Raw genomic sequence first — 98,243 nt, 5'->3', positions numbered from 1 at the left:
GGCGCCCCCCCCCGGCCTCCCGGCCGCCCCGCCGGGGCCTCGCGGCGGGCCTGTTCCGTGCCCGATCTCCCGCTGCGCGGCGGGGCGCCGGCGGGGGCCTCGCGGCGGATCGACTCCCGCAGGACCGTCACGTGGTCGGGTGGTCCCGCCGTGGCCAGCACCCGCCCGCCGCCGTCCACCGCGGCGACCGCGACGTCGAGCAGCCCGGCCACCCCTTCGGTCACCTCGTCCAGCCCGCCGCCCGCCAGCACCACCTGCACCAGCGCCCGGTGCGCCTCCTCGGCGCGGGCCAGCACGGCCGCCTGCCGGTTGAGGATGTCGGTGAGCACCTGGTTGAGGATGTCGTCGAAGCCGACGTCGTCGGGCAGCAGGATCAGCGGGAAGCCGAGCCGGTCGGCCTGCTCCACCATCTCGCCGGGCAGCTCGTCGACGTAGCGGCCGAGCTTGATGGCCAGCGCCGCGAGGCCCCGCTCGTCCAGGTCGGACACCAGGCGGCCGAGCGACTGCGGCGTGTTGCGCAGCGGGTAGCCGGTGGTGAGCAGCAGCTCGTGCGGCTTGACCCAGGCCAGGATGTCGGGCACCTCCATGACGTTGAGGCGCTGCACGATGCGGCCCAGCCCGCTCTCCCCCGCGATCAGCCGCGCCTGCGCGAGGGTGGACACGCCGAGCACCTCCCCCACGGACACGCCGTGGATGATCGTGCCCGTACTCGCCAGCCGGACGGGGGGTTCCATGGGGTCGATTCTGACCCCGGAGGCGGTCTGTCAGGAAGAGCCAACCTTCTCGCGCACTGTTGGCAAATTTCTCCGTACGGAGGGTTGAAGGGGCGTTCTACGGTCAGGTCCAGGCGCGACGAGGAGGCCCGGTGACCGTCGGTACCCATGCGCGGCGGCCGCGCACGCACGTGACCGGCGCCGCGAGCGCGGCCGTGCGGCCGGTGCTGGAGGCGCCGCGCCGGCCCGCGCGCGTGCTGGCGGCCTTCCCGGCCGGCGTGTACCTGCAGGTGCGGACGGACCTGGAGCCGTCGGTCATCGCCGTCATCACGGGCGAGGCGACGAGGCTGCCGAACTCGGTGCTGCTCGCCGGCGACCTGCCGCACGTCGCGGTCGGCGACGAGGCGGCGGTGGGCGACGGCGTGATCCTCCTGGGACGGCTGAGCCTGCACGCCCGCCGCTGGTGGGCCCCCGCCCCGCCGCTCGGCAGGGTCGATCCGGCCCGGCTGCGCGAGGCGGCGCCCCGGCTCGGCGCCGGCACGCCGGGGCTGGCCGGCGACGAGGCCGTGGAGCTCCTGGCGGCCGGCTGCGCGAGCGGCCATCTGCTGGGCGTGCTGACGGCCGCCGAACGGCTGATGGGCCTCGGCCCGGGGCTCACGCCGAGCGGCGACGACGTGCTGGCGGGGCTCCTGGTGACGCTGCGCGGGCTCGGCGCCGCGGCGGGCGCGGAGCGGGCGGTACGGCTGGCCGGATGGCTGGCGGCGACCGTGGCCTTCGACGCCCGCACCCGGACGACGCCCATCTCGGCGACGCTCCTGCACTGCGCGGCGCGCGGCGAGTCCTGCCCCGAGGTGGTCGAGGTGCTGCGCGGCCTGGCGGGGCTGCGGCCGCTGGAGCCGGCCGTGCACCGGTTGCGCCGGCTCGGCCACACCTCCGGCTCGGACCTGGCCCAGGGCATCGCCATCGGCGTGGCCGCGGTCCTGTCGCTGGGCGCCGCCGGATGAGCGCCGTGCCGCGAGGCGGAACCGCGCCGCCGGGCGAAGCCGCGCCGCCGGGCGAGCCCGTACGGGAGGGCGTTGCGATGACACCCACGGACATGGTCCTGGTGAGGCCGGGCGTCTACCACGACTCGGTGGCGCTCATGCGGGTGAGCCGGTCGATGCGGGAGCTGCCGGGCGTGGAGGTGGCCGTCGTCGCGATGGCGACGGAGCTCAACCTGGCGCTGGCCCGCGACCTGGGTTTCAGGCTGCCGGCGGCCGGCCCCGGCGACCTGCTGGTCGCCCTGCGCGGCGGCGACCTGGAGGGGGCCGCGGCGGAGCTGGACCGCCGCCTGGCGCTCCTGTCGGGCGCGCGCGGCCGGGAGGCGGGCGAGCAGTCGCCGCTCACCACCCGCTCGGCGGCCCGGCGCCCGGCGGACCTGGTGCTGGTGTCGGTGCCCGGCGAGCACGCCTTCGCCGAGGCGCTGGACGCGGTGCTGGCGGGTCTCGACGTGATGGTGTTCAGCGACGGGGTGCCCGTCGGCCAGGAGGTGCTGCTCAAGCGGCTGGCCGAGCAGCGCGGCGTGCTCGTCATGGGCCCCGACTGCGGCACCGCCGTGATCGCCGGAGTGGGGCTCGGCTTCGCCAACGTGCTGCGGCCCGGTCCCGTCGGCGTCGTCGCGGCGTCCGGCACCGGAGCCCAGCAGGTCACCTCGCTGCTCGACCTGGCCGGCATCGGGACCAGCCACGTCCTGGGCGTGGGCGGGCGCGACCTGTCGGCCGAGGTGGGCGGGCTGTCGACGCTGCGCGCCCTGCGCATGCTGGACGACGACCCGGCCACCGAACTGATCGTGCTCGTCTCCAAGCCGCCCGACCCGGCCGTGGCCGGCGCCGTGCGCGAGGTGGTGGCCGGCCTGAGCACACCGGTGGTGACGGCGTTCGCCGGGGAGCGCGACCTGACGGCGGCCGCGGAGGAGGCGCTGCGCGCGCTCGGCAGGCCGGTCCCCGCCTGGCCGTGCTGGCCGGCCCGGCCGGGACCGGAGCACCCGGACGGGCCGCAGGGGCGCCCGGTCGGCCCGCCGCGCGCCGGCCGGGAGGAGTCCCGGGGGCGTCGCGGCGGGAGGCTGCTCGGCGTCTACTCGGGCGGGACGCTGTGCGCGGAGGCCCGGCTGATCGTGGGACGGGGCGAGTTCACCGACTACGGGGACGACGCCTACACCCGTGGCCGCGCCCACCCGATGATCGACCCCACCCTGCGGCTGGAGGCGCTGTCCCGCGCCGAACCCGGCGACGTGGTGCTGCTCGACGTGGTCCTCGGTCACGGCGCCGACCCCGACCCGGCCGCCGCGCTCGCGCCCGCCCTCGCAGGCTGTCCCGCGACGGTCGTCGTCGCGCTGGTCGGCACCGAGGACGACCCGCAGGGGCTGCACCGGCAGGCGCAGGCCCTGGCACGGGCGGGGGCCGCCGTGTTCGCCTCCAACGCCCAGGCCGCCCGGTACGCGAAGGACCTGCCATGACGCTGCTCTCCGGCCCGCCCCGCGTGATCACGGCCGGCGCCGGCCTGCTGCGGGAGTCGCTGGCCGCCCAGGCCGTCGCGACGACTCCGGTGGACTGGCGGCCACCTCTGCCCGGCACCGGGCGGGCGCTGGCGCGGGTGCTGGCCGATCCGCGGCTGCCCGCCGCCAACGCGCGGGCCGTCGCCCGGCTGACCTCCGCCCGGCCTGTGCTGGCGGCCGTGCGGCGTGCGTCGGAGGTGCTGGACCTGGGCCGGATGACGTTCCTGCACGCCGGACCGCCCATCACGTGGGAGCGGGCGTCCGGGCCGTTGCGCGGCGCCCTGATCGGCGCGATGCTGCTGGAGGGGTACGCCCACGACGAGCGGGAGGCCGAGGATCGGCTGGCCGCCGGCGAGGTGCGGCTGGAGCCCTGCCACCACCGGGGGGCGGTCGGCCCGATGGCGGGCGTGATCGGCCCGTCGATGTGGATGTTCGAGGTGCGCGACGCCGAGCACGGCGGGGTGGCGTACTGCTCGCTCAACGAGGGCCTGGGCAAGGTGCTGCGCTACGGCGCGTACGGGCCCGAGGTGCTGGAGCGGCTGGCCTGGATGGACCGCGTCCTCGGCCCGGTGCTGTCGGCCGCGGTCGAGCTGGCCGGGCCTGTCGACCTGCGCGGCATGATCGCGCAGGCCCTGCAGATGGGCGACGAGCTGCACAACCGCAACCGCGCCGCCACCTCGTTGCTGCTGAGGGAGCTGGCCCCGGCCGTGGTGGACGCCTCGCCCCGCGACGCCGCCGAGGTGCTGAGGTTCGTCGGCGGCAACGACCACTTCTTCCTCAACGCGGGCATGGCCGCGTGCAAGGTGGCCACGGACGCGGCCCGCGGCGTCCCCGGCTCCTCGATGGTCGTCGCCATGGCGCGCAACGGCACGGACTTCGGGGTGCAGGTGTCGGGGCTGGGCGACCGGTGGTTCACCGGGCCGGCGGGGGTGCCGGACGGGCTCTACCTCGGCGCGTACGGGCCGGCGGACGCCAATCCGGACATCGGCGACTCGACGATCACCGAGACGTCGGGGCTGGGCGGGTTCGCGATGGCGGCGGCTCCGGCGATCGTGCGTTTCGTGGGCGGCGAGGTGGCGGACGCGGTGGCGGCGACGCGGGCCATGTACGAGATCACGCTGTCGGAACATCCGGCGTACCAGATCCCGGGGCTCGGATTCCGCGGCACACCGGTCGGGATCGACCTCACGCTGGTGGCCCGGACAGGCCTGCTGCCCGTGGTCAACACCGGTATCGCGGGGCGGGTGGCGGGCACCGGGCAGGTCGGCGCCGGCCTGGTGGAACCGCCGCTGGAAGCGTTTACAGCGGCATTGCTGGCGCTCGCAGAATCAGCGAATGATCCCCTTTATTAATGATATTTCCGCAGGTCAAGTCATCTGTCAGGAGTGGTCGGCTTCCGTACCCGAATAGCATGCCTATATCGTGTCGAACCTCTTAATCGGGAAGTATGGCGCGACGACGCATGTGACCGACGAGGCGGGAGATGGGGGCGGACATGGCAGCCGACCGCGTGCTCAGCGGGCCCGGCGCGGAGGGGAACGCACCGCAGAGCCCGGTGACCGGCACGGGCCGCCTGATCGGCCGGCGCTACCGGCTGATGTCGCCCGTCGGCCGGGGCGGCATGGGCATGGTGTGGCACGCCCACGACGTGCTGCTCGACCGGGCCGTCGCGGTCAAGGAGCTGATCCTGCCCTTCGGGCTCGACCACGCGGGCAAGCAGGTCGCCCACCGGCGCATGCTGCGCGAGGCCAGGTCGGCCGCGCGGCTGGCGCACCCCGGCATCGTCACCGTGCACGACGTGGTCGAGGAGGACGGCCGGCCGTGGATCGTCATGGAACTGGTCCGCGCCTGGTCCCTCGAACAGGCCGTACGGCAGAGCGGCCCGCTGCCCGTCCTGCAGGTCGCCGAGATCGGCATCCGGGTGCTGGACGCGCTCCGGCACGCGCACGCCGCCGGGATCCTGCACCGCGACGTCAAACCGGGCAACGTGCTGCTCACCTCCGACCGGGTGGTCCTGACCGACTTCGGCATCGCCGCCATCGAGGGCGACGTCACCATCACGCAGACCGGCCTGCTCATGGGGTCGCCCGCGTACGTGCCGCCGGAGCGGCTGTCCGGCCAGCCGATCACGCAGGCGGCCGACCTGTGGTCGTTCGGCGCGACGCTGTACGCGGCCGTGGAGGGGCGGCCGCCGTACGAGGGGCCCGACGCGATCGCGGTGCTCGGCGCGGTGCTGACGCAGGAGCCGGCGCGCCCGGGACGCGCGGGCGCGCTGCTGCCGGTCATCGAGGGACTGCTGCGCAAGAACCCGGCCGAACGGCTGACCGCCGAGCAGGTCGGCGACGCCCTCGAACGGGTGCTGCTCGCCCACGGCTCCGCGCGGCCGCGCACCCCCGACGCCCCGCCGCAGCCGGTGGCGCGGCAGGATCCGCCGCCGGCCGGGCTGCTGCCGCCGCTGGAGCCGCCGTCCGGGCCGATGCCGTCGCGGATCGTCGAGACGCCGTCCGGGCCGGTGCGGGTGCCGTACGACCCGCTGCAGGACCGGCCGGACGGGCACGAGGGACATCCGGGGCCCGCCGCCGGCCGTCCCGCGGACCGGCCGTCGGGGCAGCCGCCGGGGCGGTTCGACGCGTTCGCGAGCACGTCCGAGCCGCTGCGCCTGCCGGAGCCGCCCGGCGACCCGCTCCTCGGGCCGCGGGAGCCCGGCACCGGACCGCACCCCCTCCACGACCTGGGGCCCGACCGCACCACGGGCGCCTACCCCTCCCGCATCCCCGGCACCGGCGCGTACCCGTCACAGGACCTCCCCTCCGGCGCGTACCCGTCACAGGACGCCACGACCGGCGCGCATCCACTGCGGGACCTTCCCTCCGGCGCGTACCCGTCGCAGGACCCCACCCCGGCCGCGTACCCGTCACGGGACTTCCCCTCCGGCGCGTACCCGTCACAGGACGCCACGACCGGCGCGCATCCACTGCGGGACCTTCCCTCCGGCGCGTACCCGTCGCAGGACCCCACCCCGGCCGCGTACCCGTCACGGGACTTTCCGTCGGGCTCGCATGCGCCGCACGAGCAGCCCGGCGGGCTCGGGTCCGGCGGGCTCGGGTCCGGCGGGCTCGGGTCCGGCGGGCTCGGGTCCGGCGGGCTCGGGTCCGGTGGGGAGGCCGGTCCGCCGCCGCCGATCCTGCCGCTGACCACCGGAAGCCGCTCCGCGCTGTGGCCGCTGCCCTCCGAGGAGGACCTGCGCAACCACTCGCGCGACCTGTCCCGCGAGGCGTCCCGCGGCCGCCCGGCCGCCCTCCCTCCAGCCGGTGACCGTCCCGCCAAGGGCAGGCGCAGGCCCGGGGAGCGGGGCAACGGCTGGACACACGACGGCAGGCCCACCCCGCGCCTGATCCTGTCCGCCGTCGCGGCCGCGGGCGCCGTCGCCGCGGCCACGCTGCTGTTCACCGCCCTTGGCGGCGACCCCGCACCGCCCGCCGCCGCGCCCACCGCCGGCACCGCCACTCCGGCCCGTCCCCTGCAGGCGGCGGCCGTCCCGGACGGGTACGAGGAGCACGCCGCGGCGGGTTTCACCGCGGCGGTCCCCAAGGGCTGGAAGGCCGCGATCTCCGGGGACGAGGCCACGTTCAGCGGGCCGAAGGACTCGGGGGTGAACTTCCGGGTCCAGCAGGCCACGCCGCAGGCCGACGGCGGGCTGGCCGAGCTCACCCGGGCCGAGGCGGACGGCGGCGTCGAGAGCTACATCCAGGTGCGGCTGCAGGCCACGCAGTTCCGTACCTGGAAGGCGGCCGACTGGGAGTACACCTACACCCGGTCCAACGGCGTCCCGATGCACGCCCTGACCCGCTACGTCACCGTGGACGACGGCACCGCCTTCCAGATCACCTTCGACATGCCGGAGCTGGTCTGGGACGACCAGGCCGAGGCGCGCAAGGTCTTCCTCGACACCTTCCGCCAGACGACCTGACCGGGGCCGGAGCGCCCGTCCGCGACCGGTGGGGTACGGTCGGCCCATGAAGCTGGCCAGTATCCATCGCTATCCGGTCAAATCCACCAGCGGGCACACCGTCGGGCGGGCCGAGGTGGAGCCCTGGGGACTGGCCGGCGACCGGCGCTTCCTCGTCGTGGACGGGGACGGCGCCATGCTGACCGCGCGCAAGCTCCCCCGGCTGCTGGCCTGCGTCCCGGAGCTGGACGGCGACGCGCTCGTCCTCACCGGCCCGCACGCGCCGCCGCTGCGGGTGCTCCCCGCCGCCGCGCCCCGCACGACGGTGCGGGTGTGGCGGAACGACGTCGAGCTCACCGACTGCGGCGACGAGCCCGCCGCGTGGCTGTCGTCGCTGCTCGACCGGCCCGCCCGGCTCGTGTGGCTGGACGACCCCACCCGCCGGCCGGTCAACCCGGACTACGGGCGGGCCGACGACCGCGTCAGCCTCGCCGACGCCTATCCGCTGCTGCTGACCACGACCGCCTCGCTGAGCCGGCTCGACGACTGGATCGCCGAGACCGCCGCCGAGCGGGGGGAGGAGCCGCCCGCGCCGCTCGACATGCGCCGCTTCCGGCCGAGCGTGGTGGTGGACGGCGTGCGCACGCCGTTCGACGAGGATTCGTGGAAGCGGATCCGGATCGGCGAGGTGGACTTCCGGGTGGTCAAGGGCTGCGACCGGTGCGTCCTGCCGACGGTGGACCCCGTGACGCACGTGTCCGGCAAGGAGCCGACCCGGACCCTGGCCCGGCACCGCAGGTGGGACGGCAAGGTGTGGTTCGGCGTCAACCTCATCCCCGACGCGCGCGGCACGATCGCGCAGGGTGATCCGGTCACCGTCCTCTGACGTCGCCCGGCGGCGGGCGCATCGGGAAAGCCACTTGTCCCCTTTGGGAGGATCTCTCGGCCTATGGGAGACTTCACGGGTGACCAGCGCCCCCACCACACCCGCTGTTACCTCCCCCGATCGCATCCGCGTCGTCCAGCGCCGCACCCTGACCGTGCTGTCGGCCGCGCAGATCGTCGGCGGGGTCGGCGTCGCCGTGGGTCTGGCGCTCAGCTCGGTGGTGGTGGACGAGCTGTCGGGTTCGACGGTCATCAGCGGGTTCGCGGGCACGGCCACCGTGCTGGGCGCGGCCCTGCTGGCGCTTCCCACGGCCAAGGCGGCCGGGCGGGGCGGCCGGCGGATGGGCCTGGCCCTGGCCTACGCGGCGGCGCTGCTGGGCTGCGCGCTGTCCGTCGCCGCCATCACGATCCGCAACTGGCCGTTGCTGCTCGCCGGGCTGGTGCTGGTGGGCGGCGGCAGTGCCGGCAACCTGGCGGCGCGCTACTCGGCGACCGACCTGTCACCGCCGGGGCACGCCGGCCGGCACCTGTCGCTGGTGGTGTGGGCGGCCACCGTCGGCTCCGTCGCCGGGCCCAACCTGGCCAGGCCGGCCGACCAGCTGGGCATGGACGCGGGCCTGGTGGAGAAGGCGGGGCCGTTCGCGTTCGCCGCCCTGGCGTTCGCGCTCGCGCTGCTCGTCGTCATGGCCGGACTCCGCCCCGACCCGCTCAAGCTGGCGCGTGAGCGCGACGGCGCGCCGCCCGTGCCGGCGACCGGCGGGCGCAGGACACTGCGGCGGGCGTGGCGGACGCTGCGGGCGACCCCGATGGCCCGCAAGGCAATGATCATGATCGCGGTGAGCCACACGGCGATGGTGTCGGTCATGTCGATGACCCCGGTCAAACTCCACCACGACGGCTCCAACCTCGACGTCATCGGGCTGGTGATCAGCCTGCACATCGCCGGCATGTACGTCATGTCGCCGGTGGTGGGCTGGCTGGCCGACAAGGCGGGTACGGTGCCGGTGCTGATGGGCGGCATGGCGCTGCTGCTGGGCGCGGCGGCCCTGGCGGGCACGGCCGGTCACAGCGTCTGGCGGATCACCACGGCGCTCGTGCTGCTGGGACTCGGCTGGTCGTGCGGGCTGGTCGCGGGGTCGGCGCTGGTCAGCGAGTCGGTGCCGGTCGAGGGGCGGACGGCGGTGCAGGGGCTGTCGGACCTGCTCATGAACGTCTGCGGGGCCACCGGCACGGTGGCCGCCGGCGCCATCGTGGACCGCCTCTCGTACGGCACGCTCGGCCTGGTGGTCGGCGTGATGGTGGCGGCGGCCGGCCTCTGGCTCGCCGCCACGCACCGGCGCGCCACCTGACCACGGGCCCCGGCCCGGCCGGAGGACCCCGCGGAGCAGGCGCCGGCCGCCACGCGCGGCGGGGGCGGTCGCTCCGTCCCGGTCAGCCGTGGTCGTGCGAGGTGCCGGTGTGCGCGGGACGCCGCCCGGCCGGGGGAAGCGTCACCTGGACGCGGGCCCCCGCCCCCGCCGCCGGCGGAGTGGTGGCGAAGCTGATCCCGTTGGGCTCCTCGCCCACCTCGACGGTGGCGACGGCCCTGCCGGTGGGCAGGTCGAGGACGGAGACCGTGCCGTCGTAGACGTTCGTCACCCAGGCCCGGTCGCCCCTCGGGGCGACCACCAGGCCGTGCGGGCCGGAACCGGTGGCCATCCGGCCGGTCACCTTCATGGTCCGGGTGTCGATGACGGAGACCACGGCACCCGGCCGCCGCTCGGTGCCCTGATCGGCCGACAGCAGCGTCCGCCCGTCGGGCGTGAGGTACGCCTGCGCGGGCGCGGCCGACACAGCGGTCCTGCCGACGACCTCGGCCGTCCGCAGATCGACCTTCACCACACCGGCCGGCTCGGAGACGGTGGCGTAGGCGTGGCGTCCGTCCGGCGAGACCGCCACCTGCACCGGCGCTCCGCCCACCTTCACGCCCGCGGTCTTGACGTCGGTCCGGGTGTCGACGACGTCCACCGTCCCCGCCTTCGTGTTGGCCACCACCAGCGCGGTCCCGTCGGGAGTGGGCCGGGCGCCGTGCGGACCGCCGCCGACGCGGATGACCTTCGCCGACGTCAGGTCGGCCGTACGGTACGCCGACACGGTGCCGTCGCCGTAGTTGGTGACATACGCCTTGGCGCCGTCGGGCGTCACCACCACGTGGGCCGGTGCCGCGCCGGTCGGCCCGGACGCCTTGAGCCCGTGACCGGCCGCGTCGAGCTCGGCCACCGTGGCGGTGTCGCCGCTGACGGCGTACACGCGGTCGCCGGGGGCGACCTGGACGTTGTGCGGTTCGCTGATCCCGCTCACGGTGACGGCCACGGCGTTGGTGGCCGCGTCGATGGCCACCAGGGCGTCACCGCCTTCCACGGCCACCCACACCGTTCCCCGCGTGCCTGACGAGGACGCCGGCGGCGCAGCGGGGCGTCCGGCCTCCTCCGCCGGAGAGCACGCCACGAGCCCCGCCGTCATGACCGCCGCCGAGCAGACGCCGGTGATCGTCCTCCATGTCCGCCGACCCATGCGATCGTTCTCCTGTCCTCGATAGTAGAAGCCGCAGGCTTGCGCCCGTGCGACCTCCACACGCTGGCGATGGTGCAGACAGGGGCCATCCTCACAGCGTCTCCCACTGCCCTACGTGTGACTAAGGTCCTTAGTAGGCGGTCGAAGGTCACCGTCGGCCGGGGCGGCGCGTGCCTTCCCGACGAGGAGCCGGGCGCCCGTCACTTGGCGTCGGCGTAGCAGGAGACCGCGACGGCCTCCATCGGGAACCGGACCGGCGTCGCGCCGAACACCAGGCGGGTCGCCTCCTCGGCCGCCGCCGAGACCGCGTCGATCACCTCGCGCGCCAGGCCGAGCGGGCAGTGCACCATGACCTCGTCGTGCTGGAAGAACACCAGCCGGGCCGGCTCGGGCAGCAGCCCGCGCAGCACCGCCATCAGGGCGAGCGCCCATTCGGCGGCGGTCGCCTGCACGACGAAGTTGCGGGTGAAGCGGCCCCGGTCACGAGCCGCCCGGCCGCCCTCGGGCCCGGCGACGAGCTCCCGCCACCGCTCGGACGGGGGCGGGCTGGTGCGCCCCAGCCAGGAGCGGACCAGCCGGCCCTCCTCACCGGCCTTGGCGGCGTCCTCGACGAACCGGTAGGCGTGGGGGAAGCGCTGACGCATCATCGCCAGCAACTTGGGGGCGTCGCCGCTGGTGCCGCCGTACATGGCGGACAGCATCGCTATCTTGGCGTGGTCGCGATCACCGCCGAACGCCTGGGCGAGCGCGGAGTAGAGGTCGATCTCGCCAGCCGCCCTGGCCAGCCCCGCGTCGCCGGCCATCGCGGCGAGCACCCGCGGTTCGAGCTGGGCGGCGTCGGCGACGACGAGCGTCCAGCCCTCGTCGGCCACGACGACGCGCCGCATCACCTTGGGGATCTGCAGCGCCCCGCCGCCCGAGGTGGCCCAGCGGCCGGAGACCACGCCGCCCACCACGTATTCGGGCCGGAACCGGCCGCCGCGCACCCACTGGTCGGCCCAGGCCCAGCCGTGGAAGCTGTGCAGGCGGGCCAGCTCCTTGTAGGCCAGCAGCGGTTCGACGGCGGGGTGGTCGATCCGCTTGAGCTCCCAGGACCGGGTGCTCTTCAGCGCCACGCCCGCGCCCTTGAACGCCTTGACGAGCTGCTGGACCGAGTCGGGGTTGACCGGATGGCCGAAAGCGGCCGCCACCTCGTCGGCCAGCGCCTGCAGCCTGGCCGGGCGCATGCCGTGCACCGGGCGGGGCCCGAGCAGCTCGGTGAGCAGCGCGTCGTGCACGTCGCGCCGCCAGGGCATGCCGTCGTGGCCCATCTCGGCGGCGATCAGCGCGCCCGCCGACTCGGCGGCGACCAGCAGCCGGAACCGCCCCGGGTCGGGCAGCGCCTCGACGCGCCGGAGCTGGTCGGCCAGCACCTCCGCCACGGCGTCCGCGCCGAGCGGCTCGGGCGCGAACAGCGTGCCGGGCATGCTGGGCTGCTCGTCGGGCACCGGCCGGCCGTGCAGCCTGGCGTGGGCCGCCCTGGCCGAGCGGGGCTCGCCGTAGCGGCCCTCGCAGGCGAGCAGCAGCCCCTCGGTGAGCGTGAGATCGTGGCAGCGCGAGACGCGCACACCCGCGTCGAGCAGGGGCGGGTAGGCCTCGCGTGTGTCGGCCCACACCCACCGGGGGCGCCGCGCGGCCCCGGCGTCCGGACCGGCCTCCAGCTCGCGAACGGCCGCCGCCAGGTCGGCCGGCCGCCGGGCCGCGCCCTGCCCGGAGGCGATCGGGAGGACGGTCTCTCCCGCCAGCACCACGTACACGCCCCCAGCGTGCCAGGCGGCTACGACAGACCGATGACGACCTCGTCCTCGACCGGCGGTTCGAGCTCCTGCGCCAGGCAGCCGGTGGCCGCGTAGCAGCGGATGGTCAGCGTCTCCGGCGTGACGGACAGGCGCAGGAACTGCTTGAAGAACGGCGGGGTGTCCCAGTCGGACAGCTCGGACAGGTAGCGGTGGAACACCTTGTCGACCGGCAGCCGTAACGGCCACGGCCAGGCCCCGAGCAGCCGCGCCGCCCACCGTACGCGGCGGGTGATCCGGACCGGGCCCTCGACGGGACGCACGGGGGTGTTGCCGACGTGCTCGGCGGTGACGCAGGCGGCCTCGGCGGGGGTGAGGGAGAGCCACTTCATCCGCAGCCGCCGGGCGTAGAAGTGGCTGTAGAACGACAGCGAGTCCCCGCGCAGCGGGTAGCACCTGAAGTCGTCCTCCCGCACGCCGGCCACGTCCACCCGCCGGATGGTGTGGGTGGCGTGCATGAACGCCCCGCCGCCGCCGGAGACCACGTACTGGATCACCCGGTCGCCGACCCGCACGGGGTAGCGCTGGTAGTTGTGCACGTCGCCGCCGATGGCGGCCACGTAGCGGTGGGCGGGGTCGCGCACGATGTCGTCGATCGTGCCGCCGTCCTCCAGCGGCGACGGCTTGTAGGCGTTGGCGGTGTAGATGGGCTTGCCGGTGACGAGGATCTTCGGCCGCGGGTCGCGCGACACCTCGCGCAGCCACGCGGCCTGCCGCCGGTCGACGGCGTTGCGGATGCCGGTGTCGACGCCGACGACGAGCAGGCTGTCGCTCTCGATCGCCCAGTACGGTCCCGGCTGCGCGGCGGGCCCGGTGGCCTGCTGGGAGGGCCGTGCCCGGAGCTTGCGTGCCTCGGCCAGGCGGGCCTCGTCGACGGGCTCGGGCCGGCGCCACAGCAGACCGCGCAGCCGGCCGGTGTCGGGCTTGGGCCGGAGCGCGGGGGCGTCGCAGAAGACGCGCATGAAGCCGCCGAGCCCGTCGTACCAGTCGTGGTTCCCGGGGACGGCGTAGATGGGCGCCGGGTAGTCCTGGTACGGCCGGAAGAACTTGTCGCCGTACTCGTTGCCCGAGCCCGCCGGGTAGACCACGTCGCTGGCCACGATGGCGAAGGCCGTGCCCTCCCCCGCCCTGAGCATGCCGGGCACCACGGCGTACTGGGAGGCGTCGCCCTCGCCGGTGTCGCCCAGCAGCAGGAAGTCGAAGCTCGCCCCCAGGCCGGGCCGGATGCGCAGCCCGGGGTCGGCGCCGCGGGCCCGCTGCCCGGCGACCCACCGCTCGCGCACCTGTCCGGACGGGTCGCCCAGCAGCCCCGCGACGACCTCGTTGCGCGAGCGCCACAGCGTGGGCGCGCTGAGCCAGGTGAAGCCCCGCCGGTGGGGTCTGAGCCGCTCGAACGTGCCGATCTGCTGACAGCGCCACCCGGCGCCCTCCTCCGACACCCGGGAGGAGAGCTGCTTTCCACGTTCGGCCGCGACATCCACCATGTCCACATCTTTACGGTGATCTTCCCCTGGCGCATCCGAACGCTGAGTGCCGTGACGGACACAGAAGGTTCGCGATGGTGTAGCCTCACGGCCCAAGCAAGCGGTTGTCGGCCGCGAGGAGGGCTGCCATGGCCCGGAACGGTTCGGACGATGCGACCCGGCGAGACCTCCAGGAGGTGGACGCCATCGAGGGCCTGCTGGCGTACGCCCGGACCCGGTCACGCTGGAGCCGCACGGGCGTGCGGAGTGTGCGGGAGGCGATCCGGCGCAGCCGGGCGCTGGCGGGCGCCGACCCCGCCAGGCACGCGCCGCTGCTCGCCCGCTCGCTGCGGGCGGCGGCCTGGCTGATGCTCCGGCGGGGGCGGCCCGGCGAGGCGCTGGCCCCGGCGGAGGAGGCGGTCGCGATCACCCGCGGGGCGGGCGGGGCGCCGCTGGTGGTCTGCCTGGTCTGCCTGGCCGACGTCTACCGGGCGCTGCGCCGGTACGAGGAGGCCGAGGTGGCTCTGGAGGAGGCCGAGACGACGGCCCTCGCCGACCCGAACTGACCGAGCCGGGCCGCCCCCGAGCCCGACCCGACCCCGACCCGAGCCGACCAAGGCCGACAGGGGCCGACCGGGGCCGACCGGGGCCGACCGGAGCCGACCGGAGCCGACCGGAGCTGGCCCAGCCCGCGACCCGACTGAGCCGGGCCGAGGGGCTGGGCCGAGGGGCTGGGCCGAGGGGCTGGGCCGAGGGGAGGTCAGGGGATCAGGACGCCCGGGTTGAGCACGCCGGCCGGGTCCACCCGCTCCTTGACCGCCCGCAGGATCCCCACGCCCACCGGCCCGAGCTCGGCCGCGTACGCCTCCCGGTGGTCACGGCCCACGCCGTGGTGGTGCGACACGGTGCCGCCCGCCTCCACGACGGCCGCCGTGGCCGCCTCCTTGGCGTGGGCCCACTGCGCCACCGGGTCGCCGTGCTGCGCGGTCACCACGGTGAAGTACAGGCAGGCGCCGGTCTCGTACACGTGGGAGACGTGGCACATGACCAGCGGCGAGCCGAGCGACCCGTGCAGCGCCAGCCGCACGGCGTCGTACAGGCGCGGCAATCCCGACCAGAACCCGGCGGTCTCCAGCGTCTCCACCGTCGCCCCGGCGGCCAGCAGCGAGTCGCGCAGGTAGGGGGCCGAGAAGCGGCCGTGCTCCCAGGCCCGCCCCGGCTCCTCGCCGAGCGGCTCGCCGCCGAGCCGGGTGAGCACCCGGGCCGCCCCGGCCCGGGTGGCCGCCACGGACGCGCCCTCGTATCCGGCGATCACCAGGCACCCGCCGTCCGCGCCGCCGCCCCCGCCGATGGCGTCCGGCCGGGCCAGGCCGACCATGGTCTCGGTCTCGTCCGACAGGCGCAGCACGGTGGGCAGCGGCCCTTCCTGGGCCAGGGCGCGCAGCGCCGCGGTCCCCTCGCGGAAGGAGGCGAACCGCCAGCCCTCGTACGCCTTCTCGGCCGGCGCGCGACGCACCCGCAGCCGCAGCGAGGTGATGACCCCGAAGGCGCCCTCGGAGCCGAGGACGAGCTGGCGCAGGTCGGGGCCGGCCGCCGACTTGGGCGCCCGGCCCAGCTCCAGCGGGCCGGCGGGGGTGGCCACGGTCATACCGGCGACCATGTCGTCGAACCTGCCGTAACCGGCCGACGCCTGGCCGCTGGAGCGCGCCGCCGCGAAGCCGCCGAGGGTGGCGTACTCGTACGACTGGGGGAAGTGGCCGAGGGTCAGCCCGTGGGCGGCGAGCAGCCGCTCGGCCTCGGGCGCCCGCGCCCCCGGCTGGAACTCGGCGAGCATCGACTCGGCGTCCACCGACAGCAGCCGGTCCATCCGGCCGAGGTCGAGCGCCACCACCCCGGCGAAAGCGGCCCGCTCGGCCACCAGCCCGCCCACCACGGAGGTGCCGCCGCCGAAGGGCACCACCGCGATCCGTTCGCGGGAGCACAGCGCGAGCAGTTCGGCGACCTCCTCGTGCGAGCCGGGCAGCACGACGGCGTCCGGCGCGTCGAGGCCGTCGCCGGCGCGCATGAGCAGCAGGTCGGGGGTGGACTTGCCGCGGGTGTGCCGCACCCGCGCCTCGTGCGAGGTGCGCACGTGCGGGGCGCCGACGACGCCGCCGAGCGCCTCCAGCAGGTGGGCGGGCAGCGTGACCGGCGCCAGCCGGACCTCCTCCAGGGGGACCGGCGGCCGCTCGGGCGCGCGCACGCCCAGCAGGTCGCGCAGCAGCGCCCTGACCGGCTCGGGCAGCTCGCGGGCGCGGGCGGGGTCGCCCCAGCCCGACCACAGCATGGGTTCACGAGTCGTCACGCTCTACACTGTGACATATGACGTCGATTCGTCACAATGAGGGCGTCCTGGACGCGGCGCTGGAGTGCGTGCTGGCGTACGGGGTGCGCCGGACCACGCTCACCGACGTGGCGCGCCGTGCCGGGGTGTCGCGGATGACGCTCTACCGCCGCTGGCCCGACGTGCGCTCGCTGGTCGCCGACCTGATGACCCGCGAGTGGGTGCGCGCGGTCGAGGGCCTGGACCTGGCCGACCCGGTCGCGGCCGTGGTCGAGGGGGTACGGCGGCTGCGGGAGCACCCGCTCTGGCGGAAGATCGTCGAGGCGGATCCGGACCTGCTCCTGCCGTACCTGCTGCACCGCCGGGGCGCCACCCACGAGGCCGTCCTGACCGTGCTCGAACGCGCGGTCGGCGACCCCGCGCGGGCCAGGGCGGTGCTGCTGGTGGCGCAGGCGTTCCTGATGTCGGCCCCGACGCTGACCGGACCGACGCCCGGACCGACGCCCGGACCGACGCCAGGACCGACGCCCGAACCGACGACGGACGGAACGCCGACCGGACAGGTGACGCTCGACGATCTCGACGCCGAGCTGACGGCACTGCTGGAGGGATACCTTGGACAGCCCGATCGACCCCGCTAGCTCGCTCAACGCCGCGCGCCGGGCCCGCGAGCTGCGCCACGCCGCCGAGGAGCGCCTGGACGTGCTCGTGGTGGGCCTGGGCGTGACGGGCGCGGGCGCCGCGCTCGACGCCGCCTCCCGCGGGCTGAGCGTGGCCGCGATCGACGCGCACGACCTGGCGTTCGGCACGTCCAGGTGGAGCTCCAAGCTGGTGCACGGCGGCCTGCGCTACCTGGCCAGGGGGCAGGTCGGCGTCGCCCACGAGAGCGCGGTCGAGCGCGGCATCCTGCTGCGCCGCACCGCGCCGCACCTGGTGAAGGCGCACCCCTACCTGCTGCCGCTCACGCCGGGCGTCTCGCGCGCCCAGGAGGCGCTGGTGCTGGCCGGCTACCGCGTCGGCGACGGCCTGCGCGCCGCCGCCCGCACCCCGCGCCACCTGCTGCCAGGACCGTCCCGGCTCGACGCGGCGCGGGCGCGCCGCCTGGCGCCGTTCCTGGAGCCGGACGGGCTGCGGGGCGGCCTGCTGTCGTGGGACGGCCGGCTGGTGGACGACGCCCGCCTGGTCGTGGCCGTCGCCCGGACGGCCGCCGCGCACGGCGCGCGCGTCCTGACCCGCTGCCGCGCCCTGGAGCTGACCGGCCACGGCGCCCGGGTCCGCGACGAGCTGACCGGCGAGGAGTTCGAGATCCGCGCCAGGGCCGTGGTCAACGCGACCGGCGTGTGGGCGGGCGGCCTCGACCCCCGGGTGCGGCTGCGCCCGTCCCGCGGCACCCATCTGGTGCTCCGGCCGGGCACCGTGCCGGGGCTCGCCGCCGGGCTGCACCTGCCGGTCCCCGGCGAGCGCAACCGGTTCGCGCTCCTGCTGCCCCAGGCCGACGGCCGCGCGTACGTCGGGCTCACCGACGAACCCGTGGACGGCCCCGTCCCGGACGTCCCCGACGTGCCCGAGGAGGACGTCAGGGCGCTCCTGGACGTCCTCAACGCCGCGCTGGGAACTCCGGTGCGCCGTGAGGCGGTCGCGGGGGCCTACGCGGGCCTGAGGCCGCTGCTGGCCGCCTCCGGCCGCCCCAGGGGCACCGGGAGCACCGCCGGTGTCGCGAGCACGGGTGGTCGCACCTCCGACCTGTCCCGCCGGCACGCCGTCCTCTTCGGCGACGGGCTCGTCACGGTCGTCGGGGGGAAGCTGACCACCTACCGCCGGATGGCGCAGGACGCCGTGGACCGGGCGGTGGCGGAGGCGCGGCTCACGGCGGGCCCCTGCCGTACCGCCCGGATCCCCCTCGCCGGCGCGCCCGGCGCGGGGCGGGCGCGGCGGGCGGGGCGGCGCGCCGAGGGCGGCGACCTCCCGGCGCGCCTCGTCGAGCGTTACGGCAGCGAGGCGGCGGCCGTCCACGACCTCGTCCGGGCGCACCCGGAGGAGGTGGGACTCGGCATCACCAAGGGCGAGCTGCTCTGGTCCGTCCTGCACGAGGGCGCGCTCGACGAGAGCGACCTGCTCGACCGGCGCACGCGGATCGGCCTCGTCCCGGAGGACCGGGAGGCGGCGCTGCCCGCCGCCCGTGACACGCTGGGCTGAACCGCCACATCTCAATCCCCCGGACCGTTAGGTTAGTCTTACCTAATCTCGCGAAGGGGGAGCGTTGTCCAGGCGTTGCGGACATCCGGACGGATGCCACACCGGCACCGTGCCCACGCTGGCCAGTGCCACCGTGGGAGCCCGGTTGTGGCTGCTGGTGGAGTACCCGGGTCCCTGGCCGTCGCATCTGGAGAGTTTCGACCTCCCCGAGGACATCGCAGCGCTCGTCCGGCGGGCACTCGACCGGGGCGTCCGGCCCCAGCTGATCCGCCGCCCCGGACGACGGGTCCGCCCGCGGCAGCAGGGGATGCGGGTCCTCGTCGCCTACGGCGAGGGCCCCGAGCCGTGGCTGGCCTCGGGCTTCGTCGCAGGTCCGGACGATCTTGACCTGGACGCGCTGGTGGCGGGAGTGGTCCCGGAGTCCTGCATACTGGAGGACGAGCCGGTATTTCTGGTCTGCACGCACGCCAAGCGCAATGCGTGTTGTGCCCGCATTGGACTACCCCTCGCCCGGACCCTGGCGGAAAACCTGCCGGGGCGGGTATGGGAAACGTCACACGTTGGTGGCGATCGGTACGCCGCCAACCTCGTGTGCTTGCCACACGGAATTTTCTACGGCAGCATGTCTCAGGCTGCTGCGATCGCAGCGGCGAACGCGTACCGGTCGGGCGAGGTCATCCTCGACCGTTTCCGGGGGCGCGCAGGCATCCCTGAGCCATTGCAAGCCGTCGAGCACTTCGCCCGAGCCCATACGGGAGAGTGCTCCGTCGGCGCAGTGGCCGTGGAATCCTCCAGGTCGGACGGGGACGTCACCGAAGCCATCGTGCGCGTCGGCGACACCCGGCTGCAGGTTGTGGTTGAGCCATCGGCGTTCCGAGCGCCGTGTGGCACGGCTTGCGCCGAGACGATCACCACCTACCGGCTGGTTTCGCTGGACAGGCTCGCGCCTGTGCGGTACGCCACGCCGGCACTCACCTGACCAAGGGAACATCACGGCCCCACCTTGCGTTGGAACAGTGACGCCTAAAGCGTCCAATGCGGCTCAATTACCGAAATACCTCTCACGAAGGTGGTTTTCTCATGTCTCAGGTACGTCGGCAGCTCGCCCGCCCGCGCCCCAGCTGGGGTTGGCAGGATGATGCCGCGTGCCGGGGTGAGGACCTCGTGCTCTTCTTCGGCCCCGACGGGGAGCGGCAGCCCGAGCGTGACGTACGCGAGCGCAAGGCCAAGGCCATCTGCGCCCAGTGTCCCGTCCGCACCGAGTGCCTTGACTACGCGCTGTCCCGTCCGGAGAAGTACGGCACGTGGGGTGGCCTGAACGAGGACGAGCGCGCCTCCGAGCGTCGCCGTCGCATGCGCCGCGCGGCCAGCGCCGGCATCTCCGCCGCCTGACACCCGGCAGCACCGAGCGGCCGCGTGATCCCGCCGTTGTCCCGATGAACCGAGTCCTGGCCAGCCACGTCCAGTCCTCGGCGAACCCGGTCGGGACAACTGTCTGATCAGGCGGCGCTCGACCCCCGAGCACGCGAAGAGCCCGGCGTCACCCCCGACGCCGGGCTCTTGCCGTTCCCTCCCTTGTTCCGCCCCCTCGTCCGATCCCTCGGGTTTCAGACGATCAGGTCGTCGAACTCTCCGTCCTTCGCGCCCAGGACGAACGCGGTGATCTCGGCCCGGGTGTAGACGAGGGCCGGATCGTCCGGGAAGCGCGAGTTGCGCATCGCGATCTCTCCCGTGGGCAGGGCCGCCACCTCGACACAGTTGCCGTTGGGGTTGCTCCGCCTGCTCTTGCGCCAGACGACGGGGAGGCGGCCTGCGGGCGTTCCGTTGCGGAACTCATGCATGGAAGAAGCTCCTCGGCTTACAAATGCACGTGCATCCGTGCTTTGCGACGTGAGGATACGACGTATCAGAGCTGGCCATAGGCCACATGGTGAAAAACGCGAGTATGGGGTGAATCACAGTGTGCGGAGCAGCCGGTCCAGAAACCTCCTGGTGTCGGCCGGTGACTCCGCCTGGATGCTCAACCGGTCCATCACCTGCGTGTAGTGCTCCGACTCCGCCGGCTTGTCCAGGTAGAGGGCGCTGGTGAGCTGCTCCATGTAGACCACGTCGGGCAGCTCGCGCTCGGGGAAGCGCAGGAGGCTGAACGCCCCGCCCGCCGCCGCGTGCCCGCCCCGGTCGAACGGCATGAGCTGCACGGTGACGTTGCGCTGCGCCGTCATCTCCAGCAGATGCTCGATCTGCGCCCGCATCACCTCGGGCCCACCGGGACTGCGCCGCACGACGGCCTCGTCGATCACCGCCCACAGGGCGAGCGCGCTCTCGCCGGCCAGCCGCCGCTGGCGCGCGGTGCGCAGCGCCACCCGGCGGTCGATCTCCTCCTCCGGCGTCCTCTCGTGGGCGAGCCTGATCACCGCCCTGGCGTAGCCGGGCTCCTGGAGCAGGCCGGGCACGAACTGGTTCTCGTAGGTGCGGATGACCGAGGCCGCGCCCTCCAGGCCGATGTACACCTCGAACCAGCCGGGCAGCAGGTCACCGTACTTGTGCCACCAGCCGGGGGCGTTCGCCTGGCGGGCCAGCTCGATCAGCGGGGCCCGCTCGGCCTCGTCGACGACGCCGTAGAGGGTCAGCAGGTCGGCCACGTCGCGCTCCTTGAAGCTGACCTGACCGAGCTCCAGCCGGCTGATCTTGGCATGGGACGCGCGAATCGCGTACCCCGCGTCGTCGCGCGAGATACCCTTCTCCGTGCGGAGCCTGCGCAGCTGGGTGCCCAGCAGGATGCGCAGGACCGTGGGACTCCCCTGCGAATAGCCGAGGATGTTCCCCTCCGCACTCTGTGCGCTCACCACTGTCTCCCAGATCATCTGCACGTGCAGATGCGGTTTGCATCTGTAAACGACGAAAAGTCTTGCATTGGTAAGCGCATCCCGTAAAGATGTGTCTGGATCACCTAAGACCGCGCTTCGGGGGCCACCGCATGACGACTTTCGACGCCCGGCCGCAAGCCCCCTCCGGTGCCCGGCCGCCGGGATGGCTGTCCGCCATTCTGCTGGACGGGCGGCCCACCCCGTGCGACGCGGTGTTCCCGCTGGCCGAGTTAGGCCAGATGGAGCCCGCGTGCGTGGCGTCCGCCAGGCGTTTCGTCGACCGCACCCTGACCGGGTGGGGTGCCGACGGGGTGGCGTTCGAGGCGCAGCTCGTGGTCTCCGAGCTGGTCACCAACGCGATGCGGCACGGCGGCGGCGTGGTGCAGCTCCGCCTGCTGGGGCACGGTCCCGAGCTGGCCTGCGTGGTGACCGACCACAGCCAGGCGCCCCCGATGACGGCCTCCCCCGACATCTTCGCCGAGTTCGGCCGCGGTCTGCGGCTGGTCGAGGCGCTCTCCACGACCTGGGGCTGGATCATCGCGGGCACCCGCGACAAGCTCGTCTGGGCCGTGCTGGCGGCCTAGGCACAGACGCCGGCGTGCCGGGCCGCCACCGGCCGCGTCCGCCGCCCCGCCCGCTGGCACGGACTCCGGTCCGGCCCGCTCATCCCGGTGGGGCGCCCGCCTCGGCCAGCAGGCCCAGCACGTCGGCGTCGCTCAACTGCTCGAAGCGCTCGTACCACTGCCCCACCGCGCGGAAGTCGGCGGGCACCGCCAGCACCACCACCTCGTCGGCCTCCCGGCGCATCGCCTCGACGGTCTCCCGCGCGCCGACCGGCACGGCCAGTGTCAGGTGGCCCGGCCCGCGCGCCCGCACGGCCCGCAGCGCGGCCCGCGCCGTGCCGCCGGTGGCCAGACCGTCGTCCACCACGATCACCTCTCGCCCGGCCAGATCGGGCAGCGGCCGGCGACCCCGGTAGACCTCGACCCGGCGGGCCAGCTCCCGGCGTTCCGCCGCCACCACGTCCGCCACCGACTCGGGCGTCATGCCCAGCCGGTGCAGCAGGCGGAGGTCGAGCACCGGCTCGCCGCCCTCGGCTATCGCCCCGACGCCCAGCTCGGGTGACGGCGGATAACCGATCTTGCGGGTGACGAGCACGTCGAGGACGCCGCCCAGCCGCCGCGCGATCGGCAGCGCCACCGCCACCCCGCCGCGCGGCAGGGCCAGCACCACGGGGCCGCGGACGTGCGGCAGCCGCTCGGCGAGCAGGGCCCCGGCCTCGGCGCGGTCGGCGAACACGTCCATGCCCTGCTCCTACCCGCCATCCGCCGCTCCTCGCGAGGTGCGAACGGGACATCGCGGCCGTCCCCGGCAGAGTCCCGAAGACCACTCCGGGCCCTCCCACCCGGGTGAAAGACCCCGCTACGGGCCCTCCCCGTACCGGCGGGAAAGGCCCGCGGCAGGCACTCCCCCATGCCGGCGGGAAAGGCCCACGGCAGGCGCTCCCCCAAACCGGCGGGGAAAGGCCCGCTACGGGCCCTCCCCGTACCGGCGGGAAAGGCCCGCGGCAGGCGAGCCCCCCAGACCGGCGGGAGAGGGGCCCTCCGGAGGCCCCGGGCCGGGGGCGGGACGAGGTCGCCCGCCCGGGAAGGGCGCCGGGGCGGGCCTCAGGGGCGGCTGCGGCCGGAGCGGCGCATCTCCTTGTGGATGATCTTCCACTTGTTGCGCTGCTCGGCGCGCAGCCGCGCATCGGTGCGCCCGGCCATCCAGGCCGCCTCGCGCTGCAGCTTGCGCCAGCTCTCCAGGCGGCGCTCGGGCAGTTCGCCGTTGTCGAGCGCCTCCAGCACCGCGCAGCCGGGCTCGCTCTCGTGCCCGCAGTCGTGGAAGCGGCACTGCTCGGCCAGCGCCTCGATGTCGGAGAAGACCAGCTCGACGCCCTGGCTCATCTCGTACAGGCCCACCCGGCGGATGCCGGGCGTGTCGATGACCAGCCCGCCGCCCGGCAGCGGGATGAGCTCCCGGTGCACGGTGGTGTGGCGGCCCCGGCCGTCGCCGGCGCGCACCTGCTGGGTCTCCATGACCCGGCCTCCGGCCAGCGCGTTGACGAGGGTGGACTTGCCCGCACCGGACGTGCCGAGCACGACGGCGGTGCGGGAGCCGTCGAGGTAATTGCGAACCAGCTCGACGCCATCGCCCATGAGCGAGGAGACGGCGTGCACGTCGACGCCGGGCGCGGCGGCGCGCACGTCGTCGAGCAGGTCCTCCAGGCCGTCCTCGAAGAGGTCGGCCTTGGTGACGAGCACGACGGGCGTGCCGCCCGACTCCCACGCCAGCGCGACGAGCCGCTCGACGCGGCCGAGGTCGGCGAAGTCCGTGGCGTGCATGGACGGCTCGGCGACGAAGACGACGTCGACGTTGGCCGCGAGCACCTGGCCCTGGCCGTCGCCGGACAGGCCGCCGCGCGAGTCACGGCTGACGCCGCCCCGGACGAACGCGGTGGTGCGCGGCAGCACGGCGACGAGCTCGTAGCGGCCCTCGGGCAGTGTGGCGAGGGCGACCCAGTCGCCGACGCACGGCAGCGCCACCGGGTCGGCGGCGGCGGCCCGCCGGACGTGGGCGGCGTAGCGGGCTTGGTGGTGGCCGTCGACCGCGATCACCTCGGCGGAGCCGCGGTCGACGCGGGCGACACGCGCCGGGACGGTGCCGGGCGGCAGCTCGGCGGCGCGGGCGTCGGTCCAGCCGAGCAGGGAGAGATCGGAAGACGAAAGGTCGGAAGACAACGCGGTGATTCCTCTGGTCGAGAAGGAGGACCGGGTGGCTCAGGCAGGCACCCGGAGGTGGACGGACGGCATGCTGAAGCAGACCCGCATAGTCCCCACCCCCTCGCTTCTCGACGGACGCGCCCCTCGGCTCGTCGCGGTGACTCTACGCACTCTTGCCTCCTGGGCGCAATCCCGTTTTTCCGCCCGTCCGTTGAACCCCGCCCGAGGCCCCGGCCGTACCCCCTGCCGACGCACTCGAGAAAGGGGAATGATGCGCACCAGCACGTATCCCCCGCCCTCGCCTGAGGGGACCGCTCCGATGGGAAAGCCACGACTGAGCCATTGGATCAGGCGCGTACGACCCGACGACGACCTCGTCGTCTCGGCGCTCTACCGGGAGTACCACCGGCCGCTGCTGGCCTTCGTCGTCCGGCTGACCGGTGGCGACCGGCAGTGGGCGGAGGACGTCGTCCAGGAGACCATGATCCGCGCCTGGCGCAGCGCGGAACGGCTGGACCCCGCCTCGGTCTCCCTGATGCCCTGGCTCGCCACCGTCGCCAGACGTATCGTGATCGATGACCGGCGGCGCAGGGACGCCCGCCCCCGGGAGTCGAGTGACGGGCCGCTGGAGAGCGTGCCCATGCCCGACGAGGTGGACGAAATGCTGCACCAGGTGGTCGTGGCCGATGCGCTGAGGGCGTTGTCGCCGGCGCACCGCGAGATCCTCAACGAGACGATCCTGCGCGACCGGTCGGTCAACGACGCCGCGCGGGCGCTCGGGATCCCGGTGGGCACGGTCAAGTCGCGTGTCTACTACGCGGTGCGCGCGCTGCGCGTCGCGCTGGAGGAGAGAGGGGTGACGGCGTGACGTCGCGCGTGGAGCACACCGATGTGGGCGCCTACGCCCTCGGGCTCCTGGAGGAGGACGACAAGCGCGCCTTCGAGGCGCACCTGTACGAGTGCCCGCCGTGCCGGGCGGAGCTGCAGGACCTGGCCGGTGTGGCGGTGGCCCTCGACGGGCTCGGCCCGCTGACGGACGAGCCGCCGGTCCCTCGCGCCGGGGCGGGCCGGCGGGCCCGCCGCGCCGGGGCACGCGTCGAAGCGCGCGGGCAGCGGCTCGGGCCAGGGTTCGGCGAAGATCACGAGGAGGGGCCCGGGGAGCCGCGATGGGCGGCCGGCGGTGCGGCGCCCGGCGAGGCGGGGGTGGTCGACCTCATGCGGCGCCGGCGGGCGGCCGACCGGCGCACCCGCCGCGGCACGGTCGTGATCGGCCTGGCGGCCGCGGTGACGCTGGTCGCCGGCGGGCTGACGGTGGGCATGCAGGTGGGCGGCGGCATGTCGGCGACGCAGGTGGCCACCGGGCAGGACCCGCACATGGGGCCCGCCGAGCAGTTCTACGCCGACGGCGACCCGGTGGCCGGCGTCGGCGCCGGAGGGGTGAACGGGGGGCTGGTCGTGGAGTCCAAGGCGTGGGGCACCCACGCCGCGCTCAGGCTGGCCGGGGTGAAGGGGCCGCTGGAGTGCGAGCTCGTGTCGGTGTCGAAGTCGGGGGTGCGGCGGGTGATGACGGGGTGGTCGGTGCCGCCCGCCGGTTACGGGGTCCCGGGGCAGCCGCAGCCCCTCTACATGCACGGGGGCAGCGCGTCTCCGCTCGACGACATCGACCGGTTCGAGGTGGTGACGACGACGGGGCGGACGTTACTGACCGTGGAGGTCTAGCGCTCCGGCGACTGGACGCCCTCTCACCTCGGTGAGGGCGCCGCGCACGAAGACGCTGCCGTTCCGCCCCGACTATCCACCCGGGACGGCGCGACGCGGGCGAGGCAGCCGCGCGTCTCCCGCCGAGATCCACCCCCCACCCGCTCCCGGCCACCGGCCCACCCCGGGAGCGGCGACGCCCCGCCGCACATCTCGCAGCCTGTGCGGCGGGGCGTCCTGTTGCCCGGATGCCGGGTCGTCCGGGTGTCTAGGACAGGCCGGGCGCCGGGAACCGGGCGGTCAGCTCGCTGACCTCGCCGTGCACCCGGGCGATGACGTCCTCGGCGTCGCCCTTGGCCAGGGCGGTGACGACCTCGTCCATCCACGCGCCGATCTGCCGCATCTCGGGCTCGCGCATGCCGCGCGAGGTGACCGACGGCGTGCCGATGCGGATGCCGGACGGGTCGAACGGCTTGCGGGTGTCGAACGGCACCGCGTTGTAGTTGGTCTCCAGACCGGCCCGGTCGAGCGCCTGGGCGGCCGGCTTGCCGCCGATGCCCTTGGGCGTGAGGTCGACGAGGATCAGGTGGTTGTCGGTGCCGCCGGACACCAGGTCGAAGCCGCGGCTCGCCAGCTCCTCGGCCAGTGCCTTGGCGTTGGCGACCACCTGGTGCGCGTAGGCCTTGAAGTCGTCCGTCGAGGCCTCGTGCAGGGCAACGGCGATGGCGGCCGTGGTGTGGTTGTGCGGGCCGCCCTGCAGGCCGGGGAAGACGGCCTTGTTGAGCGCGGTGGCGTGCTCGTCGGTCATCGCCATGAGCATGGCGCCGCGCGGGCCGCGCAGCGTCTTGTGCGTGGTGGTGGAGATGACGTCGGCGTGGCCCACGGGCGACGGGTGAGCGCCGCCGGCGACCAGGCCCGCGATGTGCGCGATGTCGGCCGCGAGCACGGCGTCCACCTCGCGGGCGATCGAGGCGAAGCCCTCGAAGTCGATCGTGCGCGGGATCGCCGTCCCACCGCAGAAGATCACCTTGGGCCGGTGCTCCAGGGCCAGCTCACGCACCTCGTCGAGGTCGACGCGGCCGGTGTCCTTGCGGACGCCGTAGCGGACCGGGTTGAACCACTTGCCGGTGGCCGAGACCGACCAGCCGTGCGTGAGGTGGCCGCCGAACGGCAGGCCCATGCCCATCACGGTGTCGCCGGGCTGCAGGAACGCCAGGTAGATGGCGAGGTTGGCCGGGGAGCCGGAGTAGGGCTGGACGTTGGCGTGGTTGACGCCGAACAGCGCCTTGGCCCGCTCGATGGCGAGGGTCTCGATCTGGTCGATGACCTGCTGGCCCTCGTAGTAGCGCTTGCCCGCGTAGCCTTCGGAGTACTTGTTCGTCAGGACCGTGCCGGTGGCCTCCAGGACCGCCCTGGAGACGTAGTTCTCCGACGCGATCAGCTTGACGGTGTCGGCCTGACGGCGCTCCTCGGCGTGGATGAGCTCGGCGATCTGCGGGTCGACGCTTGCGAGAGAACTCATGACTCTCCTGTCATCATTGACATGGCGAAGACCCAGGCGCACGGCCTCCGCTCCTTTCGCTCCCTGGTGGTGGTCCACCTGATGCGCCAGTCGCGTCGCTTCAGACGATAGCGGAAGTGGTGGACCGGCTCAGGCGGGGAGCCGCCCGGCGCCCGGCCACAGCCGGTCCACCTCGGCGTTCAGGATCGCGCCGATCAGCACGGCGAGGGCCGTGATGTACAGCCACAGCAGCAGGGCGATCGGGGCGGCCAGCGAGCCGTACACCGACACGGGCGAGAACCACGCGGCGAGGACGGCGCGCAGCACGCCGGCGCAGGCGATCCACAGCATCAGCGCGAGGATCGCGCCGGGCAGCTCCCGGTACCACTTGGTGCGCACCGGCACGCTCACGTGGTAGAGCACCGTGAGGAACAGCACCGACCCGATGATCACGACCGGCCAGTAGAGCAGGTCGATCATGACTCCGTACTCGCCGGGCAGGGCGTCCTTGAGCAGGGTGGGCCCGATGACGAGGATCGGCATGACGATGATGCCGATGACGAGCCCCACCACGTACAGGCCGAAGGACATCAGCCGGGTGCGGACGATGCCGCGCTCCTCCCCCAGCCCGTAGGCGACGGAGATGAGGTCGACGTAGACGTAGAGGGCGCGCGAGCCCGACCAGAGCGACAGCAGGAAGCCCAGCGAGATGATCGACACCTTGCTGGCGTCGTCGCGCAGCACGTCGTTGATGAGCGGGTCGACCACGGTGGCGATCGTGTCCTGGGTGAACAGCACGCCGGCCTGGTCGATCACCCACCGGTGGACCTCCTCGACGCGGTCCCTGCCGAGCCAGGTGCCCAGCTTGGCCAGCACGCCGATGAGGCCCAGCACGAAGGGCGGCAGGGACAGCAGGGCGAAGAACGCCGCCTCGCCGGCCAGGCCCGTCACCCGGTAGGTGACGCCGGCGTTGGTGGCCGCGCGCAGGATCGCGAAGTGCTTGGTGTCGCACACCCAGTTGAGTCCGGCCCGCACGTTGGCGGCGAGCCGCCTCGTCGGCCGCGCGGGAGCGTCGGTGGACGTCATGGCACCCAGGTGTTCTCGCAGGAGCGTTCAGCACAGCTTACGTCCGTAGTTCGCTACCCGACCCCGTCTCCGCCATGCGGCGGCTTCCCCTCGGCCCGCCGGGCCGTGACAATCTCCTCAGCGAAGGGAGGCCCGGTGCGCAGACGTCTGCTCGTGATCGTGATCGGCCTGGTCGCCGGCCTGGTGGCGGCGCTCGGGCTGCCGCTGGCGGTGGCGGGGGCCGACCAGGCGTCGCAGGAGCTGTTCATCAGCCGGGCCGACGACACCGCCCGGTTCGCCGACGTGGCGGAGGCGGCGCTGTCCACCGGCCGGACCCGCCGGCTGACGGCCGACCTGCTGCGCTACGACGAGCTGTACGACACGCCGGTGATGGTGGTGAACTCCGACGGGCAGGTGGTCGCCTCGTCCCGCGAGGGGATGTCCCCCGAGCAGGAGGGGGTGCGCGTCCCCCTGCTGCGCGGGCTCGCCGGGCGGCCGCCGCAGCGGCCGCACGTGCTGTGGCCGTGGGACGAGCGGCCGTACGTGGTGGTCGAGCCGGTGGTGCGCGACGGGCGGGTGCTCGGCGCGGCCGTGACGATCACGCCGACGGACCGGGCGCGGGAGGAGGTCGCCGCGCGGCTGGCCGTCCTCGCCCTCGGCGGCCTGGTGGCGCTGCTCGTCGTGGCGCTGGCGGTGGCGGTGCCGGTGGTGCGGTGGGTGCTGCGCCCGGTGCACGAGCTCGACGAGGCGGCGCACGCCGTGGGGTCCGGCCGGCACGCCGCGCACGTGTCCGACCGGACCGGGCCGCCGGAGCTGCGGCGGCTGGCGGCGAGCTTCAACGCGATGGCCGACGGCGTCGCCGCCGCCGTGCTGAAGCAGCGGGCGTTCGTCGCCCAGGCCTCCCACCAGCTCCGCAACCCGCTGACGGCGCTGCGGCTGCGGGTGGAGAACGCCGAGTCCACCGTCCTCGACCCGCACGGTCGCGAGGAGCTGCGGCTCGCCCTGGAGGAGGCCGACCGGCTGGGCGAGAGCGTGGACGCGCTGCTGCAGCTCGCCCGCGCGGAGGCCGCGCACGAGCCGCCCGGCCCGATCGACGTGGCGGCCGCGGTGCGCAGGCGGGCGCTGGCGTGGCGGGCCGCCTACGACAGCTCGGCGACGCCGCTGACGGTGGACGTGCCGGAGGGGCTGACCGTCACCGGGGTGCCCGACCTGCTCGACCACGCCCTGGACGCCCTGCTCGACAACGCGCTGAAGTTCGGGCAGGGCCGCCCGGTGGAGGTGACGGCCAGCCGCCTCGGCGAGGAGGTGCGCGTCGTGGTCCGCGACGGGGGTCCGGGCCTGACCGGCGACGAGCTGGCCCGCGCGGGCGACAGGTTCTGGCGCAGCCCGCGCCACCAGAACGTGCCGGGCACGGGCCTCGGCCTGGCGATCACGCGGACCCTGGCCGAGCGCAGCGGCGGCTCCATGACGCTGTCGGCCGCCCGGCCGCACGGGCTGGAGGTGACCTTGACGCTGCCCGTCAGCGGTGCGCCGAGCGATACCAGCGCACCGCCCCCTCGTGCAGCTCCAGCGGGTACGTCATGATCGCCGAGCCGGGGTCGAGCCGGCGCGCCTCCGGGTGCGCCTCGGCGAGCCGGGGATGGCCCTCGAAGAGCAGCCGGGTCAGCCAGTAGGCCGTGGCGGGCGGCAGGTCGCGCCGGACGACGAGGTAGGTGGGCACGCTCACGGTCGTCACCGCGTTGGACAGCCCGTACACCGAGGCGGGCACGGTGGTCCTGGTGTAGAGGTCGCCGTACTCGCGCACGAGCGGCTCGATCGTGGAGCCGAGGTCGAGGAGCCGCATGTCCGTCCCGCGGCGCAGGTCGGTGATGGCGGCGCTCGGCAGCCCGCCGCTCCAGAAGAAGGCGTCGATCTGCCGGGCCGCGAGCGCCCGCGCCGAGGCGCCGACGTCGAGACGGCTGAGCTCCACGTCGTCGGCGAGTCCGGCGACCCGCAGGATGCGCTCCGCGGCGACGGCGGTGCCCGACCCCTCGCCGCCGACCGAGACCCGGCGGCCCTTGAGGTCCTTGACGGTCCGGACGGGCCCGTCGTCGCGGACGACGAGCTGGACGTAGTTGTCGTACAGCCGGGCCAGGGCGGCGAGGCGCCGCGGCGCGCCGAACGGCTCGCGCCCGGCGAGGGCGTCGGCCGCGATGTCGGCGAGGGTGAACCCGGTCTCCGCGCGACCCGCCATGACCAGCTCGATGTTGTCCACGCTGCCGCCGGAGGGGAGCACCCGCGCCGGTCCGGGGAACCGCTCGCCGAGCACGCCGGCGTAGGCCGAGCCGTACACCTCGTAGACGCCGCCCTCGGCGCCGGTGGCGATCCTGACGGTGCCCTCCGGGACGGCGGGCACGTCGGCGCCGCCGCACCCGGCCACCGCCAGCACGGCCGCCAGCACGGCCGGCAGGAGCCGCCGGGTCCACAGCCGGGTCCACAGCCGGGCGCGGCGCCGCGTCATGTCAGGCGCCCGGGGCCAGCCGGTAGCCGACGCCCCGGACGGTCTCGATCACGACGGGCTCGCCGAGCTTGGCACGCAGGGTCGCCATGTGCACGTCGAGGGTACGGCCCGCCCCCGGCCAGGCGGTGCCCCAGACCTCGATGAGCAGGCGCTCGCGCGGCACGACGACCCCGGGGTCGCGGGCCAGGCAGGCCAGCAGGTCGAACTCCTTGCGGGTCAGCACGACGCCCTCGCCCCTGCGGGTGACGGTGTGGGCGGCCAGGTCGACGCGCAGGTCGCCGACCTGCGCCGCGCGGGGCGGGCTCGGCCGGACCCGGCGCATCACGGCCTCCATGCGGGCCACCAGCTCGGCCGTCGAGAACGGCTTGACCAGGTAGTCGTCGGCCCCGGCGCGCAGGCCCGCGATCCGGTCGCGCTCCTCGCCGCGGGCGGTGACGGCGATGATGGCGACCTCGACGCCGTCGCGGCGCAGCCTCCTGCACAGGTCGACGCCGTCGCCGTCGGGCAGGTTGAGGTCGAGCAGGATCATGTCGACGCTGGGGGCGGCCAGCGCCTCGGCCGCGCCCGCGGCACGGTGCACCTCGAACCCGTGGCGGCACAGCGCCGCGGCCAGGGCGGCGGCCACCCGGGTGTCGTCTTCCACGACAAGCACACGCATTCGGTCACGTCCGGCTGCTGGGGTGTGTCTCATCGTGCCATGGACCGGCGCCGCCGTCCGCGGCGACGTCCGCGGTGCCGAGCGGGCCGGGGTCCGTCGCCGGGCCGGGTACGGGCTCGTCCGCCGCGCCCAGGAGGTCGGCGACCTGCAGGCCGAGCCGGCCCGCCTCGTAGGCGACGTCCCCGTAGTCGGTGTCGCCGCGGGTCAGGACGCCGAGCAGGACCCGGCCGGCCGCGAAGGTGAGCAGGGCTCCCTCGTCCATGTCCACGGCGGTCTGCCGGACCTGGCCCGTCGCCAGGGAACGGGCGGTGCCCGCGCTCAGCCCGGCGATGCCGGCCACGGCCGCGGCCAGGTGGACGGAGCGTTCGCGGGACAGCGCTCCGGAGGAGGCGAGGGCGACGCCGTCGGCGGAGACCGCGACGGCGTGGGCGACGCCGGGCACCTGGTTGGTGAACCGGGTCAGCAGCCAGCCGAGGCGGTCGGCCAGCATCCCGGTCTCGGGCTCGGCGGCGGTCCCGGCCGCCCGTGTGCCGGAAGGGCCGTGGGCCGCGACGGTCTCCCGGATGCCGGGCGCCCCGCCGCCGTCCCGGCCGCCCGCACCCACCGGCGCCGGGCCTGTCCCGGCGTGCCGTGGCGCGCTCGCGAGGAGCGGGGGCGGGATAAGGACGGTGGCGATGACGCCGCGGCCCCGGCTGGACAGGCGGACCGTGACCCCGTGCCGGTCGGCCAGCCGGGCGACCACGCGCAGCCCCATCGTGCCGCCCAGCCCGGCCACCGGGTCGTCCGGCCGGGCCAGGCGGGTGTTGGCCTGGTCGAGGGCCACGGGGTCCATGCCGGAGCCCTGGTCCTGGATGGTGACGGTGCAGCCGTCGCCCGAGATGTACGCGCGGACCACGACGGGGGTGTCGGGCGGCGAGTGGTGCGTGGCGTTCTCCAGCAGCTCGGCGATCAGGTGCACCAGGTCGCCGACGGCCTCGGCGGCGACCGGCGTCCCGGTCAGCGCGATGGGCTGGATCCGCCGGTACTCCTCGATCTCGGCCAGGGCGCCGCGGACGACGTCGTACAGCGGGACGGCGGTCCCGAACTGGCGGACCGGCTCGCCGCCCGCCAGCACGAGCAGGCTCTCGTCGTTGCGGCGCATGCGCGCCGCGAGGTGGTCGAGCTGGTAGAGCCAGCCGAGCGTGTCGGGGTCGGTCTCCCCCGCCTCCAGCCGGTCGATGAGGTCGAGCTGGCGGGCCACCAGCGTCTGGCCGCGCCGGGCCATCGCCTCGAAGACGGCGGCCGACTCGCGGCGCAGCAGGGTCTGCCCGGTGGCCAGGTCGAGGGCGCGGGCGTGCACGACGGACAGCGCGCTGCCCACGTCGCCGATCTCGTCGGGCCCGTGCTGCTCGCCGAGGGCGTGCCGGGCGAGCTGGTCGGTTCGGGCCGCGACGGGGTCGGGGGCGGCGCCGATGGCCTTGATGGCCTCCGGCAGGTGCACGTCGGCCAGGGCCAGCGCCGAGGCGCGCAGCCGCCGCAGCCGGCGGGCGAGGTCGGCGGCGACGAGGGCCGTCACGGCGAGGGTGCCGGCGAGTGCCCCCGCCGTCAGCCCGATGGTGGCCACCAGGCCGCGGCGGGCGTCGGCCAGCACCTCGGCGGCGGCGGTGTCGAGCCGTCCGGTCAGGTCCAGCTCCACGTCGTGCAGCCGCCTGATCGTGTGGGAGGCGGCGACGTACCAGGCGTCGGCGTCGGTGATCGGCGTCCGGCCGGTCGCGGGGTCCGGCCGGGCAGCGGCGGCCTGCGTGGCGCCCAGGGTGCGCTCCATCGCGGCGCGGGTGGCGCGGGTGGCCTCGACGTCGGGTCCGACGAGCCGGGAGGTGAGCCGGCCGCGCGCCCAGGGGTCGGCCGCGGCCTCGAAGGCCCGCAGGTGCGCCGCCTCGGTCGCTGCCAGCCGTACCAGCTCGCGGGCCTCGGCCGGCCGCAGCCGACGCCGGGTGAGCGCGCCGCGCAGCAGTTCGCGCTGCTCGGCGAGCGCGTGCTTGGCCCCGGCCAGCTCGGCGACGGCGTGGGCCTGGTTGGCCAGCCGCTGGTCGTCGATCTGGCGGGGCAGCGCGGTGGCGACGGTGAGCAGGGCGGTGACCGCGGCCCCGTAGCGGTCGGTCCCGTTCGCGTCGCCCTGGCCGGTCCCCTCCTGCGCCGCCTGCCGCGCCCGGGTGAGGGCCTGCTCGGCGGCGCGCAGCGCCGGCGTGAGCCCGGGCGCCGCCTCCTGGGCCGTGCCGCCGGTCGCGGAGAAGGCCCGCCGCGCGGCGTCCGTGCGCTGCCGGGCGGCCGTCACCAGCACCCGGCCGCTGGTCCCGCCCCGCGCCGCCAGCGCCTGCGACTCCGCCTGCTCCCGTTCGAGCTGGTGGACCAGGCCGGAGGTGGCGGTGGCGAGGGAGGCGAGGTCGCGGGTGCGCTGCCCGCCGTCGGCCACGCCCAGGACCGTGCCGGCCTGCGCCACGGCGAAGGCCAGCATGCCGAGGACGGGCAGCGCGACGAGGAGTCCGAGCCGCGCTCGGACCGTCCACCAGCTCCAGGGGCGAGGGGAGATCTGGACTTTGAGCGCCATGCTGACGTACCTCGGTTCGCGGAGTGCAGCGCCGCCCGCTCCGCGTCCCCGCGGACGAGCGGCCTGCGCGCACCCTAGTGGCCTGGGTCACATCGCGAACATGGGCGGCGGCCAGGATTTGATCTGCCCTTAACACAGCCGGCGTGTCTTCCCTAAGAGTTCATCAAATAGCGGGCCCCGGACCTTCAGGAGTGGGCCAGGTCACATCTACGTTTCAGGCGACCGGCGGCCGGTGTGCCGCTGACGCGAGGAGGTTAGAGGTGACATCCGCCGACCAGGGCACGGCACCGGCCCGCAGCACCGAGGAGCTCATCGCCGAGTACGACGCCGAGCGGCCCGCCCGGCGGCTGCCCGGGCGGCTGGCGATCGTCGTCGGGGCGATCGCGCTCGGCGTGTCCCTCTACGCGCTGTACGCGGTGTTCAACCCGATGCCGGTGCTGCCGTACCGGATGAGTTTCATGGCGGCGGTGCTGCCGCTGACGTTCCTGGCCTACCGGCCGGGCAGCCTGCCGTCGTGGCTGACCCGTGGGTTCGGCCGGCGGCCCGGCGGGCGGGGCGGCACGGCGGGCGAGCGGACCGGTGACGCCGTCGAGGCGAAGGCGGCCAGGCCGGACACGCCCGGCGTGGCCGACTGGATCCTGGCGGCGCTGTCCCTCGCCGTGTGCGCGTATCCGCTGTTCGGGTTCGACGACTTCATCCGGCGCACCTTCGAGCCCTCCACGATGGACCTGCTCATGGGGGCCGGCTGCCTGCTGCTGGTGCTGGAGGCCACGCGCCGCACCGTCGGGGCGGTGCTGCCGTGGATCTGCCTGGCGTTCCTGGCCTACGCCTACTACGGCGGCTACCTGCCGGTCGACTCCGTCCTCGGGCACCGCGGCTACGGCGTCGAGCGGATCGTCGTCCAGCTCTACATGGGCACCGAAGGCCTGTTCGGGGTGCCGCTGGACGTGGCGGCGACGTACATCGTGCTCTTCACGATCTACGGGGCGGTGCTGGAGTACTCGGGGGCGGGCGCGTTCTTCGTCAACATCTCGTTCGCGGCGTTCCGCCGCTCGGCCGCCGCGCCGGGCCGTACGGTGACGCTGGCGGGCTTCCTGCTCGGGACGGTGTCCGGGTCGGGCACGGCCACGGCGGTGTCGCTGGGCAGCGTCGCGTGGCCGATCCTGCGCCGGGCCGGTTACCCGCGCGAGCACGGCGGCGGCATCCTGGCCGCGGCCGGCATCGGCGCGATCCTGTCGCCGCCGACCCTGGGGGCGGCGGCGTTCATCATCGCCGAGTACCTCAAGACGTCCTACCTGACGGTGCTGCTGTACGCGACCGTGCCGACGATCCTGTACTACCTCGGGATCATCCTGGCGGTCGAGATCGACGCCCGCCGGTTCGGCACCCACGGCGTCCGGATGGAGACCGACTCGGTCTGGCGGCTGCTGGGCCGGTTCGGCTACCACTTCTCCTCGCTGGTCGCGATCGTGGTGCTGATGGCCTTCGGGGTGTCGCCGTTCCGCGCCGTCGTCTACGCGACCCTGCTGGCCTTCCTGCTGTCGTTCCTCGACCGCGAGCACCGGCTCACCCCGCGGCGGGCGGCGCAGGCGCTGTCGGCCGGGACGCTCGGCGTGCTGCCCGTGGCGGCCACGACGGCGGCCGCCGGGGTGATCGTGGCGATGGTGACGCTCACCGGGCTCGGCCTGAAGGCGTCGCGGATCATCGTGGACCTGGCCGGCGGCCAGCTCGCGCTGACGGCCCTGGTGGCGGCGCTCGCCGTGCTGCTGCTCGGCCTGGCGGTGCCGGTGACCGCGTCGTTCATCATCGCGGCCGTCATCATCGGCCCGGCCCTGCAGACGCTGGGGGTGCCGCCGGACGCCACGTACATGTTCATCTTCTACTACGCGGTCCTGTCGGAGGTGACGCCGCCGACCGCGCTCGCGGCGGTCGCCGCGGCGGCCATCACGGGCGGCAACGCCTTCCGGACCATGATGATGACCTGGAAGTACACCCTGCCGGCGTTCCTGGTGCCGTTCGCGTTCGTGCTGGCGCCGGCGGGGCGGGCGCTGCTGTTGCAGGCCCCGCTGCCGCAGGTGCTGCTGGCGCTGGCCGTCTCGGCGGTGGCCGTCGTCGCGCTGGCCGCCGCCACCGGCGGCTGGATGGTGCGCCGCGCCGGCTGGCCCGAGCGCGTCCTGGCCGCCGGCGCGGCCGTCGCCCTGCTCTTCCTCGAACCGGCGAGCGTCGTGGCCGGGCTGGCCCTGCTCGCCGTGGCGCTGCTCGTCCATCTGGCGCTGCGCCGCCCCGTTCCCGTACAAGGTACGCAGAAAGGAACCTGATGCGATCCGTCATCCGTCTCGGCGCCGCCGCGCTGGCCCTCGTGGCCGGCCTCACGGCGTGCGGCGGCGAGCGCCAGAGCACCTCGGGCGACGCCCTTCACAACAGCGGCCGCCTGTCCATCGCCACCGGCAACACCACCGGTGTCTACTACCAGCTCGGCGGCGGCTACGCCGACCTGCTGACCAAGAACCTGCCGGGCTACCAGGTGACGGCGGAGGCCACCGGCGCGTCGGTGGAGAACATCCAGCGGGTGGTGCGCGGCGACTCCGACATCGCCTTCACGCTGGCCGACGCCGCGAGCGACGCCGCGACCGGCAAGGGCGCCTTCACCAGCCCGCAGCCGATCAAGGCGCTGGCGAGGATCTACACGAACTACACCCATGTGATCGCCCGCGCCGACGCCGGCATCCGCACCGTCGCCGACATGAAGGGCAAGCGCGTCTCGACCGGCTCGCCGAACTCGGGCACCGAGAACATCGCGCTGCGCCTGCTCAAGGCCGCCGGGCTGAACCCCGACTCCGACATCAAGAAGCAGGCGCTGTCGCTGCCGGAGACGGTGCAGGGCGTCAAGGACGGCACGCTGGACGCGCTGTTCTGGTCGGGCGGCCTGCCGACGGGCGGCATCACCGACCTGACGACGAGCCTGAAGGACGACGTCGTGTTCGTGCCGATCGACGAGCTGCTGCCCAAGCTCAACGCCGAGTACGGGCCGGTCTACCAGGCCACGACGCTGAAGAAGGACGTGTACGCGACGGCGGCCGACGTGCCGACCATCGCCGTGCCCAACCTGCTCATCGTGTCGGAGAAGATGCCGGCCGACCTCGCCGGCAACCTCACCAAGATCCTCTTCGAGAAGAAGGCGGAGCTGGAGAAGGTCCACCCGGAGGCGAAGAACATCAGCCGCGACGAGGCGGCGAAGACCGACCCGGTGCCGCTGCACGACGGCGCCAAGAAGTACCTGCAGCCCTGACGCCGCTCCCCGGGCCCGGCGCGGAAGGCGCTCCGGGCCCGCTCAGGCGTCCTCGATGCGGGCGCCGAGCGGCAGCAGCGACACGGGCACCATCTTGAGGTTGGCGACGCCCAGCGGGATGCCGACGATCGAGACGAACAGCGGGATCGAGGTCACGACGTGCCCGATCGCCAGCCAGATCCCGGCGACGAGGCACCAGATGATGTTGCCGAACAGGGAGAACACGCCGGCGTCCGGGTCGCGGACGACGGTCCTGCCGAACGGCCACAGCGCGTACGCGGCGATCCGGAACGAGGCGATGCCGAACGGGATCGTGACGATGAGGACGCAGCAGATCACCCCGGCCACCGCGTAGCCGAGGGCGAGCCAGATCCCCGCGAAGAGCAGCCAGATGACGTTCAGAAGCGTCCGCATGCTCCCAGCTTGTCACCGGTGGCCCGGGCGGATCATCGGGCATCCCCCTGAGCGTTCCCCGATCTCGGGGCGCGTCCCTTTCCGGGTGGGCCGGCGAACGCCTGGGCGATCTCCATCCAGGCGCGGGCCGTCTGGCCGGTGATCCGCAGCGCGGTGTCGGCCAGGTGGACGCGCTGGGTGACCAGCAGGCAGAAGTCGAGCATGGGGCCGCGCACCACGTCGGCGGCGCCGGCCGGCCCGGCCGTCCACGGCTCGCCGCCGGGCGCCGTCAGCTCCAGCCGCACGGGCTCGGCGGGCACGGGCAGCCCGCGCACGGCGAAGCTGTACGGCAGCGCGCGGTGCCCGATGGTGGCCACGTGCCGCAGCCTGGACGTCGGCTCCCGGGTGACGCCGAGGGCGTCGGCCACGTCCTGCCCGTGCGCCCACGTCTCCATCAGGCGGGCGGTGACGAACGAGACGGCCGACATGTCCGGCCCGTACCACGGCACCCGGTCGCGGGGCCCCAGCCGGGCGAACGCCGCCAGGCTCGCGGCGCGCGCCGCGCGGAACCAGGCCAGCAGCTCGCCGGCGGCCAGGCCGCGCGCCTGGAACGCCAGGTCGTCCACGGAGGTCAGCTCGGCCAGGGAGGCGCGGAACGCCTCCGGGTCGGTGACGGCGGCGCGGGCGGCGTCGTCGAACCAGGCCAGATGGCTCACCTGGTCGCGCACCGCCCATCCCTCGGCGGGCGTGGGCAGCTCCCACTGCTCCGGCCGCAGCGGCTCCAGCAGGAGCTCCAGGGACGCGCTCTCCGCGCGCAGGTCGTCGAGCAGCTCGCGCATGAGGTCCACCACGCCGCCACCCTAACCGAACCCCGTTCGACGAGGAATAATGCAGATGTGATCTGCGACGCCTGCAAGGACAGGCGGCACGAGGAGTGCCGCGGCGGTTCCTGGTGCGACTGCCAGCACCAGAGCACGCCGGAGGTCAGGGAGTCGCCGCTCGACTGGCCGCGCCAGGGATGACGGCGGTGTCCAGACTCTGGACCCCTTGTTGGACATCCCGGGCGGCTCGCGTATCTTCATAGACATGCTGCCAGCGGACCCCATGCTCGTCGGTCGACGCCACGTCGACCTTCAGCGTGTCCGCAGCGCCATCTGTCGCGACGCCCGCTGACCGACCCCGTTTGTCATCCCTGAGCGCGTCGCACCTCTTCTGACACCCCCGCACTCGACGTCGAGGCGGGAGGAAGCCTGCGCGCGCCCATGATCCGAAGGACGCGCAATGAGCACTCCTGCCAGCCGGCACCACAAGCGCCCGCGCGGCGAGGGTCAGTGGGCTCTCGGTTACCGCGAGCCGCTCAACAAGAACGAAGAGAACAAGAAGAACGACGACGGGCTCAACGTCCGTCAGCGCATCATCGACGTCTACGCCAAGGGCGGCTTCGACTCGATCGACCCCGCCGACCTGCGCGGCCGCATGCGGTGGTACGGCCTCTACACCCAGCGCAAGCCCGGCATCGACGGCGGCAAGACGGCGATCCTCGACCCCGAGGAGCTCGACGACCGCTACTTCATGCTGCGGGTGCGGATCGACGGCGGCCAGCTCGACCTGCGGCAGCTGCGGACCATCGCCGACATCTCCAACGAGTACGCCAGGGGCACGGCCGACGTGACCGACCGGCAGAACGTGCAGCTGCACTGGGTGGAGATCGAGTCGGTGCCCGACATCTGGCAGCGGCTGGAGGCCGTCGGCCTGTCCACCACCGAGGCGTGCGGCGACACCCCCCGCGTGATCCTCGGCTGCCCGCTGGCCGGCATCGACACCGAGGAGGTGCTCGACGCCACCGAGCAGATCCGCCTGGTGCACGACCGTTTCATCGGCGACCCCGCCTACTCCAACCTGCCGCGCAAGTTCAAGACGGCGATCAGCGGCTGCCCGGCCCACTGCACCGTGCACGAGATCAACGACGTGGCGTTCGTGGGCGTGGAGCTGCCGACCGGCGAGAAGGGCTACGACCTGTGGGTCGGCGGCGGCCTGTCCACCAACCCGATGTTCGCCAAGCGGATCGGCGTGTTCGTCCGGCCCGACCAGGTGGAGGACGTCTTCGGCGGCGTGATCGGCATCTTCCGCGACTACGGCTACCGGCGGCTGCGGCATCGGGCCCGGCTGAAGTTCCTGGTCAACGACTGGGGCGTGGAGAAGTTCCGCGAGGTGCTGGAGACCGAGTACCTCAAGGAGGCGCTGCCCGACGGCCCGGCCCCGGCCGAGCCGCGCAGCTCCCGCCGTGACCACGTGGGCGTCTTCCCGCAGCAGGACGGCAACTTCTACGTCGGCTTCGCGCCCCGGGTCGGCCGCCTCGACGGCGACCGGCTGCACCTGATCGCCGACATCGCCGAGCGGCACGGCTCCGACCGGGTCCGGACCACGGTCGAGCAGAAGATGGTCATCCTCGACGTGGCGCCCGACCGGGTCGACTCGCTCGTCGCCGAGCTGGAGGCCAACGACCTGCAGGTCAACCCGTCCACGTTCCGCCGCCAGACGATGGCCTGCACCGGCATCGAATACTGCAAGCTGGCCATCGTCGAGACCAAGGCCACCGCCTCCGACCTGATCGACGAGCTGGAGCGGCGGCTGCCCGACTTCAAGGAGCCGCTGACGATCAACGTCAACGGCTGCCCCAACTCCTGCGCCCGCATCCAGGTCGCCGACATCGGCCTGAAGGGCCAGCTCGTCGTCGACGACAACGGCGAGCAGGTCGAGGGCTTCCAGATCCACCTGGGCGGCTCGCTCGGCGTCAACGCGGGCTTCGGCCGCAAGGTGCGCGGCCTGAAGACGACCGCCGCCGCGCTGCCCGACTACGTGGAGCGGGTCGTCACCCACTACGAGAGCCAGAAGAAGGAAGGCGAGTCCTTCGCCGACTGGGTGCAGCGCGCGGACGAGGCGGACCTGCGATGAGCACGCGAGCCGTCCCGTTCCACTGCCCCTACTGCGGCGACGAGGACCTGGAGCCCTACGAGGGCGAACCGGCCGCCGCCGGACCCGTCACCGGGCAGACCGCCGGTCACACCGCCGGTCACGGTGCCGGTCACGGCGCGGGCGGCGGGTGGTACTGCCGGGCCTGCGCCCGCGCCTTCAAGCTGAAGTTCCTCGGAATCGGAGTGAAGATATGACGCTGGTCGACATCGAAGTCGGTCTGAGACAGCAGCGCGGCACTCTCGACCTGCAGGACATCGTGGAGTCCGCCGCCGAGTTCCTGGAGGAGGCACCGGCCCGCGACATCATCCGCTGGGCGGCGGCCACCTTCGGCGACCGGCTGTGCCTGACGTCCTCCATGAGCGACGCCCTGCTGATCGACCTGGTGAGCCGGGTCAAGCCCGGGGTGGACGTGCTGTTCATCGACACGGGCTACCACTTCGCCGAGACCATCGGCACCCGCGACGCGGTGCAGCAGGTCTACGACGTCAACGTGATCAACGTGGAGCCGTCGCGGACGGTGGCCGAACAGGAACGCGACCTGGGGCCGCGCCTGTTCGGCCGCAACCCCGACCTGTGCTGCTACCTGCGCAAGGTCGAGCCGCTCAACCGGGCGCTGGAGCCCTACCTCGCCTGGATCTCCGGCATCCGCCGCGACGAGTCGCCCACCCGGACCGGCACCAAGGTCGTCGAGTGGGACGCCAAGCGGCAGATGGTCAAGGTCAACCCGATCGCCCGCTGGACCCAGGACGACGTCGACAACTACATGGCCGACAACGGGGTGCTGATCAACCCGTTGCACTACGACAACTACCCCTCGATCGGCTGCGCCCCCTGCACCCGTCAGGTGGCGCCCGGCGAGGACCCGCGCAGCGGCCGCTGGGCGGGGCTGGGGAAGGTCGAATGCGGCATTCACCTGTAGTCCCCGGCGTCCGGCCCGCCTCGTTGGCAGACGAGGCGGGCCGCCCACCCTCCACCACCCCAGGCCCGGACCGCACCGCACCTGCCGAGACCGTCGGCGCGGACCGCAGCGCACGTGCCGAGACCGCGCACGCGGACCCCGTCAGGCGTGCCGAGATCGCGGGCGTGGACCCCGTCAGGCGTGCCGAGACCGTCGGCCCGGACCGCAGCGCACCTGCCGAGACCGTCGGCGCGGACCGCGTCAGGCGTGCCGCGGGTGGAGGCCCGGACCGTGGCGGGCGGGTGGGGGGCGGTGCCGGCGTGCCGCTGGTGGCGGTGGCGCACGGGTCGCGTGCCCCGCGGGCCGCCGCGACGGTGGAGGCGCTGCTGGACGAGGTGCGCCGGGCCAGGCCCGGCCTGCCGGTGCGCACCGCCTACCTGGACCACGCCGCCCCGTCCCTCGGTCAGGCCCTGCACGGGCTGGGCGAGGCCGTGGTGCTGCCGTTGCTGCTCACCGAGGCGTACCACTCGCGGGTGGACCTGCCCGCGGCGCTGCACGAGGCGCGGGCGCGCGACCCGCGGCTGCGCGTCCGCTACGGGTCCACGCTCGGGCCGCACCCGCTGATGCCGGCGGCGCTGGAGCGGCGCCTGGCCGAGGCCGGCGTTCCGGCCGGAGACCCGGACACGGCGATCGTGCTGGTGTCGGCGGGGTCGAGCGACGCCCGCGCCAACGCGGTCGTGGCGGCGCTGGCTCGCGCGTGGGCGGTCCGTTCGGGCTGGTGGGCCGTGACGGTGGCGTACGCGTCCGCGGCGGCGCCGGCGCCCGAGGAGGCGGTCGCGCTGCTGCGCGCGGCGGGCGCGCCACGTGTCGCCGTCGCGCCCTACCTGCTGGCGCCCGGCCACTTCTCCGACAAGGTACGCCGCGCGACCCTGGAGGCGGGCGCCGACGTGGTCGCCGATGTGCTCGGCCCGGCCCCCGAGCTGGCCCAGGTGCTCCTGGAGCGCTACGAGGCGGCCCTGGACGCCCCTGCCACGGCCGCGGCGTCGTAATCCCCGCCGGGCCCCTCCTCGGCACGACGGTTCGGCTCCGCGCCGCCCCGCCACACCCGCCCGCCGTACCGCCGGGCCCGGCAGCGCGCCCGATCAGCCGCACCGGCGCGGGGGCGCGGCAGGTTTCAGTGGTCGCGGCCCGGGAGGGCGTCGGGGGGCGGGCCCGTCACCGGGCGGTGGGGCTGGTGCGGGAGGCCGTGCAGGCGGTTCCACTGCTCGCGCCAGGCCGCCAGCCCCCGCCGCAGCGGCTCGGCCCGGGAGTCGCCGAGCACCTTGACGTCGCCCATCACCGCGTAGGCGTGCACGCGGACGACGGGCACGTTCTGCCCGCGCGGCGCCTCCTGCACGTCCACCCGTTTGCTGCCCATGACGGCCATGCCGTCGAGGTCGACGTGGACGCCGTCCGGCACGATGATCTTCACGTCGCCCATCACCGACACGGCCGTGATCTCGACCATGTCCGTGCGCACCTCGGCCTCGCGCAGGTCGAGCACCACGTCGCCCATCACGGCCACCGCGCCGAGTTCCTCGTCGACGCGCCAGGTGCCGCGTCTCTTGGTGTCGCCCATGACGCCGACGAACCACCGCCGCCTGCGTCCGTCACGCGGCCTGGCGGGGGCGGGCGCGGTGGCGGAGGGGACGGCGTCGGAGCCGGGCAGGTCCTCGGTGATCACGGCCAGTTCGGCGCGGGTGGTCGCGGTGTAGGCGGCCTCGGTGCGGTCGGCCAGCTCGGCCAGGGTGAGCCTGCCGTCCACGGAAGCCACGCGAAGCCGTTCGACGACGGCCTCACGCTCGGCGTCGGACGCGCGGACGCCACCAGGGTCAGTCATAAACGCAACATATCGCGTTTCGGGGCGAAACGGCTCCTCCCGGAGGAGGAACCTCCCCGGACGGCGGCGTAGTCCGTAGGAGGGGCGCAGCTCGGCTAGGGTCCGATGCATGCATGAGGACAAGCTCTACCGGGCCGCGTTGAACGGCGAGCAGGACGACGTCAGCGAGCTGCTCGCTGCGGGCGCCGACCCCGATCGGATCGCCGAGGGCGAGGAGGAGGGACTGCCGCTGTGCGCGGCGGCCGCGTGGGACCGCCTGGAGGTGATCCGGACGCTGCTCGCCGCCGGCGCCGACGTGAACGGCCGGGAGGCCGGCGGCTGGACCGCGTTGCTGTGGGCGGCGGCCAACGGCCACGCCGACGCGGCCCGGCTGCTCGTGGAGGCGGGGGCGGAGGTGGGCACCGCGAACGACGACGGTGACACGCCTCTGACGCTGGCGGCCCGGCGCGGGGCCCTGGGCGTGGTGCGGGTGCTGCTGGACAGCGGGGCCGACGCCGGCACGTACGACGGCGACGGCGACACCCCGCTCGACATCGCCGCCGACTGGGTGGGCGTGCACCTGGAGAGCGCCCTGCTCGACCAGATCGGCCAGGAGGGCTGGGAGTACGTCGTGGGCCGCCAGTTCGCCAAGGACGGCACCGAGCTGGTCACCGTGGCGGGCCGTTCCCCCGACGGGTCGGAGACCGAGCAGGTGCAGGCGCAGCGCGGCCACGCCGCCGTCGCGACGCTGCTGGAGGAGGCCACCGGCGTCCGCCCGCCGGTGGAGCAGCTGGTGGCACGGGCCCTGGCGCACCGTGACATCGACGAGGACGCCGAGACGTGGTGGATCGTGGCCGACGCGCTGGGCAAGCGGGCCGACGAGGAGACCTACGAGGCGCTGGCCGGGCTGTGCGTGAGCGAGGACGCCCGGGAGCGGGAGTTCGGGGTGGACGCGATCGCGCAGTTCGGGATGAGGGAGGGCGACAAGCCCTACCTGGAGCGCACCCTGCCCCTGCTGCAGCGGATGGCCACCACCGAGAGCAACCCGCAGGTGCTCCGCTCGGTGCTGGCGGCGCTCGGCCACCAGGGTGACGCGCGGGCGCTGCCGCAGGTGCTCGACCTCATCGGCCGTCCCGGGCACAAGCGCACGATGACCGACGCGATCGCGCTGGCCGACGTGCTTCCCGCGGACCACGCCGACGGGCTGGAGCTGCTCGTCTCGATGACGGAGGACGACGACGACGAGGTGCGCGACTGGGCCACGTCGGGCCTGGCGTCCCTCGACGCCGACACCCCGCGCATCCGTGAGGCGCTGGCCGCCCGCCTGGACGACACCGACCTGCGCACGGTCGCCGAGGCCGTCCGCGGCCTGGCCGAGCGCGGGGACGACCGGGCCAGGCGGGGGGCCGAGCGGGTGCTCGAGGAGAGCGACGACGACTACGCCCGCGACCTGGTGACCGAGGCGCTGGCCAAGCTCTGACCCCGCGGGGGTCAGCGGGCGAGGATGTCGTCCAGGTCGTAGGAGACGGGCCGTTCGAGCTGCTCGTACGTGCACGACTGCGGGGTGCGGTCGGGCCGCCAGCGGCGCCACTGCGCCGTGTGGCGGAACCGGTCGCCCTCCATCTGGTCGTAGGCCACCTCGATCACCAGCTCGGGTCGCAGCGGGATGAACGACAGGTCCTTCTTGGCGTTCCACCGCGACACCGCGCCGGGCACCCGCTGCCCGCCCGTCGCCGGGCCGGGCGCGGGCTGCCCGATGGTGCCGGCGGCCTGCTCGGCCCAGTGGCCCCACGGGTGCTCGCCCAGCTCGGCGAGGTAGGGCCGCAGCTCCTCGACCAGCTCGGCGCGGCGGGCCATCGGGAACGACGCGGCCACGCCCACGTGGTGCAGCATGCCGTCGCGGCCGTAGAGGCCGAGCAGGAGGGAGCCGACGATCGGGCCGGTCTTGTGCTCGCGGTAGCCGGCGATCACCACGTCGGCGGTGCGCTCGTGCTTGACCTTGAACATGGTGCGTTTGTCGGGCACGTAGGGCTGGTCGGACGGCTTGACGATGATGCCGTCGAGCCCGGCCCCCTCGAACGTCTCGAACCACTCGGCGGCCTGCCCGTCGTCGCGGGTGACCGGGGTGAGCCGGACCGAGCGGCCGGCGGCGTCGAAGAGGCCCTCCAGCCGGCGGCGCCGCTCGGCGAACGGCGTCTCCATCAGGGACTCGGAGCCGAGCGCCAGCAGGTCGAAGGCGACGAACGACGCCGGGGTCTGCTCCGCCAGCATCCGCACCCGCGAGGCGGCCGGGTGGATGCGCTGCTGGAGCGCCTCGAAGTCGAGCTGCGAACCGCGCGGCAGCACGATCTCGCCGTCGATCACCACCCGGTCGGGCAGCTCGGCGCGGACGGCCTCGACCAGCTCCGGGAAGTAGCGGGTGAACGGCCGCTCGTTGCGGCTGCCCAGGTAGACCTCGTCGCCGTCACGGAAGACGATGCAGCGGAAGCCGTCCCACTTCGGCTCGTAGATCAGGTTGCCGTCCTGCTTGGGCATCGCCTTGACCGGTCTGGCCAGCATGGGCGGCACGGGCGGGCGCACCGGCAGGTTGGGCACCGGCTCCGGCTCGGCCTCGGCGGCGGCGGGGCCTGGAGTGGTGGCGTCGGTCATGCGTCGGCTCCCCTCGTGTAGCGGCAGAACAGGACGCCGTCCTCCTCCAGCACGTGGTCCAGGCCCAGCCCGACCCGCGACGGCTCGCCGTTGAGCACGCGCGCCGCACCGCCGCCGACCAGCATCGGGCTGATCGTCAGGCACAGCTCGTCGAGCAGACCAGCGGCGGCGAGCTGGGCGTTGAGCCGCGGCCCGCCCTCGCACAGCAGCCTGGTCAGCCCGCGGGCGTGCAGCTCGCGCACGGCCGCCTGCAGGTCCACCCCGGTGTCGCCGGCCACGACCACGTCGGCCAGCTCGGCGGCGGCCTTGCGGCGCTCGCGGGGGGCGGCCTCGCAGGTGAGGACGATCGTGCGGGACACCGCTCCGTGGAACAGCGGGCCGTCGAGGTCGAGGTCGAGGCTGCGGGTGACCACCGCGAGGGGCGGCGCCGGCGGCCGGCCCGCGCGCAGCGCCCGCCACGACTCGCGCGGCTCGACCGCGCCGTAGCCCTCGGCCCGCACGGTGGCGGCCCCGGCGACGATCACGTCGGCCATCCCGCGCAGGACCCCGAAGATCCGCCGGTCGCCCCTGCTCGACAGGCCCCCCGACCTGCCGTCGACCCAGGTGGCGCCGTCGGCGCTGGCGACCATGTTGACGCGCAGCCACGGCCGTCCCTCGGGGTAGGCGTAGGCCAGCGCAATGTCCGGATCGTCTTGTATGTCTGGATGGATGCGACGCACTCCTCTACCTTGGCATACGCCTCCGACAACCAGGCCGCACGCCCACCTTGCCCAGTTCTGCCGCACCTCCTGGCAGAGGGGGAATGACCGGCATAACGTTCTCGGCAGGACCGGGACCGAAGGAGGCCCAGGTGGGGCTGCTCACCACGGTGACGTGGGTGTCGACCGCGCTCGTCGGGTTCTACCTGCTCCGCCTGTGGCTGTCGGGCGGCGGGCTGCGCCGGCAGGCCGCCAAGGTCACCCGCTTCCCGCTGACGCTGGTCCTGTCGCACCCCACGCTGGCCGTCACGGCGCTCGGCTGCTGGGTCGGCCATCTCCTGACCGGGTCGCGGGCGCTGGCCTGGACGGCGTTCGGGACGCTGGCGACGGCGGTGCTGCTCGGGTTCGTCATGTTCACCCGCTGGCTGGGCGGCGGCCGGCACGCCAGGGGGGCCGAGCGGCGCTTCCCCGTGGTGGCGGTGGCCCTGCACGGCGTGGCGGGCGTGGCCACGTTCGTCCTGGTCCTGCTGACGGCCGGCGCGGCCCGCGAGCCGTGACGGTCAGGAGGGCAGCGGCTGACGCAACACCTGGATGGACCGCGAGGTGACGGCCACCAGCGCGCCCGCCGGCCACCGCTCGTCGGGGAACACCTCGTCGCGGGGCGACTCGTCGGTCGTGTCGAGCACGGGCTGCCAGCCGTCGCCGAACTCCACGCCCGGCAGGGTGAACGTCATGTCCTCGTGGTGGGCGTTGATCAGCAGCAGGAACGAGTCGTCGACGATCCGCTCGCCGCGCGGCCCGGGCTCGGTGATGGCCTGGCCGTTGAGGTAGACCGTGAGCGACTTGGCGTAGCCGGTGTGCCAGTCGCCGGCCGTCATCTCCCTCCCCGCCGGGGTCAGCCAGACGAGGTCGCGCCTGCCGTCGTCGGGGTGCCGGCCGTGGAAGAAGCGGCGGCGTTGGAAGACCGGGTGCTCCCGGCGCAACCGGGACAGCCGCCGAACGAACTCCAGCAGGTCGGACTCGGCCGACAGCCGCGACCAGTCGATCCAGGCCAGCTCGTTGTCCTGGCAGTAGGCGTTGTTGTTGCCCCGCTGGGTGCGGCCCAGCTCGTCGCCGTGCGACAGCATCGGCACGCCCTGCGACAGGAAGAGCGTGGTCAGGAAGTTGCGCCGCTGCCGGTGCCGCAACCGGACGATCTCGGGGTCCTCGACGGGCCCCTCGGCGCCGCAGTTCCAGGACCGGTTGTCGTCGGTGCCGTCGCGGTTGTCCTCGCCGTTGGCGAGGTTGTGCTTGCGGTCGTACGAGACCAGGTCGGTGAGGGTGAACCCGTCGTGGCAGGTCACGAAGTTGATGGAGGCGACCGGGCGGCGGCCGGAGGTGGCGTAGAGGTCGGCCGACCCGGTCAGCCGGGAGGCGAACTCCGGCAGCGCCGAGTGGGTGCCCCGCCAGAAGTCGCGGACGATGTCGCGGTACTTGCCGTTCCACTCGGTCCACAGCGGCGGGAAGTTGCCCACCTGGTAGCCGCCGGGGCCGACGTCCCACGGTTCGGCGATCAGCTTGACCTGGGAGATCACCGGGTCCTGCTGGATGAGGTCGAAGAACGCGCTCAGCCGGTCGACGTCGTGCAGCTCGCGGGCCAGCGCCGAGGCCAGGTCGAAGCGGAACCCGTCGACGTGCATCTCCAGCACCCAGTAGCGCAGCGAGTCCATGATGAGCTGCAGGGCGTGCGGGGAGCGCACGTTCAGCGAGTTGCCGCACCCGGTGTAGTCGAGGTAGTAGCGCCGGTCGCCGTCGTGCAGCCGGTAGTAGGCGGCGTTGTCGATGCCCCGGAAGCCGAGCGTCGGCCCCATGTGGTCGCCTTCGGCGGTGTGGTTGTAGACCACGTCGAGGATGACCTCGATCCCCGCCTCGTGCAGCGCCCGCACCATGGCCTTGAACTCCGGCACCTGCTCCCCGCGCGTGCCCGCGCTGGAGTAGCCGCCGTGCGGGGCGAGGTAGGCGACGGTGTTGTAGCCCCAGTAGTTGGTCAGGCCGCGCGCCACCAGGAAGTGCTCGGGGATGAAGTGGTGCACCGGCATCAGCTCGATGGCCGTCACCCCGAGGGACAGCAGGTGGTCGATGACCGCCGGGTGCGCCACGCCCGCGTAGGTGCCGCGCAGCGGCTCCGGCACCGCCGGGTGCCGCATGGTCAGCCCGCGCACGTGCGCCTCGTAGATCACCGTCTCGTGGTACGGCGTGCGCGGCGCCCGGTCGTTGCCCCACTCGAAGAACGGGTTGACGACCACGTTCTTCGGCATGAAGGACGCGCTGTCGGCGGTGTTGAGCCGGTCGGGGTCGGTGAACGTGTAGGGGAACACCGACTCGTTCCAGGTCAGCTCGCCGTCGATCGCCTTGGCGTACGGGTCGAGCAGCAGCTTGGCCGGGTTGCACCGGTGGCCGTGCGCGGGGTCGTACGGGCCGTGCACCCGGTAGCCGTAGCGTTGACCCGGCATGATCCCCGGAAGGTAGCCATGCCAGACGAACCCGTCGACCTCGGGGAGGTCGACGCGTTCCTCGGAGCCGTCATCGTGGAAGAGGCACAGCTCGACCCTCTCGGCCACCTCGGAGAACACCGAAAAACCGGTGCCCACGCCATCCCAGGTGCCGCCGAGTGGATAGGGCTCGCCAGGCCAGACTTCGCGCATGTGACCCGATTGTCGCACGCGATCGCGCTCGCGCTAGAGGAGCGAGGCCTTGAGCGTGATGGTGGTGCCGGCCAGGGCCTTGCTCACCGGGCAGTTGGCCTTGGCCGTCTCGGCCGCCTCCTGGAACTGCTCGGCGCTGATGCCGGGCACCTGCCCCTCGACGGTGATCACGATGCCGGTGATGCCCTCGCCCGGCTGGAACGTCACGTCGGCACTCGTGCGCAGCGACTCCGGCGGCGTGCCGGCTCCGGCCAGGCCGTGCGACAGCGCCATCGAGAAACACGAGGAGTGCGCGGCGGCGATGAGCTCCTCGGGGGAGGTCTTGCCGTTGGCGGCCTCGGCCCTGGAGGGCCAGGAGACCTCGAACGTGCCGACGCCCGAGCTCTCCAGCGCGACCGTGCCGGAACCGTCGAGCAGGGCGCCCTTCCACTGGGTGGTGGCGGTGCGGGTGGTGGCCATGTGAATGCTCCCTCCGTAGTGGTCTTCCGACCCTATCGCGGGTTCCCGCCGCGATCATCTCGCGGGGCGGGCGTCCGGCGGGGCGGGTCGGGGCCTGCGGGGGCTCAGTCCAGCCAGATGAGCCCGGCGAACCGCCCGCAGGCGCGTTCGCGCCGGTGGGAGTACAGCTCCGCCGACTCGATGGTGCACCGGGCGTCGTACCGCACCTCCACGACGCCCGCCCGGCGCAGCTGTGCCTCGATCCCGGCCCGCAGGTCGAGGGCGGGGGTGCCCCAGGAGGTGGCGGACCAGGTCTCGGGCACCCGTGCCGCCACCCGTTCGCGCAGGTCGGCGGGCACCTCGTAGCAGCGCCCGCACGCGCCGGGCCCGACGAACGCCGCCATCCGCTCCGGCCGCGCGCCCTTGGCCGCCATGGCCGAGACCAGCTCCGCCGCCACGCCCGCCTCGGTGCCGGGCCGTCCGGAGTGGGCGGCGCCCACCAGGCGCGCCTCGGGGTCGGCCACGAGCACCGCCGGGCAGTCGGCGCCCAGCGAGGCGAGGGCCAGCCGCGGCTCGCCGGTGAAGACCCCGTCGAGCGGCGGGGGGTCGTCGCCGAACGGCTCGCCCACGTACGCGACGTCCGCGCCGTGCACCTGCCGCATGAACACCACGGCCCGTACGCCCAGCTCGGCCACGAGGCCGTCGCGGTTGGCCCGGACGGCGGCGGGGGCGTCGCCGACCAGCCCGCCGAGGTTGCGCGAGCCGTACGGCGGGGCGCTCACGCCCCCGTGGCGGTCGGTGACGGCGACGTGCACGCCGGGAGCCAGCAGCATGCCTCGATCCTAGAGCTCCTCTGGCCCCCGCCAATCAAGCAAGCATATGCTTGGTGGCGTGGCTGACTATCGCAACCTCATCGACGGCCGGCTCGTCCCCGCGGCCGACGGCAGGACCCTCGACTCGGTCAACCCCGCCACCGGCGAGCCGTGGGCCCGGGTGCCCGCGAGCGGCCCGCGCGACGCGGACGCGGCCGTGGCGGCCGCCGGGCGGGCGTTCCCGCGCTGGTCGGCCATGCCCGCGCTGGGCCGGGCGCACCTGCTGCGCCGGGTCGCCGCCGTCTTCACCGAGCACGCCGAGGAACTGGCCCGGCTGGAGACCCGCGACAACGGCCGGATCCTGCGCGACACCCTGCACCGGGACCTGCCCGGCATGGCCCACCTGTGGCAGCTCGCCGCCGCCCAGTGCCTGGACGCGGTCAAGGGCGACACCGTCATCCTCGGCCCCGACGCGCTCGGCCTGACCCGCCGCGAGCCCTACGGCGTGGCCCTGTGCGTCATCCCGTGGAACTCCCCCGTCTCCACGTTCTCCGCCAAGGCCGCCTACGCGCTGGCCGCGGGCAACACGGTGATCGTCAAGCCCGCGGAGCAGGCGAGCGTGTCGGTGCTGCGGCTCGGCGAGCTGCTGGCGGAGGTGCTTCCGCCCGGCGTGCTGAACATCGTCAGCGGCCTCGGCGAGGAGGTCGGCGACGCCCTGGTGCGGCACCGCGGCGTGCACCGCATCAGCCTGACCGGGTCCACCGACACCGCCCGGGTCATCACCCGGGCCTCGGCCGACGCGCTCAAGCCGATGACGTTCGAGCTGGGCGGCAAGTCGCCGAACATCGTCTTCCCCGACGCCGACCTCGACGCCGCCACCCAGGGCGTCACCGTGAACTCCGTCTACACGGGCAATGCCGGCCAGGTGTGCGTGGCCGGCTCGCGGATCCTCCTGCACCGGTCGATCTGGGACGAGATGCTCGAACGCATCGAGCGGGCGGCCGCCGGACTGGTGCTCGACGACCCGCTCGACCCGGGCACCACGATGGGCCCGATCGTCTCCCAGGGCCAGTACGAGCGGGTCACCTCCTACCTCGACCTGGCCGAGAAGGAGGGGGCTCGGCTCGTCTTCGGCGGCCGGCGCGGAGCCGAGGTGGTGCCGCGGCTGCCGGGCGGCTACTGGGTCGCCCCCACCCTGTACGCCACGACCGACAACCGGCTGCGCGTCTGCCAGGAGGAGATCTTCGGGCCGGTGGCGGTGGCGATCCCGTTCGACGACGACGAGGAGGCGCTGCGCATCGCCAACGACTCGCCGTACGGGCTGGCCGCCGGGGTCTGGACACGCGAGCTGGGCCGCGCCCACCGGTTCGTCCGCGACCTGCAGGCCGGCACGGTGTGGGTCAACACCTTCCGCCAGATGCCGCCCGGCCTGCCGTTCGGCGGCGTGAAGGACAGCGGGTACGGGCACGACGCGGTGCTGGAGTACACCCGCGAGAAGGCGGCCATCATCCAGATCTAGTTCGGATACATTCCCGGCATGAGCGAGGAGATCATCGCCGGGCGCGGGGCCGAGCCCGCCGGCCCGCCCACCCCCCTGCCCGAGCTGCCCGAGGAGGCCGCCCGGTCGCGGGCCTCCGTGCTGCGCAGCCGGGCCGAGTCGTACATCGCGCTGTCCCGTCACGACGCGGCCGTCGCCGACCTGACCGAGGCGATCGCGCTGGAGCCGGACAACGCGCGCGCCTGGCGGATGCGCGGTGAGAGCCACCGCCTGATCGCGCGCTACGAGGCGGCGCTGTCCGACTTCGACGAGGCGCTGCGGCTGGAGCCCGACAGCGCGTACGCGCTCGGCTCGCGCGGACAGGCCTACGCCTCGCTCGGCCGTTACCGGGAGGCCCTGGACGACTTCGAGCACGCGCTCACCCTGTCGCCGGAGTCGCTGTGGGTCCTGGAGGCCAGGGCGGACGCCCTGGCCGACCTCGGCCGCATGGACGAGGCGCTGGACGAGCACGCCAAGATCATCGCGGTGAACGGGGAGATCGCCTACTCCTGGCTGGCCCGCGGCGACCTCTACCAGCGCATGCACCTGTACGCGGAGGCCATCGACGACTACACCAAGGCGCTGGACCTCGATCCCGCCTACGTGCGCGGCTGGAGCCGGCGCGGCGAGGCGTACCGGATGATCGACCGCTACGAGGAGGCCCTCGCCGACCTGAACAAGGCGATCGAGCTGGACCCCGACCACGACCGGGCGCTCGGCAGCCGCGGCGCGGTGCTGAGCGAGCTGGGCGACAACGAGGCCGCGCTGCGCGACCTCGACCGGGCCATCCAGCTCGACCCCGGCTACATCTGGGCGTTCCGGGTGCGCGGCGAGATCCTGCAGGAACTCGAACGGCACGAGGAGGCGATCTCCGACTTCACCCGCGCGCTGGAGCTGGAATTCGGCGACGCCTGACCCGGCGGCCTGAGGCGCCCGCAGGCCACCCGCGGCCCACGGAGGAGGAATCCTCTCCTATCGGCAGAGGATTCTCCCTCTCGGTAGAAGGTCTCTCACCCCGGCGAAACGGCCGGAGCCACCCCGTGGAGTTACGTTCCGGGCACGTGCGCGGTCGGCGCACCACGCGTCCGCACGGCCGGTGAGCCCGGGCGTCACGGCGGCCGGAGGGGGCCGACCGTGCGGGCCCGGCGCCCCGCCGCCCGGACGCGGGACCGGCGGCGATGTCAGCCCTCGGCCGGCCGCGCCTTGCTCGGCTGCACGCGCCTCGGCTCCCCCGGCATCTTCGGGTAGTTCGGCGGGTACGGCAGGTCGCCGCGGTCGTCGGCGGCGTACCTTTCGAGCAGCGGCTCGATCGAGTGGGACCGGTCGTCGATGGCCGCGTGCACGTCGCCCAGCCTGGCGAAGCGGGCCGGGACGGTCCGGATGTCGAAGTCGGCCGGCTCGGCGTCCGTCAGCTCGTCCCAGGTCAGCGGGGCCGAGACGGTCGCCGCCGGCCGGGCGCGCACCGAGTACGCGCTGACCACGGTGCGGTCGCGGGCGTTCTGGTTGAAGTCCACGAACACCCGCTCGCCCCGCTCCTCCTTCCACCAGGCGGTCGTCACCAGGTGGGGGGCGCGGTCCTCGACGGCGCGGGCCAGGGCGATGCCGGCGTGCCGCACCTGCACGAAGTCCCAGCGCGGCTCGATGCGGACGGCGATGTGCAGACCGCGGTTGCCGGACGTCTTCACGAACCCCGTCATGCCCAGCTCGCCGAGCACCTCGCGGGTCAGGAACGCGGCCTCGCGGACGGCGGCGAACGCGACGCCCGGCTGCGGGTCGAGGTCGATCCGCAGCTCGTCGGGGTGCTCCACGTCGCCGGCGCGCACCTGCCACGGGTGGAAGTCGATGGTGCCGAGGTTGGCGCAGTAGGCGATGGCGGCCACCTCGGTCACCCGCAGCGAGTCGGCCGTGCGCCCGCTGGGGAAGGTGACGGTCACCGTCTCCAGCCAGTCGGGGTGCTTGGCGGGCATCCGCTTCTGGTAGATGGCCTCGGTGTGGATGCCGTCGGGATGGCGCTTGAGGTTGGTGGGGCGGTCGCGCATCGCCCGGAGCGCGCCCTCGCCGACGCTCACGTAGTACTCGACGAGCTCGCGCTTGGTGGCGCCGAGCTCCGGGAAGTAGACCTTGTCGGGGTTGGTGACCTTGACGGTCCGCTCCCCCACCTTGAGCTCGATGAACGGCGATGGCATGACCCGAACCTACCCCCGAGTGGGTGGGTCCGTCCCGGAGCCCGCCTCGGTGGCGGGACCGAGGGCTCGACGGGACGGACCGCAGACCACCCGCCCCGGACCGGTCCGGGCGCTGGCGCGCCACCCGGCCGGCCGGTGATCCCCTGCGGCTCCAGCACGGGCGTGGGCTGTGCCGCTCGGGCGATCCGGCGAGCGATCCCACCCTGAGCAGGAGGTGATGACACCCCCTTGCCTACAAAGACGCGAATTCGCCGCAGAAAGGATGCTCTCCCGGCGGAGATCTCTTTTTGCCACATCTCGTACGCTGAACGTATGGACAAGGTGGTCAAGAGCGAAGCCGAATGGCAGGTGCAGCTGTCGCCCGAGGAGTTCCACGTCCTCCGGCAGGCGGGCACCGAGCGGCCGTTCACCGGGGAGTACGTCGACACCAGGACCGAGGGCGTCTACTCGTGCCGCGCGTGCGGAGCGGAGCTGTTCAGGTCGGACGCCAAGTTCGAGTCGCACTGCGGCTGGCCGAGCTTCTTCGAGCCGTCGAAGTCCGAGGCGGTCACGCTGGTCGAGGACCGCAGCCTCGGCATGGTGCGGACCGAGGTGCGCTGCGCCCGCTGCGACTCCCACCTGGGCCACGTCTTCCACGGCGAGGGCTACGCGACGCCGACCGACGACCGCTACTGCATCAACTCGATCTCCCTGCGCCTCGAACCCCGGGCGTGAGCCCGGCGGGCGCCGCGCGTGGCGGACGACCGCCCGGGGTAGGGACCGCCGGGTGAGACGGGTCCATCTCCGGCACCGGTGGGTGACGGTCGAGAGCATCGGCCGGGTCGTCACCCAGCGGTGCGAGCGGTGCTTCAGGAGCCGGGTGCGCGTGCGGTGACCACGGCCCTAGCCGGGGTCCGGATGCGTCACCCGGCAGGTCGTGTCGCCGGGGCCGAGGATGTTCGCCAGCACCGGCCTGCCGTTCTCGCCCGGCCTGGCCTGCACGAACACCACCGGCTCCTTCGTGCCCCGCTCGCCGAGGTAGGCCAGGCCGCGCTCGCACAGGGTGAGGGCGGCGGCCGAGTCGTCGGCCGACTCGGGCAGGTCGGTGTAGATGCGCAGATATCCGCCGACCGTGCGGATGTCCTTCACGTGCCTGGCGGCGGCGTCGCCGGAACCCCATCGGGCGCGGAAGTACTCGACCGCCTGGTGGTCGGTGTCCTTCGACGTCGCCGTGCCGGCACCCCCGTCGGCGAGACCCTCCGGCCCACCGCCCGCACCACCGTCCGGGCCGCCGTCCGTGCCGCCGTCCGGGCCGCCGTCCGTGCCGCTGTCCGGGCCGCTGTCCGCGCTGCCATCCGGGGCACTGCCCGCGCTGCCATCCGCACCACTGTCCGGGCCGCCGTCCGTGCCGCCGTCCGGGCGGCCTGCTGACGCGGCCTCCTGTCCGGAGCTCGCTGGACGGGGGCCTCCGGTGCCGTGGTCGCGTGCCGCCGCGGCAGGGCCGTCCGGCCGGGGGCGCTGCCCGCCGTCCGTGGCCGCGACCGTTCCGGACGGGGCGCCCGTCAGCGGGACTCCGGTGCCGAACAGCAGCGCGATCCCACCGGCCAGCGTCAGCGTGCCCGCCGACAGCCATCCGACCCAGGACCTGCCGGGCCTGGCGCGCCTGCGTCCACCGGCCGTCCCACCGCCGCCGCCGTCCCGGCGTCTCCCCCCGTCCGGGCGCCTGCCCCGCAGTCCCCGCCCGCCGTACGTGCCGCGCAGCCCCCGCCTCCCGTACGCGCCCCGCGGGCCGGGCCTGGTGTACGTGCCGCGGGCCCCGCGCCGGACGCGCGCGCCCGCAGTGCCATGCCGTCCGGTCCGCCCCGCCCCCCGCTCGGCACCGCGCCCCGCGCCGCTGCCCTCACCGGGGCCTTCACCGGGGCCTTCACCGGGGCCTTCACCATGGCCCTCACCGGGACCTGCCCCGCGCCCCGCACCGTGGCTCGCACCGGGACTCGCACGGAAGCTTGTGCCGGGACCCGGGCCGTGACGATCGCCGGCGTCGTCGTCGCCTTCGTCACCGGCGCGCCCGGATGGCGACGGGTTCGCCGTGAACGGGTCCGGCCGCTCGTACGGATGCCTGCGTTTCGCCGAACCACCGGCCATGCGACGCCCCCCGGACCGTGACGATCTGCCGTCCTCAGCCGATTGTGACCCCCGGAGCGGATCCGTGCAGGCGTATCCGCGAAGGCGCTAGGGCAGCGCGGCGAGCAGCTCCTGGACCGGCTTGCGGGCGCCGGTGTAGAAGGGGATCTCCAGCCGGGTGTGCCGGCGCGCCTGGGCGGCGCGCAGCTCGCGCATCAGGTCGACGATCCGGTGCAGCTCGTCGGCCTCGAACGCCAGCATCCACTCGTAGTCGTTGAGCGCGAAGCACGCCACGGTGTTGGCCCGCACGTCGGGGTAGCCGCGCGCCATCTGGCCGTGCTCGGCCAGCATCGCCCGCCGCTCCGCGTCGTCCAGGAGGTACCACTCCAGCGAGCGGACGAACGGGTAGACGCTCACGTACGCCCGGGGCTCCTCCTCGGCGAGGAACGCCGGGATGTGCGACTTGTTGAACTCGGCCGGGCGGTGCAGCGCCATCGCCGACCACACGGGCGCGCTGTGGCGGCCGAGCGTGGTGCGGCGGAAGCGGGAGTAGACGTCCTGGAGGTCCTCGGGCGTGGGCGCGTGCCACCAGAACATGTAGTCGGCGTCGGCGCGGAACCCGGCCACGTCGTACAGGCCGCGCGTCACCACGTCCTTCAGGGCCGCCTGCTCCAGCAGCTCGGTGACCTCCTCGCCCACCCGGTCGCGCTCCGCGGGCAGCGGCTCGGCCGCCTTGAAGACGGACCACATCGTGTAACGGATCACCTGGTTGAGATCGCGGGCCTTGGGCCGCGCGGCGCCTTCAGTCATGCTCACATTCTCCTCAACGCGACAGGTGGTCCAGAATCCGGGCCGCGGCCGTGCGGCCGGTGGCGACGCAGGCGGGGATGCCGAGCCCGTCGTAGGCGGCGCCGCACACGGCCAGCCCCGGGTGCGGGGCGACGGCGGCGCGCACCCGGGCGACCCGGTCAAGGTGGCCGACGTTGTACTGCGGCAGCGAGCCGCCCCACCGGGTGACGCGGGTGTCGATCGGCAGCCCGCGCACGCCCAGCACGCCGGCCAGCTCGGCGGTGGCGAGCGAGACCAGCTCGGCGTCGTCTCGCTGGAGCAGGTGCTCCTCGCCGATGCGGCCGATCGACAGGCGCACCACGACGGTGTCGCCGCCGAGGTGGGGCCACTTGACCGAGCTGAAGGTGGCCGCCTTGACCGGCCGGCCCTCCACGGGCGGCACCAGGTAGCCGCTGCCGGGTGGCGGCTCGGGGAAGGCGGTGGGGGCGTAGGCGAGCGTGACGATGGCCATGCTGGCGTAGTCGATCCTGGCCAGCTCGGACGAGGCGGCCGGCACCTCGGCCCGGAGCATCCGGGCGGCGGCCGGTCCGGGCACGGCGATGATGACGGCGTCGGCCTCGATGGTCTCGGGGTGCGGCACCGGGCCGGCCACGAGCCGCCATCCGCTCTCGGTCCGGTGCAGCTCGCGGACGGTGACGCCGGTGCGCACGTCGGCCTCCGACGCCTTGGCCACGGCCTCGGGCAGGCTGCCCATGCCGTAGCGGAGCGAGGTGAAGACCGGACCCGTGCCGCCGGCGGAGTCCTGGAGGATCTGCCTGGTCGCGCTGAGCAGCGACCGCTCGGAGCGGGCGGCGGCCGCCACCCGCGGCATCGTGGCCTCCAGCGACAGCCGGTCGGCGCGGCCCGCGTAGACGCCGCCGAGCAGCGGCTCGACGAGCCGGTCGAGGACCTCGCCGCCCATCCGGGCCCGGATGTAGGCGGCGACGGACACGTCGGTGCGCACGAGGGTGGCGGGCAGGATCTGGTCCATCGGCACCCGCAGCAGCCCGCCGGGTGACAATATGCCGGACCGGGCGAGCTCGGCCAGGTCGGCGGGCACGCCCATGACCTGCCCTTTCGGCATCGGCCGGAGCGTGCCGCGGCTGAGAACGGCGGCCCGCGTGGTGCCCGGCTCGACGAGCTCGTCACCGAGCCCGGCCGCTCTGGCCAGGTCGACGCCCTCGGGCCGCTTGGCCAGCATGGACTCCGCCCCGGCGTCGACCATGATCCCGCCGATCTCGGAGGCGTGCAGCTTGCCGCCGATGCGCGGACCGGCCTCGAGGACCGTCACCCTGGGGGGCGGTCCCTGCCCCTCGTGGGCGGCGTGGCGCAGGTGCCACGCCGCGGCCAGACCGGAGATGCCGCCCCCGACGACGACCACGTGCGCCTGATTGCCTTCCACGCTTCCAGACGCTACCGCCTCGGCGCCCCGCCCTCCCGTCCGGGGCGCGCGGGCGCGGCGGCCGTGTGACCGTACCGTGACGGGGATCTCCAAACCGGCCAGGAGCGGGGTCCGTCTTACGGACATGAGGAGATTCCAGTACGGCGTGGCGTTGTCGGCCGCGTGCGCGGGCCTGCTCCTGGCCGGTTGTGGCGGCGGCGTGACGGCGAGCCGCGACAGCGCGGCGCCCGCCTCGGCCGGCTCGGTCCAGGAGGAGGCGGGTCCCGGCGCCGTGCCGCAGGGCCGGTACGGGACGGCCGCCCCCTCGCGGGAGCCCGTCCTGCGGAAGGAGCCGCAGGGCCGGAGCGTCACGTCCGGTGTCGAGGTCGCCCGGAGCCAGGAGCGCCAGGTCATCTACGTGGCGAACCTGAGCGTGCGGGTCAAGGAGGTCGCGGCGGCGGCGGAGCGGGCCAAGCAGCTCGTCACCGCGGCCGGCGGGTACCTGGCGAAGGAGGAGTCCCACTCCGGCGGCCGGGGCGGCGGCGGCTCGGCCACGCTGGAGTTCAAGATCCCGCCCGCCCGCTACTCCGAGGTGCTGGCCGGCCTCGGCAGGGACCTCGGGGAGCGGATCTCGCTGACCCAGGGCACCGAGGACGTCACCCTGCGGGTGGCCGACGTGGAGAGCCGGCTCACGTCGGCCCGGCAGTCGCTCGAATCGCTGCGCGCGCTGATGCGGAAGGCCGACACGATCGGCGAGGTGCTGCAGGTGGAGCGGGAGATCTCCGCCCGGGAGTCCGACCTGGAGTCGCTGCAGGCCCAGCAGAAGGAGCTGGCGGGCCAGGTGGGCATGGCCACGCTGACGTTGCGGCTGGCCGGACCGTTCGCCGTCGTGGAGGAGCCCTCGAAGGAGCCGGTCGGGTTCCTCGGCGGGCTGGCGTCGGGGTGGGCGGCGCTGGTGATGTTCGGGAAGGTGGTGCTGACCGTGCTCGGCGTGGTGCTGCCGTGGCTGGTAGTCGTCGTGCCGCTCGTCGCCCTCCCCGTCGTCGCCGTACGGCGCTCGCGCAGGCGCAGGACACCTCCCGCGCCCCCTCCCGCGCCCGAGCCGCCCTCGACGCCCGCGCCTCAGGCTTCGTGAACGAGGTCGGTCAGGCGCTTGAGCTGGTCGGGGTCGGTGCCGGGCAGGACGCCGTGGCCGAGGTTGAACACGTGGCCCTCGGCGGCCTCGCCGCGGCGCAGCACCTCGCGGGCCTTGCGCTCGACGACCTCCCACGGGGCCATGAGGATGGCCGGGTCGAGGTTGCCCTGCAGCGCCTTGCCCGGCCCGACGCGGCGCGCGGCCTCGTCGAGCGGCACCCGCCAGTCGACGCCGACCACGTCGGCCCCGGCCTCGCCGAGCAGGCCGAGCAACTCGCCGGTGCCCACGCCGAAGTGGATGCGCGGGACGCCGAGGTCGGCCAGGCCGTCGAAGATGCGGCGCGTGTGCGGCAGCACGAACTCGCGGTAGTCGTCGGGGGCGACCGCGCCGACCCAGGAGTCGAAGAGCTGGATCGCCGAGGCGCCGGCCCGCACCTGGATGCGCAGGTGCTCCAGGACGATGCCGGCCAGGCGGTCCATGAGGTCGTGCCAGAGCCGCGGCTCGCCGTACATCATGGCCTTGGTGCGGTCGTGGTGGCGGGAGGGGCCGCCCTCGATGAGGTAGGAGCCGAGGGTGAACGGCGCGCCGGCGAAGCCGATCAGGGGCGTGCCGCCGAGCTCGCCGACGAGCGCCCGGATCGCCTCGGTGACGTAGGAGACGTCGTCGGGCTCGATGGGGCGCAGCGCGTCGAGGCCGGCGGCGTCGCGGACGGGCTGGGCGACGACCGGGCCGACGCCCGGCTTGATGTCGAGGTCGACGCCGATGGCCTTGAGCGGCACCACGATGTCGCTGAAGAAGATGGCCGCGTCGACGCCGTAGCGGCGGACGGGCTGCAGGGTGATCTCGACGGCCAGGTCGGGCGTCTCGCACGCCGTCAGCATGGGCACGCCCTCGCGCACCTTGAGGTATTCGGGCAGGGAGCGCCCGGCCTGCCGCATGAACCACACGGGCGGATGCGGGACGGGCTGCCGGCGGCAGGCGCGCAGGAACGTTGACTCGGCGAGATTCACCTTCCAAGGGTGCCACGGTCCGGCGGCGGTCCGGGCATCCGGTGGGCGGCGCTCCCCCGTCCTGACCCGCCCATCCGAAAAAACCTCCATAAGTGGGACCAAATCATGATCAGATAGCCGAATGGATGTTTACCCGCCGACCGGCCACGGACCGCACACTCGGGTCGAACACCTCCCATGGGGGCCCATACATCCGGTCCTGAGTGGCTCATTTCTTGGCCAAGAACCCGCGCGGCACCGATTCAGCAACCACTTTCGGGACACGCCGAGCGCGTTGCGCGGAATTGTCGCCCGAGCATGCCACCGTCGGAGCGACGATCCGACGAAAGGCCTCAGTGCGATGACCGCGTTGTGGAGTTCCCCAGAGCGCCGCATGGAGACCTGCGCGTCCTGCGCGGGTGAGCGGGCGTTCGAACAGCCACCGTGTCCCGACGGGCACGCGCCCGGGGAGTGCCCGGAGTGGGCCTGCGTCGCGTGCGGCCACGCCCTGCTGGTCCTGCCGCCGGTCCCGCCGCCCGCGCGCACCGCGCCCAGGTCCGCGCCGCAGATCCCGCGGCTGGCAGCGGCAGCGGCTTGAGCACGTACGATGAGCACCCCCGTGGTCCCCTTCCGTTCCCTCGCGACCTACTCTTCGGCTATGACCCACGGTGACCTGCCACCGGCCCCCGCGGCGTTCAGGCGCGCGGTCGCGAGCCTCCGGCCGGCCGAGGTCAGACCGGAGATCGAGCTCGAGGACCTGCCCGCCCCGCAGCGGCTGGCCCCGCACTCCGCCGCCATCGGCGCGTCCGTCTACCGCGACGACGACGAGCTGGCCGTCGGGCGGCTGATCCTGCTCTACGACCCCGACGGCCAGCGCGGCTGGGAGGGCCCGTTCCGGCTGGTGGCCTACGTCCGGGCCGACATGGAGCCGGAGATCACCTCCGACCCGCTGCTCGGCCCGGTCGCGTGGAGCTGGCTCACCGACGCCCTCGACGCCCACCACGCCGACTACTCCGCCGCCGGCGGTACCGTGACAAGAGCTGTGTCCGAGGGGTTCGGCAACAAGGCCGACGATCCGGTCACCACCGAGCTCGAGCTGCGGGCGTCCTGGTCCCCGACCCAGGAGGACCTCTCCGGCCACGTCGCCGCCTGGTGCGACCTCATGTGCGTGGCGGCGGGGCTGCCGCCGCTCCCGCCCGACGTGGCCGCCCTGCCCCGTAGACGCGATGATCCGGAGAGTGACCGAACGAAGTGAGGGCACCAGTCAACACCACATCCACGTCATGAGAGCGGTGGACTCATGACAGAAGAACGCACCATCGTCCCGCTGCTGGAGCCGCGCGAGGGCATCCCTCCCGTCATCGCCGACGAGGCCGCCCTGGCCCGGGTGGTCGAGGCGTTCTCCCGCGGCGACGGACCGGTGGCGGTCGACGCCGAGCGCGCCTCCGGCTACCGCTACGGCAACCGCGCCTACCTGGTGCAGCTGCGCCGCGAGGGCGCCGGCACGGCACTGATCGACCCGATCGCCTGCCCCGACCTGTCGGGGCTCGACGCGGCGCTGGCCGGGACGGAGATCGTGCTGCACGCCGCCTCGCAGGACCTGCCCTGCCTGTTCGAGGTGGGCTTCAGGCCGCGGGCGCTCTTCGACACCGAGCTGGCCGGCCGGCTGCTCGGCTACGAGCGGGTGGGCCTCGGCACGATGGTCGAGACGGTGCTGGGGCTGCGGCTGGAGAAGGGCCATTCGGCCGCCGACTGGTCCACCCGGCCGCTGCCCGAGGACTGGCTGCGCTACGCGGCCCTCGACGTCGAGGTGCTGGTCGAGCTGCGCGACGCCCTGCACGAGGAGCTGACCGTCAGCGGCAAGCTGGAGTGGGCGCGCGAGGAGTTCGCCGCCGCGCTGCGCATGCCGCCGGCCGCGCCCCGCTCCGACCCGTGGCGGCGCACGTCCGGCATCCACAAGGTGCGCAACGTGCGGGCGCTGGCCATCGTCCGCGAGCTGTGGACGATGCGCGACCGCATCGCCCGCGAGCACGACCTGGCGCCGGGCCGGGTGCTGCCCGACTCGGCGATCGTGGCGGCCGCCCTCGACGTGCCGCGCACCCGTAAGGCGCTCACCGAGATCTCCGCGTTCACGGGGCGCAGCGCGCGCCGGCACATGAGCGAGTGGCTGAGCGCCGTCAGCCGGGCCCGGGCCCTGCCCGACGGGCAGTTGCCGCAGCCGAGCACGCCGGGCGACGGCCCGCCGCCGGCCAACCGGTGGCCCGACCGCGACCCGGTCGCGGCCAAGCGGCTGGCGGCGGCCCGCGCGGTGGTGGCGGCGCTCGCCGAGGAGCACCACATGCCGGCGGAGAACCTCCTGCAGCCCGACGTCGTGCGCCGGCTCACCTGGGAGCCGCCCGAGGAGATCACGGACGAGTCCGTGACCGAACGCCTGCGCGGCCTGGGCGCCCGCGCGTGGCAGGTCTCCCTCACCGCGCACCCCCTCGCCACGGCCCTGTCCCGGCTGGCAGGCTGAGACCCGCTCCACGCCCTGCCCGGCTCCGGGCAGGGCGGGCACTTGACGTCCTCGTACGGGCGGCCTTACGGTTCGGGAAAGCGCTTTCCATGGAAGGGAACCTCATGAGCGTGCGGTCCATCGGCGTCGTGATGAACGGCGTCACCGGCAGGATGGGTTATCGCCAGCACCTGGTCCGGTCGGTCCTGGCCATCAACGAGCAGGGCGGCGTCACGCTCTCGGACGGCAGCCGGGTCACGCTGCGGCCGGTCCTGGTCGGCCGCAACGCCGCCAAGCTCGCCGACCTCGCCGCCCGGCACGGCATCGCCGACCACACCACCGACCTCGAAGCGGCCCTCGCCGACGACGACAACCTCGTCTACTTCGACGCCCAGGTCACCTCGGCGCGGGTCAAGGCCGTGCTGAAGGCCATCGAGGCGGGCAAGCACGTCTACACCGAGAAGCCGACGGCCGAGTCGGTCGAGGAGGCCGTCGCGCTGGCCGAGGCCGCCACGGCCAAGGGCGTCAAGAACGGCGTGGTGCAGGACAAGCTGTTCCTGCCGGGGCTGCTCAAGCTCAAGCGGCTGATCGACGGCGGCTTCTTCGGCCGGATCCTGTCGGTGCGCGGCGAGTTCGGTTACTGGGTGTTCGAGGGCGACTGGCAGCAGGCGCAGCGCCCGTCCTGGAACTACCGCGCCGAGGACGGCGGCGGCATCGTGCTCGACATGTTCCCGCACTGGCACTACGTCATGGAGAACCTCTTCGGCCGGGTGCGCTCGGTCTACGCCCAGGCCGTCACGCACGTCCCCGAGCGGGTGGACGAGCAGGGCCGCGCCTACCCCGCCACGGCCGACGACGCCGCGTACGGGGTGTTCGAGCTGGAGGGCGGCGTGATCGCGCAGATCAACTCGTCCTGGACGGTGCGCGTCAACCGCGACGAGCTGGTGGAGTTCCAGGTGGACGGCACCGAGGGCAGCGCCGTCGCCGGCCTGCGCAACTGCCGGGTCCAGCACCGCGCCACCACCCCCAAGCCGGTCTGGAACCCCGACCTGCCCGTCACCGCCCGCTTCCGCGACGGCTGGCAGGAGGTGCCCGACAACGCCGAGTTCGACAACGGCTTCAAGATCCAGTGGGAGCTGTTCGTCCGGCACGTGCTGGAGGACGCGCCGTTCCCCTACGACTTCGCCGCGGGCGCCCGGGGCGTGCAGCTCGCCGAGCTGGGCATGCGCTCGTCCGCCGAGGGCCGCAGGATCGAGGTGCCGCAGCTGTGAGGATCGACCTGCCCGGCGGGACGTACACGCTGCGCGAACGGGTGAGCTGGCCGGTGCCCGACGGCCCGGCCGCGAGCCGGATCGTGTACGCGGCGGCGCACGTGGTGGCCGACCCGCTCGGCGACAACACGCCCGGCTCCCCCGCCGCCGTCGACTGGGACGCCACGCTGCGCTTCCGCCGCCACCTGTGGTCGTACGGGCTGCGCGTCGCCGACGCCATGGACACCGCCCAGCGCAACATGGGCCTCGACTGGGCGGCGACGAAGGAGCTCATCCGGCGCAGCGCCGCCGAGGCGCGCGACTACGGCGACCCGGCCACGCTCGTCGCCTGCGGCGCCGGCACCGACCACGCGCCCGGCGCCGCCGACCTCGACGCCGTCACCGCCGCGTACGCCGAGCAGATCGAGACCGTGCAGGCGGCCGGCGCCGGCGTGATCGTCATGGCGTCGCGCCAGCTCGCGCGGGTCGCGACCGGCCCGAAGGACTACCACCAGGTGTACGGCAAGCTGCTCGGGCTGGCCGAGCGGCCCGTGGTGCTGCACTGGCTGGGCGAGATGTTCGACCCGCAGCTCGCCGGTTACTGGGGTTCGTCCGACGTGGCGGCCGCGACCGAGTCGTTCCTGGAGCTGATCCACGCCCACGCCTCCATGGTCGACGGCGTGAAGGTGTCGCTGCTGGACGAGCAGCACGAGATCGGGCTGCGCGCGGCGCTGCCCGAGGGGGTGCGGCTCTACACCGGCGACGACTTCAACTACCCGTCGCTGATCAGGACCGGCTCCCACGCGCTGCTCGGCATCTTCGACGCGATCGCTCCGGCCGCCGCGGCGGCCCTGCAGGTGCTCGACGCGGCCGAGGCCGCCTGCGACGCCGCCGGGCGCGACCGGCTGCTCGCCCACTACGACGAGATCCTCGCGCCGACCGTCCCGCTGTCGCGCAAGATCTTCGAGACGCCGACCTACCACTACAAGACCGGCATCGTCTTCCTGGCCTGGCTGAACGGCCACCAGGACGCGTTCTCGATGGTCAACGGCGCCCAGTCGGCCCGCTCGCTGACGCACCTGGCCGAGGTGTTCCGCCTGGCCGACCAGGCGGGGCTGCTGGCCGACCCCGAGCTGGCCGTCCACCGGATGCGGGCCCTGCTGGCGGTGAACGGCCTGTGAGCCTGTCACTCAACCAGTGGACCACCCGGCGCTGGTCGGTGGCCGAGGCCGTCGACGGCTGCGTCCGGCACGGGTTGGAGGCCATCGGCCTGTGGCGGCAGGACGTCGCCGAGCAGGGGCTGGCCGGGACCGTCAAGCTGGTGCGCGCCGCCGGGCTGCGGGTGTCGTCACTGTGCCGGGGCGGCTTCCTCACCGCGGGCGGGCTGCCCGGCGAGGAGGGCCGCCGGGCGTTCGCCGAGGCGCTCGACGACAACCGCCGCGCCGTGGACGAGGCGGCCGAGCTGGGCGCGGCCTGCCTGGTCATGGTGGTGGGCGGGCTGCCGGGCGTGCGCCCCGGCGAGCCGCTCGGCGAGCGCTCCGGTCAGGCGCCGGGCGAGGGCCCGGCCGGGCCGTCCCCGTTCTCGCGGGACCTCGCCGGCGCCCGCGAACGGGTCGCCGAGGGGCTGGCCGAGCTCGCCCCGTACGCCGGGGAGCGGGGTGTGAGGCTGGCGCTGGAGCCGTTGCACCCGATGTACTGCCCCGACCGGGCCGTCATCTCGACCCTCGGCCAGGCGCTCGACCTGAGCCTGCCGTTCCCTCCGCAACAGGTGGGCGTGGTGGTCGACACCTTCCATGTGTGGTGGGACCCCCAGCTGTTCGAGCAGATCGCCCGGGCGGGCGACCGGATCGCCTCCTACCAGGTGTGCGACTACCTGCACCCGCTCCCGGCCGACGTGCTGCTGGGGCGCGGCATGATGGGCGACGGGGTGATCGACTTCCGGCCGATCACCCGGGCGGTCCAGGAGGCCGGCTACACCGGGGACGTGGAGGTGGAGATCTTCAACGCCGACGTGTGGGCGGCCGACCCGGACGAGGTCCTCGCCACGATGAAGGCCCGCTACGCCGGCGTGGTCCTCCCGGCCTGACCGGGACCGCCGCGGAAGGTCCGGCGGCGAGAAGCCGATCGAGGGACGCGCCGCCGGTCTCGCCCGGCTCAGCGGGTCACGGCGGTCTCCCGCTCCACCCACGACAGCTTCTCGGGATTGCGCACGTAGTAGGCGCCGGTGACGTAGCCGTTCTCCACGCGCACCGCCACCACTCCGTCGATCTCCCCGTCGACTCGTACGAGCAGCCCAGGACCACCGTTGATCTGAACCAGCTCGACCGACCTTTTCCCGCCACGCTTCCACCAACCGGTGGCCAGCAGACGGGCCACCTTGTCGACCCCCACAACGGGCCGCAGCAGGGCATGCCTGACTCCGCCGCCGTCGCTCAGGTAGACGACGTCCGGTGCGAGGACGTCGAGCAGGCTCTGCAACTCGCCGGTCTCCACCGCTCGCTGGAAGGCCTCGAGCACGGCTCGGGTCTCGGCCGGGGACGTGATGCCACGGGGCCGGCGGGCGGCCACGTGCGCCCGCGCCCGGTAGGCGAGCTGGCGTACCGCGGCCGGGCTCTTGTCGACGGCGTCGGCGATCTCGTCGTAGTCCAGCGAGAACACCTCGCGCAGCACGAACACCGCCCGCTCGACCGGCTGGAGCGTCTCCAGCACCAGCAGCATCGCCATCGAGACGCTCTCGGCGAGCTCCACGTCCTCGGCCACGTCCGGCGTGGTCAGCAACGGCTCGGGCAGCCACGGCCCGACGTAGGACTCCTTACGCCGGCCGAGCGCGCGCAGCCGGTCCAGCGCCTGCCGGGTGACGATCCGCACCAGGTAGGCACGCTGCTCCCGCACGGTGGCGTGATCGACGTCCACCCAACGCAGCCAGGTCTCCTGCAGGACGTCCTCGGCGTCGGCGGCCGATCCGAGCATCTCGTAGGCGACGGTGAACAGCAGGTTGCGGTAGCCGACGAACGCCTGGGTGGCGGACTCCACCGAGTCCACCGAGTCCACCGAGTCGACGCGACCGACCCGATCGGGCGACCCGGCCCGGTCCGTCGCTGGTTCGCTGCCTTCGTTCATGCCTGCTTCCCGCCTACTCGGTCTCAACGCTGCCACACGCACATGACGCCGGTCCCCGCCGCTCCGTAACACCCACGCCACGTGGTCTATGTCACATGGCCGCGCTGTTACGGGGATCGGGGCGCCGACGTCTCGTGGTCGTCAGAACGCATCACCAGTTGAGAAGGAGACCCCCACCATGTCCACACCCGCGACGACCGACACGGCGACCGAGCAGGAGAACCCGCGGTCGCGCATGCCCAACCCCCTCTCCTTCGTCCCCGAGATGGCGGTGGTCGCCGAGGGCCTGCACAAGGTCATGAGCAGCGGCTTGATTCCGCAGGTCACCATCCACCTGCTGCAGCTTCGCGCGGGGCAGCTCCTCGGCAGCACGTACTTCACCATCCGGGAGACCAGGAACCTCCGCCAGGCCGGGGAATCGGAGGAGCGCATCACCGCCGTGGCCACCTGGCGGGACGCCACCTACTTCACCGAGCCCGAACGGGTCGCGCTGGAGCTCGTGGAGGCCGTCCTGACCCCGAACCCGTCCGGTGAACGCGTCCCCGACGAGCTGTACGCCAGGGCGTCGGAGCACTACGACGACAAGGCGCTCTGGCACCTCATCATGGCGATCGCCCACATCGGCTTCTTCACCCCCGCCGCCCTCATCGCCAAGCCGATCCCCGGCATGCCCCCCGGCCAGAACTACAGCCACTGAGAAAGGCGTACAGCATGAGCACCACCAAGTTCGCGGTGGCGGGAGCGACCGGGCGGCTGGGACGCCACGTCGTCGACGTCCTGGCCGAGCGGGGGCACCCGGCCGTACCGATGTCCCGAGCCACCGGCGTGGACGTCATCACCGGTGAGGGCCTCGCCGACGCCCTCACCGGAGTGGATGTCATCATCGACGTCGCCTCGTGGCACTCCTCCGAGCAGGACGCGGCGACGGAGTTCTTCCGCACGTCGGCCCGCAATCTGCACGAGTACGGGCAGCAGGCCGGGGTCGCCCGGATCGCCGTGGCGTCCATCATCGGCGCCGACCGGGCCACCGCCGGGTTCCTCGCCGCCAAGAAGGTGCACGAGGACGTCCTCCTGTCCGGCCCGCTCCCCGTCCGCATCCTGCGGGCCGCGCAGTTCCACGAGTTCGTCGGCCAGCTCCTGGACTGGCAGCCCGGCGACGTCGCCTACGTCCCGGCCCTGCCCAGCCAGCTCGTGGCCTGCCGCGCCGTGGCCGAGGAACTGGTCGACCTGGCTCTCGGCGCCGACGCTCCCGGAACGCCGATCCCCGAGATCGCCGGCCCCCGCAGGGAGACCCTGGCGGAGGCGGCCGCGCTCCTGGGCGCCCGCCGAGGCGTCAAGGTCGTCGGCGTCGACGGGTCCGGCATACCGGACGCCGAGCTCGCCGCCGACGGCGCCTTCCTGCCCGGCCCGCACGCCAGGCTCGCCGGACCCACCTTCCAGGAGTGGCTCGACACCCAGCCCTGAGCCGGTCGTACGGCACGGCCCTGCCCTTGTTCCCGGAGCTTCCCGAGCATCACGGAGCTTCGAGAACAAGGGCCGCGCCCGGATTCGTCACCGCATCCTCAGAAAGGGGCTCACCCATGCCCGTCACCACGATCGACACAGCGACCGCACTCGTGCTCATCGATCTGCAGAACCTCGTCGTCGGCCTCCCCACCACCCCCCGCACCGGCGCCGAGGTGGTGGCCCGTGCGGTCGAACTGGCTGACGCCTTCCGCCACCACGGTGCTCCGGTGGTCCTGGTCCGGCTCACGGCCGGCGCGGACGGATCAGACGCCGCGCCAGGGCGCACCGAGATCACGCGCCCGCCCGGCCCCCTCCCCGCGGGCTGGGACCTCGTCGTCGACGACCTGGCCGGCCATCCCGATGACATCACCGTGACCAAGCGCACCTGGAGCGCCTTCCACGGCACCGACCTCGACCTGCGGCTGCGCCGCCGCGGCGTCACACAGCTGGTGCTGGCCGGGATCGCCACCAGCATCGGCGTGGAGTCCACCGCCCGCGCCGCCTACGACCACGGCTACAACGTCACGCTCGTGACGGACGCCATGGCGGATCGGGACGCGGAGGCGCATCGCCACAGCGTGGAACGGATCTTCCCGCTCCTCGGCGAGAGCGGCTCCACCGCCGAGATCATCGGTTTGCTGGCAAAGACACCATCCCCTCGAGAGGACAGATGATGACCGAAGCGCCGGAACTGCCGCTGCACATGCGACGGAACGGGCTCAGCCCGGTCGAGGAACTGGCCCGGGCTCGCGACAGCGAGGGCGTGGTGCAGGTGAAGACGCCGTTCGGCGTGCCCGCGTACGTGGTCTGCCGCTACGAGGACGTCCGCCAGGTGCTGGCGGACCCGGCCCGGTTCAGCAGCGCCCTGACACCGTTCCCTGGAGCAGAGCAGCTGGACGCCGACGAGCTGGCCACGATGCAGGCCGGGCAGCTGATCGGGTTCGACCCGCCCGAGCACACGCGGTTGCGCCGGATGCTCACCCCCGAGTTCACGGTACGGCGGATGCGCAGGCTCGAGCCGCGCATCACCGAGATCGTCCGGACGGCTCTGGACGATCTGGAGCGGGCCGGCAAGCCGGCCGATCTGGTGGAGCACTTCGCGCTGCCGGTGCCGTCGCTGGTGATCTGCGAGCTGCTGGGCGTCCCGCAGGCCGACCGCGCCGAGTTCCACGAGCGTTCCGTGCGCCTGCTGGACACGTCCTTGCCGTTGGAGCAGCGCGTCGCGGCGCAACGGGAGGATCGCGCCTACATGGCCGGGCTGGTGGCCCGCGCGCAGGCGGAGCCGGGCGAGGACATGCTCGGCATGCTGGTGCGCGAGCACGGCCACGATCTCAGCACCGACGAGCTGATCGGCATCGCGGGACTGCTGCTGCTGGCCGGGCACGAGACGACCTCGAACATGCTCGGCCTCGGCACCCTGGCCCTGCTCCGGCACCCGGAGCAGGCGGCGATGATCCGCGACGATCCGGCGCTGGTCGAGCCCGCCGTCGAGGAACTGCTGCGCTGGCTGTCCGTCGTGCAGGTGCTGCCGCCGCGCACGACCACGACGGATGTGGAGGTCGGCGGGCATGCCATCCCGGCGGGCTCGCTCGTGTTCTGCTCGTTTCCGGCCGCCAACCGCGACCCCGCCTTCGTCGACGATCCCGAGACGCTCGACATCACCCGGGGAGCCGCCGGTCACGTCGCCTTCGGCCATGGTGTGCACCACTGCCTCGGGGCGCCGCTGGCGCGGATGGAGATGCGCATCGCCTTCCCGGCACTGCTGCGGCGCTTCCCCGGCCTCGCCCTGGCCGATCCGGCCGAGCCGGTGGACTTCCGCGTCTTCAGCCTCGTGTACGGCGTGCGCACGTTGCGGGTGACGTGGTGAGCCGGCAGCCCCGGGAGCCGGAAGCTCACGGCACCCGACCATCGAGGAGTGATCCCGTGTCGACGCGGACCAGGCCGTCCTCCCCCGCTCATGGCGGGCGGCCCGCGCGCCCCCGGTTCTTCGCCCTGATGAAGGCGAGCACCGCGTTCCTGTCCGCCACGCTGCTGGTACAGGGCATCACCGCCGGACAGCTCCTGTCCGACGGGGGCAGCCGCGAACTGCACCATGCCACCGGCCCCGTCGTCACGGTCGCGATGGTGCTGCAGATCGTCGCCGCGTTCCTGGTGTGGCGGGCGGGCCGGGGATCGGCGCGCCACCTGGCCGTCAGCGCGATCCTCCTCGTGCTGATCAGCGTCCAGTTCGTGCTCGGAGGGAGCGGCGACCTCGCCGTCCACGTCCCTCTGGGCATGGCGCTGTTCGGCGCGAGCGCCGTCATGGTGGCCCAGGTGTGGTCGCCCCGCCCCGGCCGCACCGCCGGCTGAACGTCCGCCGTCACCTCCACGCCGTCCCGCGCGCGGTGCTTGAATGTCCGGATGGAGATCTTGATTCTGGGCGGGACGGCGTGGGTGGGGCGGGAGGCGTCACGGCAGGCGCTCTCGCGCGGCCATCGGGTGACGTGCCTCGCTCGCGGCGAGAGCGGAGCGGTCGCGGAGGGGGCCACTCTCGTGGCCGCCGACCGGCGTGACCCCGCCGCGTACGCGCCGCTGCGCGGCCGCCAGTGGGATGCGGTCATCGAGGTGTCCTGGCAGCCCGGCTTCGTGCGGGCGGCGCTCGACGCGCTGGGCGACCGGGCCCGCCACTGGACCTATGTCTCCTCCGTCAGCGCCTACGCCTCCCATGCCGCGCCGGACGCCGACGAGTCCGCGCCGCTCCTCGCCCCGACCGACCGCGGCGAGGTCGATCGCACGGTGTACGGCGAGGCGAAGGTGGCCTGCGAGCAGGCGACGACGGCGGTCGTCGGTGACCGCCTGCTCGTCGCCCGGGCCGGGCTCATCGGCGGCCCGGGCGATCACAGCGGGCGTTCGGGTTACTGGGCGGCCCGTGCGGCGCGCGACCCGCTGGGGCCGATGCTGGTCCCCGACGCGCCGTCCCTGCCGACGCAGGCCGTCGACGTGCGCGACCTCATCGCCTGGCTGCTCGACGCCGCGGAGTCGGGGATCACCGGCGCCTACGACGCCGTCGGCCCGGTCGTGCCGTTCGGGGAGTGGGTCGAGCTGTCGCGCGCCGCCGGCGGTCACACGGGCCCCGTGGTCACCGCCGACCCGGCGTGGCTGCTGGCCAACGGCGTGGCCGAGTACATGGGGCCCGAGTCGCTGCCGATGTGGCTGGCCGACCCGGGCTGGACGGGGTTCTCGGCCCGCAGCGGGTCGGCGGCGCGCGCCGCGGGGCTCCGCCACCGGTCCCGGGCCGACCTGCTGGCCGACACGCTTCGCTGGGAGCGCGAGCAGGGCCTCGACCGGCCGAGACGCGCCGGCCTCAGCGCCGGGCGCGAGCGCGAGCTCCTCGCCGCCCTCGGCTGACGCCGGCGGCTTCGGGACCGCAGGAGAGCCGGGCGGCGTCAGCGACTCAGCACCTCGGCGAGCCAGTCGTAGACCAGCGTGGAGGTCAGTGCGATGTTGCTGATCCCGCAGTGGCTGTCGGCGCCGAGTTCGGTGGTCAGCCGCTCGAAGCTCTTGAGGGGGACGTCGAGCTGCTCATGGAACAGGCGGGCCTGGCGGTGCGCGACGTCGTTCTCGCCGTCGGAGGACAGGGTGAGGGTGGGGCAGGAGATCCGGGTCAGCAGCCCGTCGAGGGTGAAGGACCGGGACATGTCCAGGAGGTAGTCGGCGAAGGTCTCGGCCCCGGTGGTCCAGAGCATGTAGTTGTCCATGGTGGCCTGCAGCGCCCAGTCGGCGGCGCCGACCTGCTCGTAGAGGCCGTTCCAGAACTCGGCGGGGGCGTCGGCGGGCGGCGGGGTGGGCAGCGCCGAGGCCAGGGCGTCGACGATCAGGGCGTGGAAGTCGGTGATCGGGGCGTTGGCGACCAGGGCGGCGACGCGCCGGTCATGGGCGGCGGCGCGCGGGGCGAGGTAGCCGCCGAAGCTCAGCCCGTACAGCGCGACGCGATCGGCCCGGACGTCGGGCCGGGTGGTCACGTAGTCCAGCACGGAGCCGAACGGGACCTCCGCGTCGGCGCGGAAGACCTGGCCGGGGTGGTGATGCAGCAGGCCGCGCTGGCCCGGCCCGTGAAACAGCAGCACGTTGAGTCCGCGGGCCAGCGCATGGGGCACACCGGCCAGGAAGTACAGCTCCTCGCCGTGGCCGTCGCCGCCACCGGAGACGACGACGGTCGGGCGTGGCCTGCCGGAGTCGTCGGCGGCGAAGAAGTGGCCCGGCAGGTCGATGCCGTCCCGGTAGGGGATGGCGACGCGTTCGGCCGGCGTGTCGAGCAGCGGCAGCGCGCGGTCGAAATGGGAGACGCTCTCGTCGTAGAGAGCGGTGAACTCCTCGGCCCGGGCGCGGTCGAAGTAGAACTCGGCGGTCCGCAGGTAGTTGTAGGCGCGGTGCAGGAACACCCGCGCGGTCGCTTCACGGCCGGCGGCGAGGGCGTCGCCGGCCATCCGGGCCGCGGTGCGGCCCTGCTCGGTCCACGCCTGGATGAAGGCCTCGCGGCCGCCTCCCTCGCGGGCGATCCTCCGCGCGACGTACACGACCTCGCCCGCCGATGCGGCATCCTGGTCGGCGTAGGCGAGGGTACGCAGGTAGGCGAAATCCAGCATCTCGCTGTCGGCGAATCCGAGCCGGTTGATCGTCATGACGGCGCTGGTGGCCATGGTTTCCCCTTCGTCGATCGGGCGCTTGCGCACCCAGCTTCGGCCGCTGATCGCGGACCCACCACCGGCAGGAAGGCACGGATGTGGCGGAAGGCAACACGCGGCGGCAGATGTCGCATCAACCGGGCGGGCTGCAGGCGGCGCGCACCCGGAGGCTCATCCGCCAGGCGCTGATCGAGCTCGTGGAGGCGAAGGGGTTCGCCGAGACCACGGTCGGCGACATCGCCCGGAGCGCGATGATCAACCGGGCCACGTTCTACCGCTACTACCAGGACAAGTACGCGCTGGTCGAGGAGATCGTCGAGGAGGTCATCGGCGAGTTGCCGGCCGGACTCGGCCCGGGCGGCCACGTCCCGGTGCCTGAGCGGCTCGCCGGCTGGGAGCAGCTGTTCGAGCATGTCGGCCGGCATCATCGGCTGTACGCGGCGCTGCTCGGGCGGCGCGGGGACCCATGGTTCATCGCCCGGCTGCGGGAGCGCTGCGTAGACCTGGCCCGTGATCGGCTGCGCGCCGTCCGGGACCGCGACGCTCCCGGCACGGGACAGGGCGGGACAGCTGAGGACCTTGTGCTCGTGCTCGCGGCCAACCTGATCCTCGGAGCCATCACCTGGTGGCTGGAACACGACCGGCCGCTACCCGCGCGACGGATGGCCGAGACGATCGTCCAGTTCGCCGCCCAAGGCTACTTCGGCGCCCTGAGCATCGACGTGCTGCCGCCGGCGGCGGCCACCCGCGCCTCTCCCGGTACGGAAAGCCGCGAACCTTCGGCCGCTCCCGCTCATCGAACAAGGGACACATCACCTGCCACGAATGCGGGGGCACCATGAATCACCGAACGAGCCGGCCGATGCCGGTGGTGGCGGCGCTGGCGGCCGGCACCCTGCTGGCGGCCGCGGCACCCGCCGCGGCCGCTGCGGCGCCCACCACGATCGCCGCCACGACCGCCGCCACGACCGCCGCCACGACCTTCGCCACGACCTCGGTCGTCGCCGCGCCGAAGGGCGCCTTCGGCCCGTACGGCTACGGCGGCGTCCGGCTGGGCATGACGGCCAAGCAGGCCAAGGCCACCGGGAAGATCGTGCTGAAGTCGCGTGGCCACTGCTCCGGCTGGGACTACAAGGCCCACCGCAACCCGCGCGACGAGATCGGCCTCTACATCTCGGCCCGGCGCGGCGTGGCCGTCATCTTCGCGCCGAAGGACGTCCGGACGCCCCGGGGCATCGGCACCGGCGCCACGCTGCGCCAGGTCAAGAAGGCCTACCCCGGCGTCAAGGAGGAGGTGAGCGGCTGGTACGCCACCGCGCCCGGCAACCCGAAGGCGTACTACTACTTCGGCGTCAACCGGCGCGGCAAGGTGGAGGCGCTGGCCCTGGGGCTGAAGAACCAGGACTGCGTGAGCTGACCGGCGGCTTCCCGGCCGGCCGCCGGCATGCCCCCGGCGACCGAGGTGCGCGTCGGCTCTTGGCGGCCAGGTCGGAGCGGGGGCGAAGCGGGCCCGGGCGGGGGCGAAGCGGGCCCGGGCGGGCTTGCCGAGGTGGTCGTGAGGCGGTCGGCGGCATCCGGCACAGGCAGGGTCGAGGGTCAGGCGTCGGGCGGTGACAGGTCGCGGGTGAGGGCGTCGAGGGCGGCGAGCCGGGCCGCCGGGTCGAGGCGGGCGGCCGCGGCGACGAGGATCAGCTCGGTGACGGCGATCTCGTGGGTGAGGGGCGCGATGGGTCCGGCGGCCTCGCGGGGCAGCCGGATCAGCACCTCGGCCTGTCCGGCCAGCGGCGACTCCCAGGCGTCCGTGACGAGGACCAGCCGGGCGCCGCGGGCGCGGGCCGCGTGGACGAACCTGGCCGTCGCGGCGGAGTAGCGGCGGAAGTCGTAGGCGACGACGACGTCCGGCGGCCCCAGGTCGAGCAGGACACGGGCACGGGCGGCGGGCTGGTCGGGGACGCGGTGCGCGCCGGGGCGCAGTCCCGCGAGCTGGCGGACGAGGTAGTCGGCGGCCAGCTCGCTGAGCGGCCCGCCGAGGGCCCAGACCGTGCCGGCCTCGGCCAGCCGGGCGGCGACGGCGTCGAGCAGCGGCCCGGTCACGGCGGCGAGCGTGCCCGCCAGGCCGGAGCGGAGGTCCTCGGCCGCGTCGTGGAGGCCGGGCGGCCGGGTGACGAACTCGCTCAGCCGCGACCGGTCGTGCTCGCGGGCATCGGCCCGTACGGCGGCCTGGAAGTCGGCGAAACCGGCGAACCCGAGCCGGCCGACCAGGCGCGAGGCGGTGGGCGGGCTGACGCCGGCCCGCTCGGCGAGGGTGCGCAGCGAGCCGAGCGCCGCGAACGGGTAGTCGTCGAGAAGCACCCGGGCGATGGCCCGCTCGCCTGGCGGCAGCCCGGGATACATCTCCCCCAGCCGGGTCACGAGGGCGTCGGCATCCATACTGACGAATGTTACATGAACTCGGCATTGGCTCAATCAGCGAAACAAATGTTATGGTCCGGCGCATGACCACCTGGCATGGACTGATCGACAGCCGCTACCGGCGCTGGCTCCCCGTCACCGACGCCACCCCGTCCGTCTCCCTGCACGAGGGCGCCACACCGCTGCTGCGCTCCGCCCACCTGTCCACGCTGACCGGCTGCGACGTGTGGCTCAAGGTGGAGGGCGCCAACCCCACCGGGTCGTTCAAGGACCGAGGGATGACCGTGGCCGTGAGCCGGGCCGCCGAGTCCGGCGCCGAGCTCGTGCTGTGCGCCTCGACGGGGAACACCAGCGCCTCGGCGGCCGCCTACGCGGCCCGCGCCGGCCTCGCGGCGGCCGTGCTGGTGCCCAGGGGCGCCGTCGCCCTCGGCAAGCTGGGCCAGGCCGTCCGCTACGGCGCCCGGGTCGTGGAGATCGCCGGCACGTTCGACGACTGCCTGCGCGCGGCCCGCGAGCTGGCGGCGCACCACCCCGTCGCGCTGGTCAACTCGGTGCGCAACGAGCTGCGGCTGGCGGGGCAGCGGACGGTGGCGTACGAGATCGTGGACGCGCTCGGCGACGCGCCCGACGTGCACTGCCTGCCCGTGGGCAACGGCGGGAACATCACCGCGACCTGGCAGGGCTACCGCGCCTACGCCGCCGAGGGCCTGGCCGGCGGGGTGCCGCGCATGTGGGGGTTCCAGGCGGCGGGCGCGGCGCCGCTCGTGCGCGGCGCGCCCGTCGCCGACCCCGCGACGGAGGCCACCGCCATCCGTGTCGGCCACCCGGCGACCTGGGACGGCGCGGTCGGCGCCCGTGACGAGTCCGGGGGGCTCATCGCCGCCGTGACAGACGAACAGATCTTCGCGGCGTACCGGGCGGTGGCCCGCCACGACGGCGTCTTCGCCGAACCGGCCTCGGCTGCGGGCATCGCGGGGCTGCTCGACCGGCACCGCCGCGGGCTTCTCCCCTCCGGGCTGCGCGTCGTGATCACTCTCAGCGGGAACGGCCTCAAGGACGCCGACGCCGCGCTGCGCGGCGGGTACGCGCCGGTGGAGACGACGGCCGCCACCGCGGACGTGGCCCGCGCCCTGCGCCTGGCGGCCTGAGCTCACCGCACGGCCCTGGCCGGCCGACGCGACCGACACGGGACCAGCGCCGCCGATGCGGGCCTGCGCGACCGACGCGGGCCTGCACGGCTGACACGAGCCCGCCGACGCGGGCCTGCGCGGCCGACACGGGACCAGCGCCGCCGATGCGGGCCCGCGCGACCGACACGAGCCCGCCCGCCGACACGAGCCCGCCCGCCGACACGGACCTGCGCGGCCGACACCGGACCAGCGCCGCCGATGCGGGCCTGCGCGACCGGCGCGGGCCTGCGCGACTGACACGAGCCCGCCCGCCGACGCGGCCCTGCGCGGCTGACACGAGCCTGCCCCGCCGACGCGGGGCGGCAGCGGGGCGGGCCGCCCGGCCTGTGGAGGTGGGCCGGGCGGCCCGCGGTGCCCGGCGGGCGTGGAGGGGGGTGCGCCGGGCGGTCCTGGTGCGTTCCGCTGCGGTCCCAGCATGCGGACCGGGCGTACAGGAAACGTCCAGAAATTCCGCGCGGGCGCCGTCAGGCCTCCTGGAGGGTGACGGTGCCGGCGGCGCCGTCCACGGTGATGCGGGCGCCGGTGGTGATGCGGCGGGTGGCGTCGGCGACTCCGACGACGGCCGGGATGCCGTACTCGCGGGCCACGACCGCTCCGTGCGACATCGCGCCGCCCATCTCCATCACCAGCCCGCCCGCGGTGAGGAACAGCGGGGTCCAGCCGGGGTCGGTGGACGGGCAGACCAGGATCTCGCCGGGCTCCAGGTGCGCGCCGACCGGGTCGAGCACCACCCGGGCGGGACCGGTGACGGTGCCCGCCGAGGCCGCGCTTCCGCGGAGGAAGCCGGGCTCGGCGGTGGCGGCGGCCTGGGCCTCGGGCTCGGTGCCGTCGGATAGCATGACCCGGGGGACGTGCCTGCGGCGCGCCTCCCGCTCGTAGGCCGCGCGCCGCCCCGCTACCAGCTCACGCAGGTCACCGCCCGGCTCACCGCCCGTGCCGTACCCGTCGCGACCCAGGTCACCGCCCCACTCACCGCCCGTGCCGTACCCGTCGCGACCCGGGTCGCAGCCCGGCAGGGCCGCTCTGGCCTCGGCGAAGGTCAGGAAGAACACGTCGTCCGCGTCGGCGAGCACCCCGGCGGCGGCGAGGTGCTCGCCGACCGCGAGCATGCTGCTCCGCACCCCGGCCAGCGTCTGGACGAGGAGGAATTTCGGCATCTCGCGCAGTCCCCCGTAGGCCCTGGTCCGGCGCAGCGCGAACCGGGTGACCGCGCCCCGCAGCCGCCCGCCGCGCCGGGCGCGGGCGACGACGGCGGCCACGGCCGCCTCCGCGTCGGCGGCTCCGCGGTCGAACAGCTCGTCGGGCGCGGGGCCGTCCGCGACGCCGGTGCGCAGGTAGTTGGCGAGCACGCCGAGGATGTGCGCGGGGTCCTCCGACCACCGCGGCAGGCCCAGGTCGATCTCGGCGACGCCGCGGTGCCCGTACCTGCCGAGGAAACCGGCGATCTCGCGCTGCGCCTTCGGGGGCAGCGCGCCGTCCCGGTAGCGGCGCGCCAGCTCGTGCACCGGCAGTTCCCGGAACGGCTCGGGCTCGATCCGGCCGGCCAGCGCCCACAGTTCCAGGTCCATCTCCGTGGTGGGGTTGGCGGGCAGGCTGCGCAGCACGTCCTGCATCTCGCCCAGCGGCACGCCGGACAGCCGGGCGGCCAGCGCGAACAGGCCGTAGCCGGTGATCACGAAGGGCATGACGGACACGACGAGCGGGAACGTGCCGGCGAGCACCCGTTCGGCGTGGTCGAGGCGCTGGGCGGGCGTCGCCCCGGCGGGCACGCGCAGCCGCCGGTCGATCCGCTCGCCGAGCCCGCGGACGTACGCGTGCGACCCGCGGGGGCCGGCGAGCGCCCGCAGCACGCGGGCGGGCAGGTGGATCCGCCGGGCGAAGCGGGCCGCGGCCCGCACGACCGGGCGGCGCGTGGTGTGGATCACCGACAGGCGCGGGTCCGTCATCAGCCGGTCCACGACGACGGCGGCGCGGGCCTCGCCGAGCCGCAGCATCCGGGGCAGGATCATCCGGCCCGCCCGGCTGCGCAGGGCCGTCGTGAGGTCGAGCCACAGCCGCCCGCCCGACTCGGCCATGAACGCGGGCCCGTCGCCCGGCACCGCCGGCCCGTACCCGAACAGCCGCGCCGCGCCGGCCGCCGTCAGCTTGATCGCGGCCAGCCCCATCGGGGTGAGCGGCCCCATGACGCCCTGCGCGACGTTGACGCTGAAGTAGACGCGCAGGCCCTCGCGCGTGGTCTCGGGCAGCGGGTAGAGCGTGGTGACGGGTCTGGCCTGGGTGAGCCAGAGCCGGCCGGCGTCGTCGATCGCCCATTCGATGTCCTGTGGCGCGCCGTAGTGCCGCTCCACGCGGGCGCCCAGCCCGGCCAGGTCGCGTGCCTGGGCGTCGGTCAGGCACAGTCCGGCCGGGACGTGCTCCTCGCGCCGGGTGCCGCCGCCGGGCACGGCGCGGACGGCCAGGCGTTTGTCGCCCTCGTGCCGGTCGAGGACGCTGCCGGTGGCGGTGTCCACGACGAAGCGGTCGGGGTTCACCGCGCCGGAGACCACGGCCTCGCCGAGGCCGGGGCTCGCGTCGATGACCGCCTCGTGCCGCCGGCCCGTGAGCGGGTTCGCGGTGAACATCACCCCGGCCACCCGCGCGTCCACCATGACCTGCACGACCACCGCGATCCGGACCCCGGCGTGGTCGATGCCGTTGGCCTCGCGGTAGGCGACGGCGCGGTCGGTCCACAGCGACGCCCAGCAGCGGCGGACGGCGTCGAGCACGGCGTCGGCGCCCACGACGTTGAGATAGGTGTCCTGCTGGCCGGCGAAGCTGGCGAACGGCAGGTCCTCGGCCGTCGCCGACGAGCGCACGGCGACCGGCCCGCCGCCCAGTTCCTCGTACGCGGCCACGACCGCTCCGGCCACCTCGGCCGGGACGGGCGTCTCCAGCAGCCGCGTCCGGGCGGCCCCGGCCAGGCCGGCCGCGCTTCCCCCGCCGGCGATGACCTCCGCGAGGCCCGCCGCCTCGGCGACCCGGCGGTAGGCCTCGGTGGTCAGCGCCCAGCCGGGCGGGACCGGCAGGCCGGCCCGGGTCAGCTCGCCGAGGTGGGCGGCCTTGCCGCCTACTTCGGCGAGCATCCCGGCGTCGATCTCGGAGAACCGCGGCGCGGTGGTCAAGGGTCACATCCAGGTGTTCGGCGTCGTTACGAGTGTCGCCCCTGACGCAGCGAAATCCAACACCTGATGACTTCAGAGGGGCAGCGGCACCCCGTCCAGATCCCAGGCCGGGTCGGGGTCGATGCCGAGGGCGGCCAGCGCGGTGGGCGCGACGTCCACCGGCCGGGGCGCGTCGAGCCGGGCGCCGCCCAGGTCCTCGTCCAGGCGGGCGGCGATGACGAACACCGTGCGCTCGGCCGCGGAGACGCCGCCGTGGCCGCCCTCGTCCAGGTGTCCGTGGTCGGTGGTGACCAGCACCGTCCACCGCTCCTCCGGGTACGAGGGGCGGGCGCGGATCGCGCCGAGCAGGTCGCCGAGCTGGCGGTCCTGGGTGTGGAGGGCGCCGGCGTACTCCCGGCCCAGCGGGCCGAGCGCGTGGGCCACCTCGTCGGTGTCGCCGAGGTAGACGAACGACAGGTCCGCGGCGGTGCCCGCCAGGTGCTCCAGGGCGGCCTCGGCGACCTGCTCGTCGGCGGCGCCCCAGGTCGTGGCGTAGCCGTCGAACACCCCGAAGGCACCGATGCGGGGGCCGAAGGCGCCATGCTCCCGCAGGGCCGGCCAGGAGAAGAACGCCCCGGTGACCAGGCCGGGACGGACCTGCCCCGCCCGCGTCAGGAAATCGGGATATTTCGTGAACTGGGCACCTGTGAAGGCGTTGTCCACCACGCCGTGCTTGTCCGGCCACACCCCCGTCGCGACCGACGACCATCCGGGTCCGGAGTCCGTCCGCGCCGCGATGACCCGCCCCCCACCGGACGCGACTCCGGCGTCGTGGCCACCGGGCTCACGGACCACCTCGCCGGGCGACCCGGTGCGGGGCTCGTCCGCCACCCCGTACGGGAGCAGGCTCGTGCCGTACGCGCCCGTCTCCATGAGGGTGGTCAGCACGGGCGGGCGGAGGGCGGCGAGCCGGTCGAAGCGCAGGCCGTCCATGCCGACGACCAGCACCTTGGCCCTCACCGGGAACCCCCGCCGAAGCGCTCGACCCAGGCCGCCGCGCCCGGCAGGATCTCCCCCACGGGGGCGACCCGCGGGTACCAGGTGCGCTCCCACTCCAGCGACACCCACCCGTCGAAACCTGACGCGCGCAGCAGCACGCCGCTCTCCTCCAGCGGCACCGAACCGGTCCCCATCGGCACCGGCGTGCTGTCCTCGGCCGAGACGGCGTCCTTGACCTGCACGTACGCCAGCCACGGACCGAGCGCGCCGAGCGTGTCGGCGGGCTGCTCGCCGTGCCGCCACGGATGCAGCAGGTCCCAGATCACACCCGTGGTCTCGGGGCAGGCGGCCTCGTCCAGCAGCCGGGCGACGCTCGCCCCGGTGGCCATCGCGTCGTGCGTCTCCACCAGCACCCGTACGCCCAGGTCGCGGGCCGCGGCCGAGACGGCCCTGAGGCGGCGCGCGCCCACGGCGGGGTCCTCGCCGCGCGGGAAGACCCGCACGCCGGGCGCGCCCACGTCGGCGGCGAGGGCGAGGTCGGCGAGGATGTGCTCCACCACGGGCTCATCGGGGCCCGGCTCGCACACCCCCGCGTAGCCGGCCAGCGCCGCGATCTCCAGGCCGGCGTCCGCCACCCGCTCGCGCACCGACCGCCGTTCGCCGGGGCCGAGCCCGGCGTGCACCCCGGTGTCGGGGTGCAGGCGCAGCTCCAGCCCCTGGCAGCCGTGCTCCGTGGCCACCTCGATCGCCGCGCCGAGCCCCTCGCCGGGCATTCCCAGCGTGCTGACCGCCAGCTTCACCGCGCCTCCCGCATCACTTCTCGCCTCACGTACCGACCGCACGCTATCGCGCCGGATTCCGCCTGATTCGGGCATGTCCCGCCGCCGCCCCCACGCGACCGGCCGGCCCCACCTCCGCCACGTGACCGGCCTGGTCCACCTCCGCCACGTGACCGGCCCGCCCCACGCCAAGCCACGCGACCGGCCCGGTCCACCGCGGGCCCCTGCGGGGGCCCGGCGGCCATGGTCAGCGGATGTCGCGGACGCTCTCGCGCAGGACGACCTCGCCGGCGATGTGCTCGACGACCGCCGTGTCGCCCTCGCCCAGCGCCAGGTCCAGCGCGAGCGCCCCCATGTCGGCCAGCGGCAGCCGTACGGTGGTCAGCGCCGGGACGTGGTCGCGCAGCGTGGCGATGTCGTCGAAGCCCGCCACCGACACGTCGTCGGGCACCCGCACGCCCTGCTCGCGGTAGGCGGCCAGGGCGCCCACGGCCATCACGTCGTTGACGGCGAACACGCAGGTCGCGTCACCCGTCTGGCGCGCCGCCGCGTAGCCGCCGTCGCGGTCGAAGGGGCCGTGGACGACGCGCGGCTCGGGCAGCCCGAGCTCCTCCAGCGCCGCCATGAAGCCGGCGCAGCGGTCGCGGGCGGTCATCAGGTGGGGCGGCCCCGCCAGCACGGCGAACCGGGTGTGGCCGAGGGCGGCCAGCGACCGGGCGAGCTCGGCCCCGCCCGCGTAGTTGGCGGGCGCCACCGTGTCGACGCCCAGCAGGTCCTGGCCGACGCACGCGATCCGCCCGCCGCTGGCCCGGTAGCGCTCGAGCTCGCGGCGCAGCCGCCCGGTGACGTCCGGGTCGTCCACCCGGGAGCCTGCGAGCAGCACGGCCCGGACCCGCTGGGCGTTCATCGTGGCCACGTAGGCGATCTCCTGCTCGGGGTCGCGGTGGGTGGTGCCGACCATGACGAGCAGGCCCTGGCCCGCGGCGGCGCGCATGGCGCCGTCGGCGAGGGCGGCGAAGTAGGGGTCGGTCAGGTCGTGCACCACGATGCCGATGACGTTGCTGGCGCCGCGGGCCAGCGTCTGGGCGGCCATGTTGGCCCGGTAACCCAGCTCGTCGGCGGCCCGTTCGACCCGCGCGCGCAGGGCCGCGCCCACCTGGCGGGTGCTGCCGTTGAGCACGCGCGAGGCGGTCGCGAGCGAGACGCCCGCCTGTTTGGCGACGTCTTCCAGCGTGACCACGACACCTCCAGGAAAGCGGTTTCCAAGTCTGATAGACCTCTCCCGGGAACGCATCCTTACATGCCGCATGCCCGGGGAACAGCCCGCCGGAGCACGATATCGGCGCGGCGCCCGCCTGTGCCGCCTGGTGCGGGCGCCGGGCCCGCGGGAGGGGTCAGGCCCAGGGGAACAGGATGTCGAGCAGCCCGCCCCCCTCGCTCTTCGTCGGGCTCGGCGCCGGCGCCTGGGTGGCCGGCGCCGTCGGCTCGGCCGTCGGCTCCTGCCGCTCCGCGGTCTCCCGGGGCTCCGGCGCGCCGGAGGCGTCCGGCCGCCGTTCGGTGCTGGTCTCCTCGACGACCTCCGGCTCCTGGGTGACCCGCCTGGTCGGCCGGGTCGTGGGCTCGGTGGCGCGGGTCGTGGTGACGCGGGGCGTCGGCGTGCGGGTGACGCGGGCCCGGACGGCTGTGGGCGTCGGGGCCGTGGTCTGCGAGGCCGTCGGCCCGGTCGTCGGCGCGCCGGTGGAGTCGTCGACCGCCCCCTCCGGGTCCTCCGGGCCGGGCGACTCGGCGGGCGACTCGCTCACCTGGCCGGCGCTCGCGCACTGGTTCCCGCGGCAGGGGTCGTCGGAGGACGTGCCGGTCAGCATCCAGCCGGCGCCCAGGCCGAGGACCACGACCGCGACGGCGCCCGCCACCAGCACCTTGGTGCGGCGGCGCACCTCCTTGTCGCGGGCGTGCCGGTCGTCGTCCACGTCGGTCCAGCCGGAGCCGAGGAAGCCGCGCCGCGTCTCGCCGGCCGCCTCGTCGCCGTAACCCTTGTCCAGCGGAAGGTAGGCGGGGTCGTCCGGGGAGTCGTCGTACCCGGCCGCGCCGTCCTGCACCGGGTGCGCGCCGCTGTCATAGTCGGCGTAGCCGCCGGGGCCGTCCTGGACCTGGTGCGGGCCGCTGTCGGCGTACGGAACGGCGCCGTCCTGGAGGAGGTGGGAACCGCTGTCGGAGTCGGCGTGCCCTCCCGTCTCGGCCTGGGGGGCGGCCTCCGCACCGGGATAGCCGTGCGCCAGGCCGTCAACACCGTCCACCGCGGGATAGGAGGTGTCCAACGCGTCCTGCGGAGGGACGTACGGCTCGGCCGGGCCGCCGTCGGGTGGCATGACGTACGTCTCGTTGCCGGACACCACGATGGCGGGCTGCTCGTCGGTGTCGTCGGTGCTCCACCGTGGCGACAGGACGTCCCCGGTCAACTCCGGGTCCAGCGACCGCCCCTGGCCGTCCTCGTATGACCTGTCGTTCTCGTCGCGCGCCACTACAGAACCTCTCTCATACGACTCCGAAACGTCACCTTTACTAACAGAGCCGACCCACAGTTGTCCGGATATTTCACTTCATCGCCACGAATTGTTGTCGACCCCTTACACAACATCCGTTTCACCCGGAAACCGGCGGGGCAGGACAGTCCGGATGGGAACCGGTCGACCGGCACGCCGAGGGCGGCATCGATCCGTTCGGACCCGGCGTCCCACCAGGGCTTCCGGCCTCGGGCCGCGGGTGCGGCGCCGTCGGCGGAGCCGGGGCTGACGGGACCGTCGCCCCGCGGCGGCGCCGTGGCGGGCACGAGGGGTCCGCCCCTGCGCGGCGAGTAGTTACTGGCGAGTAGCATGGCCTCGTCAACTGCCTGCCAACGAGGAGCGAATCCGTGCCTTCCTCTCGTGACGTCGTGTTCGTCGACGGCGTGCGCACGCCCTTCGGCCGGTCGGGGCCGAAGGGCCTGTATGCGGAGACCCGCGCCGACGACCTGGTCGTGCGGGTCATCCGCGAACTGCTCCGCCGCAACCCCGGCCTGCCCCCGGAGCGCGTGGACGAGGTCGCCATCGCCGCGACCACCCAGATCGGCGACCAGGGCCTGACCATCGGCCGTTCGGCCGCGGTGCTGGCCGGCCTGCCGAAGTCCGTGCCGGGCTACGCGATCGACCGCATGTGCGCGGGCGCCATGACCGCGGTCACCACCGTCGCGGGCGGCATCGCGTTCGGCGCGTACGACGTCGCGATCGCGGGCGGGGTCGAGCACATGGGCCGTCACCCGATGGGCGAGGGCGTCGACCCGAACCCGCGCTTCCTGTCGGAGAAGCTCGTCGACCCGAGCGCGCTCGTCATGGGCATGACGGCCGAGAACCTGCACGACCGCTACCCGTCGGTCACCAAGGAGCGCGCCGACGCCTACGCGGTGCTGTCGCAGGAGAAGGTGGCCAAGGCCTACGCCGACGGCAAGATCCAGCCCGACCTGGTGCCGACCGCCGTCCGGACGGCCGAGAAGGGCTGGGGGCTCGCCGTCGAGGACGAGGCGCCCCGGCCCGGCACCACGATGGAGGGTCTGAGCGCCCTCAAGACGCCGTTCCGCCCGCACGGGCACGTCACGGCGGGCAACTCCTCCGGGATCAACGACGGCGCCACCGGCTGCGTCGTGGCGGCCCGCGAGGTCGCCGACGAGCTGGGGCTGACGCCGAAGATGCGGCTGGTCTCGTACGCGTTCGCGGGTGTGGACCCCGAGGTGATGGGCGTGGGCCCGATCCCGTCCACCGAGCGGGCGCTGCGGCTGGCCGGGCTGTCGATCTCCGACATCGGCCTGTTCGAGATCAACGAGGCGTTCGCCGTGCAGGTGCTGGCCTTCCTGGAGCACTTCGGCATCGCCGACGACGACCCCCGCGTCAACCCCTACGGCGGCGCGATCGCCTTCGGCCACCCGCTGGCCTCCTCGGGCGTGCGGCTGATGACCCAGCTCGCCCGCCAGTTCGCCGAGCGCCCCGACGTGCGCTACGGCATCACCACCATGTGCGTCGGCATGGGCATGGGCGGCACCGTGATCTGGGAGAACCTGGCATGAGCAACATCGACACCTGGCGGGCGCTGCTGAGCGAGCGGGACACCGACGAAGTCGTGACCAAGGCGCTGGTCCGCGACGTCGAGCTGCCGGGTGGCGCCGGCACGATGGCGCTCATCACGCTGGACAACGGCTTCGACCACACCAAGCCCAACACGTTCGGCCCGCGCGGGCTGCTCGCCCTGAACGGCGCGCTGTCGGAGATCGCCGAACGCACGGACCTGGCGGCGGTCGGCGTGACCGGCAAGCCGTTCATCTTCGCCGTCGGCGCCGACCTCAAGGGCGCCGCCGCCGTGGCCTCGCGCGATGAGGCGCTGGCCATCGGCGGCCTCGGCCACCACGTCTTCCGGCGGCTGGGCGAGCTGCCGATCCCGTCGTTCGCGTTCGTGAACGGCGCGGCGATGGGCGGCGGCCTGGAGATCGCGCTGCACTGCACCTACCGGACGATCTCCTCCGGCGTGCCGGCGGTGGCGCTGCCCGAGTGCTTCCTCGGCCTCGTGCCGGGCTGGGGCGGCACGCAGCTCCTGCCCCGCCTGATCGGCCCGGAGAAGGCGCTCAAGCTCATCATCGAGAACCCCCTGTCGCAGAACCGCATGATCAAGGGCGCGCAGGCGTACGAACTGGGCGTCGCCGACGCGATGTTCGAGCCGGCCGACTTCCTGGAGGAGTCGCTGCGCTGGGCCGCCCGGGTCGTCACCGGCGAGGTCGTGGTCGAGCGCCCGTCCCGCGACGGCGACGACTGGGACAAGGCGGTGGCCGACGCCCGGTTCCTGGTGGACATGAAGCTGCGCGGCGCCTCCCCCGCCCCCTACCGGGCGCTCGACCTGGTCGCCCGGGCGCGGACGGCCTCGCGCGACGAGGGTTTCGCCGCCGAGGACGAGGCGCTGGCCGACCTGCTGATGGGTGACGAGCTGCGATCCGGCCTCTACGCGTTCGACCTGGTGCAGCGGCGGGCCAAGCGGCCGGCGGGCGCGCCCGACAGGTCGCTGGCCCGCAAGGTGACCAAGGTCGGCGTCGTGGGCGCGGGCCTGATGGCATCGCAGATGGCGCTGCTGTTCGCCCGCCGCCTGGAGGTGCCGGTCGTGCTGACCGACCTCGACCAGGCCCGGCTGGACAAGGGCGTCGGGTACGTGCACGCCGAGGTGGACAAGCTGCTGGGCAAGGGCCGGATCTCGGCCGACCGGGCCAACCGGCTCAAGGCCCTGGTGACCGGCTCGCTGACCAAGGACGCCTTCGCCGACGCCGACTTCGTCATCGAGGCGGTGTTCGAGGACATGGCGGTCAAGAAGAAGGTGTTCGCCGAGGTGGAGGCCGTGGTCTCGGCCGAGTGCACGCTCGCCACCAACACCTCGTCGCTGTCGCTGACCGAGATGGGCGCCGAGCTGGCGCACCCGGAGCGGCTGGTCGGCTTCCACTTCTTCAACCCGGTCGCCGTGATGCCTCTCCTGGAGATCATCAAGGGGGCCGCGACGGACGACGCGACGCTGGCCACGGCCTTCGCCGTCGGCAAGTCGCTGAAGAAGTCGGCGGTGCTGGTCAAGGACGCCCCGGCGTTCGTGGTGAACCGGCTGCTGACCCGCTTCATGGGCGAGGTGATCGCGGCCGTGGACGAGGGCACGCCGCTGGAGACGGCCGAGCACGCGCTCGACGACCTCGGCCTGCCGATGACGCCGTTCGCGCTGCTGCAGCTCGTCGGCCCGGCCGTGGGGCTGCACGTGGCCGAGACCCTGCACGAGGCGTTCCCCGACCGGTTCGGAGTATCCGCGAACATGGGCAAGCTGGTCGCCTCGGGCAAGCCGGGCGTGTACGCGCCCGACTTCTCGCTCGATGCCGAGGCCGTGGCGCTCTTCGCGGGCGGTGACCGGCCGTCCACCGCCGAGGAGGTGCGCAGCCGCGTGCTGGAGGCGCTGGCCGAGGAGATCAGGATCATGCTGGACGAGGGCGTGGTCGCCGCCGCGCAGGACATCGACCTGTGCATGATCCTGGGTGCGGGCTGGCCGTTCCACCTGGGAGGCATCACGCCGTACCTGGACCGGGCCGGTGTCGCCCGGCCGCGTTTCCTGGAGCCGGGCGTGGCGTCCGTGCCCGCCTGACCCACCGGGCGCACCTGAAGGGGACCCGCGGCGCGGGTCCCCTTTCTGTGTCCTTTGCCCCCTCCATGAGCGCGGCCGACGGGGCCCCGGGTACCTACACCAGCGACACCGTGCACACCGGCCACAGGGCTCACGGGTGCACACCCGGCCCACGCGCGCACACTGGCTCGCGCAGGCGATGGAGGACAGGCATGAGATCGATGACGACGGCGCTGTGCGGGGCGTTCCTGGTGCTGGCCGCGGCGCCCGCGGTGGCCGCCGGCGACGGCGAGCGGGCGGACCCGCGGTCGGACGAGCGGGCGACGGCCCTGACGATCACCGTGACGGCCGCCGGGCAGGCGACCCGGACCTACCGGCTCACCTGCGACCCCGACGCGGGCGACCACCCCGCTCCGGCCGTGGCGTGCGCCCGGTTGCGCGCGGCGGACGGCAAGCTCGGCGGCCTCCGCCGGCCGGCCACCTCCTGCGGGTGGGTGTACCAGCCGTACAAGGTGGGGGTCATGGGCACCTGGCGGGGCCGCAACATCTCCTACAACGGGACCTTCACCAATGTCTGCCGCGCCAAGGCGGCCGGCGCGGACGTGTTCGCGTTCTGACGTCAGCGGCGTGTCGCGGGGCCGGGCGGCGGCCCGTCCCCGCGCACTCAGGGTTCGGACCGGGCGGCGGCCCGTCCCCGCGCCTGCGGGGTCAGGCCGGGGGCGCCTGCCCGGCGTCCTGCCGCGTCGCCCGGCTGTGACGGTAGCCGTAGGCGAAGTAGAGCACGGCGCCGAGCACCATCCAGATGAGGAACCTCAGCCACGTCTCGACCGGCAGGTTGAGCATGAGGTAGAGGCAGGCCAGCACCGACAGGACGGGCAGCAGCGGCACCATCGGCGTGCGGAACGCGCGCGGCAGGTCGGGCCGGGTGCGGCGCAGGATGATCACGCCGGCCGAGACGACGACGAAGGCGAACAGCGTGCCGATGTTCACCAGCTCGGCCAGCGCCCCCAGTGAGATGAAGCCCGACAGCAGCGCCGACACCACTCCGATGATGACGGTGAGCCGGGCGGGCGTGCCGAACTTCGGGTGCACCTTGGCCATCCTGCGGGGCAGCAGCCCGTCGCGGCACATGGCGAACAGCACCCGGGTCTGCCCCATCATGAGGATCATGACGACGCTGGTGAGCCCGGCGATCGCGCCGAGGCTGATCAGGCCGGCCGCCCAGTTCTGGCCGACGGCGGTGAAGGCGTCGGCGAGCGGCGCGGACGTGCTCAGCTCGGTGTACTTCTGCATGCCGACCACGACGAGCGAGACCGCCACGTACAGGATCGTGCAGATGACCAGCGACCCGATGATGCCGCGCGGCATGTCGCGCTGCGGGTGGATGGTCTCCTCGGCGGCGGTGGCCACGATGTCGAAGCCGATGAAGGCGAAGAACACGATCGCCGCGGCGGAGAAGATGCCGATCACGCCGAACGACACGGGCGTGATGCCGAACAGCACCTGGATGAGCGGCGCCTTCAGCCCGGCCACCTGCTCCGTCGGGACGGGCTCGGGGATGAACGGCGTGTAGTTGGCCACGTTGACGAAGAACAGGCCCGCCAGGATCACCAGCAGGATCACCGCGACCTTGATGGCCACGATCACCGCGTTGACCCGCGACGACAGCTTGATGCCGGCCACCAGCACCGCGGTCAGGATGAGCACGATCACCATGGCCGGCAGGTTCACCACCGGATCGTCGCCGGCGATGGCCGCGGGCAGCGGCAGCCCGATCGAGGCCAGCAACGAGGCGAAGTAGCCGGACCAGCCCACCGCGACCACCGCCGCCGCGAGCGCCATCTCCAGCATCAGGTCCCAGCCGATGATCCACGCGGGGAACTCGCCGAGCGTGGCGAAGGAGAAGGTGTAGGCGGACCCGGCCACGGGGATCGTCGAGGCGAACTCCGCGTAGCACAGGGCCGCGAGACCGCACACGACGCCCGCCACGACGAACGAGACGGCCACGGCCGGACCGGCCGTCAGTTTGGCCACCTGGCCGGTCAGGACGAAGATGCCCGTGCCGATGATCACGCCGATGCCGAAGATCGTCAGATCGACCGCGGTCAGCCTCTTGCGCAGCTGGTGTTCCGGAGCCTCGGTGTCACGGATGGACTGCTCAACGGATTTGGTGCGAAGGATGTCCACGATCTGTGACCCTTCCCACACCTTGAGGGGTCCATGCGCCTTCGGGGCGCTCGCGCGCCCGGCGGCTCAGCGACGGGCGGGCGGCGTCTCGACCTGCTGGCTGCGCCTGGCGACCGCCTCGGTGATCTGGCGGGCGAGGTCCTGCCCGGTGAGCCCGATGCGGCCGAGGATGACGGCCCGCTTGGCGTGGTCGAGGAACTCCTGCGGGATGCCGAACGTGCGCACCGGCACGTCGACGTCGGCGTCGCGCAGCGCCCGCGCCACCGCGTCGCCGACCCCGCCGACGCGGCCGTTGTCCTCGACCACGGCGACCAGCTTGTGGGCGCCGGCGGCCAGGGGGAGCGCCTCGTCGAGCGGCTTGACCCACCGCGGGTCGATGACGGTGGTCGTGATGCCCTGGGCGTCGAGCAGGCCGGCCGCCTCCAGGCAGACCTGCGCCATCGGGCCCACCCCGACGAGCAGCACGTCGGGCTCGCCGGTCGCGGCGCGCAGCACGTCCATCTCGCCCAGCTTGCCGACCGCCTCGACGGGCGCGGCGACCGGGCCCTTGGGGAAGCGGACCACGGTGGGGCCGTCGGAGACGGCGACGGCCTCGCCGAGCAGCTCGGCGAGGCGCTCGCCGTCGCGCGGCACCGCGATGCGCAGGCCGGGCACGACCTGGAGGATCGACAGGTCCCACATGCCGTTGTGGCTGGCGCCGTCGTCGCCGGTGACGCCCGCCCGGTCGAGGACCACGGTGACCGGCAGCCGGTGCAGGGCCACGTCCATCAGGAGCTGGTCGAAGGCGCGGTTGAGGAACGTCGCGTAGACGGCGACGACCGGGTGCAGCCCGCCGAGCGCGAGGCCGGCGGCGCTGGTCAGCGCGTGCTGCTCGGCGATGCCGACGTCGTAGACGCGGTCGGGGAAGGCGTCGGCGAAGGCGGCCAGGCCGGTCGGGTGCAGCATGGCCGCGGTGATGGCCACGATGTCCTCGCGGTCCTTGCCGAGCCGGACGATCTCCTCGCTGAACACGTCGGTCCAGATGCGGCCCTTGGGCTTCTCCGCGCCGGTGGCGCGGTCGAAGGCGCCGGGCGAGTGGAACTGGTCCTCGTCGTGGTTCTCGGCCGGGGAGTAGCCGCGGCCCTTCTGGGTGAGGGCGTGCACGATCACCGGGCCGCGGAAGTCGCGGGCCGTGCGCAGCGCCGCCTCCATCGCCTGCTCGTCGTGGCCGTCGACGGGGCCGATGTACTTGAGCCCGAGGTCCTCGAACATGATCTGCGGCGCCAGGATGTCCTTGACGCCCTTCTTGAAGCCGTGCAGCGCGTCGTACACGACCGGAACGTTCCCGATCTTGTCCTTGACGTAGTCGAGGAAGTCCTCGTAGCGGCGGGTGACCCGCAGCTTCGACAGGTGCGAGGCGAGGCCGCCGATGGTCGGCGAGTAGGAGCGGCCGTTGTCGTTGACGACGATGACGACCGGCAGGTCCTTGACGCCCGCGATGTTGTTGAGCGCCTCCCAGGCCATGCCGCCGGTCAGCGCGCCGTCGCCGATGACCGCGACCACGGTGCGGTCGCGCTCGCCGCGCAGCTTGAACGCCTTGGCCAGGCCGTCGGCGTAGGACAGCGCGGTGGAGGCGTGGGAGTTCTCGACGAAGTCGTGCTCGGACTCGGCCTGGCTCGGGTAGCCCGACAGGCCGCCCTCCTGCTTCAGCGCGCCGAAGCCGGTCAGCCGGCCGGTGAGCAGCTTGTGCACGTACGCCTGGTGGCCGGTGTCCCAGATGACGGGGTCACGGGGCGAGTCGAAGACGCGGTGCACGGCGATGGTCAGCTCGACCACGCCGAGGTTGGGCCCGAGGTGGCCGCCGAACCGGGAGCAGCAGTCGACGAGCAGGTCGCGGATCTCGCTCGCCAGCTCCGGGAGCTGCTCGGCATCGAGCCGTTTGACGTCGTGCGGTCCCACTACCGAGTCCAGCAACCCGCTCACGGACGCGTCCCCTCTGCTTCTTTGCATCGACGGCTTGAAGTCTAGTTCGTGAAGGGCCGACTGACTCCATCAAGTCAAATCCGCTCACATTTGTCCGATCTTGACCTAGTCTTTCCCTCACTATGAACACTCTCCCCATGAGAAGACTGACGTCACTGGTGGCCGCGGGCGTGATCGTGACGCTGGCGGGCACGGGCACGGCGACGTCGGCACAGGCCCAGACCGTCACCCAGAAGGAGCAGGCCGAGCAGCAGGCGCAGCAGCAGGCGCAGCAGCTCGCGGCGCCGCCGCGCGGCAAGGCCGCCGCGACGGCGAACCCGCTGTACAAGACGGGGCGGCTCGCGGGTTCCAACTGCTCGCCCGGTGACCTGCCCCGTGGCAGCACCGTCGCCTACAAGCGTTTCCTCACCCGGGTGACGAGCTGCCTCAACCGGTCGTGGGCCACCCAGTTCCGCAAGGCCGGGCTGCAGTTCAGCAAGCCGCGGCTGCGGATCATCACCCGTAAGGTGCGCACGCCCTGCGGCCCGTGGGCGTCCGGCGCCGACGGCGTCTACTGCTCCACCGACCGCACGATGTACATGCTGATCACCAAGACGCAGCTGCGCAATCCGTTCGCGCTGGGCATCACCCGCCTGATGGCCCACGAGTACGGGCACCACGTCCAGGCCGTCTCCGGCATCTGGAACTACTGGGCGGTCGCCAGGACGCAGACCGGCAACTCGGGCCGGCTGCTGCTGTCGCGCCGCTCGGAGCTGCAGGCCGAGTGCTTCTCGTCGGTCTTCATGAGCACCGTCAAGGACACGCTGCCGATCGACCCCGCCGAGTGGGACGCCACCGTCGAGTGGTTCCGCAAGAACGGCCACAAGGGCTGGGCGCAGAACGACCACGGCAAGGGCTCCTCGCAGGCCTTCTGGATGAAGCGCGGCTACGCCTCCGCCTCGCCCGGCTCCTGCAACACCTGGTCCGTCTCCCCCCGCTACGTCGCCTGACCGGCGTCCACACCGACCGGCGCGGCCGTGCCCCCTGGGCGCGGCCGCGCCGCCGTGTGAGCGGACCGGGGCGGAAGGTAAAGAACCGACCAACAAATCACCACGAAGTGGTCTAGTATCCGCGATCGTGCGTATTCCCCTTGTCGCAGCCCTCGTCTGCGCGTCCGCCGGTCTGGCCCCGTCGGGTACGGCCCACGCCGAGACGGCCGGGCCGGGCGCGAACGCCACGGTCGCGGCGCCACCGGCCGTGCTGGCCCAGAACCGGATCTACCGGTCGGGCACCGCCTCTCCGCTGTCGTGCGCCATCCCACGGATCCGGGAGGGCAGCGCGGCCTCGCTCAAGGCGTTCCACCAGGCGATGGCCCGGTGCGCGAACCGCTTCTGGGCCGCCCGGTTCAAGGCGGCCGGCCTGCGCTACACCCCGCCCCGGCTGCAGGTCACCACGGGCAGCTCGTCGGTCTGCGGCAGGATCACCAGCAACGGCGCGCAGTACTGCAACGGCCATCGCACGGTCGCGATCCGGATCATGAAGCGCGACCTGAAGGACCCGTTCCGGATGAACATCGCGCACTCGGTCGCCCACGAGTGGGGCCACCACGTGCAGCAGCTCACCGGCATCCTGGACGAGTTCAACAAGCAGTACTGGCGCACCCGCGGCACGACCCGCTCCGTCGTCAGCCACCGGCTGGAGATGCAGGCCGAGTGCTTCGCCGGCGTCTTCTACAGCGCCACGCTCGACTCGATCGCCCCGGACGTGGGCTGGGCCGACTGGATCGACGCGGTGGGCGACGCCCGCGAGAGCAAGGCGCACGGCAAGCCCCGCAACCTCGCCTACTGGCAGGACCGCGGCTACGACGGCGGCTCGGCCCGCGCCTGCAACACCTGGACGGCGCCCACGGCCCGGGTCCGCTGAGCCCGGGGGGCGCCGGTCAGCCGCTGACCCGGGCCAGGGCCTCCAACGGGTCGGCCAGCACGTGGGCGAAGGCCAGCTCGGCCGCGCCCACGAGCGTCGCGTCGTCGGCCAGCGCCGAGGTGCGCAGCCGGAGCTTCTCGCGCTGCGGCGCCATCGCGTGCAGCGCGAGCCGGCTGCGCACCTGCGCCGCCGAACCCAGGTAGACCTCGCGCAGCATCCCCCCGAAGATCACCATCTCGGGGTTGAAGATGTTGACCAGGTTGGCCACGCCGAGCCCGAGCCAGTCGCCGACCCGGCCGAGCGCCTCCTGCGCCACGATGTCGCCCCGGTCGGCCCCGTCCACCACGGCGCGGACGGCGTCGCGGCCGTGCTGGGCCGCCCCGTGCCGGCCGAGCCGGCCCGCCGCCTCCAGCAGCGCCCGCTCCCCCACCTCCGCCTCCAGGCAGCCGGACGAGCCGCAGCCGCAGTCACGCCCGCCGGGGTTGACGACCATGTGCCCGACCTCGCCGCCGTAGCCGTCGTGGCCGCCGAGCAGGTGGCCGCCCGCGATGATCCCGCCGCCGATGCCCACGTCGCCGTGCAGGTAGATGAGGTCGCGCACGCCCATGCCGACGCCGCGGCTGTGCTCGGCCAGGGCCGCGAGGTTGGCGTCGTTGCCGACGGTGACCGGCAGCCCGAGGCCGAGCCTACGGCCCAGCTCCTCACCGAACGGCACCTCGTCGGCCCGCAGGTTGGGCCCGAACCTGATGACGCCGTCGCTCTTGCGCACGCCGCCGGACACGGCGGCGGCGGCGCCCACGCACACCGTGTCGTCGCGGGTCTTGCGCCGCATCTGCCGCGCGAAGCCGGCCAGCGCCCCGGCGAGCTCCTCCAGCCGGAACGGGCCGCGCTCACGTGCCGCCTCCCTGCGGTCGAGGATGGCGCCGCCCAGCCCCACCCGGGCCGCGGCGAGCCGGTCGGGGCCGACGTCGAAGGCGAAGACGTAGACGCGCGACGACTCCGGGCGCACGACGAGCGAGGGCCGCCCGGCGCGGCCGGTCTCGCGCGGCAGCTCCTCGCGCACGAGGCCGGCCGCGGTGAGGTCGGAGGTGAGCGCCATGATCGTGCTGCGGTTGAGCCCCATCCGCGTGGTGAGCTCGGCCCGTGAGATGGGCCCGCCCAGATGGACATGACGGAGCAGGGCGCCGAGGTTGTGGCGCCTGATCTCCTCCTGGGACGGGCCGGCACGCATCTTCTGGTGTTCCTTCGGGGGCGGGAATCCGGTGCTCACCTTAGACCAGCGGCGGCCGCCCTCTTGCGCGCGAGGGCGTCCACACCGGCGGCCAGCAGCAGCACGAATCCGGTGACCAGGTACTTGACGCTGGCGCCGTACTGCATCAGGGCCATGCCGTTGTCGATGACGGCGATGACCGCGCCGCCGAGCACGGCGTCGAGCACCCGGCCCTTGCCGCCGAACAGGCTGGTGCCGCCGATCACGGCCGCGCCCACGGCGTAGAGCAGCACGGAGCTGCCGCCGGTGTTCGGGTCGACCGAGCTGGCCCGCGAGGCGGCGATGATGCCGCCGACGGCGGCCATCGACGAGCAGATCATGAACGCGCTCACCTTGATCCGGTCCACCGCGATGCCGGCCCGGCGGGCCGCCTCGGCGTTGCCGCCGACGGCGTACAGGTGCCGGCCGAACGCGGTGCGGCGCAGCACGAACGTCCACAGCACGAGCAGCGCCACGATGATCGGCACCACGACGGGCACGCCGCTGAGCGAGGCGAACGCCGGGTTGAGGCTGCGCTCCAGGTTGAGCAGGTAGACGGCCGCTCCGGCGAGCACGGCCAGCGCGGCGACGCGGGCGGCGATGAGCGAGATCGGGTCGGAGACCAGGCCGCGGGAGGCGCGCTTGCGGGCCCGGACGAGCTGCACCAGCGCGTAGGCCGCCACGCAGGCCGCGTACAGGGCCCAGCCGAGCGCGGGCGGCAGGTTCCGCTGCGCGACGGCCTTGATCACCGGGTCGTTGATGGAGATGTTGGTGCCCTCGTTCACCAGCACCAGCACGAGCCCCTGGAAGGCGAGGAAGGCGGCGAGCGTCACCACGAACGACGGTATGCCGATCTTGGCGACGAGGCCGCCGAGCACGGAGCCGATCACGGTGCCGGTCACGATGGCCGCGAGCACGCCCACGTACCACGGCATGCCCATGTTGGTCAGCAGCACGGCGAGCACCGCGGCGCAGACGCCGCTGGTGAAGCCGGCCGACAGGTCGATCTCGCCGAGCAGCAGGACGAACACCAGGCCCATCGCGATCACGGTGATCGCGGCGCCCTGGGTGAAGAGGTTGGCGAAGTTGATGGCGGTGACGAACGACGGCCGGGCGACGGCGAAGGCGGTGCAGAGGACCAGCAGGCCGAGCACGGCGGGCAGCGCCCCCATGTCGCCGCGGCGGACCCGTTCGGTGTAGGCGCGGGCGCTGCTGCCGATCGACGGCTGCCGGACGGCCGCGATCAGGGCCTCGTCGGTCACTTCGGTGGTCTTGCTCATGGGGTGACCCCGTTCTTCAGGCCGAGGTCCCCACTTCGGCCGGCGGTGATCAGTTCGACGACCTGGGCGTGCGTCACGTCGGCGGTCCTGACCTGGGCGGCCATCCTGCCGAGGTAGAGCGCCGCGATCCGGTCGGAGACGGCGAAGACGTCGTTCATGTTGTGCGAGATGAGGACGACCGCGAGGCCGGTGTCGGCGAGCCTGCGGACGAGTTCCAGCACCTGGGCGGTCTGGGCGACGCCCAGCGCGGCGGTGGGCTCGTCGAGGATGACGACCTTGCTGTTCCACAGGACGGCCTTGGCGATGGCGACGGTCTGCCGCTGGCCGCCCGACAGGCTGGAGACCTGCTGCCTGATGGACTTGACGGTGCGCACGGAAAGGCCGCTCAGCGTCTGCTGGGCGAGCTCCTCCATCGTGGCCTCGTCGAGCACCAGGCCGCTGCGGCGTTCCCTGCCGAGGAACATGTTCTGGACGATGTCGAGGTTGTCGCAGAGCGCGAGGTCCTGGTAGACGATCTCGATGCCGAGCTCGCCCGCGTCGCGCGGCCCGTGCACCTGCACGGGCTTGCCGTCGAAGACGATCTCTCCGGCGTCGATCGGATGGATGCCGCCGATGCACTTGACGAGCGTCGACTTGCCGGCGCCGTTGTCACCGACGAGCGCGGTCACCTCGCCCGCGTGGGCGTGCAGCGTGACGTCGTGCAGGACCTGCACCGGACCGAAGCTCTTGTCTATCCCGCGCACTTCGAGCAGGGGGGTCATGGGTCTCCCTCGGGGAGGGGTACGGCCGGGGCCCGGGGGCGCCGGCCGTACCCTGCTCCGCTTCGTTACTGGATTCCTGCTTCCGTGCACTTGGCGGCGAACTCACCGGTGCACAGCTCCTCCTTGGTGACGTACCCGTCGGCCACGACGTCCTTGACGTTCTCGATCGTGATGGCCTGCGGGTCCAGCAGCTCGGCCGGGACGTCCTTGCCGGTCTCCGGGTCCTTGACGCTGCCGCTCG

89 protein-coding genes and 1 riboswitch (1 of these 90 only partly in view) are annotated in these 98,243 nt (G+C 73.9%); of the genes, 48 read left to right on the top strand and 41 right to left on the bottom strand.

What is annotated here, in order from left to right; translation table 11 throughout:
• Window positions 1-734, bottom strand: a 734-nt coding sequence (locus tag CXR44_RS40705; RefSeq protein WP_245898975.1) for a PucR family transcriptional regulator ligand-binding domain-containing protein, incomplete at its 3' end; no start/stop codon positions are given.
• A gap of 131 nt (window positions 735-865) precedes the next feature.
• Here CXR44_RS40705 and CXR44_RS08500 point away from each other — a divergent pair.
• The 6 genes from CXR44_RS08500 to CXR44_RS08470 all read left to right on the top strand — a co-directional run bounded on the left by CXR44_RS08500 (window position 866) and on the right by CXR44_RS08470 (window position 9,429).
• Window positions 866-1,717, top strand: coding sequence for an oxamate carbamoyltransferase subunit AllH family protein (locus tag CXR44_RS08500; protein WP_101784366.1), 852 nt, complete (start codon window positions 866-868; stop codon window positions 1,715-1,717).
• A 77-nt stretch (window positions 1,718-1,794) separates the two neighbouring features.
• On the top strand, window positions 1,795-3,207 hold the full coding sequence (locus CXR44_RS08495; RefSeq protein ID WP_101784365.1) for an AllF/FdrA family protein: 1,413 nt from the start codon (window positions 1,795-1,797) through the stop codon (window positions 3,205-3,207).
• Entirely contained in the window at window positions 3,204-4,598 is a 1,395-nt protein-coding gene (locus tag CXR44_RS08490; protein WP_101784364.1) for a YlbE family protein, read from the top strand. Before CXR44_RS08495 ends, CXR44_RS08490 begins: the two co-directional genes overlap by 4 nt.
• 143 nt (window positions 4,599-4,741) lie before the next feature.
• Window positions 4,742-7,216, top strand: a complete 2,475-nt coding sequence (locus CXR44_RS40700) for a protein kinase domain-containing protein (RefSeq protein ID WP_245898973.1) — start codon at window positions 4,742-4,744, stop codon at window positions 7,214-7,216.
• A gap of 46 nt (window positions 7,217-7,262) precedes the next feature.
• Window positions 7,263-8,081 carry an MOSC domain-containing protein gene (locus CXR44_RS08475; RefSeq protein ID WP_101784363.1) on the top strand — a complete coding sequence of 273 codons (819 nt, stop codon included), beginning with the start codon at window positions 7,263-7,265 and terminating at the stop codon, window positions 8,079-8,081.
• A gap of 79 nt (window positions 8,082-8,160) precedes the next feature.
• Window positions 8,161-9,429 carry an MFS transporter gene (locus CXR44_RS08470; RefSeq protein ID WP_245898971.1) on the top strand — a complete coding sequence of 423 codons (1,269 nt, stop codon included), beginning with the start codon at window positions 8,161-8,163 and terminating at the stop codon, window positions 9,427-9,429.
• 82 nt (window positions 9,430-9,511) lie between these two features.
• Here the strand turns inward: CXR44_RS08470 and CXR44_RS08465 are convergent, their stop codons facing one another.
• From CXR44_RS08465 to CXR44_RS08455, 3 genes are all read right to left on the bottom strand, one after another.
• Window positions 9,512-10,486, bottom strand: a complete 975-nt coding sequence (locus CXR44_RS08465) for a YncE family protein (protein WP_180903256.1) — start codon at window positions 10,484-10,486, stop codon at window positions 9,512-9,514.
• A 347-nt stretch (window positions 10,487-10,833) separates the two neighbouring features.
• A complete protein-coding gene (locus CXR44_RS08460) occupies window positions 10,834-12,429 on the bottom strand; it encodes a bifunctional 3'-5' exonuclease/DNA polymerase (RefSeq protein WP_101784361.1) in 1,596 nt (531 codons plus the stop codon).
• Window positions 12,430-12,449: 20 nt separating this feature from the next.
• Window positions 12,450-13,952 carry a metallophosphoesterase family protein gene (locus CXR44_RS08455; protein WP_101785304.1) on the bottom strand — a complete coding sequence of 501 codons (1,503 nt, stop codon included), beginning with the start codon at window positions 13,950-13,952 and terminating at the stop codon, window positions 12,450-12,452.
• Between the two features lie 128 nt (window positions 13,953-14,080).
• Between CXR44_RS08455 and CXR44_RS08450 the strand changes: the two genes are divergently transcribed.
• Entirely contained in the window at window positions 14,081-14,497 is a 417-nt protein-coding gene (locus CXR44_RS08450) for a tetratricopeptide repeat protein (RefSeq protein WP_101784360.1), read from the top strand.
• A 194-nt stretch (window positions 14,498-14,691) separates the two neighbouring features.
• Here CXR44_RS08450 and CXR44_RS08445 read toward each other — a convergent pair whose 3' ends face one another.
• On the bottom strand, window positions 14,692-16,257 hold the full coding sequence (locus CXR44_RS08445) for an FAD-binding oxidoreductase (RefSeq protein WP_101784359.1): 1,566 nt from the start codon (window positions 16,255-16,257) through the stop codon (window positions 14,692-14,694).
• Window positions 16,258-16,292: 35 nt separating this feature from the next.
• Here CXR44_RS08445 and CXR44_RS08440 point away from each other — a divergent pair, with 35 nt between their 5' ends.
• From CXR44_RS08440 to CXR44_RS08425, 4 genes are all read left to right on the top strand, one after another.
• The gene (locus CXR44_RS08440; protein ID WP_101784358.1) at window positions 16,293-16,895 is read left to right on the top strand and encodes a TetR/AcrR family transcriptional regulator; all 603 of its coding nucleotides are present in this window, start codon (window positions 16,293-16,295) and stop codon (window positions 16,893-16,895) included.
• A complete protein-coding gene (locus CXR44_RS08435; protein WP_101784357.1) occupies window positions 16,870-18,450 on the top strand; it encodes a glycerol-3-phosphate dehydrogenase/oxidase in 1,581 nt (526 codons plus the stop codon). The genes CXR44_RS08440 and CXR44_RS08435 overlap by 26 nt, the downstream gene beginning before the upstream one ends.
• Window positions 18,451-18,559: 109 nt before the next feature.
• Window positions 18,560-19,429, top strand: a complete 870-nt coding sequence (locus CXR44_RS08430; RefSeq protein WP_245898969.1) for a sucrase ferredoxin — start codon at window positions 18,560-18,562, stop codon at window positions 19,427-19,429.
• A gap of 101 nt (window positions 19,430-19,530) precedes the next feature.
• A complete protein-coding gene (locus CXR44_RS08425; protein WP_101784355.1) occupies window positions 19,531-19,842 on the top strand; it encodes a WhiB family transcriptional regulator in 312 nt (103 codons plus the stop codon).
• A gap of 215 nt (window positions 19,843-20,057) precedes the next feature.
• On the opposite strand, the gene CXR44_RS08420 is transcribed toward CXR44_RS08425, so the two are convergent.
• Together CXR44_RS08420 and CXR44_RS08415 are read right to left on the bottom strand one after the other, a co-directional pair.
• Complete coding sequence (locus CXR44_RS08420; RefSeq protein WP_101784354.1) at window positions 20,058-20,291, bottom strand: DUF397 domain-containing protein; 234 nt, start codon at window positions 20,289-20,291, stop codon at window positions 20,058-20,060.
• Window positions 20,292-20,405: 114 nt separating this feature from the next.
• Complete coding sequence (locus tag CXR44_RS08415) at window positions 20,406-21,314, bottom strand: helix-turn-helix domain-containing protein (protein WP_101784353.1); 909 nt, start codon at window positions 21,312-21,314, stop codon at window positions 20,406-20,408.
• Window positions 21,315-21,427: 113 nt separating this feature from the next.
• On the opposite strand from CXR44_RS08415, the gene CXR44_RS08410 reads away from it, so the two are divergent.
• The gene (locus tag CXR44_RS08410; RefSeq protein ID WP_101784352.1) at window positions 21,428-21,901 is read left to right on the top strand and encodes an ATP-binding protein; all 474 of its coding nucleotides are present in this window, start codon (window positions 21,428-21,430) and stop codon (window positions 21,899-21,901) included.
• A 79-nt stretch (window positions 21,902-21,980) separates the two neighbouring features.
• Here the strand turns inward: CXR44_RS08410 and CXR44_RS08405 are convergent, their stop codons facing one another.
• Both CXR44_RS08405 and rsgA read right to left on the bottom strand, forming a co-directional pair.
• On the bottom strand, window positions 21,981-22,622 hold the full coding sequence (locus CXR44_RS08405; protein WP_101784351.1) for a phosphoribosyltransferase: 642 nt from the start codon (window positions 22,620-22,622) through the stop codon (window positions 21,981-21,983).
• A 362-nt stretch (window positions 22,623-22,984) separates the two neighbouring features.
• Window positions 22,985-24,097: a ribosome small subunit-dependent GTPase A gene (gene rsgA / locus CXR44_RS08400; protein ID WP_180903254.1), complete on the bottom strand. Its 1,113-nt coding sequence runs from the start codon at window positions 24,095-24,097 to the stop codon at window positions 22,985-22,987.
• 301 nt (window positions 24,098-24,398) lie between these two features.
• Between rsgA and CXR44_RS08395 the strand changes: the two genes are divergently transcribed.
• Window positions 24,399-24,947 carry a sigma-70 family RNA polymerase sigma factor gene (locus CXR44_RS08395; RefSeq protein WP_245898967.1) on the top strand — a complete coding sequence of 183 codons (549 nt, stop codon included), beginning with the start codon at window positions 24,399-24,401 and terminating at the stop codon, window positions 24,945-24,947.
• Complete coding sequence (locus CXR44_RS40695) at window positions 24,944-25,798, top strand: anti-sigma factor family protein (RefSeq protein ID WP_101784349.1); 855 nt, start codon at window positions 24,944-24,946, stop codon at window positions 25,796-25,798. Before CXR44_RS08395 ends, CXR44_RS40695 begins: the two co-directional genes overlap by 4 nt.
• Before the next feature lie 247 nt (window positions 25,799-26,045).
• Here CXR44_RS40695 and glyA read toward each other — a convergent pair whose 3' ends face one another.
• Together glyA and CXR44_RS08380 are read right to left on the bottom strand one after the other, a co-directional pair.
• Window positions 26,046-27,299 (bottom strand): serine hydroxymethyltransferase, encoded by a 1,254-nt coding sequence (gene glyA, locus CXR44_RS08385; protein ID WP_101784348.1) that lies wholly within the window; start codon window positions 27,297-27,299, stop codon window positions 26,046-26,048.
• 23 nt (window positions 27,300-27,322) lie between these two features.
• A riboswitch (ZMP/ZTP riboswitch) is annotated at window positions 27,323-27,396 on the bottom strand.
• Between the two features lie 32 nt (window positions 27,397-27,428).
• Window positions 27,429-28,364, bottom strand: a complete 936-nt coding sequence (locus tag CXR44_RS08380; protein WP_245898966.1) for a YihY/virulence factor BrkB family protein — start codon at window positions 28,362-28,364, stop codon at window positions 27,429-27,431.
• 135 nt (window positions 28,365-28,499) lie between these two features.
• Here CXR44_RS08380 and CXR44_RS08375 point away from each other — a divergent pair, with 135 nt between their 5' ends.
• Complete coding sequence (locus CXR44_RS08375) at window positions 28,500-29,927, top strand: sensor histidine kinase (protein WP_101784347.1); 1,428 nt, start codon at window positions 28,500-28,502, stop codon at window positions 29,925-29,927.
• On the opposite strand, the gene CXR44_RS08370 is transcribed toward CXR44_RS08375, so the two are convergent.
• The 3 genes from CXR44_RS08370 to CXR44_RS08360 are packed head-to-tail and all read right to left on the bottom strand — an operon-like array spanning window position 29,863 to window position 34,088.
• Window positions 29,863-30,843, bottom strand: coding sequence for a TAXI family TRAP transporter solute-binding subunit (locus CXR44_RS08370; protein WP_101784346.1), 981 nt, complete (start codon window positions 30,841-30,843; stop codon window positions 29,863-29,865). The genes CXR44_RS08375 and CXR44_RS08370 overlap by 65 nt on opposite strands.
• 1 nt (window position 30,844) lies before the next feature.
• Window positions 30,845-31,501, bottom strand: coding sequence for a response regulator transcription factor (locus CXR44_RS08365; RefSeq protein ID WP_101784345.1), 657 nt, complete (start codon window positions 31,499-31,501; stop codon window positions 30,845-30,847).
• A 4-nt stretch (window positions 31,502-31,505) separates the two neighbouring features.
• Window positions 31,506-34,088 (bottom strand): nitrate- and nitrite sensing domain-containing protein, encoded by a 2,583-nt coding sequence (locus CXR44_RS08360; RefSeq protein ID WP_101784344.1) that lies wholly within the window; start codon window positions 34,086-34,088, stop codon window positions 31,506-31,508.
• A 260-nt stretch (window positions 34,089-34,348) separates the two neighbouring features.
• Between CXR44_RS08360 and CXR44_RS08355 the strand changes: the two genes are divergently transcribed.
• Window positions 34,349-36,406: a TRAP transporter permease gene (locus CXR44_RS08355; protein ID WP_219601713.1), complete on the top strand. Its 2,058-nt coding sequence runs from the start codon at window positions 34,349-34,351 to the stop codon at window positions 36,404-36,406.
• Entirely contained in the window at window positions 36,406-37,377 is a 972-nt protein-coding gene (locus CXR44_RS08350; protein ID WP_101784343.1) for a TAXI family TRAP transporter solute-binding subunit, read from the top strand. Before CXR44_RS08355 ends, CXR44_RS08350 begins: the two co-directional genes overlap by 1 nt.
• Window positions 37,378-37,419: 42 nt before the next feature.
• Here CXR44_RS08350 and CXR44_RS08345 read toward each other — a convergent pair whose 3' ends face one another.
• Complete coding sequence (locus CXR44_RS08345; RefSeq protein ID WP_101784342.1) at window positions 37,420-37,791, bottom strand: YccF domain-containing protein; 372 nt, start codon at window positions 37,789-37,791, stop codon at window positions 37,420-37,422.
• Window positions 37,792-37,823: 32 nt separating this feature from the next.
• Window positions 37,824-38,621 (bottom strand): TIGR03084 family metal-binding protein, encoded by a 798-nt coding sequence (locus CXR44_RS08340; RefSeq protein ID WP_180903252.1) that lies wholly within the window; start codon window positions 38,619-38,621, stop codon window positions 37,824-37,826.
• Window positions 38,622-38,666: 45 nt separating this feature from the next.
• Between CXR44_RS08340 and CXR44_RS41635 the strand changes: the two genes are divergently transcribed.
• The 6 genes from CXR44_RS41635 to CXR44_RS08320 all read left to right on the top strand — a co-directional run bounded on the left by CXR44_RS41635 (window position 38,667) and on the right by CXR44_RS08320 (window position 42,693).
• A complete protein-coding gene (locus tag CXR44_RS41635; RefSeq protein ID WP_281260255.1) occupies window positions 38,667-38,792 on the top strand; it encodes a hypothetical protein in 126 nt (41 codons plus the stop codon).
• Between the two features lie 64 nt (window positions 38,793-38,856).
• Window positions 38,857-38,943 carry a putative leader peptide gene (locus CXR44_RS42130; RefSeq protein WP_357903709.1) on the top strand — a complete coding sequence of 29 codons (87 nt, stop codon included), beginning with the start codon at window positions 38,857-38,859 and terminating at the stop codon, window positions 38,941-38,943.
• Between the two features lie 108 nt (window positions 38,944-39,051).
• Window positions 39,052-40,725 carry a nitrite/sulfite reductase gene (locus tag CXR44_RS08335; RefSeq protein ID WP_101784341.1) on the top strand — a complete coding sequence of 558 codons (1,674 nt, stop codon included), beginning with the start codon at window positions 39,052-39,054 and terminating at the stop codon, window positions 40,723-40,725.
• On the top strand, window positions 40,722-40,940 hold the full coding sequence (locus CXR44_RS08330) for a hypothetical protein (protein WP_101784340.1): 219 nt from the start codon (window positions 40,722-40,724) through the stop codon (window positions 40,938-40,940). The genes CXR44_RS08335 and CXR44_RS08330 overlap by 4 nt, the downstream gene beginning before the upstream one ends.
• A complete protein-coding gene (locus CXR44_RS08325) occupies window positions 40,937-41,665 on the top strand; it encodes a phosphoadenylyl-sulfate reductase (RefSeq protein ID WP_101784339.1) in 729 nt (242 codons plus the stop codon). The genes CXR44_RS08330 and CXR44_RS08325 overlap by 4 nt, the downstream gene beginning before the upstream one ends.
• Window positions 41,666-41,973: 308 nt before the next feature.
• Window positions 41,974-42,693 (top strand): sirohydrochlorin chelatase, encoded by a 720-nt coding sequence (locus tag CXR44_RS08320; protein ID WP_245899076.1) that lies wholly within the window; start codon window positions 41,974-41,976, stop codon window positions 42,691-42,693.
• A gap of 125 nt (window positions 42,694-42,818) precedes the next feature.
• Here the strand turns inward: CXR44_RS08320 and CXR44_RS08315 are convergent, their stop codons facing one another.
• Entirely contained in the window at window positions 42,819-43,523 is a 705-nt protein-coding gene (locus CXR44_RS08315; RefSeq protein ID WP_101784337.1) for a DUF1707 SHOCT-like domain-containing protein, read from the bottom strand.
• 109 nt (window positions 43,524-43,632) lie between these two features.
• Here CXR44_RS08315 and CXR44_RS08310 point away from each other — a divergent pair, with 109 nt between their 5' ends.
• On the top strand, window positions 43,633-44,982 hold the full coding sequence (locus CXR44_RS08310; RefSeq protein WP_245898965.1) for an ankyrin repeat domain-containing protein: 1,350 nt from the start codon (window positions 43,633-43,635) through the stop codon (window positions 44,980-44,982).
• A gap of 11 nt (window positions 44,983-44,993) precedes the next feature.
• Here CXR44_RS08310 and CXR44_RS08305 read toward each other — a convergent pair whose 3' ends face one another.
• A complete protein-coding gene (locus CXR44_RS08305; RefSeq protein ID WP_101784336.1) occupies window positions 44,994-46,151 on the bottom strand; it encodes an ATP-dependent DNA ligase in 1,158 nt (385 codons plus the stop codon).
• The gene (locus CXR44_RS08300; RefSeq protein WP_101784335.1) at window positions 46,148-46,870 is read right to left on the bottom strand and encodes a pyrimidine reductase family protein; all 723 of its coding nucleotides are present in this window, start codon (window positions 46,868-46,870) and stop codon (window positions 46,148-46,150) included. Before CXR44_RS08300 ends, CXR44_RS08305 begins: the two co-directional genes overlap by 4 nt.
• A gap of 131 nt (window positions 46,871-47,001) precedes the next feature.
• On the opposite strand from CXR44_RS08300, the gene CXR44_RS08295 reads away from it, so the two are divergent.
• Window positions 47,002-47,406: a hypothetical protein gene (locus CXR44_RS08295; protein WP_101784334.1), complete on the top strand. Its 405-nt coding sequence runs from the start codon at window positions 47,002-47,004 to the stop codon at window positions 47,404-47,406.
• Window positions 47,407-47,409: 3 nt separating this feature from the next.
• On the opposite strand, the gene glgX is transcribed toward CXR44_RS08295, so the two are convergent.
• The 3 genes from glgX to pgeF all read right to left on the bottom strand — a co-directional run bounded on the left by glgX (window position 47,410) and on the right by pgeF (window position 50,804).
• Window positions 47,410-49,533: a glycogen debranching protein GlgX gene (gene glgX, locus CXR44_RS08290; RefSeq protein WP_101784333.1), complete on the bottom strand. Its 2,124-nt coding sequence runs from the start codon at window positions 49,531-49,533 to the stop codon at window positions 47,410-47,412.
• Between the two features lie 33 nt (window positions 49,534-49,566).
• Window positions 49,567-49,992 (bottom strand): OsmC family protein, encoded by a 426-nt coding sequence (locus tag CXR44_RS08285; RefSeq protein WP_101784332.1) that lies wholly within the window; start codon window positions 49,990-49,992, stop codon window positions 49,567-49,569.
• Window positions 49,993-50,096: 104 nt separating this feature from the next.
• Window positions 50,097-50,804 (bottom strand): peptidoglycan editing factor PgeF, encoded by a 708-nt coding sequence (gene pgeF / locus CXR44_RS08280; protein ID WP_101784331.1) that lies wholly within the window; start codon window positions 50,802-50,804, stop codon window positions 50,097-50,099.
• 58 nt (window positions 50,805-50,862) lie between these two features.
• On the opposite strand from pgeF, the gene CXR44_RS08275 reads away from it, so the two are divergent.
• Together CXR44_RS08275 and CXR44_RS08270 are read left to right on the top strand one after the other, a co-directional pair.
• The gene (locus CXR44_RS08275) at window positions 50,863-52,302 is read left to right on the top strand and encodes an aldehyde dehydrogenase family protein (protein ID WP_219601712.1); all 1,440 of its coding nucleotides are present in this window, start codon (window positions 50,863-50,865) and stop codon (window positions 52,300-52,302) included.
• An 18-nt stretch (window positions 52,303-52,320) separates the two neighbouring features.
• The gene (locus CXR44_RS08270; RefSeq protein WP_101784329.1) at window positions 52,321-53,235 is read left to right on the top strand and encodes a tetratricopeptide repeat protein; all 915 of its coding nucleotides are present in this window, start codon (window positions 52,321-52,323) and stop codon (window positions 53,233-53,235) included.
• Window positions 53,236-53,501: 266 nt separating this feature from the next.
• On the opposite strand, the gene ligD is transcribed toward CXR44_RS08270, so the two are convergent.
• Window positions 53,502-54,506: a non-homologous end-joining DNA ligase gene (gene ligD, locus CXR44_RS08265; RefSeq protein WP_101784328.1), complete on the bottom strand. Its 1,005-nt coding sequence runs from the start codon at window positions 54,504-54,506 to the stop codon at window positions 53,502-53,504.
• 312 nt (window positions 54,507-54,818) lie between these two features.
• On the opposite strand from ligD, the gene msrB reads away from it, so the two are divergent.
• Entirely contained in the window at window positions 54,819-55,220 is a 402-nt protein-coding gene (gene msrB, locus CXR44_RS08260) for a peptide-methionine (R)-S-oxide reductase MsrB (RefSeq protein ID WP_101784327.1), read from the top strand.
• A gap of 168 nt (window positions 55,221-55,388) precedes the next feature.
• Here the strand turns inward: msrB and CXR44_RS08255 are convergent, their stop codons facing one another.
• From CXR44_RS08255 to hemG, 3 genes are all read right to left on the bottom strand, one after another.
• Window positions 55,389-55,634, bottom strand: a complete 246-nt coding sequence (locus CXR44_RS08255) for a hypothetical protein (protein ID WP_101784326.1) — start codon at window positions 55,632-55,634, stop codon at window positions 55,389-55,391.
• 1,083 nt (window positions 55,635-56,717) lie between these two features.
• The gene (hemQ, locus tag CXR44_RS08250) at window positions 56,718-57,419 is read right to left on the bottom strand and encodes a hydrogen peroxide-dependent heme synthase (RefSeq protein ID WP_101784325.1); all 702 of its coding nucleotides are present in this window, start codon (window positions 57,417-57,419) and stop codon (window positions 56,718-56,720) included.
• A 13-nt stretch (window positions 57,420-57,432) separates the two neighbouring features.
• On the bottom strand, window positions 57,433-58,839 hold the full coding sequence (hemG, locus tag CXR44_RS08245; RefSeq protein WP_245898964.1) for a protoporphyrinogen oxidase: 1,407 nt from the start codon (window positions 58,837-58,839) through the stop codon (window positions 57,433-57,435).
• Window positions 58,840-58,963: 124 nt separating this feature from the next.
• On the opposite strand from hemG, the gene CXR44_RS08240 reads away from it, so the two are divergent.
• Window positions 58,964-59,953: a DUF4349 domain-containing protein gene (locus CXR44_RS08240; protein ID WP_101784323.1), complete on the top strand. Its 990-nt coding sequence runs from the start codon at window positions 58,964-58,966 to the stop codon at window positions 59,951-59,953.
• Here CXR44_RS08240 and hemE read toward each other — a convergent pair.
• Window positions 59,941-60,963 (bottom strand): uroporphyrinogen decarboxylase, encoded by a 1,023-nt coding sequence (gene hemE, locus CXR44_RS08235; protein WP_245898962.1) that lies wholly within the window; start codon window positions 60,961-60,963, stop codon window positions 59,941-59,943. The genes CXR44_RS08240 and hemE overlap by 13 nt on opposite strands.
• Before the next feature lie 637 nt (window positions 60,964-61,600).
• On the opposite strand from hemE, the gene CXR44_RS08225 reads away from it, so the two are divergent.
• From CXR44_RS08225 to CXR44_RS08205, 5 genes are all read left to right on the top strand, one after another.
• Window positions 61,601-62,197, top strand: a complete 597-nt coding sequence (locus tag CXR44_RS08225; protein ID WP_101784320.1) for a DUF3000 domain-containing protein — start codon at window positions 61,601-61,603, stop codon at window positions 62,195-62,197.
• A 45-nt stretch (window positions 62,198-62,242) separates the two neighbouring features.
• Window positions 62,243-63,457 carry a ribonuclease D gene (locus CXR44_RS08220; RefSeq protein WP_101784319.1) on the top strand — a complete coding sequence of 405 codons (1,215 nt, stop codon included), beginning with the start codon at window positions 62,243-62,245 and terminating at the stop codon, window positions 63,455-63,457.
• Window positions 63,458-63,561: 104 nt separating this feature from the next.
• Window positions 63,562-64,707 (top strand): Gfo/Idh/MocA family protein, encoded by a 1,146-nt coding sequence (locus CXR44_RS08215; RefSeq protein ID WP_101785292.1) that lies wholly within the window; start codon window positions 63,562-63,564, stop codon window positions 64,705-64,707.
• The gene (locus CXR44_RS08210; protein WP_101784318.1) at window positions 64,704-65,867 is read left to right on the top strand and encodes a dihydrodipicolinate synthase family protein; all 1,164 of its coding nucleotides are present in this window, start codon (window positions 64,704-64,706) and stop codon (window positions 65,865-65,867) included. The genes CXR44_RS08215 and CXR44_RS08210 overlap by 4 nt, the downstream gene beginning before the upstream one ends.
• Window positions 65,864-66,772 carry a sugar phosphate isomerase/epimerase family protein gene (locus CXR44_RS08205; protein WP_101784317.1) on the top strand — a complete coding sequence of 303 codons (909 nt, stop codon included), beginning with the start codon at window positions 65,864-65,866 and terminating at the stop codon, window positions 66,770-66,772. The genes CXR44_RS08210 and CXR44_RS08205 overlap by 4 nt, the downstream gene beginning before the upstream one ends.
• Window positions 66,773-66,840: 68 nt before the next feature.
• On the opposite strand, the gene CXR44_RS08200 is transcribed toward CXR44_RS08205, so the two are convergent.
• Window positions 66,841-67,806 (bottom strand): RNA polymerase sigma-70 factor, encoded by a 966-nt coding sequence (locus CXR44_RS08200; RefSeq protein WP_101784316.1) that lies wholly within the window; start codon window positions 67,804-67,806, stop codon window positions 66,841-66,843.
• A 178-nt stretch (window positions 67,807-67,984) separates the two neighbouring features.
• Between CXR44_RS08200 and CXR44_RS08195 the strand changes: the two genes are divergently transcribed.
• The 6 genes from CXR44_RS08195 (at window position 67,985) to CXR44_RS08170 (ending at window position 72,699) form a co-directional block, all read left to right on the top strand.
• A complete protein-coding gene (locus tag CXR44_RS08195; RefSeq protein WP_180903250.1) occupies window positions 67,985-68,503 on the top strand; it encodes a carboxymuconolactone decarboxylase family protein in 519 nt (172 codons plus the stop codon).
• A gap of 14 nt (window positions 68,504-68,517) precedes the next feature.
• On the top strand, window positions 68,518-69,270 hold the full coding sequence (locus CXR44_RS08190) for an SDR family oxidoreductase (protein ID WP_101784315.1): 753 nt from the start codon (window positions 68,518-68,520) through the stop codon (window positions 69,268-69,270).
• 116 nt (window positions 69,271-69,386) lie between these two features.
• Window positions 69,387-69,986: an isochorismatase family protein gene (locus CXR44_RS08185; RefSeq protein WP_101784314.1), complete on the top strand. Its 600-nt coding sequence runs from the start codon at window positions 69,387-69,389 to the stop codon at window positions 69,984-69,986.
• Window positions 69,983-71,179 (top strand): cytochrome P450, encoded by a 1,197-nt coding sequence (locus CXR44_RS08180; RefSeq protein ID WP_245898960.1) that lies wholly within the window; start codon window positions 69,983-69,985, stop codon window positions 71,177-71,179. Before CXR44_RS08185 ends, CXR44_RS08180 begins: the two co-directional genes overlap by 4 nt.
• Before the next feature lie 56 nt (window positions 71,180-71,235).
• Window positions 71,236-71,661 (top strand): TspO/MBR family protein, encoded by a 426-nt coding sequence (locus CXR44_RS08175; protein WP_101784312.1) that lies wholly within the window; start codon window positions 71,236-71,238, stop codon window positions 71,659-71,661.
• A 51-nt stretch (window positions 71,662-71,712) separates the two neighbouring features.
• The gene (locus CXR44_RS08170) at window positions 71,713-72,699 is read left to right on the top strand and encodes an NAD-dependent epimerase/dehydratase family protein (protein WP_101784311.1); all 987 of its coding nucleotides are present in this window, start codon (window positions 71,713-71,715) and stop codon (window positions 72,697-72,699) included.
• 38 nt (window positions 72,700-72,737) lie between these two features.
• On the opposite strand, the gene CXR44_RS38840 is transcribed toward CXR44_RS08170, so the two are convergent.
• The gene (locus CXR44_RS38840; protein ID WP_144069902.1) at window positions 72,738-73,991 is read right to left on the bottom strand and encodes an alpha/beta hydrolase; all 1,254 of its coding nucleotides are present in this window, start codon (window positions 73,989-73,991) and stop codon (window positions 72,738-72,740) included.
• A 110-nt stretch (window positions 73,992-74,101) separates the two neighbouring features.
• Here CXR44_RS38840 and CXR44_RS08160 point away from each other — a divergent pair, with 110 nt between their 5' ends.
• Together CXR44_RS08160 and CXR44_RS39320 are read left to right on the top strand one after the other, a co-directional pair.
• Window positions 74,102-74,818, top strand: a complete 717-nt coding sequence (locus CXR44_RS08160; protein WP_144069901.1) for a TetR/AcrR family transcriptional regulator — start codon at window positions 74,102-74,104, stop codon at window positions 74,816-74,818.
• A 20-nt stretch (window positions 74,819-74,838) separates the two neighbouring features.
• The gene (locus tag CXR44_RS39320; protein WP_180903248.1) at window positions 74,839-75,393 is read left to right on the top strand and encodes a hypothetical protein; all 555 of its coding nucleotides are present in this window, start codon (window positions 74,839-74,841) and stop codon (window positions 75,391-75,393) included.
• Between the two features lie 179 nt (window positions 75,394-75,572).
• Here the strand turns inward: CXR44_RS39320 and CXR44_RS08150 are convergent, their stop codons facing one another.
• Window positions 75,573-76,406: a MurR/RpiR family transcriptional regulator gene (locus CXR44_RS08150; protein ID WP_101784309.1), complete on the bottom strand. Its 834-nt coding sequence runs from the start codon at window positions 76,404-76,406 to the stop codon at window positions 75,573-75,575.
• Window positions 76,407-76,471: 65 nt separating this feature from the next.
• Here CXR44_RS08150 and thrC point away from each other — a divergent pair, with 65 nt between their 5' ends.
• On the top strand, window positions 76,472-77,536 hold the full coding sequence (gene thrC, locus CXR44_RS08145; protein ID WP_219601711.1) for a threonine synthase: 1,065 nt from the start codon (window positions 76,472-76,474) through the stop codon (window positions 77,534-77,536).
• A gap of 506 nt (window positions 77,537-78,042) precedes the next feature.
• On the opposite strand, the gene CXR44_RS08140 is transcribed toward thrC, so the two are convergent.
• From CXR44_RS08140 to CXR44_RS08120, 5 genes are all read right to left on the bottom strand, one after another.
• On the bottom strand, window positions 78,043-80,739 hold the full coding sequence (locus CXR44_RS08140) for a PEP/pyruvate-binding domain-containing protein (RefSeq protein WP_219601710.1): 2,697 nt from the start codon (window positions 80,737-80,739) through the stop codon (window positions 78,043-78,045).
• A 72-nt stretch (window positions 80,740-80,811) separates the two neighbouring features.
• Window positions 80,812-81,738: an alkaline phosphatase family protein gene (locus CXR44_RS08135; protein WP_219601709.1), complete on the bottom strand. Its 927-nt coding sequence runs from the start codon at window positions 81,736-81,738 to the stop codon at window positions 80,812-80,814.
• Complete coding sequence (locus tag CXR44_RS08130) at window positions 81,735-82,517, bottom strand: sugar phosphate isomerase/epimerase family protein (RefSeq protein ID WP_101784307.1); 783 nt, start codon at window positions 82,515-82,517, stop codon at window positions 81,735-81,737. Before CXR44_RS08130 ends, CXR44_RS08135 begins: the two co-directional genes overlap by 4 nt.
• 226 nt (window positions 82,518-82,743) lie before the next feature.
• A complete protein-coding gene (locus CXR44_RS08125; RefSeq protein WP_245898958.1) occupies window positions 82,744-83,736 on the bottom strand; it encodes a LacI family DNA-binding transcriptional regulator in 993 nt (330 codons plus the stop codon).
• A 154-nt stretch (window positions 83,737-83,890) separates the two neighbouring features.
• Window positions 83,891-85,018: a hypothetical protein gene (locus tag CXR44_RS08120; RefSeq protein ID WP_101784305.1), complete on the bottom strand. Its 1,128-nt coding sequence runs from the start codon at window positions 85,016-85,018 to the stop codon at window positions 83,891-83,893.
• Between the two features lie 410 nt (window positions 85,019-85,428).
• Here CXR44_RS08120 and CXR44_RS08115 point away from each other — a divergent pair, with 410 nt between their 5' ends.
• From CXR44_RS08115 to CXR44_RS08105, 3 genes are all read left to right on the top strand, one after another.
• Complete coding sequence (locus CXR44_RS08115; RefSeq protein WP_397020306.1) at window positions 85,429-86,592, top strand: thiolase family protein; 1,164 nt, start codon at window positions 85,429-85,431, stop codon at window positions 86,590-86,592.
• Entirely contained in the window at window positions 86,589-88,682 is a 2,094-nt protein-coding gene (locus CXR44_RS08110) for a 3-hydroxyacyl-CoA dehydrogenase NAD-binding domain-containing protein (protein ID WP_101784303.1), read from the top strand. Before CXR44_RS08115 ends, CXR44_RS08110 begins: the two co-directional genes overlap by 4 nt.
• Before the next feature lie 191 nt (window positions 88,683-88,873).
• A complete protein-coding gene (locus CXR44_RS08105) occupies window positions 88,874-89,278 on the top strand; it encodes an SSI family serine proteinase inhibitor (RefSeq protein ID WP_180903246.1) in 405 nt (134 codons plus the stop codon).
• A gap of 91 nt (window positions 89,279-89,369) precedes the next feature.
• Here the strand turns inward: CXR44_RS08105 and CXR44_RS08100 are convergent, their stop codons facing one another.
• Window positions 89,370-90,848 carry an amino acid permease gene (locus tag CXR44_RS08100; RefSeq protein WP_180903244.1) on the bottom strand — a complete coding sequence of 493 codons (1,479 nt, stop codon included), beginning with the start codon at window positions 90,846-90,848 and terminating at the stop codon, window positions 89,370-89,372.
• A 66-nt stretch (window positions 90,849-90,914) separates the two neighbouring features.
• Window positions 90,915-92,837 carry a 1-deoxy-D-xylulose-5-phosphate synthase gene (gene dxs / locus CXR44_RS08095; protein ID WP_101784301.1) on the bottom strand — a complete coding sequence of 641 codons (1,923 nt, stop codon included), beginning with the start codon at window positions 92,835-92,837 and terminating at the stop codon, window positions 90,915-90,917.
• 110 nt (window positions 92,838-92,947) lie between these two features.
• Here dxs and CXR44_RS08090 point away from each other — a divergent pair, with 110 nt between their 5' ends.
• Entirely contained in the window at window positions 92,948-93,799 is an 852-nt protein-coding gene (locus tag CXR44_RS08090; RefSeq protein ID WP_101784300.1) for a neutral zinc metallopeptidase, read from the top strand.
• A 127-nt stretch (window positions 93,800-93,926) separates the two neighbouring features.
• Window positions 93,927-94,712, top strand: coding sequence for a neutral zinc metallopeptidase (locus CXR44_RS08085; protein WP_144069900.1), 786 nt, complete (start codon window positions 93,927-93,929; stop codon window positions 94,710-94,712).
• Between the two features lie 16 nt (window positions 94,713-94,728).
• On the opposite strand, the gene CXR44_RS08080 is transcribed toward CXR44_RS08085, so the two are convergent.
• The 4 genes from CXR44_RS08080 to CXR44_RS08065 all read right to left on the bottom strand — a co-directional run.
• Window positions 94,729-95,943 (bottom strand): ROK family transcriptional regulator, encoded by a 1,215-nt coding sequence (locus CXR44_RS08080; protein WP_101784298.1) that lies wholly within the window; start codon window positions 95,941-95,943, stop codon window positions 94,729-94,731.
• Between the two features lie 35 nt (window positions 95,944-95,978).
• On the bottom strand, window positions 95,979-97,241 hold the full coding sequence (locus CXR44_RS08075; protein ID WP_101784297.1) for a sugar ABC transporter permease: 1,263 nt from the start codon (window positions 97,239-97,241) through the stop codon (window positions 95,979-95,981).
• On the bottom strand, window positions 97,238-98,002 hold the full coding sequence (locus CXR44_RS08070; protein WP_101784296.1) for an ATP-binding cassette domain-containing protein: 765 nt from the start codon (window positions 98,000-98,002) through the stop codon (window positions 97,238-97,240). Before CXR44_RS08070 ends, CXR44_RS08075 begins: the two co-directional genes overlap by 4 nt.
• Before the next feature lie 65 nt (window positions 98,003-98,067).
• On the bottom strand, window positions 98,068-98,243 hold the final stretch of the coding sequence (locus CXR44_RS08065) for a sugar ABC transporter substrate-binding protein (protein WP_101784295.1). 937 nt of this gene lie beyond the right edge of the window; the window shows 176 of its 1,113 coding nt (coding positions 938-1,113); its start codon lies off the right edge, out of view; the stop codon is at window positions 98,068-98,070.

Source organism: Nonomuraea indica (assembly GCF_002850745.1).
In the GTDB taxonomy this organism is placed as follows: Bacteria; Actinomycetota; Actinomycetes; order Streptosporangiales; family Streptosporangiaceae; genus Nonomuraea; species Nonomuraea indica.
The sequence above is the reverse complement of the archived record's forward strand: the minus strand, read 5'-3'. Positions and strand labels throughout refer to the sequence as shown.

Coding starts and splice junctions, on each gene's coding strand:
- CXR44_RS08495 (WP_101784365.1), top strand. CDS start 1,795: ATGACACCCACGGACATGGTCCTGGTGAGGCCGGGCGTCTACCACGAC.
- CXR44_RS08490 (WP_101784364.1), top strand. CDS start 3,204: ATGACGCTGCTCTCCGGCCCGCCCCGCGTGATCACGGCCGGCGCCGGC.
- CXR44_RS40700 (WP_245898973.1), top strand. CDS start 4,742: ATGGCAGCCGACCGCGTGCTCAGCGGGCCCGGCGCGGAGGGGAACGCA.
- CXR44_RS08475 (WP_101784363.1), top strand. CDS start 7,263: ATGAAGCTGGCCAGTATCCATCGCTATCCGGTCAAATCCACCAGCGGG.
- CXR44_RS08455 (WP_101785304.1), bottom strand. CDS start 13,952: ATGGTGGATGTCGCGGCCGAACGTGGAAAGCAGCTCTCCTCCCGGGTG.
- CXR44_RS08450 (WP_101784360.1), top strand. CDS start 14,081: ATGGCCCGGAACGGTTCGGACGATGCGACCCGGCGAGACCTCCAGGAG.
- CXR44_RS08445 (WP_101784359.1), bottom strand. CDS start 16,257: ATGCTGTGGTCGGGCTGGGGCGACCCCGCCCGCGCCCGCGAGCTGCCC.
- CXR44_RS08440 (WP_101784358.1), top strand. CDS start 16,293: ATGACGTCGATTCGTCACAATGAGGGCGTCCTGGACGCGGCGCTGGAG.
- CXR44_RS08425 (WP_101784355.1), top strand. CDS start 19,531: ATGTCTCAGGTACGTCGGCAGCTCGCCCGCCCGCGCCCCAGCTGGGGT.
- CXR44_RS08420 (WP_101784354.1), bottom strand. CDS start 20,291: ATGCATGAGTTCCGCAACGGAACGCCCGCAGGCCGCCTCCCCGTCGTC.
- CXR44_RS08415 (WP_101784353.1), bottom strand. CDS start 21,314: ATGATCTGGGAGACAGTGGTGAGCGCACAGAGTGCGGAGGGGAACATC.
- CXR44_RS08410 (WP_101784352.1), top strand. CDS start 21,428: ATGACGACTTTCGACGCCCGGCCGCAAGCCCCCTCCGGTGCCCGGCCG.
- CXR44_RS08405 (WP_101784351.1), bottom strand. CDS start 22,622: ATGGACGTGTTCGCCGACCGCGCCGAGGCCGGGGCCCTGCTCGCCGAG.
- CXR44_RS08395 (WP_245898967.1), top strand. CDS start 24,399: ATGGGAAAGCCACGACTGAGCCATTGGATCAGGCGCGTACGACCCGAC.
- glyA (WP_101784348.1), bottom strand. CDS start 27,299: ATGAGTTCTCTCGCAAGCGTCGACCCGCAGATCGCCGAGCTCATCCAC.
- CXR44_RS08380 (WP_245898966.1), bottom strand. CDS start 28,364: ATGACGTCCACCGACGCTCCCGCGCGGCCGACGAGGCGGCTCGCCGCC.
- CXR44_RS08370 (WP_101784346.1), bottom strand. CDS start 30,843: ATGACGCGGCGCCGCGCCCGGCTGTGGACCCGGCTGTGGACCCGGCGG.
- CXR44_RS08365 (WP_101784345.1), bottom strand. CDS start 31,501: ATGCGTGTGCTTGTCGTGGAAGACGACACCCGGGTGGCCGCCGCCCTG.
- CXR44_RS08360 (WP_101784344.1), bottom strand. CDS start 34,088: ATGGCGCTCAAAGTCCAGATCTCCCCTCGCCCCTGGAGCTGGTGGACG.
- CXR44_RS08350 (WP_101784343.1), top strand. CDS start 36,406: ATGCGATCCGTCATCCGTCTCGGCGCCGCCGCGCTGGCCCTCGTGGCC.
- CXR44_RS08345 (WP_101784342.1), bottom strand. CDS start 37,791: ATGCGGACGCTTCTGAACGTCATCTGGCTGCTCTTCGCGGGGATCTGG.
- CXR44_RS42130 (WP_357903709.1), top strand. CDS start 38,857: ATGCTGCCAGCGGACCCCATGCTCGTCGGTCGACGCCACGTCGACCTT.
- CXR44_RS08335 (WP_101784341.1), top strand. CDS start 39,052: ATGAGCACTCCTGCCAGCCGGCACCACAAGCGCCCGCGCGGCGAGGGT.
- CXR44_RS08330 (WP_101784340.1), top strand. CDS start 40,722: ATGAGCACGCGAGCCGTCCCGTTCCACTGCCCCTACTGCGGCGACGAG.
- CXR44_RS08325 (WP_101784339.1), top strand. CDS start 40,937: ATGACGCTGGTCGACATCGAAGTCGGTCTGAGACAGCAGCGCGGCACT.
- CXR44_RS08315 (WP_101784337.1), bottom strand. CDS start 43,523: ATGACTGACCCTGGTGGCGTCCGCGCGTCCGACGCCGAGCGTGAGGCC.
- CXR44_RS08310 (WP_245898965.1), top strand. CDS start 43,633: ATGCATGAGGACAAGCTCTACCGGGCCGCGTTGAACGGCGAGCAGGAC.
- CXR44_RS08305 (WP_101784336.1), bottom strand. CDS start 46,151: ATGACCGACGCCACCACTCCAGGCCCCGCCGCCGCCGAGGCCGAGCCG.
- glgX (WP_101784333.1), bottom strand. CDS start 49,533: ATGCGCGAAGTCTGGCCTGGCGAGCCCTATCCACTCGGCGGCACCTGG.
- CXR44_RS08285 (WP_101784332.1), bottom strand. CDS start 49,992: ATGGCCACCACCCGCACCGCCACCACCCAGTGGAAGGGCGCCCTGCTC.
- pgeF (WP_101784331.1), bottom strand. CDS start 50,804: ATGCTGCTGGCTCCCGGCGTGCACGTCGCCGTCACCGACCGCCACGGG.
- CXR44_RS08270 (WP_101784329.1), top strand. CDS start 52,321: ATGAGCGAGGAGATCATCGCCGGGCGCGGGGCCGAGCCCGCCGGCCCG.
- ligD (WP_101784328.1), bottom strand. CDS start 54,506: ATGCCATCGCCGTTCATCGAGCTCAAGGTGGGGGAGCGGACCGTCAAG.
- msrB (WP_101784327.1), top strand. CDS start 54,819: ATGGACAAGGTGGTCAAGAGCGAAGCCGAATGGCAGGTGCAGCTGTCG.
- hemQ (WP_101784325.1), bottom strand. CDS start 57,419: ATGACTGAAGGCGCCGCGCGGCCCAAGGCCCGCGATCTCAACCAGGTG.
- CXR44_RS08240 (WP_101784323.1), top strand. CDS start 58,964: ATGAGGAGATTCCAGTACGGCGTGGCGTTGTCGGCCGCGTGCGCGGGC.
- CXR44_RS08225 (WP_101784320.1), top strand. CDS start 61,601: ATGACCCACGGTGACCTGCCACCGGCCCCCGCGGCGTTCAGGCGCGCG.
- CXR44_RS08220 (WP_101784319.1), top strand. CDS start 62,243: ATGACAGAAGAACGCACCATCGTCCCGCTGCTGGAGCCGCGCGAGGGC.
- CXR44_RS08215 (WP_101785292.1), top strand. CDS start 63,562: ATGAGCGTGCGGTCCATCGGCGTCGTGATGAACGGCGTCACCGGCAGG.
- CXR44_RS08200 (WP_101784316.1), bottom strand. CDS start 67,806: ATGAACGAAGGCAGCGAACCAGCGACGGACCGGGCCGGGTCGCCCGAT.
- CXR44_RS08195 (WP_180903250.1), top strand. CDS start 67,985: ATGTCCACACCCGCGACGACCGACACGGCGACCGAGCAGGAGAACCCG.
- CXR44_RS08190 (WP_101784315.1), top strand. CDS start 68,518: ATGAGCACCACCAAGTTCGCGGTGGCGGGAGCGACCGGGCGGCTGGGA.
- CXR44_RS08185 (WP_101784314.1), top strand. CDS start 69,387: ATGCCCGTCACCACGATCGACACAGCGACCGCACTCGTGCTCATCGAT.
- CXR44_RS08180 (WP_245898960.1), top strand. CDS start 69,983: ATGATGACCGAAGCGCCGGAACTGCCGCTGCACATGCGACGGAACGGG.
- CXR44_RS08170 (WP_101784311.1), top strand. CDS start 71,713: ATGGAGATCTTGATTCTGGGCGGGACGGCGTGGGTGGGGCGGGAGGCG.
- CXR44_RS38840 (WP_144069902.1), bottom strand. CDS start 73,991: ATGGCCACCAGCGCCGTCATGACGATCAACCGGCTCGGATTCGCCGAC.
- CXR44_RS08160 (WP_144069901.1), top strand. CDS start 74,102: ATGTCGCATCAACCGGGCGGGCTGCAGGCGGCGCGCACCCGGAGGCTC.
- CXR44_RS39320 (WP_180903248.1), top strand. CDS start 74,839: ATGCCGGTGGTGGCGGCGCTGGCGGCCGGCACCCTGCTGGCGGCCGCG.
- CXR44_RS08150 (WP_101784309.1), bottom strand. CDS start 76,406: ATGGATGCCGACGCCCTCGTGACCCGGCTGGGGGAGATGTATCCCGGG.
- thrC (WP_219601711.1), top strand. CDS start 76,472: ATGACCACCTGGCATGGACTGATCGACAGCCGCTACCGGCGCTGGCTC.
- CXR44_RS08110 (WP_101784303.1), top strand. CDS start 86,589: ATGAGCAACATCGACACCTGGCGGGCGCTGCTGAGCGAGCGGGACACC.
- CXR44_RS08105 (WP_180903246.1), top strand. CDS start 88,874: ATGAGATCGATGACGACGGCGCTGTGCGGGGCGTTCCTGGTGCTGGCC.
- dxs (WP_101784301.1), bottom strand. CDS start 92,837: ATGCAAAGAAGCAGAGGGGACGCGTCCGTGAGCGGGTTGCTGGACTCG.
- CXR44_RS08090 (WP_101784300.1), top strand. CDS start 92,948: ATGAGAAGACTGACGTCACTGGTGGCCGCGGGCGTGATCGTGACGCTG.
- CXR44_RS08080 (WP_101784298.1), bottom strand. CDS start 95,943: ATGCGTGCCGGCCCGTCCCAGGAGGAGATCAGGCGCCACAACCTCGGC.
- CXR44_RS08075 (WP_101784297.1), bottom strand. CDS start 97,241: ATGAGCAAGACCACCGAAGTGACCGACGAGGCCCTGATCGCGGCCGTC.
- CXR44_RS08070 (WP_101784296.1), bottom strand. CDS start 98,002: ATGACCCCCCTGCTCGAAGTGCGCGGGATAGACAAGAGCTTCGGTCCG.